Genomic DNA, 88566 nt, shown 5'->3' on the forward strand with positions numbered 1-88566 from the left:
TTCATGGCTTTCTCCGTTGCAAGGCTTGACCTTGTAGTGGCTTCAGGGTGTTAACTCTACACCGTCAAGCCATAGAGGAGGTTGTCATGACCGACGCCCAGCGTACCCACGACCCACGACACCGTCATGCCGGCGGCGCCGAGACCTGCTGCGCCGACGCGCGCGACTCGCAGGCGGCGACCGTCGACGACACGGCGCCGGCGGCCGGCGAGCACGCGCACGGCGACGGCGCATCGCGCGGCGCGCAGCCGCACGGATGCGGCCACGACCATGACCACGATCATGCATCCGCGCACGGCACGGGGCACGATCACGACCACGGCGGCCATGCCGGCCACGCACGCGGCGACGGGCATGGGCACGGCGCGGCATGTTCGCACGACCCTGCCGCGCATGATCATGCCGGTCACGACCACGACCACGACCACGACCACGACCACGACCACGCGGCCGGCGACTGCTGCGCGCCCGCCGCGCTGACGCTCGCGCCGCTCCCGGTCGCGCAGGCCACCGCATCGGGCCACGTGCGTTCCGCGTTCCGGATCATGCAGATGGACTGCCCGACCGAGGAAACGCTGATCCGCAAGAAGCTCGGCGGCATGCAGCAGGTATCGGCGCTCGAATTCAACCTGATGCAGCGGATGCTGACCGTCGACCACGTGCCCGGCGCGCAGCCCGCGATCGAAAGCGCGATCCGCACGCTCGGGATGACGCCGGAGGCCGCGTCGGCCGATGCGCCGGCCGCCCGCGTCGCCGACGCGCCCGCGAAGCCGTGGTGGCCGCTCGCGCTGGCCGGCGTCGCGGCGATCGCGTCCGAAGCGGCGAACTGGGTCGGCCTGCCGGTGTGGCTGTCGGCCGTGCTCGCGCTCGCGGCGGTGCTCGCATGCGGGCTGACCACCTACAAGAAAGGCTGGATCGCGATCCGCAACGGCAATCTGAACATCAACGCGCTGATGAGCATCGCGGTAACCGGCGCGATGGCGATCGGCCAGTGGCCGGAAGCGGCGATGGTGATGGTGTTGTTCACGATCGCCGAACTGATCGAGGCGAAGTCGCTCGATCGCGCGCGCAATGCGATCCAGGGCCTGATGCGGCTCGCTCCCGACACCGCGACCGTGCAGGACGCCGATGGCGCGTGGCGCACCGTCGAAGCCGCGCAGGTGGCGCTCGGCGCGGTCGTGCGCGTGAAGCCGGGCGAGCGGATCGGGCTGGACGGCGAAGTCGTCGCGGGCCGCTCGACGGTGAACCAGGCGCCGATCACCGGCGAAAGCCTGCCGGTCGAGAAGGCGGCCGGCGACGCCGTGTACGCGGGCACGATCAACGAGTCGGGTTCGTTCGACTATCGCGTGACGGCGGTTGCGGCCAATTCGACGCTTGCGCGGATCATCCACGCGGTCGAGGAAGCGCAGGGCGCGAAGGCGCCGACGCAGCGTTTCGTCGACCAGTTCGCACGCGTCTATACGCCGATCGTGTTCGCGATCGCGCTGCTGGTCGCGGTGGTGCCGCCGCTCGTGCTGGGCGGCGCGTGGCACGACTGGATCTACCGCGCGCTGGTGCTGCTCGTGATCGCATGCCCGTGCGCGCTGGTGATCTCGACGCCGGTGACGATCGTGTCGGGCCTCGCGGCCGCGGCGCGGCGCGGGATTCTCGTGAAGGGCGGCGTCTATCTGGAAGAAGGCCGCAAGCTTGCGTGGCTCGCGCTCGACAAGACCGGCACGATCACGCACGGCAAGCCGGTGCAGACCGACTTCGACCTGCATGCCGCCGACGTCGACGCCGCGCAGGTGCGTCATCTCGGCGCGAGCCTCGCGGCGCGCTCCGATCACCCGGTGTCGCAGGCGATTGCCGCGGCGGCCCGCGACGCGCAGACGGCAGCGTTCGCCGATGTAGAGGACTTCGAAGCGATCGTCGGGCGCGGTGTGCGCGGCACGATCGACGGCGTGCGCTACTGGCTCGGCAACCACCGGCTCGTCGAGGAGCTCGAACGCTGCTCGCCGGCGCTGGAGGCGAAGCTCGATGCGCTCGAGCGGCAGGGCAAGAGCGTCGTGATGCTGGTCGACGACACGCGCGTGCTCGGCATTTTCGCGGTGGCCGACACGATCAAGGACACGAGCCGCGCGGCGATCGCCGATCTGCACGCGCTCGGCATCCGTACCGCGATGCTGACCGGCGACAACCCGCACACCGCGCAGGCGATCGCGCAGCAGGCCGGCATCGACGATGCGCGCGGCAACCAGTTGCCGGAGGACAAGCTCGCGGCGGTCGAGGAACTGGCGGCCGGCGGCGCGGGCGCGGTCGGGATGGTCGGCGACGGGATCAACGATGCGCCGGCGCTCGCACGCGCCGACATCGGTTTCGCGATGGGCGCGATGGGCACCGACACGGCGATCGAGACGGCCGACGTCGCGCTGATGGACGACGACCTGCGCAAGATTCCCGCGTTCGTGCGGCTGTCGCGCGCGACGCATCGCGTGCTGGTGCAGAACATCGGTTTCGCGCTCGGCGTGAAGATCGTGTTCCTCGGCCTGACGGTCGCGGGGCTCGGCACGATGTGGATGGCCGTGTTCGCCGATGCGGGCGCGAGCCTGATCGTCGTCGGCAACGGCTTGCGGCTGTTGTCGAAGGCCGGCGTGTTCGACGGCGCGCAGACGCAGCGATGAGGAGCGGGCGATGCGCTTTCTGAAACGGATCCTGGGTGGCCACGGCGGCGGGCATGGCGGCGGCCATCACGGCAACCACGGTGGCGGGCAACACGGCAGCCACGGTGCGGAAGGCCATGGCAGCCACGATGCGCGCGGCCGCGACCGTCACGGTTGGGGCCGGCAGTCGCAGCCCGACGCGCAGGGCGGCAACGCGCCGCTGCGCCAGCACGCCTGCGCGGGCTGCGGCGCGCTCAACGCGGCGGACGCGCGATTCTGCGCGCAGTGCGGCACCTCGCAGCGTGGCAACGCGTGCAGCCGCTGTCACGCCGCGCTGGCGGCCGATGCACGCTTTTGCCCGAGCTGCGGGACGCAAGCAGGTCGCGCCTGATCGCCGGCCCTTGGCCGGCCGCACGATCAGGCAGACGCATCATCCCGGTCTCGACGTACGCCGGCCGGCCCGTGCCCCTTCACTCACCGCAGCGGTAAATAAATCTCGGTTTGCAGGTCGGCCGGCGCCGCATCCATCGGCGTGTTCAGATACAGCTCGAACGACGGCGCATCGGCGGCTTCGCGGCCCGAGTGACGCAGCCAGTCGCCGTACAGCCACTGGTAGGCCGCTTTCAGGTCCGCATACGGTCCCGTGTGCAGCAGCACCGCATGATCGCCGCCCGCGATCGTTACACGCTCGACCGGCGGCGCCGGCGCGACGTCCGGCGCGCCGTCGGCCGGCACGAAACAGGCTTTCGCCCGCAATTGCGCTTCGGGCGTCGTATCCGGATCGTCGTAGAAGATCCCGATCATCTTCGCGCCGGGGCCGATCAGTCCGTGCTGCGCGACCCACGCGCCGATGTGCCCGAACGCGTCGCCGACCTTCAGGTACGCACCCGTGTGCGCAACCGCATACCCGCGCAGCTCCGGCAGCCGCCGGATCTCGACTTCATGCTTGAACATGCCTTCTTCTCCTCGCTTTAACGGCTAGACGGACGGATCGGCCGGTGTGGCACAGGCGGCATACCGCAAGCATCGCGAATTGCATACGCGCGACCCGCGCCGCATGGCGCAGCCACGCGGGCGTGCCGGTTTGCGTGGCGACGGTCATCGGCAGGCTCCGGCAGGAATCGACGCCACGGTAGCACACGCACGATGGATAAATCTTGCGGAGAGGCGTAGGCATGCTAAATCTGCCCCTTTTTTATTTCATCGAAATGGGGTTCCGCCCCTGCGATCTATGACTAAAGTTAAAGACGGTGAAATCCGATGAATACGTCATTTTTCTCGGGTAAGTTGCTCGGGCGGCACAGCACGGTTTTCGAAGTACGCAGGTAGTTCGTCGATGTTCAATCGCAACGCCACGTTTTTCGGGAGAAGAAGAAATGGATGCTTCCAGCTTCATCACGTCGCTGCAGACCACGCTAGGCGGATACCTGCCCAAGATCGCGGGCGCGATCGGCATCCTGGTGATCGGCTGGCTGATCGCCGTGGTGGTGCGGGCCGGCGCGCTCCGGCTGCTCAACGCGCTGAAGGTCGACCAGCGCATCAACGAAAGCACCGGCCAGGGCGCCTGCGTCGAGCGCATCGTCGCCGGCGGGCTGTTCTGGCTCGTGCTGCTCGTCACCGCGGTGGGGATCTTCAACGTACTGAATCTGTACGCGGTCTCCAATCCGTTCTCGCTGCTCGTCACGCACATCGTCAACTACCTGCCGAACCTGATCGGCGGCGCGGCGCTGACGCTGATCGCGTGGCTCATCGCGTCGCTGCTGCGCAGCCTCGCGAGCCGTGCGCTGAAGGCGAGCAAGGTCGACGACAAGCTGTCCGAAAGCGCGGGCATGCAGCCGATGAGCGGCTACCTCGGCGACGTGCTGTTCTGGCTCGTGATCCTGATGTTCCTGCCGGCGATTCTCGCGTCGTTCGCGCTGTCCGGCCTGCTGTCGCCGGTGCAGGGGATGATCGACAAGCTGCTCGCGATCGTGCCGAACCTGTTTGCGGCCGCGGTGATCGGCTTCGTCGGCTGGGTCGTCGCGCGCGTGCTGCGCGGTCTCGTGACGAACCTGCTGGTTGCCGCCGGCGCGGATCGTCTCACCGCGCGGCTCGACAGCCCGACGCCGGTGCGCGTGTCGAGCCTGATCGGCACGATCGTCTACGTGTTCGTGTTCGTGCCGACGCTGATCTCCGCGCTCGACGCGCTGAAGATCGACGCGATCTCGATGCCCGCCACCAACATGCTGAACCAGTTCCTCGGCGCGGTGCCGGACATCGTCGCGGCGATCGTGATCGTGCTCGTCACGTTCTATTTCGCGCGCTTCGTCGCATCGCTCGCGCAGAAGCTGCTGGAAGCCGCCGGCGCCGACGGGCTGCCGGCCGTGCTCGGCGTCGAACGCGTGTTCTCCGGGATCCTGCAGCCGTCGGTGCTGGTCGCACGGCTGATCGTGTTCTTCGCGATGCTGTTCGCCGCGGTCGAAGCCGCGAACCGGCTCGGTTTCACGCAGGTGCGCGACGTCGTCACGCTGTTCATCGAATTCGGCGGCCACGTGCTGACGGGCGGCGTGATCCTCGTGATCGGCGTGTGGCTCGCGAGCCTTGCGCGTCGCGTGATCGAGCAGGCCGACCGCGAACACAGCGTGCTGTTCGCGCGGATCGCGCAATTCGCGATCCTCGGCCTGGTGTTCGCGATGGGGCTGCGCGCGATGGGCATCGCCAACGAGATCGTGCAGCTCGCGTTCGGCCTCGTGCTCGGTGCGATCGCGGTGGCGGTCGCGCTGTCGTTCGGCCTCGGCGGTCGCGAAGCGGCCGGCAAGCTGCTCGACCGCTGGTTCAACCAGCGCGGCGGCGGCCAGTAAGCCGGCCGCGCCACCCCGGCTGCCCGAGGAGGGTAGCCGGGGCGGTCAAGCCGCGCGCAGCGGCGTTGCCGTCGGCGAAACGTCAGCGGCCATCTTTGCCGAATTTCGATAACACGTCGTTTAATGACTCTCTAGCATCGATTCTCAGTCGAGCAGGCCGACAGGCCCGCACCTTTCAGGAGAATCCGATGAAAGCAGAGTCGAATGGCCGGCCCGCCGCCGGCGCCAAGTCGTCCGGCCAGCCCGCGCTGCAGCAGACGCTCGGGACCTGGCAGTTGTGGGGCATCGCGGTCGGCCTCGTGATTTCCGGCGAGTACTTCGGCTGGAGCTACGGCTGGGCGAGTGCGGGCACGCTGGGTTTCGTGATTACCGCGATGTTCGTCGCGGCGATGTATACGACCTTCATCTTCAGCTTCACCGAACTCACGACGTCGATCCCGCACGCGGGCGGCCCGTTCGCGTATGCGCGGCGTGCATTCGGCCCCGCGGGCGGCTATCTGGCCGGCGTGGCAACCCTCGTCGAATTCGTGTTCGCGCCGCCCGCGATCGCGCTGGCGATCGGCGCGTACCTGCACGTGCAGTTTCCGGGGCTCGAACCGAAAAACGCGGCGATGGGCGCGTATCTCGTGTTCATGGCGCTGAACATCGTCGGCGTGCAGATCGCCGCGACGTTCGAGCTGGTCGTCACGCTGTTCGCGATCTTCGAATTGCTGGTGTTCATGGGCGTCGTGTCGCCGGGCTTCGCGTGGAGCAACTTCCTGAAGGGCGGCTGGTCGGGCGCCGATCATTTCAGCGTCGGCGCATTCCACGGGATGTTCGCGGCGATCCCGTTCGCGATCTGGTTCTTCCTCGCGATCGAGGGCGTCGCGATGGCCGCCGAGGAAGCGAAGAACCCGAAGCGTTCGATCCCGATCGCCTACGTGGCCGGCATCCTGACGCTCGTCACGCTGGCGGTCGGCGTGATGGTGTTCGCCGGCGGCGCGGGCGACTGGACCCGCCTCGCGAACATCAACGACCCGCTGCCGCAGGCGATGAAGTACATCGTCGGCGCGAACAGCGGCTGGATGCACATGCTCGTGTGGCTCGGGCTGTTCGGGCTCGTCGCGTCGTTCCACGGGATCATCCTCGGCTATTCGCGCCAGATCTTCGCGCTGGCCCGCGAAGGCTATCTGCCCGAATGGCTCGCGAAGGTGCATCCGCGCTTCAAGACGCCTTACCGCGCGATCCTCGCGGGCGGCGTGGTCGGCATCGCGGCGATCTACAGCGACGAGCTGATTCAGTTCGGCGGCCAGACGCTCACCGCGAACATCGTGACGATGTCGGTGTTCGGCGCGATCGTGATGTATATCGTAAGCATGGCGGCGCTGTTCAAGCTGCGCCGTTCGCAGCCGAACATGGCGCGGCCGTTCCGCGCGCCGCTGTACCCGTTCTTCCCGGCGTTCGCGATCGTTGCCGCCCTGATTTGCCTCGGTACGATGGTGTATTTCAACGGGCTGGTGGCGATGGTGTTCGTCGCGATCCTCGCGCTCGGCTACGCGTACTTCCTCGCGACGCGCTCGCAGCGCGCGAGCGCGCCGGGCGACGCGCTGCTCGAGGAATGAGCATGACGAACGCGAACGGCCGTTCCTGACGGCATCCGGCGCGCCCTGCCGAGCGGGGCGCGCCGTCGGCATTTGGCAAGGAGATTCGAACGATGTCCTATACGGAGACGATCGGCCCGCGCACGTACCGTTTCGCGGACCTGAAGACGCTGCTCGCGAAGGCGAGCCCGCTGCGCTCGGGCGACCAGCTCGCCGGCGTCGCGGCGGCGAGCGAGGAGGAGCGGGTCGCCGCGAAGATCGCGCTCGCGGGCGTGCCGCTGAAAGCGTTCCTGAACGAAGCGGTGATTCCGTACGAACACGACGAAGTCACGCGCCTGATCCTCGACGATCACGACGCGGCCGCGTTCGCCGAAATCTCGCATCTGACGGTCGGCGATTTCCGCAACTGGCTGCTGTCGCCGGTTGCCGACGGCGCCGCGCTCGAACGGATCGCGCCGGGCCTCACGCCCGAGATGGTCGCGGCCGTGTCGAAGCTGATGCGCAACCAGGACCTGATCGCCGGCGCCCGCAAGCGCCGCGTGGTCACGCGCTTTCGCAACACGGTCGGGCTCGCCGGCCGGATGTCGGTGCGGCTGCAGCCGAACCACCCGACCGACGACGTGAAGGGCATCGCCGCGTCGATGCTCGACGGGCTGATGTACGGCTGCGGCGACGCGATGATCGGCATCAACCCGGCGACCGACAGCCTCGCGGCGATCGTGAAGCTGCTCGCGATGATCGACGCGTTTCGCGAGCGCTACGGCGTGCCGACGCAGTCGTGCGTGCTGACGCACGTGACGAACACGATCGCGGCGATCGAGAAGGGCGCGCCGGTCGATCTCGTCTTTCAGTCGATCGCGGGCACCGAAAAGGCGAATGCGAGTTTCGGGATCTCGCTCGCGCTGCTCGGCGAGGCGCACGAGGCCGCGTTGTCGCTCAAGCGCGGCACCGTCGGCAACAACCTGATGTATTTCGAGACCGGGCAGGGCAGCGCGTTGTCAGCGAATGCTCACTTCGGCGTCGACCAGCAGACCTGCGAAGTGCGCGCGTACGCGGTTGCGCGCAAGTTCGACCCGTTCCTCGTGAACACGGTGGTCGGCTTCATCGGGCCCGAATACCTGTACGACGGCAAGCAGATCATCCGAGCGGGGCTCGAGGACCACTTCTGCGGGAAGCTGCTCGGCGTGCCGATGGGGTGCGACATCTGCTACACGAACCACGCGGAGGCCGACCAGGACGACATGGACACGCTGCTGACGCTGCTCGGTGCGGCCGGCATCAACTTCATCATGGGGATTCCGGGCGCGGACGACGTGATGCTGAACTACCAGAGCACGTCGTTTCACGATCAGCTGTACGTGCGCGACGTGCTCGGCTTGCGCCGCGCGCCCGAGTTCGAGGAGTGGCTGGAGACGATGGAGATCGCCGACGCGCACGGTGCGCTGCGCGCCGCGAGCGCGCGCGTGCCGCTGCTCGCGGGCGCGAACGACTGGATGGGGATTTCCGCATGAGCGACGCCGTCGAGAAGAATCCGTGGGCGCAGCTGAAGTCGTTCACGAACGCACGGATCGCGCTCGGCCGCGCGGGCAACAGCCTGCCGACCGCGCCGCTGCTCGCGTTCAATCTGTCGCACGCGCAGGCGCGCGACGCGGTGCACCAGCCGCTCGATGCGGACGCGCTGCGGCGCGAGATCGACGCGGCGGGCTTCGCGACGCTCGGCGTGCAGAGCGCGGCGCCCGACCGTCAGCATTACCTGCGCCGGCCCGACCTCGGCCGCAAGCTGTCCGACGACGGGCGCGCGCTGCTGGCCGGTTACGGCGCGGCGCTCGACGACGCGCCGGACGTGGTGTTCGTGGTCGGCGACGGGCTGTCGGCGTTCGCGGCCGCGAAGCAGGCGCTGCCGCTGCTGGCGGCCGTGCGTCCGCGGCTCGACGCGGACGGCTGGCGGATCGGGCCGGTGGTGGTCGCGACGCAGGCGCGCGTCGCGCTCGGCGACGAGATCGGCGAGCTGCTGCGCGCGCAGGTCGTCGCGATGCTGATCGGCGAACGGCCGGGGCTCAGCTCGCCGGACAGCCTCGGCGTGTACCTCACGTGGGGGCCGAAGGTCGGCTGCCACGACGCGCTGCGCAACTGCATCTCGAACGTGCGGCCCGAAGGGCTGCCGCATGCCGCCGCGGCGCACAAGCTGCATTACCTGATGACGCATGCGCGCCGGCTGGGCCTCACGGGCGTCGGGTTGAAGGACGACAGCGATGCGCTGCTGCCGCAGGCGGAAGCGGAGCGGATCGAGGCGGAGTGACGGCGCGCCGGGCGGCTACCTGAACAGCCGCTCGCACACGAAGTCGACGAACACGCGCAGCTTCGGCGACAACTGCCGGCTCGACGGCCAGACGATCGAGAATTGCCCCGGCGCGATCCGGTAGGCGTCGAGCACGGTGACGAGCGCGCCGCTGTCCAGCGCGTCGCGCGCGAGGAAGTCGGGCATGTAGCCGATGCCGAGCCCCGACATGACCGCGCCGCGCAGCGCTTCCATGTTGTTGCAGGTCATCGCGGTGCGCAGTTTCAGCGGCGTGCCGTCGTCGGTGGCGAGCGCCCAGTCCTGCAGCTTGCCGGTGGTCGGGAAGCAGTAGCGCACGCAATCGTGCGTGTCGAGATCGCGCGGTGCATGCGGCGTGCCGGCCTGCGCGAGATACGCGGGCGTCGCGCACAGCACGAACGCGAACGGGCCGAGCCGCCGCGACATCAGGCTCGAATCCGACAGCGGACCGCTGCGGATCACCGCGTCGAAGCCGCCTTCGACGACATCCACCATCCGGTCGTTGAAATCCAGGTCGAGCTCGACGTCCGGATAGCGCTGCCTGAATTCGGGCAGCACCGGCAGCAGGAACCGGTAGCCGATCACCGGCAGGCTCACGCGCAGCTTGCCGCGCGGGCGCTGCGCGGACGCCGTCACGGTCGCTTCGGCATCGCGGAAATCCTCGAGGATGCGCTGGCAGCGTTCGTAGAAGTGGCGCCCTTCGTCGGTCAGCGTGACGCGCCGCGTCGTGCGGTTGAACAGGCGCACGCCGAGCGACTGCTCCAGCCGCGCGATCGTCTTGCCGACCGCCGATGCCGAGATGCCGAGCGCACGGCCGGCCGCGACGAAGCTGAGCGCTTCGGCGGTGCGCACGAAGGCGGCGATGCCGTTCAGGTTTTCCATCGATATAAGCGGACTGGTTCGGTGAATGGCAATTACGGAATTTTAGTCCGCTATATCCGGAGCTTCGCGTGGTTTTTCGCGGATTGAATCGGATTTATCTTCTGTCGCTCTGACGGCGCGTCCGCGCCGGCTTTTCGAGGAGCGATGATGGATCAGCCTTTTTCAGCCGCTTCGACGCAGTCGGCACGCCGGCGTGCGTGGGTGCTGGCCGCCGTCTGCATGGCCGCCGTTGCGCTGCCGCTGTCGTTTTCGGGCGGGGCGGTCGCGACGCCCGCGATCGGCCGCGACCTGCATGGCGGCCCGGTTGCGATGAACTGGATCACCAACGCATTCATGCTCGCGTTCGGCAGCTTCCTGATGGCGGCAGGCGCGCTCGCCGACCAGTTCGGCCGCAAGCGCGTGTTCGCGATCGGCGTCGGCGGCTTCACGCTGATGTCGGTTGCGCTCGCGTTCGCGCCGTCGATGCGCGCGGTCGATTGGCTGCGTGCCGCGCAAGGGCTTGCGGCGGCCGCGGCGCTCGCGGGCGGCACGGCGGCGCTTGCGCAGGAGTTCGACGGCGCGGCGCGCACGCGTGCGTTCAGCCTGCTCGGTACGACGTTCGGGATCGGGCTCGCGTTCGGGCCCGTGCTCGCCGGCTGCCTGATCGCGCACTACGGCTGGCGCGCGATCTTCGTCACGAGCGCGGTGGCCGGCGTGCTGTCGCTCGGCGTCGGGCTGCCGCGCATGCACGAGTCGCGCGATCCGCATGCGACGGGGCTCGACTGGCCCGGCACGGCCGCGTTCACCGCCGCGCTGACGTCGTTCACGTTCGGCGTGATCGAGGCGCCCGCGCGCGGCTGGGCGGATCCGCTCGTCGTCGCGCTGCTGGCGGGCGCGGCGCTCGGTGCGGCGGCGTTCGTCGCGATCGAGACGCGCGTGGCGCGGCCGATGCTCGACCTGTCGCTGTTTCGCATTGCCCGCTTCGTCGGCGTGCAGGTGCTGCCGGTGTCGACCTGCTGCTGCTACATCGTGCTGCTGGTCGTGCTGCCGCTGCGCTTCATCGGCATCGACGGCTTCAGCGAAATCGACGCGGGCTGGCTGATGCTCGCGATTTCCGCGCCGATGCTGATCGTCCCGCTCGTCGCGGCGACGCTCACGCGCTGGCTGTCGCCCGGCGTGATCTCCGGGATCGGGCTGCTGATCGCGGCCGCGGGGCTCGTGTGGCTGGGCATCGCGCTGCGCGGCGGCGCGGGGCCGGCGGCGATCGCTCCGATGCTCGCGATCGGCGTCGGGGCCGGCATGCCGTGGGGGCTGATGGACGGGTTGTCGGTCAGCGTCGTGCCGAAGGCGCGCGCGGGGATGGCGACCGGGATTTTCAGCACGACGCGCGTGGCCGGCGAAGGGATCGCGCTCGCGATCGTCGGGGCGGTGCTGGCGGCGCTCGCGCATGCCGATTTATCGCCGGCGACAGGCGGTACGTCAGACGCGTCCGGCGCGACGCTGCGGGCGGCCGCGCGGCTCGCGACCGGCGATCTCGCCGGCGCGGCGGCCGTGTTGCCGGGTGTCGGCCGTGCGGCGCTGCTCGCGAGTTATACGCATGCGTTCGATCGGCTGCTGCTCGGCCTGGCGGTCGTGACGGTGCTGTGTGCGGGCGTGGTGTTCGCGTTTCTCGGCGCGCGGCCGGCGGAAGCCGATGCTGACGCGCAGGAGGATGCAGATGAGCCTCCGCATGCCGAAACGCTGGCGCATCGCCGGACCGAACCGGATTGCGTGGAGACGAGCGGGCGGTGAGGGGGGCTGTTGGGCGTTGGCGTGACGGTAATGGCGTGCGGGGCGTTCGTGCATTTCGTCTTCACCGCAACCGCGCACCGACGATCCGCTTCCGGTGCGAATCATCCTCGAGCCCTCGAGCGCTGCGTTGCGCCGCCGTCCCGATGATCGAACCGACGCATCACGTCGATACGCGCCGCGGCAACGCAGTGTCAGCGGCCTTGTTTCGACAGCGGCGAAGTGCGGGAACGCCGCGCGTCACGCCAGCACGAGCGGCGGCAGTGCTTCATCAGCCCGCGCGTGCGCCCGCTCGACGTCAACGACCACGTAACGCAGCGCATCGGGCCACAGATGCGCACGGCTTCCCGCATCCTCGTCGATCGTCGCGCGTCCCTGCACGAGCCACGTCGTCTGCCCGACGAAATCCACGAACAGCAGCGCGATTGCCGGATTCACGAGCAGGTTGCCGATCGTGTTGAACAGGTTGTTGCCTGCGAAATCGGGCAGCACCAGCGTGCGGCGATCGGGCAGGTCGACGAGCGGGCAGAGCGAACCGTCCGCGCGCGGCTGCCGGCCGCGGTACGAACAGTCGCTGTCGCCCGCCGTATTGGCGGTCGCGACGATCAGGAATGCCTGTTCGCGGATGAACGCGACGGCGTCGTCGCTCAGGGGGGCGGGGTCGCTCATGGTGTCGGTCGGCGGGTGGCCGATGCGTGCGAATACGGTGTCGGCACGCAAGCGACATGCCACGCATCGGGCGTCACACGCGGTGCGCCGCTGTGCATCGACACTGTGGAAAATCCGAACACCTGCCGCGCCGGTGTGCCGGCGCGGTGTTCAGAATCGGTACACCCGTTCATCGCGCGCGCGCCACGCCAGCCGCGAGCGGCCGGGCGCACCGTTCCCGTTTCGTCTCGACTCCGTTTGGCACGCATGTTGCGTAAAAGGTGCAGCGCAATCCAACCGGCGCTGTATTCACACAAGCCAAGCACGATGAACAGGAGACATGTATGAACCCGTTTGACCTGAAGCAACTGGGCCTCGACGTCGAATATCCGTATCGTCAGCAGTACGACAACTACATCGGCGGCAAGTGGGTTCCGCCGGTGAAGGGCGAGTATTTCGAGAACGTGTCGCCGATCAACGGCAAGCCGTTCTGCCGCGTGCCGCGCTCGAGCGCCGAGGACATCGACGTCGCGCTCGACGCCGCGCATGCCGCCCGCCGCAAGTGGGGCAAGACGTCGGTGGCCGAGCGCGCGAACCTGCTGCTCGCCGCCGCCGACCGGATGGAAAAGAACCTGAAGCTGCTCGCGGTGGCCGAGACGATCGACAACGGCAAGCCGCTGCGCGAGACGATGGCAGCCGACCTGCCGCTCGCGGTCGACCACTTCCGCTATTTCGCGGGCTGCATCCGCGCGCAGGAAGGCGGCATTTCGGAAATCGACGACAACACCGTCGCCTATCACTTCCACGAGCCGCTCGGCGTCGTCGGGCAGATCATTCCGTGGAACTTCCCGCTGCTGATGGCCGCGTGGAAGCTCGCGCCGGCGCTCGCGGCCGGCTGCTGCGTGGTGATGAAGCCGGCCGAGCAGACGCCCGCGTCGGTGCTGGTGCTGATGGAGCTGATCGGCGACCTGTTCCCGGCCGGCACGATCAACATCGTCAACGGCTTCGGCAAGGAAGCGGGCGAAGCGCTCGCGACCAGCAAGCGCATCGCGAAGATCGCGTTCACCGGCTCGACGCCGGTCGGCAAGCACATCCTGCGTGCGGCGGCCGACAGCCTGATTCCGTCGACGGTCGAGTTGGGCGGCAAGAGCCCGAACATCTTCTTCGCCGACGTGCTCGACCAGGACGACGCGTTCCTCGACAAGGCGCTCGAAGGCCTCGCGATGTTCGCGCTGAACCAGGGCGAAGTGTGCACGTGTCCGTCGCGGATCCTGATCCAGGAATCGATCTACGAGCGCTTCATCGAGAAGGCCGTCGCGCGCGTCGAGCGCATCAAGGCCGGCCACCCGCTCGACCTGCAGACGATGATCGGCGCGCAGGCGTCGCAGCAGCAGCTCGACAAGATCCTGTCGTACATCGACATCGGCCGCGGCGAAGGCGCGCAATGCCTGACGGGCGGCGAGCGCACGGCGCCGGGGGCCGACCTCGGCACGGGCTACTACGTGAAGCCGACGATGCTGCTCGGCAACAACAAGATGCGCGTGTTCCAGGAAGAGATCTTCGGGCCGGTGGCGTCGGTGATGACGTTCAAGGACGAACAGGAAGCGATCGAACTCGCGAACGACACGTTCTACGGGCTCGGCGCGGGCGTGTGGACGCGCAACGGCACGCGTGCGTACCGGATGGGCCGCGAGGTCGAGGCCGGCCGCGTGTGGACCAACTGCTACCACCTGTACCCGGCGCATGCGGCGTTCGGCGGCTACAAGCAGTCGGGCATCGGCCGCGAGACGCACAAGATGGCGCTGTCGAACTATCAGCAGACGAAGTGCCTGCTGGTCAGCTACCAGGCCGAGGCGCTCGGATTCTTCTGATCGCCGAAGCAGGCGGCGAAGTGCCGGAGCCGGCCAGCAGCGCAACGCTGGCCGGTACGGTTGCCGGTTGCGGCCGGTGGCGGATTTCGCGGAAGGTTCGACGGCCGGACGAAGCCTGTCCGGCCGTCGGGCGGTGCCCGCGCCGACACAATCAATACGCCGGCGACCGTTCGTCCGGCACTTCGCTGTTTTTGTCCCTCGACATTCGATACGCGGTCGCGGCTGCGCGTTGCCGGCGGCCTGTGCCGGTAACGGCATCGGCAGTCGCATCGCGCACCGATGGGCCCGACGGAAACCCGCATGGCAGAACCGCCCCGATCCTATCCGCGCCACCCGGTGTTCCACGCGGGTGAGCTCGACGCGCATCGCCGGTTCGGCGTCGCCGACGAAGCCGAGCGGATGAGCGACGTCGTGACGACGCGGCTGAGCATCGGCGTGCGGCAGTTCGTCGAGTCGCAGCCGTTCATGTTCGTCGGCGCGACGAGCGGCGGACCGGCGCTCGTGACCTGCGACATCGTGCAGAGCAGGCGCGACGCGAACGGCGATCTGTGGCCGGTCGTGCGCGTGATCGACACGAAGACGCTGCGTTTCGCGCTGCCGATGCGCGGCGCAGGCGAGCGGCTCGATGCGCGTGCTTGCGATGGCGGCGTCGGGTTGCTGTTCATCGATTTCGTGCGCGGCATCCGCTACCGGATCAACGGCCGCGCGACGTTGCGTACCGATCTGCCGGAAGCGGACGCGGCGCCCTGGCCGGCCGGCAGCCCGATCGTCGAACTGGCGGTCGTGCAGGCATATGGCAACTGCGGCACGCGGGTCGTGCGGTTGCGGCCCGGCGCGTAGCCCGCGGCCCGCGCGGCCTCTCGCGGCGGCCGGCCGCCGGCCGTGCAGATGCCGCACCCGCATGGTGCGCGGCACGCCGTCTCCGGGTGCGCCCGCATGGCGTGCATCGGCCGGGCGGCGTGGAATGACGGGCTTGTCGCCGGACCGTGCGGTTCGGCACGGGACTTGCGTGATGGACGCGGTTCCGGGCAGGTGAGGAGAACACGATGGATCAACGAGTGGAGTGCATCGACGAGCCGACGGCCGCGGATACGCGGTGCAGCGCGCAGGGTGACGACGCGTTGGCCGGCCAGGCCGTGGTCAGCGTCGCGCACGACGCCGACGAGCAGGCGCGCAACCTGATCGGCTGGCGACAGACCTACGACCAGCTCGCGGCCGGCCGCTTCATCGGCACGCTGACCGAGCTGCCGCTCGACACGATGAAACTGTTTCGCGAATCGACCAGCCACCTGCTGCGCCAGGCGTGCGAGGTGCGCGGCGATGCGTACTGGTTCGGCGTCCCGCTGGTGAGCGACGGCACGGCGCGCGTCGATGCGTGCCGCATCGGGCCCGGCGCGCTCGCGTTCCGGCCCGGCAACGTCGAATTCGAATTGCTGACGCCTGCGCAGTTCTCGATCTATGGCGTCGTCGTGCGCGGCGACGTGCTGCGCCGTTATGCGGAGGAAGTCGAACACCGCGCGCTCGACGAGCGGCTGTTCACGCAGCACGTGATCCAGGTCGGCGACACGCGGCTCGCGCGGCTGTGTGCGCTGCTCGGCCGCCGGCTCGACGGCGCGGCGGCCGTGGGCGGCCCGCTGCCGGACGCGCAGCGCGACGACCTGCAGGCCGAGGTGCTGGCCGCATTGTTCGACGCGTGCGCGCAACCGGCGGACGACGGGGCCGGCGGCGCACCGTCGACGCGGCGCTGGATCGTCGAGCAGGCACGCGAATACGTGCTCGCCCATCGCACGCGGCCGGTCGGCGTACCCGAGCTGTGCGAGCAGCTTCACGTGAGCCGGCGCACGCTGCAGTACTGTTTCCAGGACGTGCTCGGCATGGCGCCCGCGACCTATCTGCGCACGCTGCGGCTGAACGGCGCGCGGCGCGACCTGTGCGGGCGGGCGGCCGGTTCGGTGCAGGACGTCGCGGAAGCGTGGGGTTTCTGGCATCTGAGCCAGTTCGCGACCGACTACCGGCGGCTGTTCGGCAAGCGGCCGTCGGAAACGCTGCGCGACCGCGCGGCGATGGTGGCTGCCGGGTGAGCAGCGCGGCGGCGCGTGGATGCCGCTACGGCGGCCGGTTTCGCTGTCAGGCGCCGGCTGCCGCTTCGCGCGGCGCCGGCCACGGCAGCGCATCCCAGTCGATCGCCCGGTAAGCGGCCTCGACCGCCGCGAGATCGTCCGGCCGCTCGCTGCGATGCCGTCCGTGCAATGCGTCCGGCACGTCGAGTGCAACCGGCGCGCAATGCGGATAGTCGCGCACGCGCAGCGCCGGCGCGATCGTCGTGAAACAGCCGAGCGTCGGCACGTCGAAGCCGTCGGCGAGATGCAGCGCGGCCGTGTCGGGCGCAAACAGCACGCTCGCCCCCTTGACCCATGCAATGAAGCCCGCTGTGTCGGCCGCGTCGCGGCTCACGTCGACGTAGGCCGGATGCGCGACGGGGCCGAACCCGACCACCGGCAGCCCGTAGCGGTGTGCCAGCCGTTCGACGAACGCCGCGCGCAGCGCCGGCGGCACGCTGCGCACCGCGGTGCTCGCGTTCGGGCAGAACAGCACGTACGGTCGCCGCCACTCGGCCGGCAGCGCGGGCAGGCGCAACTGCGCGAGCCAGCGATTGCGCTTCGCGGCGGCCGGCACGGCGGCCGGATCCGCGCCGAGCGCGTCGAGAAAGAAGTCGACCATCGGCAGCCGCGCGAATGCGGGCCAGTACAGATGATTGCCGAGATCGATGCACGGCGCGTGTGCGGGCAGCGTTTCGACGGCGCATGGCAGCTGGCGCGAGGGCGCGACGACGTCGGCGGCGAGCGCATACAGCGCGTCGACGTAGCGCGGCGCGCGGGCCGGCCGGTACAGCGTGAAGCGCAGGCCCGGATGCATGGCGCGCAGGGCGGCGAGCGCGGTCAGCCCGATCACCGAGTCGCCGAGTGCGACGCCCATTCCGTTGATCACGTGCACATCCGTCGCACAGCCGTAGTCGAGCCGGAACGGGCGATGCGCGGCGTGCAGCAGGCCGAGCGCCGACGCGGCCGGCACGTGGCCTTCCGCACGACCGGTGCCGCGCTCGAGGTCGTACGGCGCGACGAGCGTGCCGTCGGGCGCAAGCAGCGTGCCGGGGTGGGCCAGCGCGTCGTCGTGCGACAACGCGGGGCCAGCCGGCGCGGCACGCATTTCCACGATCATTCGCCGCGCGCGCGGCGGCCCTGTTCGCGGATCTGCTCGAGAGTCGCGGCCGGCGTGCTGGCGTCCTGCGGGATGCGGATCTCGATCAGCGCCGGCAGCCCGCAGGTCAGCGCGCGTTCCAGCGCCGGGGCGAAGTCCGCGGTGCGCTCGACCGTCTCGCCATGCGCGCCGAATGCGCGCGCATAGGCGGCGAAATCGGGGTTCGTGAGCCCGGTGCCGTGCACGCGGCCCGGATAGTTGCGCTCCTGATGCATGCGGATCGTGCCGAAATGCCCGTTGTTGACGACGATGGCGACGATGTTCAGCCCGTACTGCATCGCGGTCGCGAGCTCGTTGCCGGCCATCATGAAACAGCCGTCGCCGGCGAGCGCGACGACGGCGCGCGACGGGTACAGCGACTTCGCGGCCAGCGCGGCGGGCAGCCCGTAGCCCATCGCGCCGCTGGTCGGCGCGAGCTGCGAGCGGAAGTGCCGGTACGCGAAGTGGCGGTGCAGCCAGATCGCGTAGTTGCCGGCGCCGTTGGTCAGGATCGCGTCGTGCGGCAGGCGTTCGCGCAGCTGCACCATCACGTCGCCGAGCTGGACGTCGCCCGGCATCGGCAGCGGCGCATGCCATTCGCGGTACGCGCGATGCGCGTCGGCGGCCGTGCCGGCCCACGCCGGCTGTGCCGGCGGCTCGAGCGCGGCGAGCGGCGCCGCGATCTCGGGCATCCCGGACACGATCGGCAGATCCGCCGCATATACGCGGCCGAGTTCATCCGCGCCCTGATGCACGTGGATCAGCGTCTGGCGCGTTTTCGGGATGTCGAGCAGCGTGTAGCCGCCCGTCGTCGCTTCGCCGAGGCGCGGCCCGATCACGAGCAGCAGGTCGGCGTCGCGGATGCGCTTGCCGAGCGCCGGATTGATCCCGAGGCCGACGTCGCCCGCGTAGTTCGGGTGTGCGTTGTCGAACGTGTCCTGGAAGCGGAATGCGCATGCGACCGGCAACTGCCAGCGCTCGACGAAGGTGCGCAGGTTCGCGCACGCATCGGGCGTCCAGCCGCTGCCGCCGACGATCGCGAGCGGCCGCTCGGCGCGCGCGAGCCGTTCGCGCAGCTCGTCGAGCTGTGCGGCCGACGGCGATGCCGCGATGCGTTTCGCGGCCGGTGCGACCGGCTGCGGCGCGCACGCTTCGGACAGCACGTCTTCCGGCAGCGCGATCACGACCGGGCCGGGACGGCCGGAGGTCGCGACGTGGAACGCATGGCTCAGGTATTCGGGAATGCGGCGCGGGTCGTCGATCTGCGCGACCCATTTCGCCATCTGGCCGAACATCCGGCGGTAGTCGATTTCCTGGAAGGCTTCGCGGTCGAGGTGCTCGCGTGCGCACTGGCCGACGAACAGGATCATCGGCGTCGAATCCTGGAACGCGGTGTGCACGCCGATCGACGCATGGGTCGCGCCGGGGCCGCGCGTGACGAATGCGATGCCGGGGCGGCCGGTCAGCTTGCCGACCGCCTCCGCCATGTTCGCCGCCGCCGCTTCGTGGCGGCAGACGACCGTCTGGATGCGCGCGGTGTCGTCCGCCAGCGCGTCGAGTACGGCGAGGAAGCTCTCGCCCGGCACGCAGAACGCGCGTTCGACGTGATTGGCGAGCAACGCATCGACGAGCAGTCGTGCGCCGGTGGTGGCGCGCGGCTCGAGATCCTTGGAATGCGACATGGGTTGCCGTCTCCCTGGGTAGCGGGACGTACAGCTTACGCCCGTTGGCCGGCCGCCGGTACGCCGGCTGCTGAAAAGTGTCGGAACGCGGAGCGAGTCGGGCGGCACGTGTTCCATGCGCCGGCTTCGGTTGGCCGAACGGCCAGCTTGTGTGCACGGAGGCGATGGTGAAAAGTGGGCGTTCAGCGGCGAATCGGTGCTTCACGGCCAATCGACGCACGGAACGCCATTGGAAGGCTTATGTACACACATGGATTTACATCGCAGCCCGCATCGGATAATGTACATCCTATGTACATCCGAGCGGAGATCGACATGCATACCACGAAGGTATTCCGGAACGGCAACTCGCAGGCCGTGCGGATTCCCGCCGACCTCGCCTATGAGCGCAGCGATATCGAGCTGGAAATCGAGCGCGTGGGTGACGAAATCCGTATTCGGCCGATGCGGCGGCCTTTGACCCAGGCACTCCGGAAATTCGCGAAGTTCGGGCCGGACTTCATGGTCGAAGGGCGCGGGGATCAGGAGCAGGCCGAACGCGAGGGGGTGTGATGCCGCGCTACATGCTCGACACCAACATGTGCATCTATTTGATGAGGCATCAGCCGGAGCCGGTCGCGAGACGATTTGCGCAGTGTTACACGGGGGACGTCGTGATGTCGGCGATCACGTACGCCGAGCTGGAGTACGGTGTCGCCGTGTGCGCGAGTCCTGCGCGGGAGCGGCGCAATCTTGCCGCGCTGATCGACGATATTCCTGTCGCGCCGTTCGACGTCGCGGCTGCGCAAGCGTACGGCCCGGTTCGCGAGGCCGCCCGCGAGCGGAAGAAGGATCACCTCGATAAATTGATCGCGGCTCATGCGGTGTCGCTCGACGTCGTCCTCGTGACCAACAACGAGCGGGATTTCGTCAGCTATCCGGGATTGCGGCTGGAGAATTGGCTGAACGACTAGCGTCGGGTGTCATGTCCGGCGGTAATGCGGGGTAGCGATCCGCCCCGCGCTACCGCCGGCTCCAGACATCAGCACTCGACGATATTCACCGCCAGCCCGCCGCGCGACGTTTCCTTGTACTTCGTCTTCATGTCGGCGCCCGTCTCGCGCATCGTCTTGATCACCGAGTCGAGCGACACGTAGTGCGAGCCGTCGCCGCGCAGCGCCATGCGCGCGGCGTTGACGGCCTTCACCGACGCCATCGCGTTGCGCTCGATGCACGGGATCTGCACCATCCCGCCGACCGGGTCGCAGGTGAGTCCGAGGTTGTGCTCCATCCCGATCTCGGCCGCGTTCTCGACCTGGCGCGGCGTGCCGCCGAGCACGGCCGCGAGCGCGCCGGCCGCCATCGAGCACGCGACGCCCACTTCGCCCTGGCAGCCCACTTCCGCACCCGAAATCGACGCGTTGAGCTTGTAAAGAACGCCGATCGCGGCAGCCGTCAGCAGGAAGTCGATCACGCCTTGCTCGTTCGCGCCCGGCGTGAAGCGCGTGTAGTAATGCAGCACCGCCGGGATGATGCCGGCCGCGCCGTTGGTCGGCGCGGTGACCACACGGCCGCCGGCCGCGTTTTCCTCGTTGACGGCGATCGCGTACAGGTTGATCCAGTCGACCATCGACAGCGGGTCCTGCAGCGCGCGCTCCGGGTTGCCGGTCAGCGCGCGATACAGCTGCGGCGCGCGGCGCTTGACCTGGAACGGGCCGGGCAGGTTGCCGTCGGCCTCCGGGTTGCCGATCCCGCAGCCGCGCGACACGCACGACTGCATCACGGCCCAGATCTTCAGCAGCCCGTCGCGCGTTTCTTCCTCGGTGTGCCACGCACGCTCGTTTTCCCACATCAGTTGCGCGATCGACTTGCCGGTCGATTCGGTCAGCGCGAGCAGCTCGGCGCCGGTGCGAAACGGGTGCGTCATCTGCTCGGCCGCGCTCAGCACCTTCGTGTTCGGCGCGCCGGCCGTCACGACGAAGCCGCCGCCGACCGACAGGTAGGTCCGTTCGACCAGCACCGTATCGTTCGCGTCGGACGCGCGCAGTTTCATCCCGTTCGGATGCTCGGGCAGCGCCTGCCGGTAGAATGCGATGTTCTCCTTCAGCACGAACGGCACCGGGTGCGTGCCGAGCAGCGCGAGCTGCTTCGTCTTGCGGATGTCTTCGAGCCGCGCGTCGATCGTCTCGGGATCGACGGTGTCGGGCGCGTCGCCGAGCAGGCCGAGCATCACGCCGCGGTCGGTGCCGTGGCCCTTTCCGGTCGCACCCAGCGAGCCGTACAGCTCGACCTTCACGTGCGCCGTCGCGTCGAGCAGCCCGTCGCGTTCGAGGCCCTGGACGAACATCAGCGCCGCGCGCATCGGTCCGACCGTATGCGAACTGGACGGACCGATGCCGATCTTGAAGAGGTCAAACACGCTGACTGCCATTTCGATTCCTGCCTTGCTTTAAGAATAGTGCTAGCGCGCCTGCAATGGCAGGCACGCGGCCAGCCATGCGGGCGGCATGGGGGATAGCTGCCGCGCGACGCGGGCATAGCGCCCGTCGAGCCGCGCGGCCAGATGAAAGAGTTCGGTGGCGTTTTTCGGGTCCCACTGCCCCGTGTAGCCGGGCAAGCCGGCTTCGCGGCGTTTCGCGTCGAACGGCACCGGCGAATTCACGAATTCCTCGTGGGTCTTCTCGCCGAGCGCATACGGCACGAGCCAGTCGAGCGCCGCCGCGAGCGTCGCGCCGTTCGCGCCGCGCTCGCGCAGCCAGTTGCGGTTGAAGCGGCGCGCGGCCAGCGCGGCCGTCACCAGCGGCTGCAGGTCGTACACCGCGTAATGCAGCGCATCGCGTTCGTCGAAATCCCAGGTCTTGCCGTCCGGGCCGATGTTGTCCGCGAGATGCTCGACGAACAGCCGCTGCGCGGCGTTCATCATCTTGCGGTCGCCGAGCGTGAACGCGGACAGCGCGATCAGCTTGATCCGGTGGCTCTGCCAGTTGTTGCGCCAGATGCCGGTGAGCGGCCGCTTTTGCGCATCCACCTGCGCGACGTAGCCGGCGCCCAGCTTCGCGATGAAGGCCGCCGTTGCGTTGCGCGTCTTGACCGGCAGCGCGCTCGCCGTCATGTCGTACGCGATGATCAGGCTGTCGAAGCGCGTCTCGTCGATCGGGTTGAAGCTCGGCTGGTAAGTCGAAACCCACGCGGACAGGAAGCGGTCGACGAGCTGCAGATAACGCGGCGCATTCGTCACGCGCCATGCGAGCGCGGCGTCGCGCATCAGCTCCATGTCCTTCAGCGCTTCGGCACTCTGGTCGTAGATGCCTTCGTGCGGCAGCGTGCCCTCGGTGTGCACGCGCGCCATCGCCTTCGGCTGGTCGCCGATGTGCGCGTCGACGCTGCGGATCAGCGCCTGCACACCCGGCTCGGCCTGCGTCGTCTCGCTCGCCTGCAATGCGGGCGCCGCGCAGAAATTCATCGCGGCATGCGCATTGCCGGCCGCGCCGAGGCCGGCAGCGGCAAACGACAGCGACGCGACGAGCAGCGGCGCGAAACGGCGCGTGCGCGCCCGCTTCGGCACTGCACCATGGCCCGGAAACATCGGACGCACCATGCGGAACTCCTTGATTGGCTGGATCGCGTTTGATGTTAGCCGGATTGGCGGGCGAGCGTGAACCGGATGGTCGGGAGATGAACGCAAAAACCGCACGCAACCGGCGGTTGCGTGCGGTTCGGTCATGGCGGACTCCGGTGTGCAGCGGGCGTTATGCGTATTCCGACATCGGCACGCACGAGCAGAACAGGTTGCGGTCGCCGTAGGCGTTGTCCGCACGGCCGACCGGCGGCCAGTACTTGTTCGTGCCCAGCGACGCGACCGGGTACGCAGCCTGCTCGCGCGAGTACGCGTGCGGCCATTCGTTCGCGGTGACGACGGCTGCCGTGTGCGGCGCGTGACGCAGCGGGTTGTCCTCGCGATCGGCGCGGCCTTCCTCGACTGCGCGGATTTCGTCGCGGATCGCGATCATCGCGGCGATGAAGCGGTCGAGTTCTTCCTGCGATTCCGATTCGGTCGGCTCGACCATCAGCGTGCCCGGCACCGGGAAGCTCATCGTCGGTGCGTGGAAGCCGTAGTCCATCAGGCGCTTCGCGACGTCGTCGACGCTGATGCCGCTCGTTTCCTTGAGCGGACGCAGGTCGAGAATGCACTCGTGCGCGACCAGCCCGCCCGGGCCCGAATACAGCACCGGGTAGTGCGGCGCGAGGCGCTTCGCGATGTAGTTCGCGTTGAGGATCGCGGTTTCGGTGGCGGCGGTCAGGTTCTTCGCGCCCATCATCGCGATGTACATCCACGAGATCGGCAGGATCGACGCCGAGCCGTAAGGTGCCGCCGACACCGCGCCGATGCCGTCTTCCGCGCGTGCGTAGCCGGTCGAACGCTGGTTCGGCAGGAACTTCGCGAGGTGCGCGCCGACCGCGACCGGGCCGACGCCCGGGCCGCCGCCGCCGTGCGGGATGCAGAAGGTCTTGTGCAGGTTCAGGTGCGACACGTCGCCGCCGAACTGGCCCGGCGCGGTCAGGCCGACCATCGCGTTCATGTTCGCGCCGTCGACGTACACCTGGCCGCCGTGCGCATGGACGATCTCGCAGATCTCGCGGACGTTCTGTTCGAACACGCCGTGCGTCGACGGATACGTGATCATGATCGCCGCGAGGTCGTTCGAATGCTGTTCGGCCTTCGCCTTCAGGTCGGCGATGTCGACGTTGCCCTGCGCGTCGCACGCGACGACCACGACCTTCATGCCGGCCATGTGTGCGGAGGCCGGGTTCGTGCCGTGCGCGGACGCCGGGATCAGGCACACGTCGCGATGCGCTTCGCCGCGCGAGGCGTGGTAAGCGTGGATGACCAGCAGGCCCGCGTACTCGCCCTGCGAGCCGGCGTTCGGCTGCAGCGACACGGCCGCGTAGCCGGTGGCCGCGACGAGCATCTGCTCGAGCTGGTCGATCATCTCGCGGTAGCCGACGGTCTGCTCGGCCGGTGCGAACGGGTGGATCTGGCCGAATTCGGGCCACGTGACGGGCAGCATTTCCGACGTCGCGTTCAGCTTCATCGTGCACGAGCCGAGCGGGATCATCGAGCGGTCGAGCGCGAGATCCTTGTCCGACAGGCTGCGCAGGTAGCGCAGCATTTCGGTTTCGGAATGGTGGCGGTTGAACACGTGGTGCGTCAGGTACGTGCTCGTGCGCTCGAGGCCGGCCGGCAGCGCGGCGACGCCGGCGAGGCCTGCGTCCAGCGCGTCGACGGTCGGCGCGGTGCCGCCGGCTGCCTGGGCGAACACGGCGAGGAGATCGGCGAGGTCGTCGCGGGTCGTCGTTTCGTCGACCGACACGCCGACTTGCGTGTCGCTCACGCGGCGCAGGTTGATGCGCTTGGCCTTCGCGAGTTCATGGATCTGCGCGGTGCGCGCGCCGGTGTCGATCGTCAGCGTGTCGAAGAACGTGTCGTTGACGGTCGCGAAGCCGAGGTGCTTCACGCCGGCGGCGAGCAGCGCCGCGATGCGGTTCACGCGCAGCGCGATCGTCTTCAGGCCGTGCGGGCCGTGGTAGACCGCGTACATGCTCGCCATGATCGCGAGCAGCGCCTGCGCGGTACATACGTTCGACGTCGCCTTCTCGCGGCGGATGTGCTGTTCGCGCGTTTGCAGCGCGAGGCGCAGCGCGGGCTTGCCCTGCGCGTCGACGGTCACGCCGACGAGGCGGCCCGGCATCTGGCGCTTGAATTCGTCGCGCACGGCCATGTAGGCAGCGTGCGGGCCGCCGAAGCCCATCGGCACGCCGAAGCGCTGCGTGTTGCCGACCGCGACGTCCGCGCCCCAGTCGCCGGGCGGCGTGAGCACGGTGAGCGCGAGCAGGTCGGCCGCGACGACCACATGGCCGCCGGCCGCGTGGATGGCTTCGGTGAGCGCACGGTAGTCGCGCACGTCGCCGTTGACGCCCGGGTATTGCAGCAGCACGCCGAACGCGTTCGCTTGCGCGGCGTCGGCGGCCGGGCCGGTCTTCACTTCGATGCCGACCGGCAGCGCGCGCGTGCGGATCACTTCAAGCGTTTGCGGCAGCACGTCGTCGGCGACGTAGAACACGTTCGACTTCGGCTTGCCGGTGCGCTGCAGCAGCGTCATCGCTTCGGCCGCGGCGGTGGCTTCGTCGAGCAGCGACGCGTTCGAGATCGCGAGACCGGTCAGGTCGGCGACCATCTGCTGGAAGTTCAGGAGCGCTTCGAGGCGACCCTGGGAAATTTCGGGCTGGTACGGCGTGTAAGCCGTGTACCACGCCGGGTTTTCGAGCACGTTGCGCAGGATCACGGCCGGCGTGTGCGAGTCGTAATAGCCCTGGCCGATATACGAGCGGAACACCTGGTTCTTGTCCGCGAGCGCGCGCAGCGCGGCGAGGGCTTCGGCCTCGCTCTTCGGTTGCGCGAACGGGCCGAGCGGCAGCGTTTCGGCGCGGCGGATCGAGGCCGGGATCACGGCGTCCATCAGGGCGGCGCGCGACGCGAAGCCGAGCGTGTCGAGCATGGCCTGCTGGCTGGCGGCATCGGGGCCGATGTGGCGTTCTGCGAACGCGTCGTGCGTTTCGAGCGCGGCGAGCGAGAGGGGCGTGCGGTTCATCAGGCGGTCCGGGTGTTCGAGCTTCATGGCGTGACTCTGGTCCCGCGCGAGGCCGGCTGGCCGGCTCCGCGCGGTTCGGGTAAGGAAAATTAGTCGATCAGCTTGCTGTAGGCGTCAGCGTCGATCAGCTTGTCGGTCGATGCGCCGGCCGCGAGCTTGATCTTGAAGAGCCATACGCCGTACGCGTCGCTGTTGACTTCTTCCGGCGAGTCGACGGCTTCTTCGTTGATGGCGATGATCTCGCCGGACACCGGCGAGTAGATGTCGGATGCCGCCTTCACCGATTCGACGACGCCGACGGCGTCGCCCGCGTTCACCGACTTGCCGACTTGCGGCAGTTCGAGGAAGACGATGTCGCCGAGCGTGCTCTGTGCGTGATCGGTGATGCCGACCGTCAGCGTGCCGTCTGCTTCGGTGCGGATCCACTCGTGTTCGTCGGTGTATTTCAGATCGGCCGGGACGTTGCTCATCGGATGCTCCTGGATAAAAGGTGTGTTCGTTATGCTGGCGCGCCGCCGGGGCGCGCCGGGTGTGGTTGCGCCGGGCGCCATTTCCCGGCTTTCCGGGAGGCGGCCTCCCGGTCGCTTCTCGGTCGTTACGCAGCGAGGACCTTGCCGTTGCGCACGAACGGCAGTTTTACCACGCGCGCGGGAAGTTGCTTGTCTCGAATCTGCACATGAATGGTGTCGCCGACCTGGACGGCCGCCGGCACGCGCGCGAACGCGATCGATTCCTGCATCGACGGCGAGAACGTGCCGCTCGTGATTTCGCCTTCGCCGTGCGGCGTGACGACTTTCTGGTGTGCGCGCAGCACGCCGCCCGCCTTGCCGTTTTCCTTTTGCAGGATCAGGCCGACGAAGGCGGCACGCGAGCCGTCGCGCTCGAGCGCGGCACGGCCGACGAATTCGCGCGGCGCCGACAGGTCGACCGTCCATGCGAGGCCCGCGTCGAGCGGCGACACGTTGTCGTCCATGTCCTGGCCGTACAGGTTCATGCCGGCCTCGAGGCGCAGCGTGTCGCGCGCGCCGAGCCCGCACGGGCGCACGCCGTTCTGCTGCAGCGCGTTCCACAGGGCTTCCACGTGCACGGCCGGGACGATCACTTCGAAGCCGTCTTCACCGGTGTAGCCGGTGCGTGCGATGGTGAGATCGCCGAACGGCGTGCCGGCGACCTGCGCGGCGTTGAACGGCTTCAGTTCGCTGGTGGCGGCGCGTGCGGCGGGCACCGTCGCCCAGGCTTTTTCGCGTGCGTTCGGGCCCTGAACGGCGACGATCGCGAAATCGCGGCGCGGCGCGATGGTCAGGCCGTAGCCGCCTTGTTCGTTGAGCTGGTTGAACCACGCGATGTCTTTCTCGGCCGTGCCGGCGTTGACGACGACGCGGAAGAAGTCTTCGGTGAAGTAATAGACGATCAGGTCGTCGACGACGCCGCCCTGCGGATTGAGCAGGCACGAGTAGAGCGCCTTGCCAGGAATCTTGAGCTTGCCGACGTTGTTCGCGATCGCGTGCTCGAAGAATGCGCGCACGCGGCTGCCGGTGAAATCGACGACGCACATGTGCGACACGTCGAACATGCCGGCATCGGTGCGCACGGCTTCGTGTTCTTCGATCTGCGAGCCGTAGTTGACGGGCATGTCCCAGCCGCCGAAGTCGACCATGCGGGCATTGAGCGCGCGGTGCGCGGCGTTGAGCGGGGTGTGATTCAGTGCAGTCATCGAGGCCTCAGGCAAGGCGCTTGCGCGCGGGTCAGAACGGCCATGTGCCGACCACTGCGGCCGTGTGGCCTGCGAGCGATCCGGTACATGCCCCTCTGTCCTCGATACCTGAGAGATTGCGCTGCGGCAAAGCCGGCGAACGCGCGCCCCTTCGGTGGGCAGCTTGCCTGCGCCGCATAGGCGCAACGGGCTACTGCCGCTCTCCAGAGTGCGGGGAGTGCGGCCCGCGCGATGCGCGGACGGAATTCCCCGACGCGGTCGGTCCTTTTGCCTGAGAGTTTGCGGGTGTGCCCCTTCGGCGGCGCGACCGGCGTTCCAGCTATGCGGTCACACGCTCTCCCGACGCGTGCGGGCGACTGTACGCGAGCGGGTGGGCATTGTCAATTTGAGCAAAAAATGTCGCTTCGCGACAAGCGGCGGCATGGCGCGCCGCCGCTTTTTCGCCGCCGGCGGGCGCCGGCGTTACTCGCCGATCGCGCGTGCGGCCGTGTCGAGTTCCTGGTTCAGCACGCGCTGCTCGTCGCCGGACAGGCCGCCGCCGTGCTGGGCCGACATGTCGTTCGACTCCTGGCGGATCACGTCGAGGCGATGGTGCAGTTGCGCGCCGTACGGCGGCGGGTAGTAGCCGCCGTTCACGCGTGCGTCGATCCGGCGATGCAGGTTGTCGATCCTGCCCTGGATCTCCAGCAAGCGATCGTTCGCGACGACTTGCGGGTTCGGCCGCGGCGGGGGCGGCGGCGCCTGTCGCGCCGGCCGCTGCGGCTGCACGACACAGGCCGCGAGCGTGGAAACCAGGACGCAGCATGCCGCTGCGCGAATCAACCGTTGCATCACATTCTCCTGACGGTTTGGTGTCGAATCGACTTTTTGAGAAACGCGTCAGACCGGCTCACCGCTGACTTTCGTTCCCGCACCATTTGTAACGGAATGTTCGGAGCGGCGCCGCCGCGGTGGCGCCGCACGGGGGCTGCCCGCGCGCGGCGCGGCAACGCACGGGGCGGGGGGCAGCGTGCGGCAGGGTCGGCACTGACCCGGCCGGCGGCGGTCAGACCATCCGGCGCACGAAGGGTATCCGGCGGCCGTCGTGCTCGCTCTGTGCGGCGAGTTCGATGATCGTCATCACGTCGACGGCATCCTGCGGCGTGACCGGGAACGGCGCGCCGTCGTGGACCGACGCGGCGAGCGCGCGATAGAACTCCGCGTACTGGCCGTCGAGCGTCGGCACCGGCCGTTCGATCTCGACTTCGCCGTCGAGCACGCGCAGCACGCCGGGCGGATTGCCGCCGCCGAATTCGACGTCGTCCGGCGTGAGGCCGGCCTTCAACTGGTCTTCCTGCGTGTCGAGCCCGAACTTCTGATAGCTGCCGCGCGTGCCGTGCAGCGTGAAGCGGGCGGGTTCGATCGCCGACAGCGCACTCGCGTGCAGCGCGACGTCCTTGTCCGGATAGCCGAGCAGCAGGTGCACGAAGTCGGGCGCCGTGCCGTTGTCGCGGCGCGTCTTGACCGTCGCGCTCACCGTCTCCGGCAGCCCGAACAGCGCGAGCGCCTGGTCGATCAGGTGCGGGCCGAGGTCCAGCAGCAGGCCGCCGCCGCGCGCGGGCTCCTCGCGCCAGCGCGTGCGCGGGGTCGGCCGGAAGCGGTCGAAGTGCGACGTGAAATAAGTGAGCCGGCCGAGTTCGCCCGATTCGACGATGCGGCGCACGGTGAGGAAGTCGCCGTCCCAGCGGCGATTGTGGAACGGTGCGAACAGGCGGCTGCGTGCATTCGCGAGCCGCGCGAGCGCGAGCGCTTCGTCGGCGGTGAGCGTGACGGGCTTGTCGACCACGACGTGGCGGCCGGCTTCGAGCACCTGACGCGCGAGCGCGAAGTGCGTGTCGTTGGGCGTGGCGATCACCACGCAGTCGATGTCATCGAGGCCGAGCAGCGTATCGAGATCGGGGACGATGCGCGCGCCCGGATACGCGGCGCGCGCGCGATCGGCCTGGCCGGTCGCGATCGCGGCGACCTCGGTGCGGCCGCTCGTGGCGATCACGGGCGCGTGGAACGTCGCGCCGGCGAAACCGAAACCCATCAAACCAATCCTGAGCAATGACGACATGGCAATCCCTGGCTGCGAACGAAACGAAAGGATGGATGGCGTGCCGCGAAGGCGCGGGCACGACCGGCTATTTTGGCACGGCGCGACGGCGCGTATCGGCGCGTTCGGCAAAACGCGCGGTTCGTCCCGGCGCATGCGCGGGTGAGGCCGGCGTTTGGCGCGGCGCCGGATGGCGCCGGGCGCTTCCGACCGGTGGAGCGGCGCCGGCCCGCGTCATGCGCCGGCCCGCTGCCGCAGTATGGCGCTCGCGACCTGTGCGGCCCAGGCCGAGCAGGCCGCTGCGCCGGGATGGAAGCCGTCGGCGGCCATCAGGTGGCGTTCGAGCGGCAGCGCGACGCGCAGGAACGTGCAGTGCGGCTGCGTCGCGGCCCAGTCGGCGAGCGCCGCGTTGAGCCGTTTCGCGCGCAGCCCGAGATACCACGCGAGCGGCTGCGGCAGTGCCGGAAAGCGCTCCATCGGCGGCACCGCCGACAGGATCACGTGCCCCACCCGAAAGCGCGCCGTGAGCAGCCGCACGAGCTCGGCCTGCCGGGCTTGCCAGCGCGCCGGCGGCACGCCGCCCGTCACGTCGTTGACGCCGAGCGACGTCACCGCCACGTCGAACGGCTCGGCCGGCTCGGTCGCGAGCCAGTCGACGAGTTCCCGCGTGGCGAGGCCCGTGCGCGCGAGCAGCTTCCAGCCGACCCGGTGCGTGGCCGCCAGCGTGCGCGCCAGCTGGCCGGACAGCGCGTCGTGCTGCGTCGCCACGCCGACGCCCGCGGCGGCCGAATCGCCGACCACCAGCACGCGCAGCGGCGGGCCGTCGCCGGCGACGCCGTCGCGCGGGCCGGCCGCTTCGGGCAGGCGCGGCGTGACGCGGCGCACGTGGCGCCCCTGGAGGAAGAGCAGCGGGCCGAGGGCGGCGGTGGCGAGCGGGTATCCCATGAGGTCGATCCGGTGGCGTGCATGCGGGTGCGGCACGGGGGTGCGCCGACGTCCGTTCATTGTGGCCGATCGCGCCGCGCATGGGGCCGGATTGGCCGTTCGGACAGGGGACGGAACGGCACTCCGCCTGCGCGGCCCCGTCCGGCGGCGCTCCCGAAATCCGAGCCGCCGACGTGTTAACATGCGCGTCCTGCCCGCGTGTCCGCCTGCATTCCAGGCCCGCCGCGCGCGGCATCCTCCCGGCGTTCCGCCGTCAACCGCAACATCATCCGCCATCATGTCCGCAGGCCTCAACCCCGCTCAGAACGAAGCGGTGCGCTACCTCGACGGTCCCTGCCTCGTGCTCGCCGGCGCGGGCAGCGGCAAGACCCGCGTGATCACGCAGAAGATCGCGCACCTGATCGAAGCCAAAGGCTTCGAGCCGCGCCACATCGCGGCCGTCACGTTCACGAACAAGGCGGCTGCCGAAATGCGCGAGCGCGTGTCGAAGCTGCTCGAGGGCAAGACGCTCACCACGCCCGGCAAGGAAGGCCGCAAGGTGCCCGTCAACCAGCTCACCGTGTGTACGTTCCACTCGCTCGGCGTGCAGATCCTGCGTCAGGAGGCCGAGCACGTCGGCCTGAAGCCGCAGTTCTCGATCATGGATTCGGACGACTGCTTCGGGATGATCCAGGAACAGCTCGGCACCACCGACAAGGGGCTGATCCGCAAGATCCAGAGCATCATCTCGCTGTGGAAGAACGGCTTGATCATGCCTGACGAGGCGATGGCGATCGCGGCGAACGAGGATGAGCACCAGGCCGCGATCGTCTACCGCAACTATGTCGCAACGCTGCATGCGTACCAGGCGGTCGACTTCGACGACCTGATCCGCCTGCCGGCCGAGCTGTTCGAAAAGAACGAGCAGGTGCGCGACCGCTGGCAGAACAAGCTGCGCTACTTGCTGATCGACGAATACCAGGACACCAACGCGTGCCAGTACGAACTGGTGAAGCTGCTCGCAGGCAAGCGCGCCGCGTTCACGGCGGTGGGCGACGACGACCAGGCGATCTACGGCTGGCGCGGCGCGACGCTCGAGAACCTCGCGCAGCTCGGCAAGGATTTCCCGAACCTGCACTTGATCAAGCTCGAGCAGAACTACCGGTCGACGGTGCGGATCCTGACCGCCGCGAACAACGTGATCGCGAACAACCCGAAGCTGTTCGAGAAGAAGCTGTGGTCCGAGCACGGGATGGGCGATTCGATCACCGTCACGCCGTGCAACGACGAGGAGCATGAAGCCGAGTCGGTCGTGTTCCGGCTGTCCGCGCACAAGTTCGAGCGGCGCGCGCAGTTTCGCGACTACGCGATCCTGTATCGCGGCAACTTCCAGGCGCGGATCTTCGAGCAGGTGCTGCGGCGCGAGCGGATCCCGTACGTGCTGTCGGGCGGCCAGTCGTTCTTCGACAAGGCCGAGATCAAGGATCTGTGCGCATACCTGCGCCTGATCGCGAACGCCGACGACGATCCCGCGTTCATCCGCGCGGTCACGACGCCGCGCCGCGGGATCGGCAACACCACGCTCGAAGCGCTCGGCTCGTTCGCGGGCCAGGCCAAGGTGTCGCTGTTCGAGGCCGTGTACATGGGCGGGATCGAGGCGCGGTTGTCCGCGCGCCAGGTCGAGCCGCTGCGGATGTTCTGCGACTTCATCCAGCGGCTCACCGATCGCGCGGACAAGGAGCCCGCGACCATCGTGCTCGACGACATGATGGAAGCCATCCACTACGAGGCCTACCTGTACGACGCGTTCGACGAACGGCAGGCGCAATCGAAGTGGCAGAACGTGCTCGAATTCCTCGAGTGGCTCAAGCGCAAGGGCACCAAGCCCGAGACGGAAGCCGTCGACGGCGAGGCCGAGGGTTTCCACAACGCGGACGGGCTGGCGGACACCGGCAAGAACCTGCTCGGCCTGATCCAGACCGTCGCGCTGATGTCGATGCTCGAGGGCAAGGACGAGGATCCGGACGCCGTGAGGCTGTCGACCGTCCATGCGTCGAAGGGGCTCGAGTATCCGCACGTGTTCCTGGTCGGCGTCGAGGAAGGCATCATGCCGCACCGTGGCGGCAGCGAGGACGACGGCCCGATCGACAGCGAGCGGATCGAGGAAGAGCGCCGGCTGATGTACGTCGCGATCACGCGCGCGCAGCGCAGCCTGCACCTGAACTGGTGCAAGAAGCGCAAGCGGGCGCGCGAGACGGTCGTGTGCGAGCCGTCGCGCTTCATCCCGGAGATGGGGCTCGACGAAGCGCCGCCGCCCACGTCGGAAGAGGCGCCGATGACGCCGAAGGATCGGCTCGCGAGCCTGAAGGCGCTGCTGCAGAAGTGACGCGGCGTGCGGCGGCGGCCTGACGTCCGGTCGATCCGCGACCAAAACAAAACCCCCGCGATGCGCGTGCGCCGCGGGGGTTTTTTCTGGCCGGTGGATCGGCGGGCGTTACTTCGCCGCGTTGACCATGTAGTCGACGGCCGCCTTCACGTCGGCGTCGGACGCGTTCGACCCGCCCTTCGGCGGCATCGCGCCTTTGCCGTGCAGCGCGTAGTTGTAGATGGTGTCCATCGGATCCTTCAGGCGCGGCGCCCAGTCATCCTTGCTGCCGAACTTCGGCGCGCCGAGCACGCCGGCGGCGTGACACGCCTGGCACACCTGCGTGTACAGCGCCTTGCCGGCCGATGCGGCGTCGGCGCTGGTCGGCGCGGCCGCGGGCGCTTCGCCGGCTTTCGGAATCGCGGCGATCGCAGCCATCGCGGCGGCGGCTTGCGCGTTCGACGCATCGGCGCCCGATGCGCCTGCCGCGCCCGCGGCCCCGCTTGCTGCCGGCGCTGCATTCGCGGCCGGTGCGGCCGGTTCGGGGAAGTTCGCGCCGTCGCTGTTGGCCATGTAGACGATCGCGCGGGCGATTTCATAGTCGCTGACGTCGTCGGGGCTCGTGCCGCCGCGCGGCGGCATCGCGCCCTTGCCGGACAGCGCCGTCTTCAGCAGCGTGTCGAAGCCCTGCGCGATGCGCGGCGCCCAGTCATCCTTGTTCCCGAACTTCGGCGCACCCGCGGCGCCCGTGCCGTGACAGGTCACGCAGACCGCCTTGTAGACCTCCTCGCCGGTCTTGTACGTGCGTGGCGCATTGGCGTCCTTCACGGTGACCTGCGCGATCGGCGCGATACGCGCGGCGACCTGGTCGTCGGATAGCGCATCCGTGCCGGCGCCCGAACGGAACGCGTGGTTGGCATAAGTGGCAAAGAGGACGATCAGGGCGATCGGAATCGCGAACGACGCGATGATGACGGCAATCAACTGCCCGGGAGTTTTGACGGGAGATTCGTGGGGTGCTTCGCTCATGCTTGCCTCGTCTCCGTGAATAGGAATTGTGAGCGCGGTGCAACGGCAAATGGCAATCCAATGAAGCACGGTCGATTATAGACGGAACGTTTACATGACGGCGAGCGGCGCGATGGCGCGTGTTTACCCGCACGAATGGCGCGCTGGCGGGGATTCGGCGGGAAGGTGGACGCGTCATGGGAAACCGGGTATTCTTGCCGTCTTGCCCATGGTGGGCGGCCGGTTTATTGGGGTCGTTTCACTGTCGCGCACTGTCACACGCGCCCGTAGCTCAATGGATAGAGTACTGCCCTCCGAAGGCAGGGGTTGCTGGTTCGATCCCAGCCGGGCGCGCCAAATTGCCTGATTCCAGGCGTTGAATTTCCCTGTGGAGTTAATCAATTAATGTCGTTTTCGACACGAATTGGTTGTTTTTCCATAGATATCAGTCCATAGCTGGACGGTTTTCCTGTCGTCGTCTCCGGCGGCCTCCGCTCTTACGGCCACCCGCCCCGCTGCGTGCATTGACGCCTGCAAGGCAACGCACTCGCTCAAGGAAGATGCCGGCTTGCTTGTACCGAAAGCTCAAACCGGTCCTTTCGAAAACGTCCTGCTGTACTCGACGTCTTACGGGCTTTTCCCGTTTCGCGACAATAGCGTCGAACGATTTCCGAAACTCGTGGAACTTTAAATCTTCCAATTCCCTAGCGGTGCGGCGCACACGCTCCTGCCCGGCATCCACGAGTTGCTGGTTCAGCGTGGGCGAGAGCGAACGCAGAAATTTGGTCGAGACGTCCAATAGGTCTGCGGCCTCGCGCGCGGAAGACGCTCGCCCTGATTCGACTATCTGCTCAAACTCCTGCCGAAGTTCATTCCGCGGCCGGCGAGCCCCTTTCCGTTTGCGGACGCAAAGCTGAGTCGGCCGAGCCGGAGCCGGGCGTTTGAACAGCATCACCTTGTTCCCGAGAATCACGTCCGAGATAGCGGCGCCACAACAGAAAGCAATGAGCGCCAGACGCGGGAGGCTCGGGCGCGTTTTTCCCGATGTCCACCCGTGAAGCGCTCCTTTGCTTACGCCGAGATGCTGGGCGAAATGGGAGAGGTTGCCAGCGAAGAGCACCTCGGTTGCATAACGGAGGAAGTTCGTCGGCGCACCGACGTCGTGAAATTCATGTGGGTGATGATGCAGGTCGTCGACTAAATCGGCGACGAGCCGTGCGAACTGAACGTCCTCCTCCCTCGCTGGCTTTCCAACGTCGCTCGCTAGACTGCGTCCGTTGACTGTTGAGATTCCGGGCAGCCAGAAACTGCTCGCATTGGCGCGCTTTCCTTGTCTATGGAGCCAGAAGGGGTTGTCGTTGTTGCGATTCGATTTATCAACTGCTTGAAGCTGGACGCAGTGCAGCGGACAAGCGGCGACGCAATCAATCGCCCATAGCAGACGGTTATATTTTGGCCGCTCTGAACTCTCATCCTGCGCGTAGCAAATCGGACAGAACCGTTCGATTGGCGACAACAGCTTGGTCGGCGGGACAACCGCCTTCAAAGGAACGAGGGTGTGGAGTTGGAGGTCGTTGCGGCCCGTCGCATGGTTGAGCGCTTTGGCCCAACTGTCGGCCAACTCTGTCACTCCAGACGTCGCCAGCCCGTAGCAGTAGCATGCCATCTTCGCGCGCCATCCTGTCGACCCTGACCCAATTAACGGCACGACTGAGCGAAAGGCTAGCGTCCACGGAAGCATGCGATGGTCCTCGCTCAGACGACGGAAGTAGCTGGCGAGGTCTTCCAGGTCGTCACCGCTGTGACCCTCAGGGTTCAGCGAAAACAATGCCGACCGTGGCGGCGCATCTTCTGGCCAGCCGCCGGGTCTGCATGCAGGACTCGTCAACGCTGTCATCCGTGTATCCTCCCGTTGATTTTGCGTCGCGTCTGCTCCTCGAGCAGCAATACGTTCCGAATATCCTGCTCGGTGGCGTAGTCGTGTTCACGTTCCATCTGGAGGAACGGTTGGACCTCCGCCTCGCCCACCATCGTGTCTCGAGCAATCTTCCGTTGAGCTTCTTTCGACGGCATGCTCTTCAGGAGGCACGCATCGCTCCATACTTTCCTTTTGCTTTCGCAGCATCGCCCCGCAGCGCCCGTTAGCACATCAACTGTGGCTCCAGGCAATCCGAACGTGCCGGCGAAGAGGTACTCGAGCCGGTTCTCGATGTCGATATCGAACCCATACGGAAGGTGGGCGAGCAGTGACTTCACGAAGGTGCAGTATTCGGTGAAATCTTGGTCAGTCTGGAAGTATCTGGGATAGTGAACAACGCCGATGCGCCGCGCTAACTGCGCCGACGCGAGCACGAGCTGTTCGCATCCGTATGCCCCGAGTAGAAGCAGGTTGAACCCAGCCCGATTCGACAATGACTTCAGCAAATTTCCGTACTGCAGTGGGTCAGTCAGAGAGTTGGTGAAATGCACCGCCTCGTCGAGTATCAGGTGCTTTACCTCGCGGCGCCTAAGCGCCCGTTCAAACATCATCCGGCTATTTCGAACGGGGTCGGCGGGCTCGCTGACATTCTGGAGCAACACGGGTCCATCCAAAGAGCTGGGCGCCATCAGGTCTGCACAGAGGCGGTTGTAGAGAAGGTTGAAATTGAATTCGCCTCTGTCAGCGGCATCGACCTCGCTCATCACGGCCGGAATGATGTGACGCTTCTCCTGAAGCTGTATCGGATACCTAGACAAGAGGCTTTGCAACTGCTTGCGACCAAAGGTCGTCTTCCCCACTCCAGGTGGGCCCACGACCAGCGTGATGGAAAGACCGGCACCTGCAGTCATGCGGCTGCGCACTTCATGCATCACCGCATCGAGATTTCGGTGCGGAACGCAGGTTGCCTTCATGTATGCGGCCTTGTCCTCGGGCGAGCCAGCGACGGCCTGTTCGCGCGTAATCATGGTCGACCTCCAGTTAAATTAGATAGGATTCCTTACTGGTAGATGGGAGTAGTCGATTTTGAAGCGACCGAAAGTGCGAGGTGGGTTCGGACGTGGCGCGTCGTTGGCCCGACGCCGATAATTCGTCACTAGCGCTTCGTCAACACGCTCTTCATCGTACGGTGCCGACGCGCTGTTTTCCGTCGAGGCGTCGACGTGGGCAGTGCCTGAAACTTCAGCAACTTCCTCTGCGCTTTCGATTTCTGTCAGATGTGGCTTGCCGTAGATGAGTCGCGTTGCACCGGTCACGTCTGCTGCCGCAGGGGCATTATGCTCGGCGAGCACTCCGCGCAGCACACTCTCGAAGCTATTCTCGGGCGCCGCGCGCAGGCGCAACCGCACTTCATACAGGGCGTACCTGAGTTCAATCTGAGTTAATTGCCGGTACTGCATAAGAAGTCTTGAGACGCATTTGACCCAGTGACCGTCGATGCATGCATACGCGACGCATACGTTCCACATGTCTACGCGCACTTTGACCTTCTTGTTCTTGTTACGACGACCCGCGAATTCATCTGCCCAGTACCAGATGCGCCCGACCTTGATACCCATCTGGTTGTCGATTTCCCGAACGCCGCCGCGACTGGCCGGTATCAACGTCTGCAGCATGAAGCGCTCGTCATAGGGCCTCAAACGTGTCAACCGACGCCCGGTCACCATGAAGCGGTTATTCATGTATTCATTCGGTGTGTGGTCATGCGCCGGGTGCCGCCGTTCGCGGTTGTACTCGACGAAGAAAAAGTAGTCGAGAAGCCCATGCAGTTCGACGAACGTGAGGTGGTCCGCTCGCATAGGGTCAACCGACCGTGTCAGCGTTCTGACATGCCGCATTGCCTTTGTGTTTCCCACCAGCTCATGAATCAGGAGCTGGTTGGTCGTACCGAAGAGGCGTTCTATGACGCTGCCGAAGCGAGACTCATGTGCCGGACGAAACTCGAGCGTAATGTCGTTCAGGTCGCAAAAGTTGTCGAAGGCATTCGAGTGAAACTCCTTCCCGTTGTCGCAAACTAGGAAATCGGGAACGCGCTTGTGCATGGCAACCATCGCTCGCATTGCCATCATGCAGCTGACGGTGCTCGGCGGATGCGCCGAAAGATAGAAAGCCAGGACCGCGCGCGTTTCGGCGTCAATCACGATGGTGAGCCACGGTCTCAGCCTGTAAATTCGGTCGCCGTGGCCGCGAACCTTGATGATGATGTCGAGCTTTGTGTGGTCGATATGGACTCGATGGAACGGACGGCCTCCATGAATCTTGTCACCGCGGCGCAGATACCAAACGGCCGGCTCCTTGTTGTAAGCCCTACGGTCGCCTTCGCGCGAGCGAACGTCACGGAAAACTGCTGAGCGCTGATAGAAAGTATTGGCCGAGCATGGCTCGGCACCTCGCTCACGGCAGAGGCGAACGAAGGCATTGTATGAGTGGCTTCCCGATGGATTGGTTGGATTGTTCGCACCGAGCGCAACCTCACGAATTAGCGCCAGCACTTCCTCAAGGATTTGCGGCCCCCTCCCGCCCGGGTGTTGAGGGATGAGCGCCAGCATTTGAAGCGGTCGGGATTCGCCGGCCCCCCTGATTTTCTGTTTCCACCGCTGGATTGTGCGAGCACTATAAGGATGCGGTATGTCCGCATGTTCTAGCTGCTTGATGAGTTGGAACCGTCGGCGAGCCGTCTGAATCTGCTCGTCGGTGATGTCCTTGCATTGAGCAAGCAGTTCTTCGGTTGACTGCGGTGTCGATAGCAATTGAATATCTTCTTGCAGGAGCTGCTGGAACCGCATATCAGGCAGCTCTTCGAACACCCGAGATTCGGAGTCTCGATAGAGGACCTTCCCGGCCGGCATTGCCGTTACGGTGTAAACGTCCGGCTTTCCGCGAAACATAAATTCGGTGCCGACGTCGACTGTCATCACGAAGTGTGTGGATACCGTATGAGGTGGAGGTCGACGCCACTTCACGGCGTCGAGCTGCTCCAAGCTTGAACAAATCACTACGGATGAAGGGTCCGAAAGGTCGTCATAGTCCAGGTCGACGAACAGACGCTTATCGGCGATGGCTTGCAGGACATCATCGATGCGAAATCTGCCGGGCGGTGTCGGCAGCACGAGCGACTCGTTCCACGGCGTTTGGTCGTTGAACGCAAGCGCGAAGAGGGCGGCCATGCTCAGGGTTCCGCGCTTGCTGACGATGCGGTCGATTGCCGACCAGGCATCGTCCGTCAACGTCGATATCTGGTTATCGAGATACGCGCGCAGATGGCTGAGGTTCTCAATGAACCGTTGATTATGCTCGGCTGAGGAACGGAGGCAAAACGTGATTCCGAGCACCTTGAAATACTCTTCTCGCTCTGGGCAGTGCCATGTTGCGTCGTTTTCCGATTTGAAAAATCGAAACGGATACTTCTTCGCTAGCGCGACCAGGTGTTCTTCGTTTTTCCACTCTTCGATGAAGGGGCCGTACGGAGTTAGACGAAAAATGTCGGGTGTGTACGGCACCGTATGTGTGTATTCGCTGACTTTGCCGTGCCGAGACGTTCGTCTGATTTTTGTTGGGATGCCAACCTGGGGTGGCTGACAGTAGTGTTCGCGCGTCGTGCCATCCAGGTCATAACGGAAAACCACTGGAAACTCAACGTTTCGGCTTTCAGTTCCGACGCGGTCATCCAGTTTGAGCGATGTATAGCGTGTCACGACGTTGCGTGCGCGCCCTCCAACACGTCGTGAAGGTGATTCCCTTCGCGCTCGGATGATGTATTTCCGTCCCTCCTCCGGAGTGCCCCATTCATCCATAATGGCGAGGAGTTCTTCATCGGAGAACGGCTTCGCTAAGCCGCCGGGGCGGTTTTCGAGCCAGAGCGCCTCGGTCCGTTGCCAGGCCGAGAGCGGCGGAAGTTTGACCGGAAGCTGGATTGTCATTTTGTGCTCCCAATCGACGACGACCAGTTGCGGATGTGGGAGCGTCGCTGCGATTCTCCGTCTGTTCTGAGAATGCGAAGGGTGAACGACGCGCGCTCGCACCGCTTGTGCACGGTGCAGATGGTCGCGAGCCGGCCAGCATCGTCTCGCGAAATCGGCAGCGCTTTCTGGAAAGCGGCGGAAGCGAGCCACGTGCCGACGGCGAGCGCCATCTTGTCTTGGGGTCCCTCGTTCAGATACGTTCGCCATCGCGCGGCAGTCTTGCAGCTTGACGCCACATGGAAAGCGCCACTCTTGGATAGCAACGAAACCACTACTGACATAAAGTCTCGCGACTGAGCACTAGCACCTTGTACGGCGTCCGGAACGGACAGCGTTACTTCGACAATGTGATTGAAGCCGAGTGGCTTCAGAAGAACCAACGGAGCAATCGCGATTTCGGATGGGGTCTTGGTCCGTCGCAACGTTTGCTGCGCGTCTCTCCATACGCGAGGATTTTCGGCTCGTGTCAGACCAACGCTGCGGGACAATCGCGCTCCGCTTGGTATGAATTCGTGCGCTTGTCGCTTCGTCGTTGCGTTCGAAGCTTGGCCGGGTGCTGATATACAGGGCATCCCCGCTGCGTGTGGGGAGCGCTCGGTGGTATTTCGAGATTGGGAAGCAAGGAAACTGAAGGATGCAAGCCGACATGCAAAGTCGTTAAGTTCTCTAGTGAACGATGTATCAGAGCCTTCAGGGAGCATGTTGTCCTCCGCAAATGTGGTCCGAGTTAACGTGCGTCCTCCTCGCGGCACACAGTTAACTTGGTGCCTGCGAAGCATGGATGAGATGACATTCCCGCGGCAAACGGGCTGCGAAGATGCCTGGCTAACTGCTACTGGGAGTGGGACTTACGACGGGCCTGGAGCAAAATCCGTTGCCCAAAGAGGACCATGGTGACCCGTTTTACCGGGAGCGATGAGAGGGGATGGAGGAATACCGAGTGGGCCGAATGGCGGGTTTGGAGAGACGAGAAGGTCGACAGAATTATTGGATAAAAAGAGAGGGGCGATGATTGCTTTGGCATTTTGTCGCCGGCGCAGGGGTGTCGGCGGAATCAGATACTGGGAAATGCCAGATTGCGAGAAATATTGACGGTAACTTGGGCACATTTGAGAAAGGCTCCACGCTCGAATTGAACGAGCAAAGTCCTTTGACGCCCAATGGCCTCCGTGAGAAAATACGAGTGCTGGTCGTGGTTTTCTTCATGGAGACCACCGGGGTCGCGGTTCAAGTTCGCTTGGGCTTAGCGACCCCTTCTCGTTTTGTTGACGAAAAAGTCGGGTCACTAAACCCAAGCCGGCCGGTTCGGTGGGGGAGAATTTTGATTTCCGGTGCTGAGCCTCCATGGACGCCAAGAGATGCTTAATTCTAAAGCGGCAGTTTCTCTTTGCATAGTATTTTGACGGAAAATGTCAGCGGTTTTTTGCTAGTTAACTTAACTCGATAATTACTCATATTTAGGTATATTGTTAATGTGGCTCAGTTAACTTTATGGGATTAAATGAGTCAGGTGCTTGTGATGAACTCCGTTTTTTTACTGCGTCGATGAAACATACGTGCTGCTACGTGCTGCTACGTGCTGCTATGTGATGTGTTGATTCTGTTGTGTTGCGAAGTGCTCAACCGCCTGTTCAGCGCGCGCATTGCAGAGTGGCACGACAAACCTCTCTCCTCATCGACCAGTAGTAGATATGGGCGCAGGTTCGAACAATACCGGGCGGCGCTGTTGTCGAGGATGAGAATTTCTTTAGCGTGAGCGCTGATGTGTTTTTCCGCCTCACGTAGGCGACTTGGCAAGGCCCCTTCGTAGATAGCGGTGCGGAGCGTGGTACCCAATACTCTCTTTCTAATGAATGTGGGTAAGAGTTCAAGGCATGCGTCCACGGCGAGATGGTAGGTCCACCAGGTATTGAGTACCACAGCTGCATCCGGGTGCTCCACGAGCGCCTCCGCGAGCGCCGGTACGTACTCGAGGACCGTGTGTCCGGGGCACTGTAGTTCAGGAAGACGGCGGTGTCGGTACGAGAGATGGTTGGGGTGGAGAACGCCATCGAAGTTCAGATAGACCACCATGTGAGCCTCTATATAAGTAGTCCGAAGTTATCTTCGGTCGTGTCGATGCCTTCTTCAAGCAAGAGCTTTATCAGGCCGGCGATTTCGTTAGCCTCGTCGGTACCCGTCTTCTTCACGTGAACCGATTGAGCAATGTACTCATATGGGATGGCATACGGGGAGGCGTCGACTATAACTAGATGACTTGGCCGCCGCCGCCGTATGTCCGCACGTAGATAGTCCGCGCGGGAGAGGATGGCATCGCGCCTGTGGACGCGATTGCCGGGCATCGTCGCGCCGATGGTGGCGCGTGCGATTTCTTCCGGGAGGAGGTTGAGGATGCCTCGATAGCCGAAGTCGGCAACTAATCTTGAGTTGATGACGACGGACACGTTCGGTACGTCCGCCAGGAGCCGGGAGATTGCTGGCAATAGCGGCAGCGGGGTGGCGCGCGGTGTCTGGTGCCGCCAGCTTTGCAGCTTCGTAGAGCCGGGGCGCATAAATAGCACGCCCTCGACGCCGAGGTACAGGACTTGAGGCATGGTCGTGCGTTCCGGTAACCGCCGGGTCGGGACATTTCCGACCTGTCCGGGGCCAAACTTGCCGAGGCGGGTGATAATGATGGGACTCTATACGGGCGATTTTTTTACTTTTCTTGAAAGAGCCGTGTGAGTTTCCTCACACAGAAAATAGTACATGTCAGCGCAATTGCAAGTTAAATCTGCTGCCAGTGTGGAAAGTGGCTGGGCTAAGCTCGCATCTCGAGCGGCCCGGGTGATGCTCGCGCGTCAAGACATGAGCTACACCCAACTGGCGGGCGAACTCGCGAAGCTTGGCGTCGCGGAGTCAGCACACGCTGTCGAAGCGAAGGTTTCGAGGGGGACGTTCCGGTTCGCCTTCTTCTTGCAGCTCCTCGCTGGCTCGCGCACGGACTGCCCATATTTGTGGGCGAGCGCTCTCGGTTCAACGGAGACGTGGCAGGCCAGGTCAGCCGCGGTGTTTGCTGCAGAGATGACGGGGCAACCTTGGCTCAACTGGCAGATGTTGTCGAATCGCCTGCAGGAAATCGGAGTTAGCCTTCCTTCCGAATCGCTGCAAGCGCAAATCGAGAGCGGCTCTTTCCCGGCGACATTGTTTCTTCAATGCGCAACCGTGTGCCGCTTTGAGAGCGTCTATCGCTTTCTGGACACTTCCGCGCTTCATCGCGTCGCCTTGGCGAGTTCGTCCCGACCGTAACGGTGCTCGGAAGCCAAATCTTCTTGCATATTCTCGCCCACGGCCTAGACTGATTGTTGCGTGAGTTAACTCACGGAAATGCGCCCGCATAAGGAAAAATACAGAGGGGGCGCCGGGAGCGGCCACATCGATGGCATTGCTACGACGCGACCCCGCAGGGCATTGGATGGACGGCAGGTATCGTTGCTCACGTGCCCGACAAGGCGACTCGGTGTTGAACGCAGAATGCTCGTCTGCAAGCCGGGGAAGTTCTCTGTTGTGGAGTTGGTCGCAACCAGCAAATCCGTGCCTTCGCACAAGCTGTGTGCAGCCGGCTGCTCGCACTTCATAAGAGGGAGGCCATTATGGCCTTGTGGAACATCGCGTCAGTGGTGTCCCAGCCAGAGGTTTCTATCGCCCGATGGCGAGTTCTGGAAATCGATGCCGGGACAAGACACTTCGTCGGAGCGGACGAGCGCGATTTTAGCGGCCGTGTCAGTTCGGCAATCGTGGCGTTCGACTACGAAATGATGCGTGGTCGTACGCGGTCAGGCCGCGTTTATCAGCTCGTCGGCAGTCCCGGACGCTCGACCAACGCCGACTATGTTTGGCAGCACTGGTGTGCTATTAACGAAGTAAAGTCGTTCTCAGACGTTACGAAGCAACTGCTTGCAGGCACGGCCGATGACAACCGCATATGAGCGAACAAAATCGGTCATCGAGACGCGCGAGTTATTGCGACTGCTTGCATCTTCTGACGACATTGTGAGTCGCGGACATGTTAGGTCGGTCGCGGTACGGTTGCTTCGGCATTACCCACTCGTCATTGACCTCAAAGTTTCGGCGGCGGCACTACCCGGGATTTGGGCCGTCCCAGAACGCTAACGAAGTGACAGAATAGCGGTCGCGAGGGAGCGTTGAGCGAGCGAGTGTGATGGAATCGATGGGCGTATCGTAAGGATGTCGCCGTGAGGCAGCACCTACTGTCCTTTTTTAAGGCAGTGTTTTTAACATGCAAACTCTTTTCACGCCCGCCAAAACTCATCGAAGTATTGTCGAGACAGAAGCGCAGGTGGGACACACGTTGAAATAAGCTGTGAACTCGACCAATCCGTTGTTAGGCGGGAGCGTATAGTAGACTTCCGTACGCGAGACGGGGACCGCCACGACTGCCGAGTGGGGAAATCGCAGCAAGCTAGGCCCGGTGGAGGCACTGGCCGGAGCTTCTGCCGGCAGCGTCATACTGACATTGATGCGCAGGCGACATGCGATGAGCTTGTGGTCAAGGCGCCCGAGTTCGTTCTGAAAGCCATTAAAAACCTAGACCGATGCAGCGAGCAGACTCGATAGCCACCTGCCAATGACGCCAACCACAAAGTCCCAGTTCCTTCGCCTCGTCCGCGCTCTTCGGGCTGTCATGCAAGGCGCGCAACTCGGAACAGATGTGGTCATGGGTAGCGCATTAATGCGCTGGTGCAAGGAGTCGTTCCCGGGGTTGCCGCGTTCCGGCCTGCCAGCGAATGCGCAGTTGCGGAATGCCCCGGCCGTCGCGGCATTCGTCGACTTCGTGAAGAGCAAGGACCTTCTTGAGGCGATTTACTGGCTCTCCTCGGCCTATGCTCAGCTCGCTGGCGAAGAGCGCCGTAAGCAACTGGCGATGTTCTTTACGCCGCCATCGTTGACCAAACGCCTGCTGGATGACTTGTCGGCAAGTGGCGTGGATTTTTCGGTCCGGAAGTTCTGCGACCCCGCGTGTGGAGGCGCCGCATTTTTGGCGCCAATTGCGATGCGCATGCGTGATGCGCTGCGCGAGCGAGGAACATCCGCGACGCAAATCCTTGACCACGTGCAGCGCCACCTCCTCGGATTCGATAAGGATGCTGCTCTGTGCGAAATGTCGAAGCACTTCCTGCTGATGGTTCTGCATGACGAAGTTGTCGCGACCGGTGCGCGACCGAAGTTCCAGGTTCACCAAGGCGACTCGCTCATACGAGCTCAGCCACTGCTCGGAACTCTCGACGTTGTTGTCTGCAACCCACCGTTCCGGAAGATGCCGTCCGCCGAGGTCGCGCATTACCTGGGGCACTTCGCGGACATCATCGAAGCGCAGCCGAATTTGTACGCACTTTTCATGGCCTTATGCGTCAAATTGTTGGCGCCGGGGGGGACCTGCGCGCTTGTAACGCCCACAAGCTTCCTGTCTGGCCAATACTTTTCGAAGCTGCGCACGTTCTTGTTGACCCAAGCCAACGTGTTGAGTATCGGCATGGTTAGTGACCGGCTCGGCGTATTCATCGACGTGGAGCAGGAAACCGCACTGACGCTGGCGCGGCGAGAACAGACTGGTCATGTGCCCGCCACCGAAGCTTACGTGTCGGTTGTCGCCCGCGACGGCAACTACGTCAACGTGGGCCGTTGCGTCCTTCCTAACTCGGGCACTGCGTGGCCAGTTCCGCGAACGGAGAGCGACGTTGTATTGCTAAAGAGCGCCGCAAAATCGCGTGCAACCCTTGCCGACTATGGATACACCCCGCGTATTGGCGCATTCGTGTGGAACCGGGACACGCGCACGACCTACCCATCAGCAAAGAGCGCAGCACGTGCGCATGGAGGAACCGCTGTCCCGCTGCTGTGGTCAAGCGATATTTCTCCGGATGGTTCTCTGCGTTTCTCCGGAGCACCGAAAGCGAACCGGGAACACTGCTTCGTGAATCTCGGGGCGAAAGACCACCGCTCGGTTGTCCGCCGGCCCAGCGTCTTGCTGCAGCGAGTTACCTCTAACGACCAGCCTCGACGCCTGGTTGCTGCAGCCGTACCGCAAGCACTAATAGAAACCTACGGTGGTTTCGTCGGCGAGAACCACACCGTCATCCTCGAACAGGTGAGCCCTGAGCCCGCGCTCGCTCCCGAGGAGCTGGCGCAATTACTCGCCACCCCCACGGTGGACCGCTACTTTCGTTGCATCTCTGGGGCGACAAACGTATCCATCTTCGAGCTCGGCCAGCTTCGACTGCCCGACCCGGGACGGCTCAGAAATCTCCTCGCGCGGGGATGCGACATGCCGAGTGCTGCGCGCAGAGCGCTTCACGAGCAGTAGTCCGTTTTACCCATACGCCGGGAATCGCGACAAACATAAGACTCATGGCTTCGAGAAAACATCTGAACGACCTGCTGGAGGCGCAGAAGAAGCGGCGCGAAGAACTTGCGAGACTTGCTACCCGCAAACCAGCTGCACGGCCAAGGGCCGTGACGAAACCCGCGAACCCGCCTCAACAGTTAGAGCCACTTTCCCCTCCGCGGGACCCCGAGCCTCCGCCCGTGTTGCCGCGCACTCGCGAGGCGCTCATCGCGCTGTACCAGGACGACAGCGCTCAGCCGAGCGAGCCCTCATCGGCACTGATTTCGCTTGCCGACTTGTATCTGCATGCTGCGCAGCACCGTTCGCGTCATATTGCGATGGTGTGGCCGGCCACGCTCAAGACTTTGACCGTCGTGCACGCCCTGGCTACGCTGGTGCGTTGGCACGAAGGCGATAAGCAGGGCGTCCGAGGCCTGCTCTTCCCAGCCAAGACCAACGTTTTCTATCGGCTAAACCACCTACACTTAGACCGAAAGTCTCTGTTGCATATTGCTAACGACCTAGTCGAAGGCAACGGCAACGCCAAAGTCATTCGGTCGATGCGAGACAAGGATGCTTTCCTTTTCTCGCTAGCTGACAAATGTCTTCCTGAGATTTCGGGGGAGCCCTTCAATCCGACCATTGGCGAGTTGCTGCCGCTTTTCTTAGCCACGCCCGACTCCAACGGTTGGAGTGTCTGCGACGCTCGATTGCTCGCACTCGTTCGAGCCAAGCTTGCCCGACGAGCGCATGCGAAGGCGTTGCAGATGAATTGCGCCGTCATCGGCGACCCTCATACCGCGCCGGACGCGCTTTTCGCGCTTGATGGGCGAATGGGAGAGGAGGGACTCCGTAAGGCCTGCAAGGCGCTGTCGAAACTCGGCCCGCCAGAGGTGGTGCTGGTGCAAGCAACGCGCGCGGTGCGTTTCGGGGCTCCAGGCTGGAAAGGGCAATTGGCACGCTTTTGCCTCATGCTCGAAGACATTTTTCAGAGTGCTATGCCGGGAGTGGTCGTCGTCACGGATGAGCCGCACGCCGCCTACCGGCTCAAGGACGAGCTCTGGGAGCGAAATCATAAGCGTGACCCTCAGCATCGCTGGCACATGCGGCACGAGTTCAGCATTTCCGGCATTCCAAGTACTGTGGGCAATGAAGGGCTACTGGCGCCAGGAACTCGCGAGGCTGCTCATCCGTCTCCTCGCGAATTCGATGTACACATCGTGGATGCCGACGCGGCCAAGGTGGCGAACAGGCTCATTCGCATCGCCAGTGCTGCGCCGGGCGGACAAGCATCAGCGAAGCCGCTTGCCGACGCTGCCGCCTTTCTTTCGCGTTTGGCGGCCCTCCCTTGCGGCGTGCGCCACATGTCGGAATACTTAGCCGGCCCGGACGTGACTGACCGCACACGTAGGGAGTTCGACTGGCCCACTCATTTGGGTGCCGCTCTCGAGTTCAACCGCAGCGTTGGTGTCGGAGACGACCGGCCGCTCCTACTCGATTGCCTGGAGCGCGGCTCGAAGCTCTTCGGCAACTACTATGCTGCGACTCCCTTTGCCCACAAGCTGGCCGCCCTCGTCGCGAATGCCGCTACGGGGAAGAAGCGCAGCGTGGCCATCGTGTTCCCCAATGCGCTTTACCGGCGCTTGGCCGAGCGCTTCCTCGCCGAGTATGACCAGTACCCATCGGGTGCAACTTACGATGCCTTCGGTGACCGCGTGCACCTACTCCCTGCTGCGCAATTGGAGGAGCACATTGACGGGCTGCACGGTGCGACGCTTGTGTTCGCTGGACTCAACGAGGATTGTCTGCGCGTGCTGTTAGCCGACGACCGAGTCCCCGCGCACTCGGTACTCTTGCTGACCCAGCGGGCAGGTCAGTTTCTGCGAGCAACCCTCAAGCCCATCGTAGAGCGCATGCCGGAGTTCAAATCCTACAAACCGCGGATGGAGTCCATTCTGCGGCAACTGAAGGACTTGCCTGAGGACGCGTCTGTACTTTCTACCGGCGACTACGTGTTGCCGACCTTCCGGGTCGAGCTGTCGTCCGATATTGCACTGCACGAGCAGGAGGTCGACCCTGATTCATGGGGCATCCGGTTCGACAACGGCCTCACGCAATATCGCCGTGGCACATCGGACGTGTACGTCTACGAGCCGGCTTCGCAACATGCCACTGACGCGGGATTCCGGACGTGCCAGGTTCGCTCTTTGGAAGTCGGGGACAGGGTCTTCCTGATGTCTGCGGAACTGCGCGAGATGGTCGAGCAGGTATTGTGTGACGCAGGGGTGTCAATCCAGTCCGACAAGACCTTTGAGTCAGCACTTCGTAGCTACCACGAGCTGGTGCAAAAGCGCCTTGCGCAGCGGTTTCCGCAAGCTACAGTGGCAGACCAGGTACGCGCCGTTCGCCAGTCGATGGTGGAACTTGATGCTAGCTTGGAACGCAGATTGCCAACGTTGCAGGCGATGCGCCACTGGATTGACCTAGGGCGCTCACCCGACACTCCATTCGAGCAATTAAGGCCGCAAGCGCCAAATCGCGAAGACGTGTTTAAAGCCTTCGCAGAGGTGCTCGGTTTTTCCTCGCTTGAAGCTGCCTATCATTGGCAGCGTGTCATCACGGCCGTCCGCACCTCGCGCCGGCTAGACGGACGCCATGTTTCCGACATCTACGCGTACATGCTCTTGCAGCCCGAGTCGGTTATGGCTCATTCCAGCATCAGAAGGAAGACGCTTCACCAGTTGTTCGACAAGGCACGTGAGAACGTTGCTACCGTCGAAATCGTTGGTCCCCTGAAGGAGTCGAAAGAATGAGCCAGTCTGTTTTGCGCGCTGACCCTGCGAAAGTCTCTCCCACGCTGAAGGAGGCGGTGGTCGACAGTCTACTCAACTTGACTTATGCGCAACTCAGCGGTCAAGGACGAACCGGACAATACATCTTCGGCGCCCGGCCGCGAGCACTGCTCAATTCAGGCTTCCTGCTGCCCCAACGCAGTGTCTCGGGCGACGATGAGGTGACGTCTCCCATTTGGGTCTCGTCGCACGGACTACAGATGCAGCTCAACGCTGTGACACCGGCAGTGATGACGGTCTTGCCTCGATTTAGCGTCTATGTACGTGTGTTGCCTCGCGAAGAAGACCTAAGGCGACCGAACTGCCGGCCGGTTTTCATGTTGCGACAAGCGCTGGTCGATGAAATCAAAGCCGAGCGTGACCGCCGGTTGGAGGGCGAGTGGGAGAAGGTCAAGGGGGGGTACACCTCCAAGTGGAAGCACCCAGATTGGCCTGTGATTCGGGCCCGGGTCGTCGATGAGGTTTACAAAGCCAAAGGCGTCCCTCGGCACCTCCTGACCGCTGACGTCCCGCAAGACGAAAGCGACGTCGAGGCTGATGAGGCGCTATGCGATGCCGACAGCGCAGGCGAGAGTACGAAGGAGGGGGTGCCAGTTAAAGCTGACGAGTCTTTTCCCATCAAGGACGAGCATTTCGAGCCGTTGACCGTCCCGCACAAATGGATGCGACTTGAGGTGCTGCTCCCGCCACTCGAGCTTGATATATTCAAGAGCAGCGAAGAGCTGCAGCGTGACCTCGACGACCACGCCGCGCGCATGAACGCGGCCGTGGCCAAACGCGTAGCAGAGTGGGCGCAAAGCGATGACCCGGATACCGGCGGCAAGGCATGGGGTTATCGGCACGACCTGAGCATCCCAGCAAGCCGTTATACCAAATGGGCTGACTTCCTTGACCTGGTCCGCAAGTCAAACCTGCGCATCGCGCTGCCCCAGATTCAGCTGAACTGGGACCTTGAGCTGTACCCTGATTGGCTGGACCCTTCAAAGCGAAGCTTCTTTCTTGCACTTGAGAACGTCAGCAAGATGCCCAAGCAGCATGTCGACGAGACGGAAGAAGCCGTCTTTCTCGTGTCGCTTCGGGTTGAGTTGCCAGCCGCGCTCCATCACCCGCTAAAGCTTGAGCGCGTCGAGCCATCCTATCGCTATAACAAATACCTCACCTATCCTGCAATGGGCCACAACTGTGGTGTAGTGCGGGTACAGTCTGACCCTGCGGGTTGCGTGCTTGAGACGACATGGACACCTCGTTACACGCAACCGCGCATTGTCCCGACGAGCGCCAACGGGGTCCAGCGGCGAGTGCGCTCGCTCGCGCAGCCCGATGGACTAGATGGCTTGTCGCCACTCGTGCCTTCAATGCGGGAGTGGTTGAAGAGCCTACCCACGCACGTCAACCCTGCCGAAGGTCTCGACTCCTCCGACGTGGCGGGCATTGCTCGCGAGGAGGAGGCATTCCGTCAGGACTTACGCAAATGGGAGGCTGAGATGAAGGCGGTCGAGGCAGGCCTGAACTGTCTGCGCGAGTCACGCGATGCGTGGCGCAGCCGGGGCCTCCAGACTGACGCGAAAGCCATCGTCTACGAAGCGTGGCTGGCCACGAACGAGACGATGGCCGACTTCATGCAGGCGCGCTTTGGGGGCGACGACAGCGAATGGCGCTTGTTTCAGCTGGCTTTCATCGTCGCCAACATTCCGGCACTCGCCTCGCGCATTCCGGAGTTGTCGCACTTCTACGATGAGCGTCGCGACGACGCGGTGACGCTACTGTACTTCGCCACCGGTGGTGGCAAGTCAGAGGCATTCTTCGGACTGCTGGTCTTCAACCTCATGCTCGACCGTCTGCGCGGCAAGCACCGTGGGGTGACGGCCCTGATTCGCTACCCGTTGCGCTTGCTGACGATTCAGCAGGCGCAACGGGCGGCGCGCGTGTTGGCGCATGGCGAGCGTGTGCGCCGTCGTCATGGCTACGGCGGAGACTCGCTTTCCATCGGCTTTTGGGTGGGAAACGGTGGCTCGCCTAATCGCCATAGCGCCAAAGGTGTCAAGAGCATTCCGACTGTGTCTGAGGCGCCTCCCGTCCTCGCTGACGAGCACGCCCTTCGGGAGAACGACAACAAGTACACGTTGGCCATGCGCGCGTGGCGAAAGCTGCCCAAGTGCCCGTTTTGCGGCAGCGAAACCGCACTACGGTTGTTCGTCGACTCCAAGAACCAGACGCTCGGCCATGTCTGCACCAATATCCAGTGTGATTCCAACGGGGGCCAGTGGAAGCCGCTCCCCTTCTACATCGTCGATGAGGACATCTACGACCTAGCGCCGTCGGTCTTGCTCGGTACGGTCGATAAGCTGGCGCTCATCGGGCACTCGAACCACACCATCCGCCGCATCTATGGCATGTTCGGCGCCGCACCTTGGGTCAATCCGTCTAACGGGCGGCTTTACGTTCCCATCGACAACCGTGAACTCACTGCTGGTCCTGCCGCAAAGGGCATGGAGGGGGTGTACCCTGCCTATCAGACTGGCAAGCGCGTCTTTCACGACCCGTTCCCGAGTCTCATAATCCAAGACGAGGCGCATCTGCTCGACGAATCCCTCGGCACTTTCGCCGGCCTGTTCGAGTCCACGCTGGATGCCGTGTTCGAGTATCTGGCGAAGCCGCTCGCGAGCCTGATTGCAGTCGACGGGCGGGGCCGTCGGCGACGAACCAAGGTCATCGCGGCGTCAGCCACCGTGGCTGACCCCGAAAGACAGCTTGAGCACCTGTATCAGCGTTCGATTCCGGCTACACAGTTCCCGGAACCCGGACCGACTCTCTATGAGTCTTTCTACGCCAAGCCTGCGCAAGCTAAGGAAGTGCTGCGCGAGGCTCACCCGGACGTCGAAGTGGCCAGCCAGCAGGCACGGGTGTACACCGCCTTTATGACTAACGGCAAGCCCCACACATCCACCAGCGTGGCGGTGCTGTCGGGATTTCACTTGACCGTCACGCGGCTCTTCGACAACTTCACCAGCGGTGCGCCCGCGCACTTCCAGGCGGCGCAGCAAATGTTGGTCGACCATGTCTCTGCGGGGCCACTTGAACAGCTGCACAAGCAGGTGCTGGCCGCAGCGGACGCCTCGCAGCTGGCCACGCTTATCGACCTGCACCGCATTGCGCTCACCTACGTCACGAACAAGAAGGGCGGCGACCAAATCATGGCTGCCGAAGCTGAGGAGACTCGAAAGCGCCACCTCAACGAGGGCATCGCGCTGGAAGGCCTTGATACTCGCCTCATCACCGGCTCGGTTGAACAAGGCGAAATCCAGGCCGTCGTCGATACTGCACAGCGCCGCGTAGCTCCTGGCCAGCCGTTGCCGCCGATTCGAGAGCAACTTCGCTCCGTCATCGCCACGTCAGCTATCTCGCACGGCGTGGACGTCGACGAGTTCAACTCGATGTTCTTTGCTGGCATGCCGTCCGACATCGCGGAGTACATCCAGGCCTCGTCACGTGTAGGGCGTACGCACATCGGCTTCGTGGTCCTTGTGCCCACGCCACAGCGCCGCCGAGACCGTCACATAGTGCACGTTTTCGACATCTTTCATCGCTTCCTGGAGCGCATGGTGCAGCCAGCGGCTATTGACCGCTGGGCAGAGCGTGCCGTGGAGCGGGTCTTTCCGAGCTTGCTGCAGGCTTACCTGCTCGGGGTCGTTCCAAGCCGCGAAATGATTCTCCTGCCGGAGGACGAGAAGGGCAAGACGCCGGATTTCAGCTTCATACCCAATGTGCGTAAGGAGTTGAACGCCCGCGGCGACGCCTTCATTGAAGAAATCGACAGGTTCGTTGAGTTGGCAATTGGACTGCGTGACGCCTTCGCGCCAGAGGGCAAAGAGCATTACCGTGCCCGCATCGACCAAAAGACCCGCGACCTCGTTGCCAATGCGTGGAGCAGCCCGGTTTGGGGCAGCGGTAATATGGATGGTTACTTTAAGGCTCAGACGGACCTGATGCTCAAACCGATGACATCGCTGCGCGATGTCGACCAGGGAGGTGCAATTCAGGCTTCTACCCGTGACGCAGAAGGTAAGACCCAGACGCCCGGCGAGGTTCTGCTGGTGATGGACCTAGTCCGTCACGGCGTGGCTAACAACGACGGCGCGGATAACGCACAGACGGGGGACTGAGATGGCAACTCGCAAGGGTTTCTTGGATACCGAGGGCGAAGAAAAAACGCTCAGCGCACCGACGATGGCGCGGTCCCGGGGACAACTCGGTTCTGCTTACGCACCTGGTGCCTTCTTCACCTTTGAGGGCGGTCTCGGCGCTTGCATTTCCTTGCCGGACTTCTCGTCAATGGTCGACGACGCTCCGATTCACTCAACCACGAAGGCACAAATCATTCTGCGACTTCAGGAGGTCTGGCAGAGTTGGTTTGCGCGGTCTTACGCGGTGGGCATCGGAAACCGGCAAATCGACCCCCGCCAGTGCTTGGATGAGGCGCTTCTCGGAGGTGCTACCGTCGTGCCTCTGGGTGCAGACCGGCTCGCGTTCCTGAGCCCGCTACGCATGGGATATGCTCCGGCGCCGCTGACTTTCGTGTGCAATAAGTGCCGACTCTTCAGGCGCTTCGAATCAGCGCACGACCTGGCGCAAAATATCACCCGTCTACGCAAAACCCAGTGCGCTGCGGCTGACGGGAAAGGGCTGTGCCAGTGGCGCCAACTGGACGTCATTTTCGTGCACTGGTCGGGCGAGTGGATGCCAGCGACTCCCGGTCGATGGGAGTGGGATGACCGCAAGAACGACCTGAGGCTTTCCGGCGAAGAGTGCAGCGTATGTGGCAAGAGGGACTTCAAACTGAATACCGACTCGCCGCGCATCGGTCAGTGGCACTTCTACTGTGCCAATCCGACCTGCGGGCATAAAGGTTCAGATGAGTGGCGGCAGAACGACCAGTTTACGACGGAGGTGTTCAGGGACACGGCTAATAGGCGTGTGAGCGAGCGTCGTATGGAACCTATCTCATACCGAGCCTCTTCCGCCTACTACGCACAATCCGAGCAGTTCGTCCTGTTTTCGCAGTCCGAGCACCATTTGCTGGAGATGCTCGAACCGCAGCGACAGTCGGAGCTCGCCGCATTTATCGGCAAGCAGTTTCGGTTTGAGGGCGGTGAACTAACCTCTGACGAGATGAAAGCAGCGCTGCTGGCGGGTGGGAAAGCTGGCGAGTGGGAGACGTACGAGAACCTTTCGCGCATCTGTGAGCTAGCCCGAGGAATGGACGACAAGGGCCCCCAGGAGATGGCCGAAAAGGAACTCAAGAAGCTCATCGACCGATGGACTACAAGCGACCCGCCGCTTGTACCACCGCGTGTCGTCCTGCCGCCAGGAATCCACGCACAGCTGGCCGCTCGCAGTGAGTACACAAGCCGCTTCGACCCGTTCGTTCTGACGGCAGAGCACGAGGCACTCAACCGGGGCAAGCTCTCCGCTGCGCCCGACGGTGGTCGGGCTAAGTTCGTGCGCTTTAACCATCTCGACAACGACCTCGCCCCCAAAGACGCCAGTGTTAAGGCAGCCCAAGAAGCTCAGACGCAGCATTTGATGACAAAGCTCGGCATGGCCGACTTGGGCCTGATTCGAGAGTTTGACCTGTGTCGCTTCACGCACGGCTACACGCGAGTTAGCGCGACGCCAACCTTGGAGAAGCGGAACCAATTGATGCCTGTACGCTTGCGCCTGTTCGACCCGCTGCGTAACGGAAAACGACCCATCTACGTCGTAACGCAAGCCAACGAAGCGTTATATGTGCGCCTCGACCCTCGCGCGGTTTACAGGTGGTTGCAGTCCGTCGGCGTCGTTGACCTGCCAGATTGGGACGAGAGCGGCATTGTCAAACTTGGCGGAAAGATTCTGGAGGTCGCGCAGCCTTTTGGGCGGTACTTCTCTTTGCTCAAGGAGGGCGATGCCGCAACCTATCGCTACGTCTACACGTTGCTCCATACCTACGCTCACTCCATCATGAAGAGCGTGGCTGAGCTTTCTGGTCTGGACCTGGGCTCGATGGGAGAGTATCTCTTTCCGTTGGACTTGGCGTTCGTCGTTTACCGAAACGGTACGACTATGGACCTGGGCAACCTTTCGTCGCTGTGGCGTAACGAGAACAACCGGTTCCTGTCTCGCTTGCTCGAGCCGTCCACGCATCGCTGCAATTCGGGTCGCCTCTGTGACACGGCCGGCGGGGCCTGCCCTGACTGCATCATGATTCCCGAGACATCATGCCTTGCACAGAATCAGTTGCTGTCTCGCGCGGTTCTCAAAGGCGGCCCACCGCCGCGCGAGGACTCCACACACAGGGGCAAGCGAATCCCCGGTTTTCTTGAGGTGGTTAACGAAGGGATTGCGGACTGAACGGCTGAACGCGTTCGACATGTTGACCTCTCACTCTGAGGTGACCGCTGCTCTATGCGTGGAGGCCGCTCGACGGTCGCGGGACCTACCCGCGACCGTGCACTCCATCTGCACCAGGCCGGACGTGCCGCAAGCGCGCGCTGCCGAAGTTGGAACGTTTCTTGACCGGGCAAACGTGCGAGCTGTTCGAAAAGAGCACGCTCCCGACCCAGGTACGTGCAAAACTGCGCTCTTGCACTGGGTCTGGCGCCCTTGTACCACAGTGCAACGCTGTACCCTCTTATCGAGACATACGTATCTATTCGCCGAAAACACGGACGAAGCCGGCTTGGAGTCGCTCGTACAACTCGGCGGAAAGCAATCGATTCTCGTCGAGCTCAATGACGGTCGAGTCTTTCTCCAGAGTTTGCATCGCGGCATGGCGTGTCGCACATACAAACAACTGAGTGTCCTTCGTCGCACGGCGCTTGAGTTCTTCCGAAACGAGGCCATAATTCAGCGCCCCTTGGTCTTGCTGATTTGGCGTGTCGAGAATCAACGGTGCGAGTACCTCAGTCTTGAAATGACGAATGAGGCGATGCATCGTCAAGTGATAGGCCAATTGCATCCGAGAGCTGTCTGCTCCACCACCTGAGACGGCAAGTTCTCTATATCCAGTTGGTAGGGCCGTGCGTACATCGAAGGCCGGTGAGAGCCGAAGGGTGTCGCAAAGGCCGGCTAGCTCGCTCTGGTAATAGGCGTTGATGCTCTCTTCTTTTCCATCCTCAATGAGCTCACTCTGTGCTGCTCGCTGCTCAGCGAGAGTTTTCTTGTTGGCACGCAATCGCAATCTCGCAGTGGTGGTCACCTCCTCCGCGCGTCGTCGTACTGAATCGGTCCCCATGGTCTCGAGGATGCTCTTGACGGTCACGTCTTTGTCGAGTCGCTTGAAGCGCCGGTTGAGCTTGGCTAATTCTTCGCGAACGGCGTCGAGTCGCCTGAGTGTCGTTTCGATTGCCGCCTCGATTTTCGACTGCGTAGCCGTGAGCGACGCAACCTGCTGTTCGGCCTGTGCGCGGTCTTGCAAGAGCGACGCGCGCTCTAGGAGAGTGTTGTCATGCAATGTGCCGCATAGAGGGCAGACAAGAACATCATCGCGCAGTTGGGTAGATGCGAAATCGTAGTCCTTCTCGATGTCATCCACGGCCGCTTGTGCAATTCCCCGCTGGACCTTGGTAATTTCGAGTTCTTCATGCTTGGCACGTAAAACGGACAATGCACGCTGCTCACGCCGCTTAACGGCGACCATTGAATTCTGGATGTCTGCAATGGCCGAATCGAGTTCGGCGTCGGTCGTTGGAAGTTCTTCTGGTGGAGCGAGCAGCGTCAAGACCTCAACCGCGCGGCCATACTTTTCAATGAGTCCCTCGTCGGCGTCGATGTGCTGAAGGCCCTTCGCTATCTCGGCACCTACCTCGAAATAGGCTGCGGAATGATAGCCCACGTGGAAGTTGATAATAGGGCGTCGCCAGTCCTCATATTTGTGGATGACGAAACTTCCCCACGGCTCAGTCCATCCGCGTCGCTGGTCGACGTAGAAAGCGGAGAAATAGCAGGCAGGCGGCGGCACTTCATGAATCCACTTTTCTTTGCGGCGTGGTAACACCGCACCGAATTGGACGATGCTGGCGAATGCCTGCTCATAAGCATCGCTCGTACTGTGGTAGACCGTCCACGGCTCCTCGCCAACCTTGAGACGAATTTGGTTGCGATGACGTGCAGCAAGGTATGTACGACCGTCAACCTCGAACTCCAGAATCGTTCTGGCATCGAAGGGGGCCCAGAGAGTGTCAAAATCAAAATCGCAGCCTAGAGTCCACAGCGGCAATCGCACCAGCGTAGACTTGCCGATGGAATTGTCATCACCTGTTATCAGATTTAAGCCGGGTTCGAATCGGAATCGTCCTGCGAGCTTTCGGGAAGTCGATTGAACGAACAGTTGCTTGAATATCAATGCGCTCATAGGCTTTGGTACGTAGCTTTCTGACGAGCAGTTTATAGTTCGGAAGGGCCATTTCAGGCTCGCAGGTATTCAATGATGTATGCGGCGACCAACGAGGTTTCGTCGATAAGGTGTTCACGCACGACATCCGGGGATGCCGCTACGAGGCTCGTCAACAGGTCAGTGGTCAGCCTTAGCGGGAAGTCGGCCTGCAAATGTTTTGACACCGCAGCTCGTACCTGCAGATGTGCGAGAGACCCGCCGTCAAGAGTGTTCAGGACGTAAGTCCGAGCGGACTGCCGGAGTTTTCGCCGTTCTCTCGGTTCGTATTGGAGCTGAGCCGTCGCGTACTCAAAGTCCGAGAGGAGGTCGTCGACCGTGGCGGACGACGCAAACTGTTCGAACAGTGCGTCCACTCGTTGGCCAGTGAGGCCCTTGTTGCGGACAAGGCTTTCCCAGTCGGAATAGTCCCAAGTATGGACACCCTTCCGGCGGAGTTCGTCTTGCAGAACATGGTAAATGGCCTGGCAGTCTCCGCCTCCATTCGAGACCCGTTCACTGATAAGGTCGGCTATCAGCCCGATGACGGCTCTGCGGTGTTGCAGTTCGGGAAGCTGTGGCTTATGGAAATGGAGCTTTTCCAGCGCGCAGTCAGTCCCGAGTTCCGCCGCGAGAGCTGCGCTTATCTCGTTCGCTGTCTCCTGGTGCAGCGCATCCCATGGGATTTCTTCGAGTTGAAAGCCTTTTTCTGCTAACTCAAGCTTGAAGCCACCGGTTGCCACAAGCCGAACCTTGTCCACCCGGGCGGCAATTTTCTTGTCGCCCACGCTTGTGAACATTTTCCCAAGCACTGATGGCTTCTGCTTTATTCGTTTGACGAGCGATTTCTTGTTGAAGTTCGCGCTCGCACCGGCCTTAACTTGGCAGAACACGAATCTGGCGTCGGCAGCGTCCAGAGAAGAGCTGAAGACGACGTCTTCGTGAAACTCGACGAATACGATGCTCACCTGATTGAGCTTGTGCTGCTCCAGGAACTCATAAAGCGCCCAGTCGTACTGGAAGTTGAAGCGGTCGAAGGTAGCAGCGCCGGCTTTCTCCCGCTGAGACACGTAGAGCGGGTTGCTCGCGGGCGTACCACTCGATGCCGCTGCCGTCTTGGTCAGGCGCGGTTTGGGGTCTCTCACGATAGTGTTCGGGCTCGATATTTGAACTGATTATAGCGACTGCGCACATGAGGCGAACTGTCTTCGTGCAACCGTACAGAAGCTCGTTGGTCCACCAGGACCTAACTGGGCTGCCGGGGGCTAGGTAGCCTCCATCACCTGTCGCGGCCCTCCCCAGTATCAGGCTTAGATTCACAAGAAGGGCTATGGCCGAGCCTGCGGGCGATTGTTAAGCTGCTCGCTCGCATACTTTGCGTCAGCGCCTACGTACAAAATCCTCCAGCGCTTGAAACTCAAGCTCGCGCATCAGTTTCTCGTCTGCGGATGCTATTTGGCGGAGAATTTCGTTAAGGTCGGACGGGGCGAAACGGTTTTTGTCGATAACAGCGACCAGAAGTGATAGCGCTGGCCTAGGAAACCGTTCGCCGATTTTCTCCACGTTCATCTCTTTGAGCAGCTGGTAGGGATACGAAATCGGTTTGAGCCATGACTTGACGGTGTCGAGAGCATCTGGAAACTCCCTGTCCGCGGCTACCGCTATCCTTGCCAAAATCTCGGGCAGTCGCGCATCCATCGACGCCGTGGTTTTTGGCCAGATACTTGCGAAATACGGCCGCACTGCCAATGTCCAGTATTCGTTCTGCCTCGCATTGGCACCTTTTAATGCGCTGTGCACTGCATGGGCACTGGCAACAAGTCCATCGTCCGGCAGTGCCCGCACTGCCTTCTGCAGCTCTGCGCGGCTGAAAATGTCTGTCGTATCCAGTGCGGCAAGCGTCAGCATTGAAGCGTAATTCACCCGGGCATCACCGAATCGCATGTACTGTTGCGCCGAATCCAAGAACGGCGTCTTCAGTTCGACGAGCAGGTCCTTGTGCAGCCGTGGCGCCCACAGATAACCCATCCACGTGGCGTATGCCTCCCGGTCTGACTTCCGCCAGTCGAAGAGCGGGAGCAGGTGCGCTTGCGTCCATAGCCGGTCAACCCTGTAGAGGGCGACCACATTGGAAGCGAGCAAAGTTCGCCCGTGACGGAAGCGATGGACCGCGGGGTCGCACAGCCGCGTGAAAATCGAAGCTATGGTTCGCGGCAGCCCTTGATTGTCTTTAAGCGGTTCGCTGAACCACCAGTTGAGCAGAGCCTGAGTGACCTGCCCGAGAGGATTACTCATCGACCGCATCACCGCGTCGTCGGTGTCAGGAAAATCGTCGGTCGGCAATCGCAGTACGCGCTCGCAGATTGAAATGAATGTCGCTTGATGTACATCCAATTGCTTACCGACTTCGTGCAGCCACCAGGCAGTCGCGCTAACGACTTCCCCAAAGACATCATCTGGCATCGAGAGCACGCAGTTCGCGAGTCGACTCCATGAGCGTCTGACAAGACCGTCGTTGCTCCACGTGCTCAATGCTTCGCTCCAGCGCTCTCTTGGCCACACGTCACGCATAGCGAGTTCAAGCAAGGAGGCGATGGCGACACGGGAGTTGGTACGGCAGAGTTCTCGCCAGTCATCTTCCCTGAAAAGCGCTCTTTGGGGCTCTTTTTGAAGCCAGGTCGTCAAAGCGCTCCGCCGTCTAGGAGCGAGGTCAATTTGGGGCTGGAAATGGTAGTCTGGGTCACCGGTTCCGCTCGTCCAGTGAGCAAACTCTTCCCGCTCGAAATCGCTGCCAATATGCCATTGCGGATGCTTAGTCTCCAGTCCAGCGAGTCGCTCTGTGGTGCCGGCGACAAGTGCACCACCCCCAGCTTTGAACTTTGCGAGTCGTAACCACTGCATCCGCTCAACGATATCCTCCCAGCGCGCATCATCGACGTCTTCCCTAAACATTCGTCGAGGAGGCCCCGTGAGAATTGCGACCTGCAAGCGTTCTGCCGAGTCCAGCGTCAACCACTTTGAGCTGGTGGCCAAAAGCCGCATCGTCTCGCGCTGTGTTTCGGTCGACCATAGCCACCATGCGTCGTCCTCAAGGAGCCATTTGACCCAAGCTCCGGTCGACTTGTCACCTTCCTCGCGTGCCGCGTTGAGCGCGAGTCTCATAAACGTCGGATATGGCATCTGTCGCAACGTATTCATGAGGTCGTGCGCTCGTTCGGGATTAGACTGAAATATCGCGCTCCAAGAATCGCGGACAAGCTCAATCAGAAGGGTCCAATCTTTGTAGTGTCGGTTCTGCCAGTGCGCAATGATGGACGGCATGTCCCACATGCTGGCGTCACTACGTTCATTTGCTTGTCCAATTTCTCTCATCAGGTCCAGCACGTCACGGAGCGCCTCGCACGCAATTCCAAATAGCTCCGGAAGGGCGTTTTGCCATTGAAGCGAGTCTTTGACTTCTTCCATCGCTATTCGCAAATGGTCATCCGTCAGGACAACTTCGGCGTTCACAAGGTGTCGGAGTTGTTGCTGGTGCTCCATATCAACGGGTGTTTCGCTCCGGAACCGGATTGGCTTGCGCAGAATCACTCGGGCACCCAGAATTTGCTTGAATTGCAAGCGCAGCGCCGTGGTCATGCCTTCTCGCCGGAAGTGCCTCACCCACTCGAAAATGTGAAAGTCAGTATTGGCTGACCCGACGCGCCCCAGCAGAACCAGGTTCCACAACGTGCGCATCGCGGGTCGAGGAATGCCATGCGGGGAGTCATCCTTGAATCGCTTAATCTCTTCGGCGCTCTCCCGCTCCTCCATTTGTGCCGTTTCTTCGAGCCTCTTGCGAACCTGGCTGGCAAACGGCTCGCTAAGGTGGCCGCCGCGACTGGCAAGCCAAAGGAGCAGTTCTGGGGCATCGAGATATCGCACCAGCCACAGAGCGAGATAGGACATCACGCGGTCCATGGAGCGCGGGTTGCCCCCGTGGCTGACGATACTCATCTCGGCCGCCAGGCTGTATGGCATCGGCCGATGTGCCAAGCTGAATCGTAGTTTCGCATCGACCTCTTTGTCTGGACTAACGCCGAATCGAGGGAGGTCTCTGTGCTCGAACCGCGTGTCGCAAAAGTGCGGAAGCCAGTCCAGCGTCGGTGCTGGGGAGTGCTCCGCAAACAGTCTTGCAGGCGTTCCGTCAGGCTCGCTAATGGCCCATAGCATGCGGTCGATTAGGTCATCTTCGACTGTGCTCGCGAGCGGGCCTGCAAGGATGCAATCCTGGACGATTTTTCCTTTGCCGCGAGCGCCAGCGCTGTATGTCTTTTCCCACGCTCGGATGGTCTTGTGAAGGTTGGAATGGTCTTTCGTTTCCTTGTACAGCAGAGGAATGACATTCTTCGCCCGCCATTCCCGTGATGCTTTGTCATGAGACGCCTTTGTCCCGGCATAAGAGGCGAAAGCAAACATCTCCGGAGATGCTTCTCCGCGAAGTCGGTCGGCGGCCAGTGCATCTGTCATATAGCGGAGCACGGGGTCGGCGAGACTATAACCGACGAAGCAGACGACATAGTTTCGGAAAAGTTCGCTTACGAAGCGTGCAGCCCATCTTTCGGTAAGGTAGGCGAGGCCAAAGTCGCCGCTTGAAATTACTAGGCGGTCGAGCTCATCCCGGGACGGACTCGTGCTGAGGAGCCCATGCAGATACACGAGCCCGTTCCATCGGTTTTTCGGGACCGGTAGCAGAGGGGCACAAAATGGCTCCAGCTTTAGACGGTCGCGCGCGATGACCTCTTCAAATAGCCGGTCAAAGTTCGTCGTGATGAGCCGCGTCGACCCCTTCCTAGTTTTTGCCAGCGATAACAGCGCGCGATGAGTGGTGAGGGCATCACGAGCGCCCAGGTCCGGCGTCAGGACTTTTGCCATTTCGCGGCGGACTAATTCTCTGCTCCCGAGTTCGTCTTCTAGTAGTCCGACGGCAATGTCGTACTGCTGGTTGGTTATGGCGGCTTCCTGCACGTCGTTAGGGGCTGGCTGTAGCGAATCGTACAGCTTATTCACGAGGCTCTTGAAACCTGGTAACCCAGCGGGAAACGAGATGCCCGCGCCGCAAAAGAACACGACCCGGCCTTCCTCATGCGCTAGTAGAAGAGTCTCGGGGATGGTCGGCCCATTCTTGATGAACTGCACTGTCTGTCTCTCAGAGGTTATAACAACGTCAGTCGGGTCTCTCTGCTGACTGTATGAACACTACTAGCTGTAGCTTGGCAGGGTGAGGTTGACTATTCGTCAAGAGCTCGGGGATTCCATCTCTGCGTCGGCTAGCTCGCCGTGTGCTCCTAAAAGCGTGACAATGCCTGAGGTGGGGAGGTGTGGCAATTGTTCTCACCATAAAGCTTTCACGTGGACACTTTTGTCATCGACCGCATTACGGCCATACATCAGAGGACGGGCAAAGTATTCATTTTCCTTTTGACTGCCTTGAGGTGATTCAGGTATGCTGCTCAGGGCAGTCGTCAATGGGGGTTAGCATACGATGGCCAAATGCGTTCCTTGTTTTAGGGCAAGGAAAGAACGCAGGTTCGACTCCTGTCCCCCCCCCCCCCTCCGGCTATTGCAAACGTCTCATCCCTTAGCTGCCGATGACAGACCAAGAAATCTACAATCTCTATTTGGCTCAGAGCGAAAATGTGCGGGCTCTGCTCAAGGCAATAGATGGTGTTGTTAGGGATATAAATCATCAAATACGAAAGGGTGATGATTTTCAAGTCTCAATTAAAACGAAAATGCTTGCTTTGACCTATTCGGCTTGGTCAGAGGCGCAATTTGTTCAAATTTTATACACGCCAAATAGTTTCAGCTCGTCTGAAATAAAGAAAATTAGTGAAGAGAAGGAGCGTCAAGGTATTGCTCGCGGTTGGAGGTGCATGTTGACGTTGGCGTCACAAAAAATTGAAAATGACGAAGTAAAAAAAATAATTTCACAGCGCCTCACTGCACTGATAAACCTGGTGAAGATTTACATTGAACAGCCTGCTACCATAAGAAATAAAATTGCTCATGGTCAGTGGGTGCGCGCATTGAATTCAAAAAACACTAGGGAGAATGCGAGGCTGAGCAGTGCTCTTGCTTCATTGGACCCGGTTTTTATTGAAAAAATGGTTAAGGTCCATCAATGCTTGGGGCGAATCGTTCGCGATTTGGTTCAGTCTCCCAAAAATGGGTTCGACAGCTGGTATAAGAAAAATATTGAGAACCTTGAAAGGTATCTTGAAGACACTAAAGACTGGAACTTAGCATCTAAGACCGCTGTTCTTATCAGAAAACCAATAACTCGTAAGCCCTAAAGTGTGTTGTCACGGGGTGCTTGACGCCACATAAATCGATGGTGATGTTTGTGCGTCACTAAAACCTGATTGACAATACGACAATATCGGCGAGATGGGATTTTGTGTCAGCAGCGAAGGCTTATGGCGGGTGGGGTCATGGTGAGGCATCAGCTTCTCTCGAACATCGGAGGAGAGGCCGCGGTGCGACGCCGTCAGTCAAAATCGGCTTTTGCAGCAGTATTCAGAGTGCAGCACAGATGAGCGGGTGTTAAGGTCTTTCCGATTCTGACCGTTCGCGTTGTGTGTCACGGTTGAGGCGGAGGTACCAACTCAGTCGACTCCACTCTAAGCGTCCGCTGTTCTTCGCTATACCTATCAGCCCGGCTATGCAGGTATATGGGGGCAGAGTGTCGGGTAGTTAAACGCCTACGTGCTTTCGCGACGCTAATAGCTGGGACGGAGGTCGCTTGGCGCGGAGAGAAGCGCATTTTTCGCCCGCGTCGCGACAAGAATTGATAGTACGTGAGCGACAGCAATTGGTTAACTGCACATTCCCGAATCGTTTCTTGAAGTGTCCGCAGAGCGGCGTTGTGCAATCGGTCGAGTCCGCATGACTTCCCGGTGCTGTGCAGTTACGTCGACGCAAGGGCGTATCGGCGTCGGCCGGTCGTTTCCTGCGTGGTTTCACCGTCGCGCCGGTATGCGAGAATCCCTCGCAACGACAACTCCAGACGTCGATCGCGGCGGCCGTCCGCGCATCGCGCCGACTTTCGATGGCAGCCCTTCCGTCCTCTCCGACCACAGGCGATGTCTGCGTGCCGACCGACGCGCAGCAGGCGCTGCTCGCGCGCCTGCAAGCCTATTCCCCCGATGACCCGAATGCCGCGCTGCCGTACAGCCGGCGCCTTGCCGACGCGCAAGGCTGGACGCATGCGCACGCGCTCGCCGTGATCGACGAATACAAGCGCTTCGCATTCCTTGCACAAGCGGCCGGGCATCCGGTTACGCCGTCGATCGCGGTCGACGCCGCGTGGCATTTTCATCTGCAATACACGGTCGAGTACTGGGACGTGTTCTGCGCCGGTGTACTGCACGCGCGCCTGCATCACATGCCGGGCACCGGTGCGCCGGACGAAGCCGAGGTGTATGCGCAGCGCTACCGCGACACGCTCGACAGCTATCGCCGGCTGTTCGGTTGCGAGCCGCCCGAAGCGATCTGGCCGCGTCCCGATGCGCGGCCGGCCGACGCCGGAGCGCCGCGGGCGGAGGCGGGCAGGGCAGCAGCGGAACCGGAGCGTGCGGCCGGTCCCGCAGTCCGCCGGACATGGCGCGACCGGCTGCCGAAGGCGATCGTGCCGGCGGCTGCCGCGAGCGTCATTGCGACGGCCGCATCGGCACGGGACTTCGACGTCCTGAACTACACGGGCCCGCAATTTCTCGCGTTCTATGTACCCGTCTGCATCGCCGCGCTGCTGCTGATCGTGGTGCTGCAACAGATCGAATACCGGTGTCGGCGCAGGCGCGCGCAGGAAGTCGCGTCGGGCCTGACGGTCGAGGAGGCCGCGTATCTCGTCGGCGACGAGGCGCGGGCCGTGCAGGTCGCGACGCTGTCGCTCGTTCGCTCGGGTGCGATCGACTTGCTGCCGGGCGGGCGAGTCGGTGCACGTGTGCTGGGGGCGCGCGTGCAGATCGTCGATGCGTCACGGGCCGGCGCATACGCGAGCGAATGCGAATGGCTGGCGGCACAGCCTGGCGGGGAAACGAGCTTCGGCGCGTTCCGTCAGCTTCTTGCGCGCCGCGTGTCCGGCCATGCGAGCGCGTTGCGCGGGCGCGGCTGGCTGTGGGCTTCCGGCGAAATGCGGGCGGCGCGGATGGCCGCGCGCGCGGTCGCGCTGGTCGTGCTCGGCACGGGGGCGGCGAAGCTCGCGGTCGGGCTCGGTCGGGGCCGGCCGGTTCTGCTGCTCGCCGTCAGCATGGTGGCGTTCGCGATCGCATACCGCATCGTCGCGCGGCGTCTGACGGGTTTCGGACGCAGCGGCCTGACGGTCGGCGCACGGACGGCGTTCGCCGCCCAGCGGAGCGCGCGCCGTGACGAACCTGATTCGCCGGACGCGCTGTTGTGGGCCGCCGCGCTGTCCGGCGCCGGCGTGCTCGCGGGCACCGCATGGGCCGCGCATTCGATCCTGCTGATGGAGCCGCCGCCGGTGCCGCCAAGCGCTGCCCGCGGCGGCGGATCCGTTGGTTCGACGTCCAGCTCGTCCGATTCCGGGACGAATTGCTCGTCGTCGAGTTCGTGCAGCTCGAGCTCGTGCAGTTCGAGCAGTTGCGGCGGGTGTTCGTCGAGTACCTGAATGCGATTCGCGTTGCGCCGTGCCGTCGGTGCGTACCGGATCGACGGACAAAAAAAATGCCCGCGCAAACGCGGGCACGAGTCGAACGAGCACGCCCTTACTTCGGCGTGTAGTGCTTGTTGTCCGTCGGTACGTCTTCGCGGGCGCCGTTACAGGCGCGCCATGTGGTGATATTCGCTGACGGCCTGCACACGCCCCATGGCCGCGTGATACTCGTCGGCGAGTTCGCGCTGCGCGAGATGCGCTTCGGCAAAAATGCGCGCGTTGCTGGCCTGAATGCGGCGAATCGCGGCGAGACCTTCCGGCGGCTGGTTCGCCGTCATCGTCATGAGCAGCGGCGAGCGGACTTCCGCGAGACGCGCGGCTTCCGCCCAGTCGGCCATCGACGCTGCGTGTTCGATGTCGTCGGTGAGCGCGTTCAGCCGCTCGATCAGTTCGTGCTGTTCCATTTTTCCGCCTCGTGCACGCTGCTTACTTGTTGTTCGACAACGCGCCGGCGCTGTTCGTGCCGCCGAACAGCTGCGTCAGGTATTGCGAATTGTTGTTCATCGTCGCCATCAGCGTGTTCAGCGCGGTGAATTGCGCCTGGTACTGGTTCGTCAGCTGAGTCGTGTAGTCGGCCAGGTTCGACTGCTGTTGCGTGATGCTCTTCAGGTCGGCGTTGAGTGCGGACGTCCGCACGTCGATCAGGCCGCCCGTCTGGGTGAATTTGGTGATGGCCGTCGACATTTGCGCGCCGATGCCGTTGGTCGAGTTGAACAGTGCGGCGACGCCCGCCGCGTTGTTCTGCAGCGCGGTATTGAGCTTGGTGCTGTCGGCCTGCAGCGTACCGTCGGCCTGCAGCGTGATGCCGATCGACGACAGCGTCAGCGTCGAGTTGCCGCTCTTCACGCCTGTCGTGGCGAGCGACGCGAGCGTGTTCTTGATGGTGTTCAGCGTCGAGTCGCCGAGCAGCGGGCCTTGCGTGGTCGCGCCGGACGTGAACTGGGTGAGCGTGCCCATCGTCGTGACGAGGGTGTTGTACAGGCTCACGAAATTGTTGATCGCCGTGGCTTGCGACTTCGTGTCGGGCGCGATCGTCAGGGTCTGCGCCTGCGCGTCGCCGACCGCGGCGGACGTCAGGTTCAGCGTGACGCCGGCGATCGCCGAAGTCACCGTGTTGGTCGAGCTCGTTGCGCTGATGCCGTTGATCGAGAACGCGGCATCCTGGCCGGGCGTGCTCTGCGACCAGGCGGCATTGGGGTTGATGGACGTGAAGGTCGACGGACCGCCATTCTGGCCGGGGACGGACGTGACGCCAAGATTCGACAGTCCGGCGTCGTCGCTCAGATTGCTGACCGCGACGCTGATCGTGTTGGACGCGCCGGTCGATGCCGAACTCAGCACGAGGTGGGCGCCGTCGGTGCCGGTGACGACCGTTGCCGTGATGCCCGGGTTGCCCGATGCGCCGTTGATCGCGGCTGCGATGCCGGCCACCGTGTTGTTCGAGCTGTCGACGTTGACGGAGAACGACTGGGTGCCGAGCGACAGGGCCAGCGTGCCGCTGCCGAGGCCCTTGGTCGGGTCGGTGAAGCCGACCGACGACAACGCCTGCGCGGACGCGACCCGGCTCACGTTCACGTTGTAGGTGCCGGCGACCGCGCCCTGGCCGGCCGTCGCGGTGAGGCCGTCGCCGCTCGGCGTCGCGGTGAAGGTGCTCTGCAGCGTGCCGTTGGTGAGGGTCGTCAGGCCGGCCTGCAGCGCGCTCAACGCGGCCGACAGCGTGCCGTACGCGGAAATCTGGGTGTTGTCGGAGGTTTGCTGCGCGGTCAGCGCGGATGTCTGGCCGGCCGTTTTCGCGTTCACGAGCGCCGTCACGAGGGAGTTGACGTCCATCGTCGTGTTGCCGGTCGAGCCGCTGATGATCGACTGCGCGGCTTGCTGAAGCGCGCTGTCCGCGTTGGCGCTGGACGTACTGGTGTTGACGGTGGACATATGATGGCTCCGTGCCCCGGATGAGCGATGCGTATGGGGTTATCGAACGCGTAATGCGTGAAGGCCTGCGGTGTTGCGTTTTCGGTTGATTTCGGCCTGTACAGGCCAAAGCGCCCGGGGCGCCGCGCGTTGCTTTGCGCGAAACCCCGGGCGTGACAGCGAGAAGCGATATTACTGCAGGAGCTTCAGGACCTGCTGCGGCAGCGAGTTCGCTTGCGCGAGCACCGAGATGCCGGCCTGCTGCAGCACCTGTGCCTTGCTCAGGTTCGCGGTTTCCTGCGCGAAGTTCGCGTCCTGGATTTGCGACTGGGCCTGCGACAGGTTGGTCGACTGCGTTTGCTGCGTCGTGCTGATCGCGGTGAAGCGGTTTTGCGCGGCGCCGAGGTTTGCCTGCATGTTGTTGACGGTCGCCAAGGCATTGTCGATCGATTCCATTGCCTGCGTTGCGCCGTCCGTCGTGCTGATATCGATGTTGGCGACCTTCGGCGGCGCATTGTTGGCATTGACCGAGGTGATGCCGCTGGATGCGGCGGCAGCATTCGCGCCCATGAAAAACGCACCGTTGCTCGTCAGGAACGACGTGGCGGTCAGCGAGCCGCCTGCGGTAGCGGTTGCGTTGGTCACCGTGAACAAGGCGTTGATTGCCGGAGTCGACAGGCCCGCGCCGTTCTGATCGAAGAACTGGAAGTTGCCCGAGCCGTCGGTCTTGACCGTCACCGATGTGATGGCAGCACCTGAAGTGACTGCTGCGCCGCTCTGATCAAGACTCAGGCCGGAAATCGTGCCGAGGAGGGTGCCTGCAGTACCGGGCGCTGCCGTAGTGTTGGCGGTGTTGCCGGCGTTGATCGCAGCCAGGTCCGTGACTGCCGCCGCGTTGGCTGCCGTCTGGGTCGCCGTACCCGAGAGTGCCCCCTTCGGCGTGAGCGTGAGCGCCGTACCGGAGCCGGTCACGGTGCCGGAGAACAGGGAACTGGTGGCCGTTGCCGACAATGCTTGGTTGTTCTGGTCGGTGAACGTGAAGCCGCCTTTGCCATCGGCCAGGACGTTGATCGACGTAACCGTTGCGCCACTCGTGACCGCGTTGCCGTTGTTGTCGAGGCTAAGGCCCGACAGCGTGCCGACTGTCGAACCTTTTGCAGGCAGGCCGGTACCCAGGGTGAACGCAGAAACGTTCTGCGTCAGGTTCAGCGAAATCGTCTGACCGACGTTTGCGCCAACCTGGAAGCTGATGTTACCTGCCGAACCATCCAGCACATTCTTGCCGTTGTAGTTCGTTTGCGAAGCGATACGGTTCACTTCAGCGATCTGCTGCGTGACTTCCTGTTGCAGCGCTTGCTGGTCGCTCGACGACAGCGAGCCGCTCGAGGATTGCACGGCCAGCTGGCGGATACGCTGCAGGCTCGACGTGATCTGCGACAGGCCGCTCGATGCGGTCTGGATCATCGACACGCCGTCGTTCGCGTTCGACACGCCCTGGTTCAGGCCGTTGATCTGCGTTTGCATGCGGGTCGCGATTGCGAGGCCTGCCGCGTCGTCGGCCGCGCTGTTGATGCGCTTGCCCGAGGACAGGCGGGTGATTGCCTGCGACAGGGCGTTTTGCGAGCCGTTGAGGTTCTGCTGAGCAACCAGCGAGTTGATGTTGCTATTGATTCCGAGCATGGAAATTCTCCTGTTTAAGCCGAAAGCCCTGGAAAGCCGTTTTGGCATCGGCGGAAGCACTCGTTCATTGCTGGCCGCCTCAGAGCAGGATTTCGGCGGCCCAAAACAAAACTTGAGGGCATCGTTATCATTCGGCCCGATTTTTTGTCGTTCTTTGTCATTTCGACCGGACCCGACACGGCGCCGGATAAAAACGGGGGCGGAATGGCTCGGCTGCGATGTGGTGCGGATGCGCACGCGCGATCGACAAAAGGATGGTTTTGTCTGTGATTCCCTGATATGATGGCGGGCTGAATTGAGATTTTCTGTCACGCCTATGCCGTTACGGCATTCCTGCTGGCAGTCAAACGCGGCGCTGCACGCGGCTTGTGAAGCGTACTCGCGGTGCTTTCCGCCTCTCTTTTCCGGCCTCCGAGGCCGTATTTCCGCTCGTTTCGCCTGTTGTGGGAACGCCCGGATGGCCGGTGCGTGGCGCTTGGCCGCTACGTTTTTGACCGTTTAAGCAATTTAGGAACGACATGACGACGATTCTTCTGAAAGAAAACGAGCCGTTCGAAGTGGCGATTCGCCGCTTTCGCCGTGCTATCGAAAAAAATGGCCTGATCGCTGAACTGCGCGAACGCCAGTCCTACGAAAAGCCGACCGCAGTCCGCAAGCGCAAGAAGGCAGCAGCCGTCAAGCGCCTGCACAAGCGCCTGCGCAGCCAGATGCTGCCGAAGAAGCTCCACTAAGAGCGTCTGACGGTTCGCCGCGAAACGGCGGAGTGTGCTTCGAAAGAAGCCGCTCCGCCGTTTTGCTTTTTGGCGCCGGTTTGGCGGTTTCGACCGGCGGCTCAGGCTGCCGGCCGCTTCACTCAGAAGTCGATTTTCGCGTTCAGGCTCACCGTGCGCGGATCGCCCGGCTTCACATAGTCGGCGTACTGGTATTCCCAGTAGCGGCGGTTCAGCACGTTGTCGATCGATGCGCGCAGCGTCACGTCGTGGCGGCCGATGCGCGTCAGGTAGCGCGCGCCGGCATTGACGACAAGGAAGCCGGGCGCGTCGAGCCCGCCCGCCGCGCGTAGCGGCGTCGCGCCGGTGAATTTCGCGTCGATGCCGAGCGTCAGGCCCGGAACGCCCGGCACCGCATAGCCGAGGTCGCCCGCAAGCACGAAGCGCGGAGCGCCCGCGACGCGGTTGCCGTTGTTGCCGATCCCGTTCGCATACCACGCGTCGAGCAGCATCGCATCGACGCCCGCGTGCCAGCGCGCGCCGAGTTTCGCGCGCGCGCCGAATTCGATCCCCTGGATCACCGATTCGCCATCCTGCACGTAGACGTTCGCGGCGTTCGCGTATTCGGCGCTGCGCTCGACGCGGAACAGCGCGGCCGTCGCGCTCCAGCGCGCATGCTCGCTCTTGATCCCCAGTTCGTACTGCTTGCTGCGCAGCGGCTTGAGCGTCTGGCCGGCGTTGGCGTAAACGTCGTTCACGCGGCTGCCGGGCTCGAGCGATTCGGCGTAGCTCGCGTATGCGGTGGTGGTCGGCGCGAGCTTGACCATTACCGCGAACGTCGGCGTCACGACGCCGTTCTGGCTGTAGCCAGGATCTTCGGCGCCGCTCGACTCGAACGAGCGCTGCTCGTAGTTCATGTAGCGCACGCCGGCGAGTACCGACCAGCGTTCGGTGAGTTGCACGGTGTCGCTCGCGAACAGCGATTTCTGCGTGATCTCGCTCGTGCGGTACTGGACGAAGCCGTGCGGGCTCTCGTAGCGGTACGGGTTCGGCGAATAGAGATTGCCCGTGCCGAGCGGCACGTACACGCTGTTCGCCGAATAGTCGTTCGTCTGTTTCTGCCATGACGCGCCGAGCACGATCTGGTGGCTGAACGGGCCGGTGCGCACCTTGCCCTCGACCATCGCGCGCCACTGGCTGAAGCGGTTGTCCTCCAGCCCGGCATAACGGCTGTCCGAGTAGTCGCCGGCCGCATTCTCCAGGGACAGCGTGCTTTCGTTGCGGTCGCGCGTCGACCGGCTGTAGCTGTACGCGACGTCGAGCTGCCAGTCGGGCGCGAGCTGGTACTGCAGCCCGGCCGTGTAAAGCTGCAGGTTCGTGTTCAGGTACTGGTCCTTGCCGCCGAGATTCGTCGTGCCGCCGCTGATCGTCGCGGGCAGCGCGCCGCCCGGATAGCCGCCGACGAAGATCGACGGCGTCTGGCCCGACGCGCGGCGCTCCTGGTACAGCGCGCCGAACGTCACCGACAGGTCGCGCGTGAGATTCGCCTGCAGCGCGAGCGACACGCTGTCGCGGCGAATGTTGCCGTCGTTGTACGTCTTGCCCTCCTCGTGCGTCGCGTTCAGCCGCGCGCCGAACATGTTGTCCGGCCCGAAGCGCTGGCCGAGATCGGCGTGCTCGGTCCAGACGGCGGTGCTGCGATAGCCGACGTCGATGCTGCGCACGGGTTCGGCGGTCGGCTGCTTCGTCACGTAGTTGACGACGCCGCCAGGCGTCACGAAACCGTAGAGGAAACCGCCGAGCCCTTTCAGCAACTCGACGCGTTCGAGCTGCTCGTACGGCATGGTGACGCCGTACGAGATGAACGGCAGCCCGTCGATCTTGTAGCCGTTCTGCCAGTCGAGCTGCATGCCGCGCACGGTCACGTAGTTGGCCCACGCGCTGTATGCGCCGCTGTTGTCGGACACGGCCGCATCGTTTGCGAACACGTCGCCGAGCTTGTACGGCTGACGCGCCTCGAGTTCTTCGGACGTCACGATGGTCGTCGAGAACGGCGTGTCGAGCTGGCGGCGCGCGCCGAGCGCGCCGGCCGACAGCTCGTCGGTCAGGTGCTGCGGCGAATCGTGCGCGGCCGTGATGTTGAGGGCCGGCAGCAGCGCGGCATCGCCGGGCGAATCGTCCGCGTGCGCGAGCGACGCGGCGAAGCAGGCGAGGACGGCCGCCATACGGCGCGGGCGAACGGGAGGACAGGCGAGGCAGACAGTCATGGCAGGTGAATAAAAACGCGAGTAAGAATCATTCTCGTTGCGTTAAAATGTCGCGCATCGTATCAAAACTCGCGTCACGCGCAACAATTCCATGCCGCGCGCAAGGACTTCCGGCCGAGCATCGTCACGGCGGGACGGTTGTCGCGGCGCCTTACAGCCAATGACCTGCATCACGTCGATCCCGAGCCGCCGTTCGTGCCGGCCCGCTTTCCTTTCGCGGGGCGCACGATGAATGCGTTCCTGCGACCGTTTCTCGTTCGCCTGCACCGCTGGTTCGGTCTGGCGATCGCGCTGTTCCTGTTCGTCGCGGGCCTCACCGGTGCGCTGATCGCATGGGATCACGAGCTCGACGCCGCACTGAACCCGGATTTCTACGTCGCGCGCAGCGATGCCGCACCGCTGACGCCGCTCGCACTCGCGGCGCGCGTCGAGGCTGCCGATCCGCGCGTCCAGGTGACTTACCTGCCGCTGGCAACCGAGCCGGGACACACGCTGCAGGCGGGCGTGACGCCGCGCGCCGATTCGGCGACCGGCCGGTTGCCCGTGCTCGATTTCAACCAGATCGCGGTCGATCCCGCGACGGGCGCCGTGCAAGCGCGCCGCGAATGGGGCGCGCTATCGCTCGCGCGGCTCGATCTGATGCCGTTCATCTACCGGCTGCACTATTCGCTGTTTCTGCCCATGTATGGCGGGATCAACTTCGGGTTCTGGGTGATGGGCATGGTCGGCATCGTCTGGGCGCTCGACAGCCTGATCGCGCTGGTGCTCGCGTTTCCGAACCCGAAGAGCTGGCGCAAGTCGTTCGCGTTTCGCGTGCGCCGCGGCGGTTATCCGCTCGTATTCGACCTGCACCGCTCGGGCGGTGTCTGGGTGTGGGGACTGCTGCTGGTCGTTGCAGTCACATCGATTTCGATGAATCTCGCCGTGCCGCTCGTGCGTCCGCTCGTGTCGCTGGTTTCGCCGCTTGCCGAGACGCCGTACACGAATCCCGAACATTTTCCGCCGGCCCCGCCGGGCAGCCATGTGCTGCCGCGCGAGCGGATCGTCGAACTCGCGCGCTCGGCCGGACGCGAAGCCGGGATCGCCGCGCCACCCGGCGCGCTGCTGTTCGCGCCGGCGATGAACGTCTACGCGGTCGGGTTCTTCACGCCCGGCAACGACCACGGCGACGTCGGGCTCGGCAACGCGTGGCTCTACTGGGACGCGGTGACCGGCAAGCCCGTTGCCGCGCAGGTGCCGGGGCGCGGCTCGGCCGGCGACCTGTTCATGCAGGCGCAGTTTCCGCTGCACTCGGGGCGGATCGCCGGCGTGGCGGGCCGTATTGCGGTGAGTGTGCTCGGCATCGTCATCGCGATGCTCAGCGTGACGGGTATCTGCATCTGGGTGAAGAAGCGCAGCGCACGGGTGCGGGCGGCGCGCAGCGTGCGCGCGGGCAGCCGCACCGACGTCGTTACGCGTGGCGCGCCCGGCGACAGGCCAGGCCGCGACGGGGCACGGGCGCCTGCCGATGCCCGGCGAGTTACCGATCCGGCCGGCCGATAAGGCTTCGCCGCTTTCAGCCCGCGTTGCCGCGCCGCGCCGGCTGCTTGCCGCCGAGCGCCGCACATTGCGCGTGGCACGGGCAGCCGACCTCGTGGTCGTTGACCATCCCGGTTGCCTGCATCAGCGCGTAGCAGATCGTCGAGCCGACGAACTTGCAGCCGTACGCCTTCAGCGCCTTGCTGAGCGCATCGGACTGGGCGGTCGACGCGGGGGCGTCGCGATACGACTGCCACGCATTCTGGATCGGCGTATGGTCGACGAACGACCACATGAATTGCGCGAGCGACCCGTGCTCGTCACGAATGCGCTGCACGGCCCGCGCATTGGTCACCGCGGACTCGACCTTCGCTCGGTTGCGCACGATGCCCGGATTCTCGAGCAGTTTCTCGATGCGTTTCGGCGTGAAGCGCGCGACCGCGTCGACGTCGAATTCCGCGAAGGCTTCGCGATAGCCCGCCCGCTTGTTCAGGATCGTCGACCATGACAGCCCCGCCTGCGCGCCCTCCAGGATCAGCATTTCGAACAGGTGGCGGTCGTCATGCGACGGCACGCCCCATTCGGTATCGTGATAGTGAGCATCCGCTTCCGTCTTCACCCAATTGCACCGCTGCGACATCGTCCGCCTCGTTCCAGTGTCGATTCGATCGTGCCAGCATAGCGGAAGCCCCATGCACGGGATAGCTGGCCGAACGGCAGATGGGCGTGCGGTGCCGATCCGGTTAAGCTTGGCGCCTGTTCGAATCAGCGGGGGCAAGGCATGACGGCATTACTTTTTGCGATCGGCATCGACGGTGGCGGCACGGGCACGCGCGCGGTGCTGGCCGATCGGCACGGGAACGAGCTCGCGCAGGGGCGCGGCGGTCCGTCGGGCCTTGGCCTCGGCATCGAGCGCGCGTGGGCATCGATCGGCGCAGCCTGTGCCGACGCGTTCGGGCGCGCGGGGTTCGCGTTCGACTGGTCGCAGTGCGCGCTCGGCTGCGGGCTCGCGGGCGTCAACAATGCCGCGTGGCTTGCCGCGTTCCGCGCGCAGGCGCCGCTCGGCGCGCTCGCGATCGAGAGCGACGCCTATACGACCGTCGTCGGCGCGCACGGCGGCGCGCCGGGGCTCATCGTCGCGCTCGGCACGGGCAGCATCGCGGCGTCGCTCGATGCGGCGGGCACCTGCCGCATTTCGGGCGGCTTCGGCTTTCCGTCCGGCGACGAGGCGAGCGGCGCATGGCTCGGCATGCGCGCGCTCGCGTACGCGCAGCAGGCGCTCGACGGTCGCGTGCCGCGCGACGTGTTCGCCGACGCGCTGCTCGCGGAGACGGGCGCGCACGACCGCGACGCACTCGTCCAGTGGTCGTGCGATGCGAGTCAGACGATCTACGCGAGCCTTGCGCCGATCGTGCTTGCACACCGCACCCATCCTTATGCTGCCGCGCTGATCGCGCAGGCCGGCGACGAGATCGGCAAAATGATCGATGCGCTCGATCCGCATCAGGCGCTGCCGGTCGCGCTGTGCGGCGGGCTGGCCGACGCGCTTGCGCCGGCGGTGCCGGCGCGCCATGCCGCCCGGCTGCGCGCACCGATCGACGATTCCGCGCACGGTGCGTTGCGGCTCGCGCTGCGGACGTTGAAAGAAGCCGAAGCGGGTTGAACGGGAAAACGGCAGACTTGCCGGCGAAGGGCGAAGGGCGAAGGGCGAAGGGCGAAGGGCGAAGGGCGAAGGGCGAAGGGCGAAGGGCGAAGGGCGGCACACCGTCCCCATTCCCAGCCGCCCAACCGCCCGACGCGTCCACGTGCACGACGTTAAAATGACGGTTCCGCAGAATCCTGCGCGTCTTTTACCCCGCCCGATATGTACAAAGTCATCGCCACCGATCTCGACGGCACCCTGCTGAACAGCGACCACCAGCTCGATCCGTACACGATCGAAACCGTCCGCCGGCTCGACCGCGACGGCCTGCAGTTCGTGATCGCGACGGGGCGCCATTACGCGGACGTCGCCGGCATCCGCGACGTGCTGGGCATTCGGCCATACCTGATCACGTCGAACGGCGCGCGCGTGCATGCGCCGGACGACACGGCGATCCATGCGCAGGACATCGATCCGGCGATTGTCCGCGGCCTCGTGCAGCCGGGCGTGGTCGGCGCGCACGGGCGCGTGATCGTCAACCTGTTCACCGACCGCGGCTGGCTGATCGATCGCGACGCGCCGCACCTGCTCGAATTCCACCAGGATTCGGGTTTCCGGTACGACGTGATCGACATGGCCGCGCACGACGGCGCCGACATCGCGAAGGTGCTGTATATCGGCGAGCCGGCCGATCTGGCCGTGGTCGCCGAGCAGATGCGCGCGCAGTTCGGCGATGCGCTGTACGTCACGTACTCGCTGCCCGACTGCCTCGAAGTGATGACCGCGAACGTGTCGAAGGGCCGTGCGCTGCGGGCGGTGCTGGCGCGGCTCGGCGTCGACGCCGGCCGCTGCATCGCGTTCGGCGACAACATGAACGACATCGATCTGCTCGAAACCGCCGGTCATGCGTTCATGATGAACAACGCGAATCCCGATCTGATCGCGCACCTGCCGCACATCCCGCGCATCGGCAACAACTTCGACGCGGGCGTCGCCCGTCACCTGCGCACGCTGTTCGCGCTCGAGGACACCCTCGACGGCGTCGCCGCTTCCTGAACGGAAATGAAAAACGGGCGCCCAGGGCGCCCGTCGAAATGACCTGCCTCGATATTGTTGGACAGCGTGAGGCTCGCTGCTCTGCTCGCGTGACCCCGTAGTGTTTTATTCGCTTGTGCGAGCGGATGCGGGCAGCAGGTCGACGGTATCGTCGCGCCCGGCGACCAGCGGGTAAATGATCCCGGCGAGCACCGCGCCGATCAGCGGCGCGACCCAGAACAGCCAGAGCTGGCCGATCGCATCGCCGCCGACGAACAGCGCCGGGCCGGTCGAGCGGGCCGGGTTCACCGACGTGTTGGTGACCGGAATCGAGATCAGGTGGATCAGCGTCAGGCACAGCCCGATCGCGATCGGCGCAAAGCCGGCCGGCACACCGCGCTTGTCGGTCGCGCCGAGAATCACGAACAGGAAGAAGCCCGTCATCACGACTTCGCAGATGAACGCCGCGCCGAGCGAGTAGTGGCCGGGCGAGCGATCGCCGAAGCCGTTCGTCGCAAAACCGCTGCTGACGACGTCGAAGCCCGGCTTGCCGGAAGCAATCAGATACAGCACGAACGCGCCGATCGTGGCGCCGACGACTTGCGCGACGATGTACGGTGCGAGATCGCGCGCCGGGAAGCGGCCGGCGACCGTCAGGCCGACGCTCACGGCCGGATTCAAATGACAACCCGAAATATGGCCGATCGCGAATGCCATCGTCAGCACGGTCAGGCCGAATGCAAGGGCGACGCCGGCAAAGCCGATGCCGAGGCCCGGAAAGGCGGCAGCCAGCACGGCGCTTCCGCACCCGCCGAGCACCAGCCAGAACGTGCCGAATACCTCTGCAGCCAGACGCTGAGAAAGATTCATGTAAGGACCTCGTTCGAGTGGATTGATGACAGTCGGACGACGCGTTGAATAATCTCATCGCCCGGATTCGGTCTGGATTATAGGAAATGAATCGGCTCGGTGAGGGTCAACGATTGTTAAATTTGAATGGCTGACGAATGGCTCTTATTAGAATAAGTCCGCATTCTCGATATAGCCGAATCGGTTAAAAATGACAGCATTAATTTCGAAGGGCAGCGCGTCAGTGCAGATGACGTAACAGGTGTCGATGTTCCGGCCGGACTCGCCGGAACCGCATCATCGAAAAAGGGGAGTCGAAAAGTGTCTCAATACGCGAAACTCAAGGCGCAGATCGCGGATCTGCAGGCCCAGGCGGAAGACGTGCGGCGTCAGGAAGTGGCGGCGGTGATTGCCGACGTCCAGCGAATGATTGCCGAATATGGCCTCACGGCCCAGGATCTGGGCTTCTCGGAGCGAGCGCGACGCGGCCGGCCGCCGAAAAAGGCGCCGCTGCCGCCGAAATACCAGGATCCGAAGACGGGTGCGACCTGGAGCGGACGCGGCAAGCCGCCGAATTGGATCGCCGGGAAAAACCGCGATCGTTTCCTGATCGAATGACCTGTAAAAAAGAAAAAGCCGCATCGACGATGCGGCTCTTTGGTTTTACGCACCGAATTTCGGCGCGAACTTTACAGAATATTTCCCGATGAGTTTCGGCGTCAGGCGCTCGCGACCCGGCGCAAGGCCGGTTGTTTTGCCGCCGTGCAAAGCGATTCGTAAGTTTCGACATAACGTCGCGCCATCGCTTTCGCGCTGAAACGCGTGTCGAAGCGTGCACGAATCGCGTCGCGCGACAGGCTGTCGATCCGGTGCAGCGCACCGACCGCGCCCTGCACGTCCTCGACGATGAAGCCGGTTACGCCGTCCTCGATCACCTCCGGCACCGAGCCGCGGTTGAACGCCACGACCGGCGTGCCGCAAGCCATCGCTTCGATCATCACCAGCCCGAACGGCTCCGGCCAGTCGATCGGGAACAGCAACGCCTTCGCGCCCGACAGGAACGCCGGCTTCTGCGCTTCGTTGATCTCGCCGATGAATTCGACATGCGCTTCGCCGAGCAGCGGCTCGATCACTTCCTTGAAGTAGTCGGCGTCGGCCTTGTCGACCTTTGCGGCGATCTTCAGCGGCAGCCCGCTTTGCGCGGCGATCCGGATCGCGGTGTCGACGCGCTTTTCGGGACAGATCCGGCCGAGGAACGCGAGATATTCGGGCTTCACGCCGGGCTGCGGCGTGAGCAGCGTGTCGGGCAGCCCGTGATACACGGTGCCGGCCCACGCGGCTTGCGGCAGCGGCTTGCGCTGCGAGTTCGAGATCGACACGACCGGCGATTCCGGAAACGCGTCGAACACCGGCTGCAGCTCCGGCAGGTCGAGGCGGCCGTGCAGCGTCGTCACGTACGGGGTGTCGAGACGCGACATCAGCGCGAACGGCAGGTAGTCGAGGTGGAAGTGCAGCACGTCGAATTCGTGCGCGACGCGGGCCACCTGCTCGATGAGCCGCATATGGGGCGCCATCGAATCGCGAATCGACGGGTCGAGCCGCAGTGCGCGCGGCCACGCCGCCTCGAGACGGGCGGACGTGACGGAGTCGCCGCTGGCGAACAGCGTCACGTCGTGGCCGAGCTCGACGAGCGCCTCGGTGAGGTAGGACACGACACGCTCGGTGCCGCCGTAGAGTTTCGGCGGGACAGCTTCGTAAAGCGGCGCGATCTGGGCAATACGCATGGGCGTTCTCCAGTGTCGACCAGCGTGAGCGCTCGAGTGCGTGTGCTGGTCCGATGCAAGGGTTTCGGAACTCGCCGACGCACGCTTTGTGCGGTACGTGGCCCGGTTCGTGGCGCGGTGCGCGGGACGTCGGGCGGCAAGCTGCGGGGCGGGCCGGCGCGGCTCACGCCGCCGCCCATTGGAGTCCATTATCGATATCGCCTTCCGGGGTTCGAGTGTTTTTTCAAACACTTAAGGCTTGTTACACGATGAAATACGCGAAAACCCCGATAAAAAGGGCGCATAAACACGAAGCGAGACGGACGCAACTATTGTTGCGCTATCGTGAAAAAGCACTATAATTTTTACCGATTCACTCGCCGGCAGCCTTGCCAGACGGTCTTTCGCCGAATTCGCCCGATGCCGAAACCCATTCGGTCGAATCCGCGCCCAACACGCCCCGCCGCTTTCTTCCTTTCAATTCGCCTTGTCGGAAAAATTCCTACACGGTTTACAGACAAATCCTGCATGGCATACGCCACTTCGCTGATACCGGCATAAATGCCGTTTGGCCAAAATTCGCCCTGTAAGACTATAAACGTGCCGATCCGGCGCCGAGGGCGACGTGATCGAGCAAACGTTTTCATAACACGAAAGGCCAAAGCAAAGTTTTTAACGGGGGAATCATGAGCGCTACCAGCGAAATGCTCAGTGAGATCAAAGAGGTCAATCTGTCGTACCTCCTCCTCGCGCAGCGCCTGCTGCGGGAAGACAAAGCGATGGGCATGTTCCGCATGGGAATCTCGCAGGAACTGGCCGATGTGCTCGCGAACCTCACGCTCGCCCAGACCGTGAAGCTCGCCGCGTCGAACCAGATGCTGTGCCGTTTCCGCTTCGACGATCACGCGTTGCTGGCCTCGCTCGCCGACAAAGGGCGCAGCGACGTCGTCACGCACGCGCACTCGGCCATCCTGATGGCCGGACAGCCGGTCGAAAGCATCCGCTGATCCTCCCCGCCTTGCGTTCGTCCCGGCGTAGCGCGCCGGCGGGCGGCGTATTGGCCATTCTCCGAACAACGTCACGCGGACGGTTATTCACCATGGCAAGCAAAAGCGTCGTGATCGAGGTGAAGGAAATCACCCTCGCCATCGAACTGATCGAACTGGGCGCCCGCCTGCAGCTGCTGGAGGCGGAGACGAGCCTGTCGCGCGACCGCCTGATCAAGCTGTACAAGGAACTGAAGGGCGTATCGCCGCCCAAGGGGATGCTGCCGTTCTCGACCGACTGGTTCATGACGTGGCAGCCGAACATCCACTCGTCGCTGTTCTACAACATCTACCGGTTCATGCAGGACCACGGTCGCTGCGAGCCGATCCAGTCGATCGTGAAGGCGTACCGGCTGTATCTGGAACACGTGAGCCTGTCCGGCGACGAGGCTGCGCTGAGCCTCACGCGCGCGTGGACGCTCGTGCGCTTCTTCGACTCGGGGATGCTGCAGACGACCCCGTGCACGCGCTGCGGCGGCCACTTCGTCGCGCATGCGCATGATCCACATCAAGGTTTCGTCTGCGGCCTGTGCCAGCCGCCGTCGCGCGCGGGCAAGACCCGCAAGGCCGCCGCCGCACGCGCGGAGCTGGCCGCCGCGGCCGCCTGAGCGCCGCCGGGCGCGGGGCGGGCGGGAGCCACCCGGCTCCGCGCGCCCCGCGAGCCGGCCGGGATTGCTGGTAAACACCGCCGCGCCGCCGCCCCACGGCCGCCAAAGTTTTCCTGACGACTGCCGTAAACCTGTTTAACGGCGGTCTCCCCGCCGGTCTTTCGTGAGGGACAGGCAGTGCTGATTATCGTGGGAACACTCGTGACGCTGTTGTCCGTCTTCGGCGGTTATGCGCTGGCAGGCGGGCACCTGGGCGCACTGGTCCAGCCGCTCGAGATCCTGATGATCGTGGGCGCGGGCGTCGGCGCATTCGTCCTCGGCAACGGCATGAAGACCATCAAGGCGACGCTGCGCGTGCTCCCGACGCTCTTCAAGAGCTCGAAGTACACGAAGGACGTCTACATGGAGCTGATGGCGCTCTTGTACGTCGTGCTCGCGAAGGCGCGCAAGGAAGGCACGCTGACGCTCGAGGCCGACATCGACGATCCGGACAAGAGCCCGATCTTCACGCAATACCCGAAGATCCTCGCCGATCGCCACATCGTCGAATTCCTGACCGATTACCTGCGCCTGATGGTGGGCGGCAACATGAATGCGTTCGAGATCGAGAGCCTGATGGACGAGGAGATCGAGACGCACCACGCGGAAGGCGAAGCGCCCGCGCACGCGCTGATGCGCGTCGGCGACGCGATGCCGGCGTTCGGGATCGTCGCGGCCGTGATGGGCGTCGTGCACACGATGGCGTCGGCCGACAAGCCGCCCGCGGTGCTCGGCGCGATGATCGCGCAGGCGCTGGTCGGCACGTTCCTCGGGATCCTGCTGTCGTACGGGCTGATCGGGCCGCTCGCGAGCCTCGCGGAGCAGCGCGTCGCCGAATCGACCAAGATGTTCCAGTGCATCAAGGTGACGATCCTCGCGAGCCTGAACGGCTATGCGCCGGCGATCGCGGTCGAGTTCGGCCGCAAGGTGCTGTTCTCGACCGAGCGTCCGTCGTTTGCCGAGCTCGAAGAGCACGTGCGCCGCGTGAAGGCGAAGTGACGCGGAGCGCCCGATGAGCAAGAACACGGATCGCGCGATCGTCGTGAAGCGGGTGGCGCCGCAGAAGAAGGGCCATCACGGCGGCGCATGGAAGCTCGCGTATGCGGATTTCATGACCGCGATGATGGCGTTCTTCCTGCTGATGTGGCTGCTGGGCTCGGTCACGCCGGTGCAATTGAAGGGGATCGCCGACTACTTCAACACGCCGCTGAAGGCCGCGCTGTTCGGCAGCGGCGATCGCAGCGCGCAGGAAGCCAGCATCATCAACGGCGGAGGGCGCGACCTGTCGAGCCTCGACGCGGGCACGCTGCGCCGCACGGACGGCACGACGCCGCTCGCGGAGCGCGTCGCGAAGCCGATCGACGAGCAGTCGCGCGCGCAGGCGCAGGGTGCGCTCGAGCGGCTCGAGCAGGCGCGCCTGCACGACCTGCAGATCAAGCTGATGGCGGCGATCGAGGCGAACCCGACGCTGCGCCAGTTCAAGCAGCAGATCCGCATCGATTCGACGCTGATGGGCTTGCGCATCGAGATCGTCGATACGCAGAAGCGGCCGATGTTCGCGATGTCGAGCGACCAGGTCGAGCCGTACATGCGCGACATCCTGCGCGAGATCGGCAAGACGCTGAACGACGTGCCGAACCGGATCATCGTCCAGGGCCACACCGACGCGGTGCCGTACGCGGGCGGCGAAGGCGGCTACAGCAACTGGGAGTTGTCCGCCGACCGTGCGAACGCGTCGCGCCGCGAGCTGATCGCGGGCGGCATGGACGAGGCGAAGGTGATGCGCGTGCTCGGCCTTGCATCGACGCAGAACCTGAACAAGGCCGATCCGCTCGATCCGGAAAACCGCCGGATCAGCGTGATCGTGCTGAACCGCAAATCCGAAGACGCGCTGATGCGCGACGACCAGACGACCACGACGCTGTCGGCCGACGCGGCGGGCTCGAAGCTGCTGGCGCAGCAGCTCGGCGGCCCGTCGGCGGCGACGCGACCGGTGCTCGCGAGCGCCGTCGCCGTGGTGCCGAAACCCTGACGTTTCCCAGATGCCGAGACACGCATGAAACAACCCTCACGCCCACTTTGTCCGCTGCCCCCCGAGGGGGCTGTCAGCCACCCTGGAGCGGCTCCGCGGAGGCTGACATGATCCGGACCATTCTCGCCATCGACGACTCCGCGACCATGCGTGCGCTGCTGCAGGCGACGCTTGTGCAGGCGGGCTACGACGTGACGGTGGCGCCGGACGGCGAAGCCGGCTTCGACATGGCCGCCACCGTCGCGTACGACCTGGTGCTGACCGACCAGAACATGCCGCGCAAGAACGGGCTCGAAGTGATCGCCGCGCTGCGCAAGCTCACCGCGTACGCGGACACGCCGATCCTCGTGCTGACGACCGAAGGCAGCGATGCCTTCAAGAACGCCGCGCGCGACGCGGGCGCGACCGGCTGGATCGAAAAGCCGATCGATCCGGCCGTGCTGGTCGACCTCGTCGCGACGCTCTCCGAGCCGGCGGCGTCCTGACATGAATGCGACGAACCCAACCGGTGACCGGGCATGACTCTCGACATCACGCAGTTCTACCAGACCTTTTTCGACGAAGCGGACGAGCTGCTCGCGCAGATGGAGCAGTTGCTGCTGAACCTCGACGTCGGCTCGCCCGATCCCGAGGATCTCGCCGCGATCTTCCGCGCCGCGCATTCGATCAAGGGCGGCGCGGCGACGTTCGGCTTTTCCGCGCTGACCGAGACGACGCACATCCTCGAATCGCTGCTCGACCGCGCGCGCAACCATGAGCTGACGCTGACCAAGGAAATGGTCGACGCGTTCCTCGAGACCAAGGACGTGCTGTCCGACCAGCTCGTCGACTATCGGGCGAGCGCCGAACCGGACGCGGCGGCTGCCGCGGCGATCTGCGCGAAGCTCGAACGGCTGAAGGCCGAGAGCGGCGCGGGGGCATCCGGTGCGGCGCCGGCCGCGCCCGCCGTCGCTGCGGTCGCACCGGCATCGGCACCGGCGCCGGCCGTCACCGGTGGCGCGCCCGATCACGTGGTCGAGCAGGCCGTCGCGGCCGCGCATCCGGCGGCCGACACGATCGATGCCGCCGGCGCCGCCGAAGACGGCCCGCACCTGAAGATCACGCTGAAGGGCGTCGACGCGAAAGACCAGGCGCTGCTTACCGAAGAGCTCGGCAATCTCGGCGTGATCGTCGGCCGCGAGGAAGCGGGGGGCGACCTGACGCTGTGGCTCGAATCGGACGTGCCGTCCGACGATATCGTCGCCGTGTGCTGCTTCGTGATCGACGACAGCCAAATCCGCGTTGCACGCGGCACCGCGCCGGCCGCACCCGCCGCAGCGCCGGCCGAGGCCGTAGCGTCCGAACCCGCCGCGCGGGTCGAGGTGTTCGCACCGGCCGCCGCCGTGCCGCAATCGCCGGCGCCCGCCGCCGCGGAGCCGGTGCAGTCGGCACAACCGGCACAACCGGCACCGCACGCGGAACCCGCCGCATCGGCCGCCGCGCACCACGACGACAAGCGCGCGCGCCCGGCCGCCGCGGCCGCATCGGGCGCCGAAGGCAGTTCGATCCGCGTGGGCGTCGAGAAGGTCGACCAGCTGATCAACCTCGTCGGCGAGCTCGTGATCACGCAAGCGATGCTGGCGGAAACGGCCAGCGCGTTCGATCCGGCGCTGCACGATCGCCTGTTCAACGGCATGGCGCAGCTCGAGCGCAACGCGCGCGACCTGCAGGAAGCGGTGATGTCGATCCGGATGATGCCGATGGACTACGTGTTCAGCCGCTTCCCGCGGCTCGTGCGCGACCTCGCCGGCAAGCTCGGCAAGCAGGTCGAGCTCGTCACGTTCGGCCAGGCGACCGAGCTCGACAAGAGCCTGATCGAGCGGATCATCGATCCGCTCACGCATCTCGTGCGCAACAGCCTCGACCACGGGATCGAGACGGTCGACAAGCGCGTGGCCGCCGGCAAGGATGCGGTCGGCCAGCTCGTGCTGTCGGCCGCGCATCACGGCGGCAACATCGTGATCGAAGTCAGCGACGACGGCGCGGGCCTGAACCGCGAACGCATTCTCGCGAAAGCCGCGAAACAGGGCATGCAGGTGCCCGACAGCATCAGCGACGAAGAGGTGTGGAACCTGATCTTCGCGCCGGGCTTCTCGACCGCCGAGACGGTGACCGACGTGTCGGGCCGCGGCGTCGGGATGGACGTCGTGAAGCGCAACATCCAGTCGATGGGCGGTCACGTCGAAATCACGTCGCAGGCCGGCCGCGGCACGACCACGCGGATCGTGCTGCCGCTCACGCTCGCGATCCTCGACGGGATGTCGGTGAAGGTCGGCGGCGAGATCTTCATCCTGCCGCTGAACTTCGTGATGGAGTCGCTGCAGCCGTCGATCGACGACATCTACACGGTCGGCAACGGCGAGCGCGTGGTGCGCGTGCGCGGCGAATACCTGCCGCTCGTCGCGCTGCACGAAGTGTTCTCGGTCGAGGACGCGCGCACCGACCCGACCCAGGGGATCGTCACGATCATGGAAACCGAGGGGCGCCGCTTCGCGATGCTGATCGACGAGCTGGTCGGCCAGCAGCAGGTGGTCGTGAAGAACCTCGAAACCAACTACCGCAAGGTGCACGGCATCTCGGCGGCGACCATCCTGGGCGACGGCAGCGTCGCGCTGATCGTCGACGTCGCGGCGCTGAACCGCGAAACCCGTGCGATGCACGGCGCCCGAGCCGGCGCCGAGCTCGCGATCTTCTGACTCTCGCCATTCAACCCATCGGGGGCAAACGTGTCTGCTGAAGTCCAAATGATCAATCCGGCCGCGGCGAACGCGGCCAGCAGCCGCCGCGACGCCGGGCAAGGCGATGCGACGGGCCAGGAATTCCTCGTGTTCACGCTCGGCGACGAGGAATACGGGATCGACATCCTGAAGGTGCAGGAAATCCGCGGCTACGAGAGCGTCACGCGCATCGCGAACGCGCCGGATTTCATCAAGGGCGTGATCAACCTGCGCGGCATCATCGTGCCGATCGTCGACATGCGGATCAAGTTCCATCTGGGCCGCGTCGAGTACGACCACCAGACCGTCGTGATCATCCTGAACGTCGCGCATCGCGTGGTCGGGATGGTGGTCGACGGCGTGTCGGACGTGCTCACGCTGCAGGCCGACCAGATCATGCCGGCGCCGGAATTCGGCGCGACGCTGACGACCGAGTACCTGACGGGCCTCGGCACGGTCGACGGCCGGATGCTGATCCTGATGGACATCGAGAAGCTGATGTCGAGCCGGGAAATGGCGTTGATCGAAGCGATTGGCGCGTAAGCGCGCCGCGCGCGCAGGAACTTCGGGAGAATCCGCAATGTTGCATAACTGGTCGATCCGCACGACGCTCACGGCGGTCGGACTCATCCTCGTGTGCCTGGCTGCCGCGGTCGGCGGGCTCGGCCTCTACGCGCTCAATCACGCGAGCCGCTCGCTCGACGAGATCGCGCACGTCGACCTGCCGGCGATCCACGCGCTCGACGATACGTCGTCGTACCTGCTGCGCGCACGCGTGTCGCTCGACCGCTTCCGTTCGCTGACCGAGGCCGGCAACACGGCCGAGGCCGGCAAGGTGCTCGACCGCGCGCAGGTGCTCTACACGAAGTCGAACGAGAACTGGCAGGCGTTCCAGTCGACGCCGAAGCCCGGTGTCGACCAGGCGCTCGTCGACGCGCTTTCCACGCGCTACACGGCGCTCGTGAAGGAAGGCGTCGAGCCGGAATTCGCGGCCGCGCGCGCGGGCGACATGACCGCGTACCACGCGGTCGCCGACACCCGGATCAGCCCGATGTTCGTCGCCTACGACCAGGCCGCGTCGGCCGTGATCGCATCGCTGCAAAAGCGCGCGAACGAGCGCCAGGCCACGACGCAGTCGCAGATCTCGCTGATGATCGGCCTGATCGCGGCCGGCATCGCGATTGCGTTCGTCGTCGTGATCGCGATCCGCTTCGCGCTGCGCGGGCTGATCGTGAAGCCGCTCGAGGATGCGATCGCGCACTTCGAGCGCATCGCCGGCGGCGACCTCACGCAACCGGTGAACGTGTTCAGCAAGAACGAGATCGGCCGCCTGTTCGGCGGCATCAAGCGGATGCAGGACGCCGTGACGACGATGGTGCAGGCCGTGCATCGCGGCACCGAGTCGATCGACGTCGGCGCGCGCGAGATCTCGACCGGCAACACCGACCTGTCGCAACGTACCGAAGAGCAGGCCGCATCGCTGCAGGAAACCGCATCGAGCATGGAGCAGCTGACCGGCACCGTGCGGCAGAACGCGGAGAACGCGCGGCAGGCGAGCCAGCTCGCGGTGAATGCATCCGACATCGCGACGCAGGGCGGCGAGGTGGTCGGCCAGGTCGTGTCGACGATGCAGGACATCGCGGCGAGCTCGGGCAAGGTCGTCGACATCATCGGCACGATCGAGGGCATCGCGTTCCAGACCAACATCCTCGCGCTGAACGCGGCGGTCGAAGCCGCGCGCGCGGGCGAGCAGGGCCGCGGCTTCGCGGTGGTCGCGGGCGAAGTGCGCTCGCTCGCGCAGCGCAGCGCGAGCGCAGCGAAGGAAATCAAGCAGCTGATCGGCGATTCGGCCGGGAAGGTCGAAAGCGGGTCGGCGCTCGTCGCGCGCGCCGGCTCGACGATGGACGAGATCGTCCAGGCCGTGCGCCGCGTCACCGACATCATGGGCGAGATCAGCGCCGCATCGGACGAGCAGTCGACCGGCATCGAGCAGGTCAATCGCGCGGTCGGTCAGATGGATTCGGTCACGCAGCAGAACGCGGCGCTCGTCGAGCAGGCTGCTGCTGCGGCGGCGTCGCTCGAGGAGCAGACGCGCCAGATGAAGTCGGTCGTGTCGAGCTGGCGCGTCACGGGCGGCATCGCGCTCGCGCCGTCGCGCGGCGCCGTGCGCCCGGCCGCGCGCGAACCGGCCGCGCTGCCGTCGGCAAGCCGTTACGAAACCGCGCCGGCACTGCCG

At 64.2% G+C, this 88566-nt stretch carries 65 protein-coding genes, 2 tRNA genes, 1 pseudogene and 2 riboswitches (1 of these 70 only partly in view); of the genes and pseudogenes, 38 read left to right on the forward strand and 30 right to left on the reverse strand.

Features of this window, described 5'->3' with window-relative positions:
• A protein-coding gene (cadR, locus tag BME24068_RS17220) for a Cd(II)/Pb(II)-responsive transcriptional regulator (RefSeq protein ID WP_011350541.1) crosses the window boundary here: on the reverse strand, positions 1-5 show its start. Its footprint begins 427 nt before the window's first position; 5 of the gene's 432 nt are visible here — the first part of the coding sequence; the start codon lies at positions 3-5; its stop codon lies beyond the left edge, outside the window.
• 81 nt (positions 6-86) lie between these two features.
• On the opposite strand from cadR, the gene BME24068_RS17225 reads away from it, so the two are divergent.
• Together BME24068_RS17225 and BME24068_RS17230 are read left to right on the forward strand one after the other, a co-directional pair.
• Complete coding sequence (locus BME24068_RS17225; protein ID WP_174926781.1) at positions 87-2660, forward strand: heavy metal translocating P-type ATPase; 2574 nt, start codon at positions 87-89, stop codon at positions 2658-2660.
• Positions 2661-2670: 10 nt separating this feature from the next.
• Positions 2671-3030: a zinc ribbon domain-containing protein gene (locus tag BME24068_RS17230; RefSeq protein WP_174926782.1), complete on the forward strand. Its 360-nt coding sequence runs from the start codon at positions 2671-2673 to the stop codon at positions 3028-3030.
• An 83-nt stretch (positions 3031-3113) separates the two neighbouring features.
• Here BME24068_RS17230 and BME24068_RS17235 read toward each other — a convergent pair.
• Positions 3114-3682, reverse strand: a pseudogene (locus tag BME24068_RS17235) (AraC family transcriptional regulator); the annotation flags it as partial.
• Between the two features lie 333 nt (positions 3683-4015).
• Here BME24068_RS17235 and BME24068_RS17240 point away from each other — a divergent pair.
• From BME24068_RS17240 to eutC, 4 genes are all read left to right on the forward strand, one after another.
• The gene (locus BME24068_RS17240) at positions 4016-5479 is read left to right on the forward strand and encodes a mechanosensitive ion channel (RefSeq protein WP_096506691.1); all 1464 of its coding nucleotides are present in this window, start codon (positions 4016-4018) and stop codon (positions 5477-5479) included.
• 188 nt (positions 5480-5667) lie between these two features.
• Complete coding sequence (gene eat, locus BME24068_RS17245) at positions 5668-7080, forward strand: ethanolamine permease (RefSeq protein WP_096506690.1); 1413 nt, start codon at positions 5668-5670, stop codon at positions 7078-7080.
• Positions 7081-7172: 92 nt separating this feature from the next.
• Entirely contained in the window at positions 7173-8570 is a 1398-nt protein-coding gene (locus tag BME24068_RS17250) for an ethanolamine ammonia-lyase subunit EutB (protein WP_174926784.1), read from the forward strand.
• The gene (gene eutC / locus BME24068_RS17255) at positions 8567-9358 is read left to right on the forward strand and encodes an ethanolamine ammonia-lyase subunit EutC (protein WP_174926785.1); all 792 of its coding nucleotides are present in this window, start codon (positions 8567-8569) and stop codon (positions 9356-9358) included. Before BME24068_RS17250 ends, eutC begins: the two co-directional genes overlap by 4 nt.
• A gap of 15 nt (positions 9359-9373) precedes the next feature.
• Here eutC and BME24068_RS17260 read toward each other — a convergent pair whose 3' ends face one another.
• Entirely contained in the window at positions 9374-10258 is an 885-nt protein-coding gene (locus BME24068_RS17260) for a LysR family transcriptional regulator (RefSeq protein ID WP_096506687.1), read from the reverse strand.
• A 147-nt stretch (positions 10259-10405) separates the two neighbouring features.
• Between BME24068_RS17260 and BME24068_RS17265 the strand changes: the two genes are divergently transcribed.
• Positions 10406-12028: an MFS transporter gene (locus tag BME24068_RS17265; RefSeq protein WP_096506686.1), complete on the forward strand. Its 1623-nt coding sequence runs from the start codon at positions 10406-10408 to the stop codon at positions 12026-12028.
• 237 nt (positions 12029-12265) lie between these two features.
• Here the strand turns inward: BME24068_RS17265 and BME24068_RS17270 are convergent, their stop codons facing one another.
• Complete coding sequence (locus BME24068_RS17270) at positions 12266-12694, reverse strand: pyridoxamine 5'-phosphate oxidase family protein (RefSeq protein WP_174926786.1); 429 nt, start codon at positions 12692-12694, stop codon at positions 12266-12268.
• A gap of 323 nt (positions 12695-13017) precedes the next feature.
• Here BME24068_RS17270 and exaC point away from each other — a divergent pair, with 323 nt between their 5' ends.
• The 3 genes from exaC to BME24068_RS17285 all read left to right on the forward strand — a co-directional run bounded on the left by exaC (position 13018) and on the right by BME24068_RS17285 (position 16625).
• On the forward strand, positions 13018-14544 hold the full coding sequence (exaC, locus tag BME24068_RS17275; RefSeq protein ID WP_174926787.1) for an acetaldehyde dehydrogenase ExaC: 1527 nt from the start codon (positions 13018-13020) through the stop codon (positions 14542-14544).
• Between the two features lie 300 nt (positions 14545-14844).
• Positions 14845-15384, forward strand: a complete 540-nt coding sequence (locus BME24068_RS17280) for a hypothetical protein (RefSeq protein ID WP_174926788.1) — start codon at positions 14845-14847, stop codon at positions 15382-15384.
• Positions 15385-15590: 206 nt separating this feature from the next.
• Positions 15591-16625, forward strand: a complete 1035-nt coding sequence (locus BME24068_RS17285; protein ID WP_096506683.1) for a helix-turn-helix domain-containing protein — start codon at positions 15591-15593, stop codon at positions 16623-16625.
• A gap of 46 nt (positions 16626-16671) precedes the next feature.
• On the opposite strand, the gene BME24068_RS17290 is transcribed toward BME24068_RS17285, so the two are convergent.
• Entirely contained in the window at positions 16672-17763 is a 1092-nt protein-coding gene (locus tag BME24068_RS17290; RefSeq protein ID WP_174926789.1) for a glycosyltransferase family 9 protein, read from the reverse strand.
• A complete protein-coding gene (locus BME24068_RS17295) occupies positions 17760-19463 on the reverse strand; it encodes a thiamine pyrophosphate-binding protein (protein ID WP_174926790.1) in 1704 nt (567 codons plus the stop codon). Before BME24068_RS17295 ends, BME24068_RS17290 begins: the two co-directional genes overlap by 4 nt.
• 315 nt (positions 19464-19778) lie before the next feature.
• Here BME24068_RS17295 and vapB point away from each other — a divergent pair, with 315 nt between their 5' ends.
• The gene (gene vapB, locus BME24068_RS17300) at positions 19779-20015 is read left to right on the forward strand and encodes a type II toxin-antitoxin system VapB family antitoxin (RefSeq protein WP_174926791.1); all 237 of its coding nucleotides are present in this window, start codon (positions 19779-19781) and stop codon (positions 20013-20015) included.
• Positions 20015-20416, forward strand: coding sequence for a type II toxin-antitoxin system VapC family toxin (locus tag BME24068_RS17305; RefSeq protein WP_174926792.1), 402 nt, complete (start codon positions 20015-20017; stop codon positions 20414-20416). The genes vapB and BME24068_RS17305 overlap by 1 nt, the downstream gene beginning before the upstream one ends.
• A gap of 68 nt (positions 20417-20484) precedes the next feature.
• Here the strand turns inward: BME24068_RS17305 and BME24068_RS17310 are convergent, their stop codons facing one another.
• The 8 genes from BME24068_RS17310 to BME24068_RS17345 form a co-directional block, all read right to left on the reverse strand.
• Positions 20485-21873, reverse strand: coding sequence for an L-serine ammonia-lyase (locus BME24068_RS17310; RefSeq protein WP_174926793.1), 1389 nt, complete (start codon positions 21871-21873; stop codon positions 20485-20487).
• A 30-nt stretch (positions 21874-21903) separates the two neighbouring features.
• Positions 21904-23040 carry an alginate lyase family protein gene (locus BME24068_RS17315; RefSeq protein ID WP_096506678.1) on the reverse strand — a complete coding sequence of 379 codons (1137 nt, stop codon included), beginning with the start codon at positions 23038-23040 and terminating at the stop codon, positions 21904-21906.
• Positions 23041-23191: 151 nt separating this feature from the next.
• On the reverse strand, positions 23192-26119 hold the full coding sequence (gene gcvP / locus BME24068_RS17320) for an aminomethyl-transferring glycine dehydrogenase (protein ID WP_174926794.1): 2928 nt from the start codon (positions 26117-26119) through the stop codon (positions 23192-23194).
• A 62-nt stretch (positions 26120-26181) separates the two neighbouring features.
• Positions 26182-26562 (reverse strand): glycine cleavage system protein GcvH, encoded by a 381-nt coding sequence (gcvH, locus tag BME24068_RS17325; protein ID WP_096506676.1) that lies wholly within the window; start codon positions 26560-26562, stop codon positions 26182-26184.
• A 125-nt stretch (positions 26563-26687) separates the two neighbouring features.
• The gene (gcvT, locus tag BME24068_RS17330) at positions 26688-27806 is read right to left on the reverse strand and encodes a glycine cleavage system aminomethyltransferase GcvT (protein WP_096506675.1); all 1119 of its coding nucleotides are present in this window, start codon (positions 27804-27806) and stop codon (positions 26688-26690) included.
• A gap of 85 nt (positions 27807-27891) precedes the next feature.
• Positions 27892-28023, reverse strand: a riboswitch (glycine riboswitch).
• 32 nt (positions 28024-28055) lie between these two features.
• Positions 28056-28158: riboswitch (glycine riboswitch) on the reverse strand.
• 110 nt (positions 28159-28268) lie between these two features.
• Complete coding sequence (locus BME24068_RS17335) at positions 28269-28637, reverse strand: hypothetical protein (protein WP_174926795.1); 369 nt, start codon at positions 28635-28637, stop codon at positions 28269-28271.
• Between the two features lie 214 nt (positions 28638-28851).
• The gene (locus BME24068_RS17340; protein WP_174926796.1) at positions 28852-29904 is read right to left on the reverse strand and encodes an oxidoreductase; all 1053 of its coding nucleotides are present in this window, start codon (positions 29902-29904) and stop codon (positions 28852-28854) included.
• Between the two features lie 213 nt (positions 29905-30117).
• A complete protein-coding gene (locus tag BME24068_RS17345; RefSeq protein ID WP_174926797.1) occupies positions 30118-30828 on the reverse strand; it encodes an SGNH/GDSL hydrolase family protein in 711 nt (236 codons plus the stop codon).
• A gap of 277 nt (positions 30829-31105) precedes the next feature.
• Here BME24068_RS17345 and BME24068_RS17350 point away from each other — a divergent pair, with 277 nt between their 5' ends.
• Entirely contained in the window at positions 31106-33193 is a 2088-nt protein-coding gene (locus BME24068_RS17350; protein WP_174926798.1) for a UvrD-helicase domain-containing protein, read from the forward strand.
• A 108-nt stretch (positions 33194-33301) separates the two neighbouring features.
• On the opposite strand, the gene BME24068_RS17355 is transcribed toward BME24068_RS17350, so the two are convergent.
• Positions 33302-34201, reverse strand: coding sequence for a c-type cytochrome (locus BME24068_RS17355; protein ID WP_174926799.1), 900 nt, complete (start codon positions 34199-34201; stop codon positions 33302-33304).
• A gap of 260 nt (positions 34202-34461) precedes the next feature.
• Between BME24068_RS17355 and BME24068_RS17360 the strand changes: the two genes are divergently transcribed.
• Positions 34462-34537: transfer RNA gene (locus BME24068_RS17360), tRNA-Arg, on the forward strand.
• An 88-nt stretch (positions 34538-34625) separates the two neighbouring features.
• On the opposite strand, the gene BME24068_RS17365 is transcribed toward BME24068_RS17360, so the two are convergent.
• The 5 genes from BME24068_RS17365 to BME24068_RS17385 form a co-directional block, all read right to left on the reverse strand.
• Positions 34626-36077, reverse strand: coding sequence for a TniQ family protein (locus tag BME24068_RS17365; RefSeq protein WP_239008063.1), 1452 nt, complete (start codon positions 36075-36077; stop codon positions 34626-34628).
• A complete protein-coding gene (locus tag BME24068_RS17370; RefSeq protein ID WP_124555782.1) occupies positions 36074-37126 on the reverse strand; it encodes an ATP-binding protein in 1053 nt (350 codons plus the stop codon). The genes BME24068_RS17365 and BME24068_RS17370 overlap by 4 nt, the downstream gene beginning before the upstream one ends.
• Positions 37127-37144: 18 nt before the next feature.
• Positions 37145-40078, reverse strand: coding sequence for a DDE-type integrase/transposase/recombinase (locus tag BME24068_RS17375; protein ID WP_174926800.1), 2934 nt, complete (start codon positions 40076-40078; stop codon positions 37145-37147).
• A gap of 1614 nt (positions 40079-41692) precedes the next feature.
• On the reverse strand, positions 41693-42193 hold the full coding sequence (locus BME24068_RS17380) for an HAD domain-containing protein (RefSeq protein WP_174926801.1): 501 nt from the start codon (positions 42191-42193) through the stop codon (positions 41693-41695).
• Positions 42194-42201: 8 nt separating this feature from the next.
• Positions 42202-42714 (reverse strand): HAD domain-containing protein, encoded by a 513-nt coding sequence (locus BME24068_RS17385; protein WP_239008062.1) that lies wholly within the window; start codon positions 42712-42714, stop codon positions 42202-42204.
• Positions 42715-42868: 154 nt separating this feature from the next.
• Here BME24068_RS17385 and BME24068_RS17390 point away from each other — a divergent pair, with 154 nt between their 5' ends.
• The 7 genes from BME24068_RS17390 to BME24068_RS17415 all read left to right on the forward strand — a co-directional run bounded on the left by BME24068_RS17390 (position 42869) and on the right by BME24068_RS17415 (position 55747).
• Positions 42869-43408 carry a DUF6471 domain-containing protein gene (locus BME24068_RS17390; RefSeq protein WP_124555784.1) on the forward strand — a complete coding sequence of 180 codons (540 nt, stop codon included), beginning with the start codon at positions 42869-42871 and terminating at the stop codon, positions 43406-43408.
• A gap of 344 nt (positions 43409-43752) precedes the next feature.
• Entirely contained in the window at positions 43753-44088 is a 336-nt protein-coding gene (locus BME24068_RS17395; RefSeq protein WP_124555807.1) for a hypothetical protein, read from the forward strand.
• Entirely contained in the window at positions 44072-44272 is a 201-nt protein-coding gene (locus BME24068_RS35390; protein WP_124555785.1) for a BPSL0761 family protein, read from the forward strand. The genes BME24068_RS17395 and BME24068_RS35390 overlap by 17 nt, the downstream gene beginning before the upstream one ends.
• A 532-nt stretch (positions 44273-44804) precedes the next feature.
• The gene (locus tag BME24068_RS17400; RefSeq protein ID WP_239008061.1) at positions 44805-46484 is read left to right on the forward strand and encodes an HsdM family class I SAM-dependent methyltransferase; all 1680 of its coding nucleotides are present in this window, start codon (positions 44805-44807) and stop codon (positions 46482-46484) included.
• A 221-nt stretch (positions 46485-46705) separates the two neighbouring features.
• The gene (locus tag BME24068_RS17405) at positions 46706-49318 is read left to right on the forward strand and encodes a hypothetical protein (RefSeq protein ID WP_174926803.1); all 2613 of its coding nucleotides are present in this window, start codon (positions 46706-46708) and stop codon (positions 49316-49318) included.
• The gene (locus BME24068_RS17410; RefSeq protein WP_174926804.1) at positions 49315-53520 is read left to right on the forward strand and encodes a DEAD/DEAH box helicase family protein; all 4206 of its coding nucleotides are present in this window, start codon (positions 49315-49317) and stop codon (positions 53518-53520) included. Before BME24068_RS17405 ends, BME24068_RS17410 begins: the two co-directional genes overlap by 4 nt.
• A 1-nt stretch (position 53521) precedes the next feature.
• Complete coding sequence (locus BME24068_RS17415) at positions 53522-55747, forward strand: hypothetical protein (RefSeq protein WP_174926805.1); 2226 nt, start codon at positions 53522-53524, stop codon at positions 55745-55747.
• Between the two features lie 298 nt (positions 55748-56045).
• Here BME24068_RS17415 and BME24068_RS17420 read toward each other — a convergent pair whose 3' ends face one another.
• The 3 genes from BME24068_RS17420 to dsr1 form a co-directional block, all read right to left on the reverse strand.
• On the reverse strand, positions 56046-57749 hold the full coding sequence (locus BME24068_RS17420; RefSeq protein WP_174926806.1) for a coiled-coil domain-containing protein: 1704 nt from the start codon (positions 57747-57749) through the stop codon (positions 56046-56048).
• Positions 57750-57802: 53 nt separating this feature from the next.
• Positions 57803-58912 carry a dsDNA nuclease domain-containing protein gene (locus BME24068_RS17425; protein ID WP_174926807.1) on the reverse strand — a complete coding sequence of 370 codons (1110 nt, stop codon included), beginning with the start codon at positions 58910-58912 and terminating at the stop codon, positions 57803-57805.
• Between the two features lie 235 nt (positions 58913-59147).
• On the reverse strand, positions 59148-62942 hold the full coding sequence (gene dsr1, locus BME24068_RS17430; RefSeq protein ID WP_174926808.1) for an anti-phage defense-associated sirtuin Dsr1: 3795 nt from the start codon (positions 62940-62942) through the stop codon (positions 59148-59150).
• Positions 62943-63273: 331 nt separating this feature from the next.
• Here dsr1 and BME24068_RS17435 point away from each other — a divergent pair.
• The 3 genes from BME24068_RS17435 (at position 63274) to BME24068_RS17445 (ending at position 66432) form a co-directional block, all read left to right on the forward strand.
• A tRNA-OTHER gene (locus BME24068_RS17435) sits at positions 63274-63353 on the forward strand.
• Between the two features lie 41 nt (positions 63354-63394).
• Positions 63395-64099 carry a hypothetical protein gene (locus tag BME24068_RS17440; protein ID WP_174926809.1) on the forward strand — a complete coding sequence of 235 codons (705 nt, stop codon included), beginning with the start codon at positions 63395-63397 and terminating at the stop codon, positions 64097-64099.
• A gap of 755 nt (positions 64100-64854) precedes the next feature.
• Entirely contained in the window at positions 64855-66432 is a 1578-nt protein-coding gene (locus tag BME24068_RS17445) for a TIGR04222 domain-containing membrane protein (RefSeq protein WP_174926810.1), read from the forward strand.
• A 149-nt stretch (positions 66433-66581) separates the two neighbouring features.
• On the opposite strand, the gene fliT is transcribed toward BME24068_RS17445, so the two are convergent.
• The 3 genes from fliT to BME24068_RS17460 all read right to left on the reverse strand — a co-directional run bounded on the left by fliT (position 66582) and on the right by BME24068_RS17460 (position 70065).
• Complete coding sequence (gene fliT, locus BME24068_RS17450; RefSeq protein ID WP_174926811.1) at positions 66582-66881, reverse strand: flagellar protein FliT; 300 nt, start codon at positions 66879-66881, stop codon at positions 66582-66584.
• 22 nt (positions 66882-66903) lie between these two features.
• On the reverse strand, positions 66904-68406 hold the full coding sequence (gene fliD / locus BME24068_RS17455; protein WP_096506667.1) for a flagellar filament capping protein FliD: 1503 nt from the start codon (positions 68404-68406) through the stop codon (positions 66904-66906).
• Between the two features lie 171 nt (positions 68407-68577).
• Positions 68578-70065, reverse strand: a complete 1488-nt coding sequence (locus tag BME24068_RS17460) for a flagellin (RefSeq protein WP_174926812.1) — start codon at positions 70063-70065, stop codon at positions 68578-68580.
• Here BME24068_RS17460 and BME24068_RS17465 point away from each other — a divergent pair.
• Complete coding sequence (locus BME24068_RS17465; RefSeq protein WP_143331694.1) at positions 70064-70348, forward strand: hypothetical protein; 285 nt, start codon at positions 70064-70066, stop codon at positions 70346-70348. The two genes, BME24068_RS17460 and BME24068_RS17465, sit on opposite strands and share 2 nt — an antisense overlap.
• A gap of 235 nt (positions 70349-70583) precedes the next feature.
• On the forward strand, positions 70584-70796 hold the full coding sequence (gene rpsU / locus BME24068_RS17470; RefSeq protein WP_006401410.1) for a 30S ribosomal protein S21: 213 nt from the start codon (positions 70584-70586) through the stop codon (positions 70794-70796).
• A 122-nt stretch (positions 70797-70918) separates the two neighbouring features.
• Here the strand turns inward: rpsU and BME24068_RS17475 are convergent, their stop codons facing one another.
• On the reverse strand, positions 70919-73042 hold the full coding sequence (locus BME24068_RS17475) for a TonB-dependent siderophore receptor (RefSeq protein WP_174926813.1): 2124 nt from the start codon (positions 73040-73042) through the stop codon (positions 70919-70921).
• 228 nt (positions 73043-73270) lie between these two features.
• On the opposite strand from BME24068_RS17475, the gene BME24068_RS17480 reads away from it, so the two are divergent.
• Positions 73271-74584 (forward strand): PepSY-associated TM helix domain-containing protein, encoded by a 1314-nt coding sequence (locus BME24068_RS17480; RefSeq protein ID WP_239008060.1) that lies wholly within the window; start codon positions 73271-73273, stop codon positions 74582-74584.
• Between the two features lie 13 nt (positions 74585-74597).
• On the opposite strand, the gene BME24068_RS17485 is transcribed toward BME24068_RS17480, so the two are convergent.
• Complete coding sequence (locus tag BME24068_RS17485; RefSeq protein ID WP_174926814.1) at positions 74598-75200, reverse strand: DNA-3-methyladenine glycosylase I; 603 nt, start codon at positions 75198-75200, stop codon at positions 74598-74600.
• 141 nt (positions 75201-75341) lie between these two features.
• Here BME24068_RS17485 and BME24068_RS17490 point away from each other — a divergent pair, with 141 nt between their 5' ends.
• Entirely contained in the window at positions 75342-76223 is an 882-nt protein-coding gene (locus tag BME24068_RS17490; RefSeq protein WP_174926815.1) for a glucosamine kinase nucleotide-binding domain-containing protein, read from the forward strand.
• A 201-nt stretch (positions 76224-76424) separates the two neighbouring features.
• Positions 76425-77258, forward strand: coding sequence for a Cof-type HAD-IIB family hydrolase (locus tag BME24068_RS17495; protein ID WP_096506662.1), 834 nt, complete (start codon positions 76425-76427; stop codon positions 77256-77258).
• 105 nt (positions 77259-77363) lie between these two features.
• Here the strand turns inward: BME24068_RS17495 and aqpZ are convergent, their stop codons facing one another.
• Positions 77364-78107, reverse strand: a complete 744-nt coding sequence (aqpZ, locus tag BME24068_RS17500) for an aquaporin Z (protein ID WP_096506661.1) — start codon at positions 78105-78107, stop codon at positions 77364-77366.
• A gap of 300 nt (positions 78108-78407) precedes the next feature.
• Between aqpZ and BME24068_RS17505 the strand changes: the two genes are divergently transcribed.
• On the forward strand, positions 78408-78704 hold the full coding sequence (locus tag BME24068_RS17505; protein WP_096506660.1) for an H-NS histone family protein: 297 nt from the start codon (positions 78408-78410) through the stop codon (positions 78702-78704).
• 101 nt (positions 78705-78805) lie between these two features.
• On the opposite strand, the gene BME24068_RS17510 is transcribed toward BME24068_RS17505, so the two are convergent.
• On the reverse strand, positions 78806-79870 hold the full coding sequence (locus tag BME24068_RS17510; protein ID WP_096506659.1) for a glycosyltransferase family 4 protein: 1065 nt from the start codon (positions 79868-79870) through the stop codon (positions 78806-78808).
• Positions 79871-80535: 665 nt separating this feature from the next.
• Between BME24068_RS17510 and flhD the strand changes: the two genes are divergently transcribed.
• The 8 genes from flhD to BME24068_RS17550 form a co-directional block, all read left to right on the forward strand.
• Positions 80536-80856 carry a flagellar transcriptional regulator FlhD gene (gene flhD, locus BME24068_RS17515; RefSeq protein WP_096506658.1) on the forward strand — a complete coding sequence of 107 codons (321 nt, stop codon included), beginning with the start codon at positions 80536-80538 and terminating at the stop codon, positions 80854-80856.
• Positions 80857-80948: 92 nt separating this feature from the next.
• Positions 80949-81503, forward strand: a complete 555-nt coding sequence (flhC, locus tag BME24068_RS17520; protein WP_096506657.1) for a flagellar transcriptional regulator FlhC — start codon at positions 80949-80951, stop codon at positions 81501-81503.
• A 177-nt stretch (positions 81504-81680) separates the two neighbouring features.
• Entirely contained in the window at positions 81681-82541 is an 861-nt protein-coding gene (motA, locus tag BME24068_RS17525; RefSeq protein ID WP_096509040.1) for a flagellar motor stator protein MotA, read from the forward strand.
• A gap of 13 nt (positions 82542-82554) precedes the next feature.
• The gene (gene motB / locus BME24068_RS17530) at positions 82555-83574 is read left to right on the forward strand and encodes a flagellar motor protein MotB (RefSeq protein ID WP_174926816.1); all 1020 of its coding nucleotides are present in this window, start codon (positions 82555-82557) and stop codon (positions 83572-83574) included.
• Positions 83575-83681: 107 nt separating this feature from the next.
• Complete coding sequence (locus tag BME24068_RS17535) at positions 83682-84059, forward strand: response regulator (protein WP_174926817.1); 378 nt, start codon at positions 83682-83684, stop codon at positions 84057-84059.
• 33 nt (positions 84060-84092) lie between these two features.
• Positions 84093-86309, forward strand: a complete 2217-nt coding sequence (gene cheA, locus BME24068_RS17540; protein ID WP_174926818.1) for a chemotaxis protein CheA — start codon at positions 84093-84095, stop codon at positions 86307-86309.
• 48 nt (positions 86310-86357) lie between these two features.
• Positions 86358-86873 (forward strand): chemotaxis protein CheW, encoded by a 516-nt coding sequence (gene cheW, locus BME24068_RS17545; RefSeq protein WP_096509044.1) that lies wholly within the window; start codon positions 86358-86360, stop codon positions 86871-86873.
• 37 nt (positions 86874-86910) lie between these two features.
• On the forward strand, positions 86911-88566 hold a 1656-nt coding region (locus BME24068_RS17550), incomplete at its 3' end, for a methyl-accepting chemotaxis protein (RefSeq protein WP_174926819.1).

It is taken from the genome of Burkholderia anthina, assembly GCF_902498995.1.
Classification (GTDB): domain Bacteria; phylum Pseudomonadota; class Gammaproteobacteria; order Burkholderiales; family Burkholderiaceae; genus Burkholderia; species Burkholderia anthina.

What these genes read in the sequence shown, in the direction of transcription:
- BME24068_RS17225 (WP_174926781.1), top strand. Translation starts at nt 87, where the DNA reads ATGACCGACGCCCAGCGTACCCACGACCCACGACACCGTCATGCCGGC.
- BME24068_RS17230 (WP_174926782.1), top strand. Translation starts at nt 2,671, where the DNA reads ATGCGCTTTCTGAAACGGATCCTGGGTGGCCACGGCGGCGGGCATGGC.
- BME24068_RS17240 (WP_096506691.1), top strand. Translation starts at nt 4,016, where the DNA reads ATGGATGCTTCCAGCTTCATCACGTCGCTGCAGACCACGCTAGGCGGA.
- eat (WP_096506690.1), top strand. Translation starts at nt 5,668, where the DNA reads ATGAAAGCAGAGTCGAATGGCCGGCCCGCCGCCGGCGCCAAGTCGTCC.
- BME24068_RS17250 (WP_174926784.1), top strand. Translation starts at nt 7,173, where the DNA reads ATGTCCTATACGGAGACGATCGGCCCGCGCACGTACCGTTTCGCGGAC.
- eutC (WP_174926785.1), top strand. Translation starts at nt 8,567, where the DNA reads ATGAGCGACGCCGTCGAGAAGAATCCGTGGGCGCAGCTGAAGTCGTTC.
- BME24068_RS17260 (WP_096506687.1), bottom strand. Translation starts at nt 10,258, where the DNA reads ATGGAAAACCTGAACGGCATCGCCGCCTTCGTGCGCACCGCCGAAGCG.
- BME24068_RS17265 (WP_096506686.1), top strand. Translation starts at nt 10,406, where the DNA reads ATGGATCAGCCTTTTTCAGCCGCTTCGACGCAGTCGGCACGCCGGCGT.
- BME24068_RS17270 (WP_174926786.1), bottom strand. Translation starts at nt 12,694, where the DNA reads ATGAGCGACCCCGCCCCCCTGAGCGACGACGCCGTCGCGTTCATCCGC.
- exaC (WP_174926787.1), top strand. Translation starts at nt 13,018, where the DNA reads ATGAACCCGTTTGACCTGAAGCAACTGGGCCTCGACGTCGAATATCCG.
- BME24068_RS17280 (WP_174926788.1), top strand. Translation starts at nt 14,845, where the DNA reads ATGGCAGAACCGCCCCGATCCTATCCGCGCCACCCGGTGTTCCACGCG.
- BME24068_RS17285 (WP_096506683.1), top strand. Translation starts at nt 15,591, where the DNA reads ATGGATCAACGAGTGGAGTGCATCGACGAGCCGACGGCCGCGGATACG.
- BME24068_RS17290 (WP_174926789.1), bottom strand. Translation starts at nt 17,763, where the DNA reads ATGATCGTGGAAATGCGTGCCGCGCCGGCTGGCCCCGCGTTGTCGCAC.
- BME24068_RS17295 (WP_174926790.1), bottom strand. Translation starts at nt 19,463, where the DNA reads ATGTCGCATTCCAAGGATCTCGAGCCGCGCGCCACCACCGGCGCACGA.
- vapB (WP_174926791.1), top strand. Translation starts at nt 19,779, where the DNA reads ATGCATACCACGAAGGTATTCCGGAACGGCAACTCGCAGGCCGTGCGG.
- BME24068_RS17305 (WP_174926792.1), top strand. Translation starts at nt 20,015, where the DNA reads ATGCCGCGCTACATGCTCGACACCAACATGTGCATCTATTTGATGAGG.
- BME24068_RS17310 (WP_174926793.1), bottom strand. Translation starts at nt 21,873, where the DNA reads ATGGCAGTCAGCGTGTTTGACCTCTTCAAGATCGGCATCGGTCCGTCC.
- BME24068_RS17315 (WP_096506678.1), bottom strand. Translation starts at nt 23,040, where the DNA reads ATGGTGCGTCCGATGTTTCCGGGCCATGGTGCAGTGCCGAAGCGGGCG.
- gcvP (WP_174926794.1), bottom strand. Translation starts at nt 26,119, where the DNA reads ATGAAGCTCGAACACCCGGACCGCCTGATGAACCGCACGCCCCTCTCG.
- gcvH (WP_096506676.1), bottom strand. Translation starts at nt 26,562, where the DNA reads ATGAGCAACGTCCCGGCCGATCTGAAATACACCGACGAACACGAGTGG.
- gcvT (WP_096506675.1), bottom strand. Translation starts at nt 27,806, where the DNA reads ATGACTGCACTGAATCACACCCCGCTCAACGCCGCGCACCGCGCGCTC.
- BME24068_RS17335 (WP_174926795.1), bottom strand. Translation starts at nt 28,637, where the DNA reads ATGCAACGGTTGATTCGCGCAGCGGCATGCTGCGTCCTGGTTTCCACG.
- BME24068_RS17340 (WP_174926796.1), bottom strand. Translation starts at nt 29,904, where the DNA reads ATGTCGTCATTGCTCAGGATTGGTTTGATGGGTTTCGGTTTCGCCGGC.
- BME24068_RS17345 (WP_174926797.1), bottom strand. Translation starts at nt 30,828, where the DNA reads ATGGGATACCCGCTCGCCACCGCCGCCCTCGGCCCGCTGCTCTTCCTC.
- BME24068_RS17350 (WP_174926798.1), top strand. Translation starts at nt 31,106, where the DNA reads ATGTCCGCAGGCCTCAACCCCGCTCAGAACGAAGCGGTGCGCTACCTC.
- BME24068_RS17355 (WP_174926799.1), bottom strand. Translation starts at nt 34,201, where the DNA reads ATGAGCGAAGCACCCCACGAATCTCCCGTCAAAACTCCCGGGCAGTTG.
- BME24068_RS17365 (WP_239008063.1), bottom strand. Translation starts at nt 36,077, where the DNA reads ATGACAGCGTTGACGAGTCCTGCATGCAGACCCGGCGGCTGGCCAGAA.
- BME24068_RS17370 (WP_124555782.1), bottom strand. Translation starts at nt 37,126, where the DNA reads ATGATTACGCGCGAACAGGCCGTCGCTGGCTCGCCCGAGGACAAGGCC.
- BME24068_RS17375 (WP_174926800.1), bottom strand. Translation starts at nt 40,078, where the DNA reads ATGACAATCCAGCTTCCGGTCAAACTTCCGCCGCTCTCGGCCTGGCAA.
- BME24068_RS17380 (WP_174926801.1), bottom strand. Translation starts at nt 42,193, where the DNA reads ATGGTGGTCTATCTGAACTTCGATGGCGTTCTCCACCCCAACCATCTC.
- BME24068_RS17385 (WP_239008062.1), bottom strand. Translation starts at nt 42,714, where the DNA reads ATGCCTCAAGTCCTGTACCTCGGCGTCGAGGGCGTGCTATTTATGCGC.
- BME24068_RS17390 (WP_124555784.1), top strand. Translation starts at nt 42,869, where the DNA reads ATGTCAGCGCAATTGCAAGTTAAATCTGCTGCCAGTGTGGAAAGTGGC.
- BME24068_RS17395 (WP_124555807.1), top strand. Translation starts at nt 43,753, where the DNA reads ATGGCCTTGTGGAACATCGCGTCAGTGGTGTCCCAGCCAGAGGTTTCT.
- BME24068_RS35390 (WP_124555785.1), top strand. Translation starts at nt 44,072, where the DNA reads ATGACAACCGCATATGAGCGAACAAAATCGGTCATCGAGACGCGCGAG.
- BME24068_RS17400 (WP_239008061.1), top strand. Translation starts at nt 44,805, where the DNA reads ATGCAAGGCGCGCAACTCGGAACAGATGTGGTCATGGGTAGCGCATTA.
- BME24068_RS17410 (WP_174926804.1), top strand. Translation starts at nt 49,315, where the DNA reads ATGAGCCAGTCTGTTTTGCGCGCTGACCCTGCGAAAGTCTCTCCCACG.
- BME24068_RS17415 (WP_174926805.1), top strand. Translation starts at nt 53,522, where the DNA reads ATGGCAACTCGCAAGGGTTTCTTGGATACCGAGGGCGAAGAAAAAACG.
- BME24068_RS17420 (WP_174926806.1), bottom strand. Translation starts at nt 57,749, where the DNA reads ATGAGCGCATTGATATTCAAGCAACTGTTCGTTCAATCGACTTCCCGA.
- BME24068_RS17440 (WP_174926809.1), top strand. Translation starts at nt 63,395, where the DNA reads ATGACAGACCAAGAAATCTACAATCTCTATTTGGCTCAGAGCGAAAAT.
- BME24068_RS17445 (WP_174926810.1), top strand. Translation starts at nt 64,855, where the DNA reads ATGGCAGCCCTTCCGTCCTCTCCGACCACAGGCGATGTCTGCGTGCCG.
- fliT (WP_174926811.1), bottom strand. Translation starts at nt 66,881, where the DNA reads ATGGAACAGCACGAACTGATCGAGCGGCTGAACGCGCTCACCGACGAC.
- fliD (WP_096506667.1), bottom strand. Translation starts at nt 68,406, where the DNA reads ATGTCCACCGTCAACACCAGTACGTCCAGCGCCAACGCGGACAGCGCG.
- BME24068_RS17465 (WP_143331694.1), top strand. Translation starts at nt 70,064, where the DNA reads ATGGAAATTCTCCTGTTTAAGCCGAAAGCCCTGGAAAGCCGTTTTGGC.
- BME24068_RS17460 (WP_174926812.1), bottom strand. Translation starts at nt 70,065, where the DNA reads ATGCTCGGAATCAATAGCAACATCAACTCGCTGGTTGCTCAGCAGAAC.
- rpsU (WP_006401410.1), top strand. Translation starts at nt 70,584, where the DNA reads ATGACGACGATTCTTCTGAAAGAAAACGAGCCGTTCGAAGTGGCGATT.
- BME24068_RS17475 (WP_174926813.1), bottom strand. Translation starts at nt 73,042, where the DNA reads ATGACTGTCTGCCTCGCCTGTCCTCCCGTTCGCCCGCGCCGTATGGCG.
- BME24068_RS17480 (WP_239008060.1), top strand. Translation starts at nt 73,271, where the DNA reads ATGAATGCGTTCCTGCGACCGTTTCTCGTTCGCCTGCACCGCTGGTTC.
- BME24068_RS17485 (WP_174926814.1), bottom strand. Translation starts at nt 75,200, where the DNA reads ATGTCGCAGCGGTGCAATTGGGTGAAGACGGAAGCGGATGCTCACTAT.
- BME24068_RS17490 (WP_174926815.1), top strand. Translation starts at nt 75,342, where the DNA reads ATGACGGCATTACTTTTTGCGATCGGCATCGACGGTGGCGGCACGGGC.
- BME24068_RS17495 (WP_096506662.1), top strand. Translation starts at nt 76,425, where the DNA reads ATGTACAAAGTCATCGCCACCGATCTCGACGGCACCCTGCTGAACAGC.
- aqpZ (WP_096506661.1), bottom strand. Translation starts at nt 78,107, where the DNA reads ATGAATCTTTCTCAGCGTCTGGCTGCAGAGGTATTCGGCACGTTCTGG.
- BME24068_RS17510 (WP_096506659.1), bottom strand. Translation starts at nt 79,870, where the DNA reads ATGCGTATTGCCCAGATCGCGCCGCTTTACGAAGCTGTCCCGCCGAAA.
- flhD (WP_096506658.1), top strand. Translation starts at nt 80,536, where the DNA reads ATGAGCGCTACCAGCGAAATGCTCAGTGAGATCAAAGAGGTCAATCTG.
- flhC (WP_096506657.1), top strand. Translation starts at nt 80,949, where the DNA reads ATGGCAAGCAAAAGCGTCGTGATCGAGGTGAAGGAAATCACCCTCGCC.
- motB (WP_174926816.1), top strand. Translation starts at nt 82,555, where the DNA reads ATGAGCAAGAACACGGATCGCGCGATCGTCGTGAAGCGGGTGGCGCCG.
- BME24068_RS17535 (WP_174926817.1), top strand. Translation starts at nt 83,682, where the DNA reads ATGATCCGGACCATTCTCGCCATCGACGACTCCGCGACCATGCGTGCG.
- cheA (WP_174926818.1), top strand. Translation starts at nt 84,093, where the DNA reads ATGACTCTCGACATCACGCAGTTCTACCAGACCTTTTTCGACGAAGCG.
- cheW (WP_096509044.1), top strand. Translation starts at nt 86,358, where the DNA reads ATGATCAATCCGGCCGCGGCGAACGCGGCCAGCAGCCGCCGCGACGCC.